Source organism: Serratia sp. LTN-2 (assembly GCF_059740205.1).
The window spans coordinates 4,003-115,457 of sequence record NZ_JCAXDO010000003.1 but is presented as its reverse complement, the minus strand read 5'-3'; the positions used below and the strand labels follow the sequence as shown (position 1 = coordinate 115,457).

Sequence of the window (111,455 nt, the reverse complement as noted above, 5' to 3'; positions counted from 1 at the left end):
GTCGACCATGCGCCTCCGAATAAGGCCGCCTGAAGGCGGCCGACTGCCGTATTGCCCATTAAGCTGGAGAAGGATTGCGGGCCACTGCCTGGCCGCAAAACCATAATATTGCGAATGATAATTATTATCAATAATGAAGATGAAAAAAATAGGGGTATTGCGGGCGGGCGTTTCGGTGGGGCATAAAAAGAAAAAGCACGCCTTGCGGCGTGCTTTGCGGAGTATTAACCCAGACGGTTACTTCTGATCGGGCAGAGCGTACGCGATCACATAGTCGCCCAGCTTGGTGCCGAAGGAACCGTGGCCGCCGGCGAAGATCAGCACGTACTGCTTGCCGTTGACCTCATAGGTCATCGGCGTCGCCTGGCCGCCGGCCGGCAAACGCGCTTCCCACAGTTTTTCACCGTTGGTCACGCTGAAGGCGCGCAGGTAGTTGTCTGCGGTGGCGCCGATGAAGAACACGTTACCGGCGGTGGTCACCGGGCCGCCCAGCATCGGCATGCCCATTTTGAACGGCAGCGGCAGCGGTGAGCTGTCGCGCACGGTGCCGATGCGTTTTTTCCACACGATGTCGTTGGTTTTCAGATCAACGGCGGAAATGTAACCCCAGGCCGGCTGTTTGCACGGCAGGCCGAACGGTGACAGGAACGGGTTCAGGGTGACGCCGAACGGCACGCCATACTGCGGCTGGATACCGGTTTCGGTGCCGCTGCCGCCTTTGTCGCCTTCCGGCGGTTCAATCGGGTTGCCTGGGCCGCGTGGGATCAGTTTGGAAACGAACGGCAGCGCGATCGGGTTGGCGATGGCGATTTCGCGATCGGTATCGACGGCCAGGCCGCCCCATTCGAACATGCCCAGGTTACCCGGGAACACCAGCGTGCCCTGCTCGGAAGGCGGGGTGAAGGTGCCTTCATAACGCAGGCTGTGGAACATCACGCGGCAGACCAGTTGGTCATAGATGGTCGCGCCCCACATGTCCGCGCCGGTCAGTTTCTTCTCAGGACGGAAGGTCAGCTCGGAGAACGGCTGGGTCGGCGACAGGCGATCGCCCTTGGCCGGGCCCTGCGGTACCGGTTTCTCCGGCGCCGGCACTACCAGCTCGCCGTTGGTGCGGTTCAGCACGAAGATGTTGCCGGTTTTGGTCGGCACATAGATGACCGGCACTTTTTTGCCGCTCTTGTCGGTAATGTCCGCCAGGGTCGGCTGCGCCGGCACGTCCATATCCCACAGATCGTGGTGGACCGTCTGATAGAACCAGACCAGCTTACCGGTAGAGGCGTTCAGCGCCAACAGGCCGCTGGCGTAGCGCTCCATTTCCGGGGTGCGATCGCCGCCCCAGATGTCCGGCGTGGCGACGCCCATCGGCAGATAAACGATATCCAGCTTGGCGTCATAAGCGGCCGGCGCCCAGGAGTTCGGCGAGTTCGGCACGAAGTGATGCTCGTCCGCCGGGATGGCGTTCGGATCTTTCGCGCCCGGATCGAAGGCCCACAGCAGCTTGCCGCTGTTGACGTCGAAGCCACGGATCACGCCGGAAGGCTCGCGGTTGGAGTAGTTGTCGGTCACGGCGCCGGCGACGACGATCACGTTATCGGTGATCACCGGCGGCGAAGTCGGCTCGTAGTGGCCCGGCGTCGCATACGGCATGTTGCTCTGCAGATTCAGCTCGCCGTTGTTGGCGAAGTCTGGGCACGGTTTACCGGTTTCGGCATCCAGCGCGAACAGACGGCCGTCGTTGACCGGCAGAATGATGCGGCGCGCGCACATTGCCGGTGCGGCGTCGCCGGCGGCGCCCGCAGCCGCAGCGGTTTCGTGGTAAGACACGCCGCGGCAGGTGATGTGCTGGAAGGTCGGGTTATATTTCAGCTGCGGATCAAATTTCCACTTCTCTTTACCGGTGGCGGCATCCAGCGCGAACAGCTTCTGGTGCGGGGTACACATGTAAAGGGTATCGCGGATCTTGATCGGCGTGACTTCGTTGGTGATCTCGCCCGGATCGTTGGCGGTCTTCAGATCGCCGGTCTGGAAACGCCAGGCCTCTTGCAGCTGGCCGACGTTTTTGTCGTTGATCTGGCTCAGCGGCGAATAACGAGTGCCTTCCTGGGTGCGGCCATAGGCCGGCCAGTCTGCGCCGGTGGTGTCTTTCGGCTGTACCTGCGCGGCGTCGAGCGTACCGTTGATCTCTTGCGGATCGTTGAATACGGCATAGGCCAGCGCGATGACGGTGATGACCAGCGCCGCGCTCAGCGCGCCGTAGGCGAACTTGCCGTTAGCGACCAGCTTGCGGTAGATAAACGGCAGCACCAGCCACAGGCCGAAGAAGAAGGTAACGTCGAGCCGCGGCGTCAGCGCCCAGAAGTCCGGGCCGACTTCCCACAGGGCCCAAAGGGTGGTGCCCAACAGGAACACCGCGTACAGCAGCAGCGCGGTGGCGCGGCGGCGGAACAGCAGCCATGAGGTCGCCAGCAGCACCAGCCCGGCGATGATGTAATACAGCGAACCGCCCAACTTGGCGAGCCAGATGCCGCCGCCGAGCAGATAGAGCCCGCTCAGCGCGGCAAACAGCGCCGTTATGACGATAAGCGGCGATAGTGACGCTTTATTTTGCATAGCAATACCCTTACCAAAAATGAAAGTCCCCGATTTAGAGATTAAGCCAAATCGCAAAAAACACGCGGTTTCTCCCTACTATTTCAGCGAGAAGCCGCTAGGGTGACGTAAAACCCATCCCGTTTTTTAACCTTAAGGTGCTTTGCCTTATTCAAAGCGATAAGACAAGGTGGCGCCGCCACCCCAGTTGCGCCCCGGCGCCGGTTCGAAATAGCGCCCTTGGCTTTCGTTGACGATCACCGAACCGACGTAGCGGCGATCGAAAACATTGTCCACCCGGCTGAACACGTCCAGCGCCCAGCGGTTCCAGGTAAAGCGATAGCCGGCGTTCACGCCGGCCGTGGTGTAAGCGGGGGCCTGCGCGTTGTTGGCGTCATTGGCCTGAATATCGCTCATGTAGCGCAGCTCCGCCCCGGCGTGCCAGCCTTCCGGCGGCGCATAGGCCAGTGAGGCGTAGCCCATGTTGCGGGCGATGCCCGGTAGGCGGTTGCCGGCGGGGGTACAGCCGGATTTGCCGCACATCTCGCTGCGGTAGGTGGCGTCCAGCAGCGTCCAGGCCATATGCAGGCGCCAGTCCAGCGCGAACTCCTGATCCAGCGCCAGCTCCAGGCCGCGCCGCCGGGTCTTGCCGGCGTTGGCGTAGCTGGTGCGCCCGCCGCTGCTTCCCGCCACCACCAGCTCGTTGTCGGTATCGGTCTGGAACAGGGCGGCGCTCACCAGGCCGTTGCCGAGACGCAGTTTGCTACCCAGTTCAACGGTGTCGCTGGTGGATGGCTGCAGGCCGATATTGAGGCCTGGCAGGCCGTCGGGGCGGTAGGAGAGTTCGTTGATGGTCGGGGTTTCGAAGCCGCGGCCGGCGGAGAGATAGACGTTCCACGCCGGGCTGATTTTGTAGTTGAGCGAGCCCATCGGCAGCCACTGGTGGTAGCGTTTGCTGCCGCTGTCATCGCCGTTGCCCGGCGTGATGTAGTAGTCGGTCGAATCGAAGCTGACCGTGCTGTAGCGCAGGCCGGCGTCCAGCGTCCAGTGCGGCGTCAGTTGCCAGGAGGTTTGCAGGTAAGGATCCAGGTTCCAGATGCGGTTCTTCTCATTGCGCCGCTGGTCGCCTTTCTCGCCGTAGTCCACTGTGCCGTCTCGCAAAATAATAAAGTTTTTGAACCCTTGGCGGCGTTCGGTCATGGTTTCATAATCCAGACCGCCGATCAGTGTTACCGGTAACGAAGCGAGAGTATCCTCATGCTTCCAGCGAGTGTCAATGCCCTGATATTTCCTTTCCAGCACGATCACCCCGCCGGCGTGGGCAGGATCGAATTGTTGTTCCTTACGAAACGATTGGTACTGCGTGGTGTGGCGCTCGCCGTGGTAGGCGGTCAGCGTCAGTTCGTCGCGCTCGCTCATCTGGCGCTGATAGCGCAGGCCGGCCTGGGTCTGATCGAGCGACTTGCGGGTGTTGTATTGATCCGCGCGCGGCGCTTGGCGCGGGTTTTCCTTCCATTCCGCTTCGGTCAGGCCGCCCGGATCGCCGGCGTCAATCGAGACGCTGTTGAACATCAGCGTCAGGGTGCTGACGTCGTCCAGCCGCACGCCGAGCTTGCCGTTGCCGAGGTTTTTGCGCGCGGCGCTGTGATCGCGATAGCCCTGAGTAGTGAAGCGGGTTCCCGATATAGCGTAGTTGACGTCGCCGGCCTGGGTGCCGTCGCCGGTGGCGCCGGTCGCTTTCACCCCGTAGCGCCAGGTGTTGTCGCTGCCGAAATAGCCGCCGGCCTCCAGCGTCGGCGGCTGGGTGCCGGTTATCGTATCAACGTTGATGACCCCGCCCGAGGCGTTGCCGTACAGCGCGGAATAGGGGCCGCGCAGCACCTCGATGCGTTCGACGGAATTGATGTCGATGTTGGAGGTTTGCCCCTGGCCGTCGGGCATGGTGGCGGGAATGCCGTCGACGTACATGCGCACCCCGCGCACGCCGAACATCGAACGGCTGCCGAAGCCGCGTATCGACAGCTGCAGATCCTGCGCATAGTTTTGCCGATTCTGGAGCTGCAGGCCCGGCACGCTGCCGAGATTTTCCGACAGGTTAATCTGCGGGGCGGCGTTGCGCAGATCCTGGCCGTCGATCACGCTGACGGAAACCGGCGATCCCAGCTCAGTGAGGCCGGTAGGTTGCGCCATCACCACCAGGGTGTCGCTCTTTTCTTCAGTTTTTTCCGCCGCTGACGCCTGGCCGATGAACATGGGTTGCAGCAATAGCATCGCCGCCGGGGTCAGCACGGCGCTTTTCTTATTGGTCATGGGATAAATCTGCCACTGGTATTAAAAGGGAATCGCTGATCGATTCAGGGTTAGCCATCTGTCACTCCATCTACATGACGCTAAACGAAAAGGGTAGTGCATCCTGACATCAGTATAGAATATCTGCGGAAGGAACGTTCCCGGAAAATGTTCAATCCCCTGAGACGGTTAGCGGATTAATGAAACTGGCTCATAAGCTCAAGCGTATTTTGCCCCATAGTCATGGCGGCATGGGTCTTTTACAGTCATCTCATCCGAGCGGCTCCGTGTCAGGGGGCCGGTATCCATCCGCAGGAGAGTGAAGATGCAAACACGTAAGTTGGGGCGCGAAGGGCTGGAAGTATCGGCGTTGGGTCTGGGCTGCATGGGGCTCAGTTTTGGCTACGGCCCGGCTACCGACAAGCGGCAGGCGATCGATCTGATCCGTGCCGCGGTTGACGAGGGCGTGACGTTCTTCGATACCGCCGAGATTTATGGTCCGTTCACGAACGAGGAATTGTTGGGCGAAGCGCTGGCGCCGGTGCGCGATCGGGTCGTCATCGCCACCAAGTTCGGTTTCGATCTGCCGCAACCGGCGGGGCAACAGGTGTTGAACAGCCGCCCGGAGCATATTCGCCGGGCGGTGGAAGGTTCGCTGCAGCGCCTGCGGGTAGAGACTATCGATCTGCTGTATCAACACCGCGTCGATCCCGAGGTGCCTATCGAAGAGGTGGCGGGCACGGTGCAGCAACTGATTCGCGAAGGGAAAGTGAAGTACTTCGGCCTGTCGGAAGCCGGCGCGCAAACCATTCGGCGCGCCCATGCGGTGCAGCCGGTCACGGCACTGCAAAGCGAATATTCGCTGTGGTGGCGCGAGCCGGAGCGTGAAATCCTGCCGACGCTGGCGGAACTGGGCATCGGTCTGGTGCCGTTCAGCCCGCTTGGCAAGGGCTTTCTCACCGGCGCCATCACCGAAGACACCGCCTTTGACAGCGGCGATTTTCGCAACGTGGTGCCGCGCTTCAGCGCCGAGGCGCGCCGGGCCAATCAGGCACTGGTGGGCGTGCTGGGGCAGATAGCGCAGCGCAAGGGCGTGACGCCGGCGCAGATCGCCCTGGCCTGGCTGCTGGCGCAGCAGCCGTGGATCGTGCCAATCCCGGGAACCACTAAGCGTCACCGACTGGAAGAAAACCTTGCGGCGGCGTCGGTGGTGTTGACGGCGGACGAACTGGGCGAGATTGAGCGTGCGCTCTCCGCGATCGACGTGATCGGCGATCGCTACCCGGCGCATCTGCATAAGAACGTCGGGCGTTAAGCCCCGCGCCGCAGCGCCTCAATCAGCAGCGCAAAGGCGGTGGTGTGTTGCCTGCGGCTTGGGTAATAGAGGTAATAGCCGGGAAACGGCGGGCACCACTCGTCCAGCGCCATCTGCAAGCGCCCGTCGGCCAGCGCCTCGGCGACGCTGTCTTCCGGCACGAAGGCGATGCCGAGACCGAGCTGGGCGGCGTCGATTCGCTGGCGCAGGCTGTTGAAGGTCAATTGCCCCTCCACCCGTACTTTGATCTCCCGGCCATCGCGGGCGAACTCCCAGGCGTACAACCCGCCGAGGGTGGGCAGGCGCATATTGATGCAACGGTGGTTTTGCAATGCCTGCGGCGTGGTGGGGAGGCCGTGACGGGCGAAATAGGCGGGTGAGGCGACGGCCACCATGCGCATGTCCGGGCCGATGCGCACCGCGATCATGTCCTTCGCCACCTGTTCCCCCAGCCGGATGCCGGCGTCGAAACGCCCGGCGACGATGTCGGTCAGGCTATTGTCGACGGTGATTTCCACGTTGATGTCCGGGTAATCGACGAGAAAAGTGCGCAGCACCGGCCACAGCACCGCATCCACCGCGTGTTCGCCTGCGGTGAGGCGGATGTTGCCGGCGGGGCAATCGCGCATTTCACCCAGCGCGTTCAGCTCGCTTTCTATCTCCGCAAAGCGCGGGCCGATGCTGTTGAGCAGCCGCTCACCGGCCTCGGTGGGGGCCACGCTGCGGGTGGTGCGCGTAAGCAAGCGCAGCGCCAGGCGTTCTTCCAGCCCGCGGATAGCGTGGCTGAGCGCCGATTGAGACACCCCGAGCTGCGCCGCCGCTTTGGTGAAGCTGCGTTCTCTGGCCACCATCAGGAAAGCGATCAGGTCGTTAAAGTTTTCTTTCAGCATATCGGCACCGGAGAGCAAGGTTAGGGCGCGGCCGCGCGTAGATTTATGAATTGAGCTCATAGCTCCTTGCGCATTTTAGCCGCTAGTCGCTGGAAAAGCATGGCGCTATCTTGGCATCACTGACCCATGACTATCAGCGCCGGCTGTGAGAGCCGGCGCGGAGGACACTACAGATGAAAATACAACGCAGCGGTTCGATCCCTTCGCAGCGCGGCCCGGCGGATTACTTTACCGGGCAGGTGCGCATCGACGCGCCGTTCACCGGCGAGGCGCCGGCCAGAGTGGGCGGCGCAACCGTCACCTTCGAGCCCGGCGCCCGCACGGCCTGGCATACTCACCCGCTCGGTCAGACGCTGATCGTCACTCAGGGGCGCGGTTGGATCCAGATGTGGGGCGAGAAGACGCAGGAAATGCACCCCGGCGATATCGTCTGGATCCCGGCGGATGTCAAACACTGGCACGGCGCGACGCCGGACTGCGCCATGACCCATATAGCCATCGCCGAAGCGGTGGACGGCAGCCCGGTGACCTGGCTGGAGCCGGTCAGCGAGGCGGAGTACCGGCAATAACGGCGCTCAGGACCGGCGGTTCTGTTCGCAGAACCGCAGGCGGTTGCCGAACGGATCGGTGAGGTTCAGTTCCTTGCCCCAATCGACAATCTCCAGGCCCGGCCGTGCATAGCGGTAGTTTTTGGCCGTGAGTTCGCGATGCAGCGCTTCGATGTCCTGCATCGGAATGAAAATGGCGGCGCCGGGCGTGCTGTCGCCGTAGTGTTCGCTCAGGTGCAGCGTCAGCCCGGCGCGGGCAATCTGCATGTACAGCGGCAGGTCTTCGCTGAAACGGTGCTCCCACTCCAGCGTGAAACCGAGAAAATCCAGGTAAAACTCTTTGGCCTTGTCGACCGAAAAGATGCGCAGGATCGGAATGGCGGGCGAGAAGGCGATCATCGTTGACCTCATTGCCGCGTTAGCGGCAGCCGATGTGGATATCGACCGCGTCGGGGCCGGTATAGGCTTCGAAGTCGGTCAGGAAGCGGCGTTCGATCTCAGGGTGTTGTGCGAAGTAGGCCCAGATGTGCTGCCAGCCTTCGATGACCGCCGCCGGCATCGCGCCACGGGCGGAGAAGACCAGATAGCGGCCGGGTTGGATGTGCAAACCGCTCTGTGCCTCACTGCCGGCGGTGACGTCAAAGGGCCCGCTGGCGTCGGAAACGTAATTGGAATAGACCCCGTATACCGGCAGGGCGGGTGAGGTGGCGAAAAAATCCGACCACAGCGCGGGAATCTTTGCCGTTTCGGCTTGGGTTTCGTTCTGGTTGGTGGTTCTGACTGTTTGGCCGGCGACGTAAAAGCCGGGCAAGTGCACCGAGGTAGGCTGCATAGGGGAAATTCCTTTTAACCGCTTGAAAGAGATGCCTAAAGGTAGCAAAGGCTTGCCGGATCCGCCAGGTATGGCCCCCGCAGGTGCGGGGGCCGATCGCATCAGGCGCCCAGGCCGCCGAGGCACAGGTATTTGATCTCGAGATAGTCTTCGATGCCGTATTTGGACCCTTCGCGACCCAAGCCGGAGTGCTTCATGCCGCCGAACGGCGCTACCTCGGTGGAGATCAACCCTTCGTTGATGCCGACGATACCGTACTCCAGCGCTTCGGCCACGCGCATCACCCGGCCGATGTCGCGGCTGTAGAAGTAAGCGGCCAGGCCGAACGGCGTGTCGTTGGCCATTTCGACGGCTTCGGCTTCCTGGCTGAAGCGGATCAGGGGCGCCACCGGGCCGAAGGTTTCCTCACGGAAGATTTTTGCCGTGCGCGGCACGTCGGTCAGGATGGTCGGGGTGAAGAAATTGCCGCCCAACGCGTCAGGCTTGCCGCCCAGCAGCACCGAGGCGCCGTGCTCGACGGCGTCGGCGATATGCTCGCGCACTTTCTCCACCGCGTCCTGGTTGATCAACGGGCCGATGGTGACGCCATCATCCAGGCCGTTGCCGACTTTCAGCTTGGCGACGGCGGCTTTCAGCCTGGCGGCGAAGGCGTCGTACACGCCATCCTGCACCAAAAACCGGTTGGTGCAGACGCAGGTCTGGCCGGCGTTGCGGTATTTGGAGGCGACTGCGCCGGCCACAGCGGCGTCCAGATCCGCGTCGTCGAATACGATAAACGGCGCGTTGCCGCCCAACTCCATGCTGGTTTTCTTGATGGTGGGCGCACACTGAGCCAGCAGCTGCGCGCCGACTTCGGTGCTGCCGGTGAAGGAGAGTTTGCGCACGTCCGGGTTGGCGGTGAGCTCGCCGCCGATGCCCTTGCTCGGGCCTGTTATCACGTTGCATACCCCGGCGGGCAGCCCGGCGCGCTCCGCCAGTACGGCGATCGCCAGCGCCGAGAACGGGGTCTGGCTGGCGGGACGGATCACCCCGGTGCAGCCTGCCGCCCAGCCGGGGCCGGCTTTACGGGTGATCATCGCCGCCGGGAAGTTCCACGGAGTGATGGCGGCGAACACGCCGATCGGCTCTTTCTGCACGATAATGCGGCGGCCCGACTGGGGCTGCGGAATGGTGTCGCCATAGACCCGCTTCCCTTCCTCGGCGAACCATTCGATAAAGGAGGCGGCATAGGCGATTTCACCGCGGCTTTCGGCCAGGGGTTTACCCTGTTCCGCCGTCATGATGCGCGCCAGATCTTCCTGATTCTCCATCATCAGTTCAAACAGCCGCCGCAGCTTGCCGGCGCGCTCTTTGGCGGTCAGGGCGCGCCAGGCGGGCAGCGCTTTTTTTGCGGCGGCGACGGCGCGCGCGGTTTCTTCGGCGCCGAAGGCCGGCACGTGGCCGACCAGCTCGCCGTTGGCGGGGTTATGAATGGCGATGGCGCGGCCCTCATGGGCCGGCAACCATTGGCCGTCGATGTAATTGGCCTCGCGGAACAGCGTGGGATCCTTGAGGGGCGCGCAGATACTGGTGCTCATTGGTCTCTTCCTTTGCTGAGTTCAACAGAATGGTCTATCCCATACGGCTACCCTTTACCCTAGCAAACTTTGCCGCCGCCGTTTGCCGACGCGGCGACAATATGACCGTTTTCTTTATGCGCACCTTCTGTACAAAAAACATCCGCCGCCGGGTCGATACTGAAAGGGCAGGCATATGACCCTTTTCGATGTGATTAAAAGGAGTGTGCGAATGATGAAATCAGTGGACAGGCATCTCGCGGCCTACGGCAGCGAAATGGATTTTTTGGCGTCGAGCATCGCCCTGATGGAGTGGCAAGGGCGGCAGATTGACGCCGGGCAGGTGGCCGGCAACATGTCGGAGCAGCAAAGCCGCCTGTTCTTTGCGCGGTTGAGTTATTTTCGTCAGCTTTATCAGGCCGCAGCGGCGGCCGAACACAGCCTGTAATTTGCCGATGTTTCCCGACATCGCAGGCGCCGCCGTTCGCTTAAGCTGAGGCGAACGGCAATTTTGCCTGACGTATATTTCTACCTTTTGACAGCGCTCTGCCTGGGTATGTGAGCGCTTATCAATGTCATCGCCAATCCCCCCGCTGAGGACGTCGTTTACTGAGGGTATCCGGCGGCGCGTCATGCTTTACCATTCTGAATGCCGTTCTCCGTACGCCAAAATAAACAGCATGTGAGTTCTTCAATGCCAGCCCTACTTATGGCGTTGTCTTTTGACGCTCTCTGCATCGATATTGCAACCTATACTCATACAGGCATTCGACATGCTGTGATTTGGCTGGGGCAATATCTTTATGTGTTTTAGCCGCAGCAAACGGATGAATGAGCCGCGTTTGAAAATAAGGAGGGGACATGACAGCTGACATCGCCATCAACAAGAACGAAGGTATTCTCACGATCGCGTTAACACGGCCGGATAAAAAGAATGCGCTAACGACGGCGATGTATGCGGCTTTGGCCGATGCTTTGGCTATTGCGGAAGCGGAGTCGGACATTCGGGTCATTCTGCTACAGGCGGCGGGCGACATGTTTACTGCCGGCAATGACATCAATGAATTTGCTTCGCAGGTCATGCAAGGCAGCGGGGGGCAAGAGGTCGTGCGCTTTTTAAAGAGCCTGGCCAGTATCACCAAACCTCTCGTCGCCGCGGTGCAGGGGAAGGCGGTCGGTGTTGGCACCACCATGCTTCTGCACTGTGATTATGTGCTGGTTGCCGATAATGCGGAGTTGAGCACGCCGTTCGTGAATTTAGCCTTGGTGCCGGAGGCCGCCTCGAGCTATTTGTTACCTTCGCGGATAGGCCATGTCAGAGCCTTTGAGATGTTCGCTCTCGGTGAGCCCGTCGCCGCGCAGGACGCGGTTGCCTGGGGAATGGCGAACAAATGCGTTCCGCTCGCCGCTCTCGACGAGGAGGCGCGTCAGGTGGCGCGGAGGCTGGCGGCCAAACCGGCGATTTCGCTGCAGGCAACGAAAAAACTCATGCGTGATGCCGAGCGTCTCATTGCCCAGACCGACCTGGAGTTGAGCGTTTTCATGGCGCGGCTGCAAAGCGCGGAGGCCAGAGAGGCATTTGCCGCCTTTGTGCAAAAGCGCCGGCCAGACTTCACCAATCTGGTATGACCCCCGATGCCTGGCTCGGTGCGGCCAGCAACCTCTCAGCGATCGCCCTCGGCATTCGTGCTATTTTCATGGCAAAAATAAACGCGGCCGGCGGCGAAAAAGTTTCATGGGTTAAACTTTTTCGCCGCAAACGAGGTTTTATTTTACCGGGCGCGCATTGCTGCTACGCCCATCTTGACAATAATTTTGCCGCTGCTAATAGTTACTTTATATTTTAAATAATAAACGAAGTTTAATATATGAGACAACTTGCGGGGAGCTATGATAACGGCGCTACGGTGGATGATGAAGCGGCTATTTTGGCTTCGTTTCAAACCCGCAGCGCGGCCGTTTATAATCAGACGCGGCATGAAAAGAATATTGCTTACGGTGAAAGCGAACGCGAAACATTGGATTGGTTCTATTCTGCAAAGCAACATCAGGGGACGTTAATTTTTATTCACGGCGGCTATTGGCAATTTTGCGATAAGGCGGATTTCGCCTTTATCGCCGCCGGGCCGTTGGCGTTGGGATTCGACGTGGTGCTGGTGGAATATACGCTGGCGCCGGCGGTTAATCTTGACGCTATTTGTCGGCAGATCGGCGCCGCATTGGATGCCATTCAGCGTCGCCTGCCGCCGCACGACGCCCATCCGGTGCACCTGTGCGGCCATTCCGCCGGCGGGCATCTGGCGGCGTTTTGGCAGCAGCATGCGATGGTGGATGCGGTCTTTCCCATCAGCGGCCTGTTCGAGCTGGCGCCGCTGCGAGAAAGCTATGTCAACCGGGCGCTGCAGTTGACCGCGCGGCAGATTGAAACGCTCAGCCCAGCGCGCCACCTGCCGGCGCGAACCAAACCGCTCACGCTGTATTACGGCGCGGCTGAGCTGCCGGAACTGATCGGCCAGTCGCGCCACTATCACGCGGCGCTGCATCAACATGGGCTGCCGGCGGAACTGGTCGCGGTGCCCGGTGCCAACCATTTCACCATTCTGGATGCGTTGTTCGCCGCCGACGGCGCGCTGCTTCGCCAACTTGATCATCATGGGAAACACTGACATGCGCGAGATCGTAGAGACCGGGCTGCCGGAAATCGGCCAGCCTTTTTCCTGGGCTACACGGGGCGGCGGCATGCTGTTTACCGCTCATGGCCCGGTGCGGGCGGACGGCAGCATCGAGACCGGCGCGCCGGAGCAACAGATTGCGTTGACCTTCGACAATCTGGCGCAAACGCTGAAGGCGGCGGGCAGCCACAGCGATAAGGTCTTGCAGGTGATCGTTTATCTTACCGACGTCAACGACGTTAAATGTCTCGATAATATTTACCGAGAATACTTTAATTATCCGTACCCTAATCGTTCCACGGTGATTGTCGAAAAACTGGTGGTGCCGGGAATGAAAATAGAAATTACCGTCAGCGCTATCGCCTGATTTAATTTCCGCTTAAATCCGTTTTTATATTAATTCAATAATGAGTTAAGGATGCGTCATGTTTAAACAGATTGCGCCTTCCGCAGCCGATCCTATTATGTCGCTGATGGAGGCCTATTTGCAGGACCCCAATCCGAACAAAGTGAATTTAGGCATTGGGCTGTATTACGACCAGCAGGGGAATATTCCGCTGATGCAGGCGGTGGCGGCCGCCGAGCAACGCCTGCTGGCGCTGCGTCGCCCGCATGGCTACCCGCCGATCGAAGGCTCGCCGCAGTTCGCTAGCCAGGTGCAGACGCTGCTGTTCGGTGAGCGAACTGTGGCCGACATCGCCACGGTGCAGACCGTCGGCGGCTCCGGGGCGCTGAAGCTGGCGGCGGATTTTCTGCGCCACTTTTTGTCGCGCAGCGAGATCTGGGTGTCCGATCCCACCTGGGCCAACCACTGGGCGATTTTTGAAGGCGCCGGGTTGCAGGTGAAAACCTATCCCTACTTTGACGAGGCGGTGGGCGGCCTGCGTTTCGCCGCCATGCTCGACGCGCTGAGCAACCTGGCGCCTGGCAGCGTGGTCTTGCTGCATCCTTGTTGTCATAACCCGACCGGCACCGATCTGACGCCGGAGCAGTGGCGCGCTACGCTCGCCGTACTGCAGCGGCGCAACCTGCTGCCGCTGTTCGATATCGCCTATCAGGGCTTCGGCGACGGGTTGGACGAGGATTGTCTGGCAGTACGCGAAGCGCTGAAAATCGACTTGCCGTTTTTGGTCTGCAACTCGTTCTCCAAAAACGTGGCGCTGTACGGCCAGCGACTGGGCGCGCTGTCGGTGCGCTGCGCCGATGCGGAAAACGCCGCCAACGTCAAAGGCGCGTTAAAAACGTTGATCCGCCGCAGCTACTCCTGCCCGCCGACACACGGCAGCCAGATCGTGGAAACCCTGCTCGGTGATGCCGAACTCGGTGCGCTTTGGCGTAACGAGCTGGCGGAAATGCGCTCGCGCATCAAGCAGATGCGTGAGCAGCTGGCCGCCGGGCTGGCACGGGGCGGCTCTTCGCTGGATCACCGGCGCATTCGCGATCAGCGCGGCATGTTCAGCTATACCGGCCTGAACGAAACGCAGCTGCAAACCTTGCGGCAACGCTACGCCATCTATCTGGTTGCGCCCGGCCGCATGTGCCTGCCGGGGCTCAACCCCGGCAATATCGATTACGTGACCGCCGCCATTCTCGACGTCACCCGTACCGTCTAACTCTGCTCGGGAACACCGCCATGCCACAGATGAATGATTTTGAGCATATCGCCCGTCGCCAGGGCGGGTTGAACAAGCATCTTACCGCCGGGCAGATGTCGATGCTGGCGATAGGCGGCGCCATCGGCACCGGGCTGTTTCTCGGCAGCGCCTATGCCATTCAGATGGCGGGGCCGTCGGTCTTGCTGAGCTACCTGATCGGCGGCGTCATTGCGTTGCTGCTGATGGGTAGCCTGGCGGAAATGACCTCCGAACACCCGACGCCCGGTTCGTTCGGCGACTACGCCGAATTTTATCTCGGCCCGCTGTTCGGTTTTCTGGTGCGCTACTCCTACTGGTCCTGCGTGGTGCTGGCGGTGGGCACCGAAGTCACCGCCATCGGCATGTACATGCAGTTCTGGTTCCCGGCGACGCCGACCTGGCCGTGGGTGCTGCTGTTCTCGGCGGCGGTGATCGCGGTCAACGTGATCGGCGTGAAGTCGTTCGGCCAGGTGGAATACGCGCTGTCCACCGTCAAAGTGACGGCGATCGTGGCCTTCATTCTGATCGGCATCGGCATCCTGGCGTTCTCGGGCAACCCGGCCTACGGCCTGCGCAACCTGACCACCGGCGGTTTTATGCCGTTTGGCGTCAAGGGCATGTGGTTTGCGGTGATCGTTTCCATCTTCAGCTACCTGAGCATTGAGATGATCGCGGTGGCCGCCGGTGAGGCGAAAAATCCGGTGATTGCGGTGAAGGCGGCGTTCAAGGGCACCATCGTGCGGCTGTTCATCTTCTATATGCTGTCGATCGCCCTGATGCTGGCCATCGTGCCCTGGCGCCAGTCCGGCACCGGCGAAAGCCCGTTCCTGATGGCGATGAACGTGATCCATCTGCCCGCCGCCGCCGGCATCTTCAACTTTATCGTGCTGGTGGCGGCGCTGTCGGCGATGAACAGCCAGCTGTACATCACCACCCGCATGATGTTCTCGCTGTCGCGCGCCGGGCAGGCGCCGGCGGCGCTGGGGCGCGTCAGCCGGCGCGGCATTCCGGTCAATGCGCTGGCGATGTCGTGCATCGGCATCGTGGTGTCCATCGTCCTGAGCCTGGTGGCGCCGGAAACGTCGTTCGCCGCCATGATGTCCATTTCGGTGTATGGCGCCTGTTTTACCTGGCTGATGATCTTCGTCACCCATCTGTTCTTCCGCCGCCGGCACCGGCAGACCCATCTGAAGTTCCGCATGTGGGGATTCCCCTATACCACCTTACTGGGTGGCGGGCTGATGGCGGCGCTGATGATCTCGACGGCGTTTACCGAATTCTTCCGCATGACGCTGTGGTTCGGCATTCCGTTCACCTTGCTGCTGGTGGTGGCCTACCGCTTCCAGAGCCGCCGCGCGGCAGCGCCGTCGCCGTTCAAGGCGCCGGAGGTGGAGTAATGCGGGGCAGGGGCTGAGGCGCACCTCAGCCCTGGGGATTAAAGCTGGCTTTTCGGGATGAGGTGATCGCCGAAGCTCAGGCGCTGGCGGCCCGGCTCGATTGCGGTCAACGGCGCCACTTCGTGCAGCGAGGATTTGCAGCGCTGCACCAGATCCTGATACTCGCGGGTGCCGGCGATCTTCCAGGCCAGCTCCTGTTCGGTCAGATCGCGCAGCACGCGCGCCGGGCTGCCGACCACCAGCTTGTTGGCTTCGATCGTCGCCGCGGCTTTGACGAACGCCATCGCGCCGACGATGGTGTTCTCGCCGATCTCCGCGCCGTCCATCACTACCGCGTTCATGCCCACCATCGCGTTGCGGCGAATGCGGCAGCCGTGCAGGATGGCGCCGTGGCCGATATGGCCGTCTTCTTCCACCACCGTGTCCTGCTGCGGGAAGCCGTGCATCACGCAGTTGTCCTGAATGTTGGCGCCGTCGCAGATCACCAGGCGGCCAAAATCGCCGCGCAGGCTGGCGTTCGGGCCGATATACACGTGTTTGCCGACGATCACGTCGCCGATCAGCACCGCGGTCGGGTGCACGTAACTGCTGGGGTCAACGACCGGCGTCAGGCCGTCAATCTGATACACAGGCATAGCGTGAGTTCCTTAACATGTAGGGTCGCGCGGCAGGCCGCCGAAGCGCCGATAGTAACCGGCGGCCGGCGCGGGCAGAGCGCCGATGGTGGTCTCCACCAGCGAGCTGACGTACTCCGTCGCAGCGCGATCGACCTGCTGATAGAGATTGATGCACAGATTGCGAGCGATCTGGCCTTCCCACTGCGCGGGCAGCAGCGCGTCCGGCAGCAGCGGATCTTTCAACACCACGCGACGGAAGAAGTGAATCAATAATAGCTTAATCTGGAAACAGCGCAGCGGCGTCAGCGCCGCCGGGTCGACTTCGCGCAGCAGCGCCATCAGCGGCCGGAAGGAGACGATAAACTCGTGATAGCCGGCGGCCACCTCGCTCAGCGACCAGCAGTCGGCCACCAGTTTCTGCAGGGTTTGTTCGGAGCGGTTGTAGGGGTAATCGGCGCGGAAGTAGATCACCTGCTCGCTGGCGTTCAGTTCGCCGAGCAGCGCCGTCACGTCGGTCTGCGCGTGGGTGGGGGCGGCCATCAGGTTGCTGGCGATCTGCCCGAACCCGAGCCAGCCGAGCTCTTTTTTCAGCCGCGCGCGCGCGTTTTTATCGGCGCTTTCCAGCAGCAACAGCTCCCACTTGCCGTCCCAGGCGGGCTGCTCGCGCAGATAAATTTTCGATTCGGCGTGGCGGAACTGGCGCATCCCCTGATCGGTCACGCGGTAGAAGCTGCGGCGGCCTATTTTCTCTACCGCCAGCCAACCCTCTTTCTGCAGGCGGAACACCGAGGTGCGCACGAAGCGATCGCCGAAACCGAAGGCCTCCAGCAGCGCGCTCAGGCTGCCGAGCCACACTTCGCCGCCGCGGTGGCTGAGCGCGTCGCCGTACAGCGAAATGATCAGCGAAGTGCCGCTGATCGGCTGTGCGTCGACGGCATGACGAATGAACTCATCCAGTTTATGTTCCATATTTTTCCATGGGTTAGCCTTCGATGAGCCATAACATTACGCCTAATTTAGGGCGGCGTCATCCGTGACGCCGTGCGCCTCAGCGCGGCCGCAGATCGACCACGCGCTGCGCTTTGCCTTCCGAGCGCGGAATATCGCCGCAGTTGGCGATGCTGACGTCGGTGCTGACGCCCACGATCGATTTGATGTGGTGGCGCAGCTGGTGGCAGATGTCGCAACGTTGCTGGTGGCTGAGGCTGAGCGCCGATTCTTTCAGCTCGACGCGCACCGCCAGCGTGTCCAGGTGCCCGCTGCGGCTGACCTGCAGCTGATAGTGCGGCGACAGCTGCTCGAACTGCATGATCTGCTCTTCCACCTGCGACGGGAAGACGTTGACGCCGCGGATGATCAGCATGTCGTCGGAACGGCCGGTGATCTTGCCCATGCGGCGCATCTGGCGCGCGTCCCCCGGCAGCAGACGGGTGAGATCGCGGGTGCGGTAGCGGATCACCGGCAGCGCCTCTTTGGTCAGGGTGGTAAACACCAGTTCGCCGTGCTCACCGTCCGGCAGGGCGACGCCGGTCTCCGGGCAGATGATCTCCGGCAGGAAGTGGTCTTCCCAGATGGTGGGGCCGCCGCCGCTCTCCAGGCATTCCATCGCTACGCCCGGCCCCATCACTTCCGACAGGCCATAGATATCCAGCGCCTTGATGCCCATGCGGGTTTCGATTTCGTGCCGCAAGGCTTCGGTCCAGGGTTCGGCGCCGAACACGCCGAGCCGCAGCGAACAGCCGCGCGCATCGCCGCCCATCTTGCGCTCCAGCTCGTCGATCAGCGTCAGGCAATAGGACGGCGTCACCATGATGATGTCGGGTTTGAAGTCGAGGATCAGCTGCGCCTGTCGTTCCGTCTGGCCGCCGGACATCGGGATCACCGTGGCGCCGAGCCGCTCCGCGCCGTAGTGCGCGCCCAGGCCGCCGGTGAACAGGCCGTAACCGTAGGCGACGTGCACCTTGTCTTTGGCGGTGGCGCCGCCGGCGCGCAGACAGCGGGCGACGATATCGGCCCAGTTATCGATGTCGCGCTGGGTGTAACCGACCACCGTCGGGCGGCCGGTGGTACCCGAGGAGGCGTGGATGCGTACCACCTGTTCCATCGGCACCGCGAAGGTGTCGAACGGGTAGTTGTCGCGCAGATCCTGCTTGGTGGTGTAAGGGAAACGCGCCAGATCGCTCAGCTGTTTGAGATCGTCAGGGTGCACGCCTGCCTGGTCGAACTTGCGTTTGTACATCGGCACATTGTCGTAGGCGTGGTGCAGCGTCCATTTCAAGCGCGCCAACTGCAACGCTTCAATCTCATCGCGCGAGGCGAATTCGATGCTATCGAGGGGCTGTGGATTTATTGTCATGGTTAGCCTCAGGGGTCAGACACGCTCAATGATCATGGCGATGCCCTGGCCGACGCCGATGCACATGGTGCAAAGCGCGTAGCGGCCGGCACGCCGTTCCAGTTCAAACAGGGCGGCCAGCGCCAGGCGCGCGCCGCTCATGCCCAGCGGGTGTCCCAGAGCGATCGCGCCGCCGTTGGGGTTGACCTGCGGCGCATCGTCCGGCAGGCCAAGCTGGCGCATCACCGCCAGCGCCTGGGCGGCGAACGCTTCGTTCAGTTCGATAACGTCCATCTGCGCCAGGCTCAGCCCGGCGATCTCCAGCACCTTGCGGGTGGCGGGCAACGGGCCGATGCCCATCAGCCGCGGCTCCACGCCGCAGGTGGCGGTGGCAACGATGCGCGCGCGCGGCGTCAGGCCCTGGCGTGCCGCCATCGCTTCGGAGGCGACGAGCAGCGCCGCCGCGCCGTCGTTCAGCCCCGAGGCGTTGCCGGCGCTGACGCTGCCGGGCTGACGGAACGGGGTTTTCAACGCCTGCAGCTGCTCGAGCGTGGTGTCGGCGCGCGGATGCTCATCCTGGCTGAACAGCGTCACCGCGCCTTTTTTTCCAGTGAGGCTGACCGGGGCAATCTCCTGCGCCAGGTAGCCCAGCGCCTGCGCCCGGGCGGCGCGCTGCTGGCTGCGCAGCGCAAAGGCGTCCTGATCGGCGCGGCTGATGTTGAACTGCGCCGCGACGTTTTCGGCGGTCTCCGGCATCGAATCGGTGCCGAACTCGGCCTGCATGCGCGGGTTGACGAAGCGCCAGCCGAGAGTGGTGTCGTACAGCTGCGCCTGGCGGCTGAAGGCGCTGTCGGCCTTGCCCATCACCAGCGGCGCGCGGGTCATCGATTCTGCGCCGCCGGCCAGCATCAGCCCGGCGTCGCCGGCTTTGATGCTGCGCGCCGCCATCGCCAGCGCATCCAGACCCGAGCCGCACAGGCGGTTCACCGTGGTGCCGGACACGCCGACCGGCAGCCCGGCCAGCAGCAGCGCCATGCGCGCCAGGTTGCGGTTGTCCTCCCCGGCCTGGTTGGCGCAGCCGAGGATCACATCGTCCAGCTGCGTCCAATCCACCTGCGGATAGCGTTCCAGCAGCACGCGCAGCGGCAGGGCGGCGAGATCGTCGGCGCGCACCTGTGCCAGCGCGCCGCCATAGCGGCCGATCGGGGTGCGCACGCCGTCGCAGATAAATGCCTGATTCATGCCTGCTCTCCTAAAATGCTGTGGCCGAGGCGGTGCGCGCGGCCGCGGAACCAGGCGACGGTTTTGCCCAGTTGGTTAACGATCTCGACGTCATACAGCCCGGTGGCTTTGCCCTGATGGCGCACCTCCGCACTGGCGGTGAGGCGATCGCCGGCCAGCGCCGGGCGGACGAAGTCGATGCTGCAGCCGGAGGCGACCGCCGCCAACCCCTGGCTATTGCAGGCGTAGGCGAAAGCGGTGTCCGCCAGGCTGAACAGCTGGCCGCCGTGACAGGTCTGGTGGCCATTGAGCATCTGCGGGCCGACGGTCATGCTGACCTGCGCGTACCCGGCGTCGACGGCGTCGATATGCATACCCATCGCCTGAGCGCAGGTATCTTGCTGAAACATTTGCTCGGCGCAGCGCTGAGCCAGCGCGCGCGGCGTATTGGCGTTCATTGTTCGGCTCCTGGGAAAGAGGCGGGAGAAGCATAACGGCGCAGCAGCGGCATAGGGCGATAGCGCGCCTCGCCGTAATAGCGTTGCAGGTTTTCCAGCGTCGCCAGGATGTGGCGCCAGCCAAGCGCGGCGCCCCAGGCCAACGGTCCGCGCGGGTAGTTGACGCCGCGCAGCATCGCCAGATCGATATCTTCGGCGCTGGCAACGCCTTTGTTCACCACGTCGAGCGCTTCGTTGGCCAGCATGGCCAGGGTGCGCATCGTCAGCAGGCCGGGGTAATCCGGCAACGGAATGACCTGCTTGCCGAGGGACTGCAGCAGGTGAATCGCTTTGGCATTGTGTTGCGCACCGTTTTGCTCCGCGCAGCTGATGGCGATGGCGGAGGCGCGCGCATAGTCGGCACAGAGATCGAACAGCACCACGGGCGTTCCACGTTCGTCGGCCAGCTGGTCGGCGGTTTTACCATTGGTTAACATCAGTGTAACGTCGTCGATCGTGACGTGCGGGCTGGTCTGGCCAGGTTGTATGATCGCCCCCGCATTTTCGCTTAACAGCTGCGCCAGATCGGCCAGCGGCGACCAATCGCCGTGCAAGGTGACGCGCTGTGGCTGCGCGGCCTGCGCCGGCGGCGCAAAGGCGATCTCGGCGGCGGAGCGCGATGTGTCGTAGCGGTAGAAGCCGCGGCCGGATTTGCGGCCGAGGTGCCCCGCGGCCACCAACTCCTGCTGCACCAGCGAAGGGGTGAAGCGCGGATCCTGGTAGAAGGCCTGATACACCGATTCGGTCACGGCGAAATTGACGTCCTGGCCGATCAGATCGGTCAATTGCAGCGGGCCCATGGCGAAACCGCCGGCGTCGCGCAATACCGCGTCCAGCGTGGTGGCGTCGGCCACCCGTTCCTCCAGCGCGCGCAGGGTTTCGGCATAGAACGGCCGCGCCACGCGGTTGACGATGAATCCCGGTGTTGAGCGGCACAGAACGCTCTGCTTACCCCAACGCTGCGCCACGGCCTGCAGCGCGGCGAGGGTTTCGGCACCGGTCTCCAGACCGCTGACGATCTCCACCAGCTTCATCAGCGGCGCGGGGTTGAAAAAGTGCAGCCCGGCCATACGCGCCGGGTGTTGCAATGCCCCGGCGATGGCGGTGATCGACAGCGAGGAGGTATTGCTGGCGAACAGCGTCGCGGGCGAGCAGACCGCTTCCAGATCGCGGAACAGGCTCTGCTTAATCGCCAGGTTTTCCGCCACCGCTTCAATCACCAGCGCGCAGTCGGCCAGTTGCTCGAGCGAGTCGGCGCGTTCGAGGCGCGCCAGCAGCGCTTCGGTGGTCGCGGCATCGGCCTTGCCGCCGTCCACCCGCTGCCGCAGGCGGCGAGCGAGTTCGTCGATCGCTCGCTGGGCGGCGGCGGGCGCGATATCGAACAGCCGCACCGGGTGGCCGGAGGCAGCGGCCACCTGCGCAATGCCGATGCCCATGGTGCCGGCGCCGATCACCGCCACCCGGCCGTTAACAAGGGACGCGTTCATGGCTATTTCCCGCTGAAGTTCGGCGTGCGTTTGGCGAAGAACGCGCTGACGCCTTCGCGGTAGTCGTCGCTGCGGCCGCCCAATCGCTGCAGATCGCGCTCCAGATCGAGCTGCTGATCGAGGCTGTTGGTGGCCGAGCTATAGATGGCTTTCTTGATAAGGCCCAGACCGTAGGTTGGCTGAGTGGCCAGATGGCGCGCCAGCGTTTGCGTGCGATCGGCCAATTCCTCCGCCGGCACCACCTGCCAGATCATGCCCCACTCCAGCGCCTGTTGGGCGCTGATTTTGTCGCCCAGCAGCGCCATGCCCATCGCGCGGGCGTGGCCGGCCAGCCGCGGCAGGAACCAGCTGCCGCCGGAGTCCGGCACCAGCCCCAGGCGGCAGAAAGACTGAATAAAGCTGGCGTTGTCGGCGGCGATGACGATGTCGCACGCCAAAGCCAGCGCGGCACCGGCGCCGGCCGCCACGCCGTTGACCGCACACACCACCGGCTTGGGCAGGGCGGTCAGACGGCGGATCAGGGGGTTGTAGAAACGTTCGACCGACAGGCCGAGATCCGGCGCCTGTTGATCGGCGCTGACGTTGCGATCGTTGAGATCCTGCCCGGCGCAGAAACCGCGTCCGGCGCCGGCGATCAGCAGGCAGCGCACGTTGTCGTCGCGCTCGGCTTGCGTCAGCGCCTCGCTCAGCTGGCGATGCATCTCGTCGTTAAAGCTGTTGAGCCGATCCGGACGGTTGAGGGTCAGCGTCAACACGCCGGCGTCGAGATGGCTGAGAATCAATGCGTTATCCATAAATCAGCGCCCCTGATAGTTTGGCGTACGTTTTTCGAAAAAGGCGGCGATGCCTTCGCGGCGATCGTCGGTGGCGGCCAGGGTGACGAACTGCTGACGTTCCATCGCCAGCCCCTGGCTAAGGCCGGTCTCCTCGGCCTGTTTCAGCGCCTGCTTGGCGGCGCGCAGCGCCAGCGGCGCCTGACGGCTGATGCGCTCGGCAATCTGCTGTGTGCGTTCCAGCGTCAGAGCATCGACGCACACTTCGCTGATAAGGCCGGCCTGCAGCGCGGTGCGGGCGTCGATGGCTTCGCCGGTCAGCACCATCTGGCTGGCGCGCGATTTGCCGACGCAGCGGATCAGGCGTTGGGTACCTCCGGCGCCCGGCATCAGACCAAGGGTGATCTCCGGCAGGCCGAAGCGGGCGCTTTCACCGCCGATGACGATGTCGCAGGCCAGCGCCAGTTCGCAGCCGGCACCCAATGCATAACCGTTTACCGCCGCCAGCAGCGGCTTGCCGAACTGCGCCAGCCGCTGCCACAGCTGCGGACGGCTGTCCGCCAGGGCGGCCGGCACATCCTGCTGCTGCAGTTCGCGCAGATCGGCACCGGCGGCGAAGAAACGCGCCGCGCCGGCGATCACCACGGCGCCCACGCCGCGGTCGGCATCGGCCTGCTCCAGCAGAGACACCAGCTGCTCCAGGCAGGGGGTGCTCAGGGCGTTGCGCGCCTCCGGGCGGTGCAGCGTCAGCGTGACCACCCGGTGTTGTTGTTGGCGTAAAATGAAAGGGGTGTCCATCGCGGCTCCTAGACGTCGAAGTCCAACACCACGCCGTCGCCTTTCGGCCACGACTGGCAGCTCAATACATAGCCCGCGGCCAACTGGTCCGGCTCCAGGCTGTAGTTGACGCCCATCTCCACCTGGCCGGCCTTCAGCCGGCATTTGCAGGTGGCGCACACGCCGCCTTTGCAGGCGTAGGGCAGGTCGGCGCCCTGGCGCAGCGCCGCGTCGAGAATGCTGTCGTCCTGTTCGCCGACCTCAATATCCAACCGGCGGCCGTCGAGCAGGATCGCCACCCGGGTGGCGTTGCGATCGCCGCTGCTGCGCGGGCGGGCGACCAGGCCGCTGGTGTTGAAGCGCTCGCTGTGGATGTGATTGGCCGGTACCCCGGCCTGTTCGAGTACGGTTTGCGCGTCGTCCATCATCGATTCCGGCCCGCAAATGAAGGCGTGGTCATAGTCGCGGAAATCCAGCAGCGCGCCGCCGATCGCCGCCAGGCGTTCGCGGTCGATGCGGCCGCTGAGCAGCGGGCTGTCGAGGCTCTCCTGGCTGAACAGGTACAGCTGCTGAAAACGCTGTGGGTAGCGGTTTTTCAAATCCGACAGCGCTTCTTTGAACATCATGGTTCTGCTGTTGCGGTTGCCGTAGATCAGGGTGAAACTGCTGCCCGGTTCGAGCTGCAGCGTCGCCTTGATGATCGACAGCATCGGCGTGATGCCGGAACCGGCGGCGATCGCCAGGTAGTTGCCTCGGCGCTCCGCCTGCGGTTGATAGCCGAAGCGCCCCTGCGGCACCATCACCTCCAGCGCATCGCCGACCTTCAGCATGCGGTTGACGAAGCCGGAGAAACGGCCCTGATCGATCGCTTTCACGCCGATCTGCAGCAGGCCTTCCTGCGGTGAACTGCAGATGGAGTAGCAACGCCGCAGCTCTTCGCCGTTGACCAACGCCTTGAGCGTCAGGTGCTGGCCGGGGGTATAGCGGTATTGGTTTTGCAGTTCTTCGGGCACGCGCAGCGTGATGGCTACGGCGTCCGGCGTTTCGCGCTCGATGGCGGCGACGTTCAGGCGATGAAAGACCGTCATGGTGTCAGCGCTCCTATATGCATTTGAAGTAGTCGAACGGTTCCCGGCAGTCGCAGCAGCGATACAGCGCTTTACAGGCGGTGGAGCCGAACTCGCTGATCTTCTCGCTGTGGGTGCTGCCGCAGCGCGGGCAGGCTACCGGGCCGTGGGCGTGCGGACGATCGCAGGTGTGGCCCTGCGGCGGCGCCACGCCGTATTGCCGCAGCCGTTCGCGGGCGTCGGCGTTCATCCAGTCGGTGGTCCAGGCCGGGCTGAGGCGGATCTCAACCTGCACCGGGCTGAAACCGGCTTCCGCCAGCCGCTGCTCGATGGCGTTGAGCAGAAATTCGGTGGCCGGGCAGCCGGAGTAGGTTGGGGTGAAGGTCACGCGCCAGCCGGCGCCGTCGCGCGCCACGTCGCGCACCATGCCCAAATCGGTGATCGACAGCACCGGCAGTTCGGGATCGCTGATCTGCTGCAGGCAGTGCCAAATCTGCGGAATTTCGGCGGGTTGCAAACGAGTGACGTTCATCGCGGCCTCCTACCATTGACCGTTTGGATAGGCGCGCTGCAGGAACTGCATCTCCGTCAGCAGCGGGCCGAGGTGTTCGCTGTGTCGCCCTTGTTTGCCGCCGTGACGGAACGCCTGCTCGGCAGGCAGCGTCAATGTCGCCTGGCGCAGCGTCTCTTCCACCTGAGCCTGCCAGGGGGCCTGCAGTTCGCGCGGATCGACGGCGACGCCTTGCTCCGCCAACGCCAGTTCCAGCTCGTCGGCGTGGAACAGCTCGGCGGTGAAGCGCCACAGGTTATCCAGCGACTGTTGGATCTTGCCGTGGCTGACGTCGTTGCCGTCGCCCAGGCGGATCATCCAGCCGTGGCTAAAGCGCAGGTGATAGTCGGCTTCCTTCAACGACTTGGCGGCGATGGCGGCGATCTGCATATCGCGGCTGCGGCTCAGCGCCTGGTGCAGCTGCACGTGGTAGGCGTCGAGCAGGAACTGGCGCACCAGCGTGTCGTTGAAACCGCCGTTCGGCTGTTCCGCCAACAGCAGGTTGTGAAACTGGCGCTCGTCACGGCCGAAGGCCAGGCTGTCTTCGCTGCAGGGCGGCCCGGCCAGTTCGGCGGCGTAGCCCAGGAAGTTGCGCGCCTGGCCGAGCAGGTCGAGCCCGATGTTGGCCAACGCCAGATCGATCTCCAGCTCGGGCGCGTGGCCGCACCAGGCGCACAGGCGCTGGGCGAGGATCAGAGGCGTGTCGCCCTGGCGAAGCAAATAGCTGATGCGCGGATCGTTAACCGTCATGGTCGCCTCTACATGTTCTTGATGCCGTCGGGAATGGTGTAAAACGTCGGATGACGGTAGATCTTGTCTTCGGACGGATCGAAGAACGCGCCGCGATCTTCCGGCTGCGAGGCGATCAGATGGCACGACTGCACCACCCAAATCGAGCAGCCTTCATTGCGGCGGGTGTAGGCGTCGCGGGCGTTTTCCAGCGCCATTTGGTCGTCGGCGGCGTGCAGGCTGCCGACGTGGCGATGCGCCAACCCTTGTTTGCTGCGGATAAACACTTCATACAGCGGCCATTCAACGTGGCTCATGATCTCGATTCCTTATGGTGGCTATGCGGCGGAGGCGGCGTTTTTCGCGGCGTGGGCCATGGCGCCGTCGCGCACCCAGGCGCCGTCTTCCCAGGCGCGGCGCTTGGCCTGCAGGCGTTCGTGGTTGCACTGGCCGCGTCCTTTGATCACCTCATGCAGTTCGCTCCAGTCGATCTCGCCGAAGCGATAGTGGCCGGCGGCATCGTCCCAGATAAGGTCCGGGTCCGGCGCCGTCATGCCCAGCGCCTCAAGCTGCGGCACGGTGTTGTCGACGAATTTCTGCCGCAGCTCATCGTTGCTGTGGCGTTTGATTTTCCACGCCATGCTTTGGGCGCTGTGCGGGGAGTCGGCGTCGCTCGGGCCGAACATCATCAGCACCGGCCACCAGAAGCGATCGATGGCGTCCTGCAGCATGGCGCGTTGCGTGTCGCTGCCGTTGGCCATCGCCATCACCGCCTCATAGCCCTGGCGCTGGTGGAAGCTTTCCTCTTTGCAGATTTTCACCATCGCCCGCGCATAGGGGCCGTAGGACGCACGGCATAACGCCACCTGGTTGACGATGGCGGCGCCGTCGACCAGCCAGCCGATCACGCCGATATCCGCCCAGTTGAGCGTGGGATAATTGAAGATAGAGGAGTACTTCATCTTGCCGTCGAGCATCTTTTGGTAGATGTCCTGGCGTGAACAACCGAGGGTCTCGGCGGCGCTGTAGAGGTACAGACCGTGGCCGGCCTCATCCTGCACTTTGGCCAGCAGCACCGCCTTGCGGCGCAGCGTGGGGGCGCGCGTCAGCCAGTTGGCTTCCGGCAGCATGCCGATGACTTCCGAGTGGGCGTGTTGGCCGATCTGCCGAATCAGGTTCTGACGGTAGGCGTCCGGCATCCAGTCTTTGGCCTCGATAGCGATATCCGCCGCGATCTTGTCGTCGAAATGCTGCTGGTACTGTGCTTCAGTTGTCATGCTTGCCTCTTGGTGATTCGTATTTTTCACATTAAACACAAAAATGTGAATCACTTTAACTAACCATAAGGCTACAAACTGATAACAAAAAGATCAAACGAGATTTATGTGGTTTTGCGAGCTTAATCACAGGGTTTAACATTAACTTATTGATTTTATTTGATAAATAAGGTGGTTGATTTTGCATTAACGGCAAGGTGAGCGGCTTGGTGGTGCCTTTTGTTCTCTTTTTGTTAAAATTGAGCTTGGCGTTGACTGGCATTTATGTGATACGTAATTAAGCTGTATGGTGAAAATTTATGAATTTTGGAGGGCACATGCAGCAGTTACACAGTTATCTTTCTGGCGCCTGGGTGTATGGGCAGGGAGAGGGCCGCCAGATCCGCCACGCCGTGACCGGCGAAGCGCTGTTCCAGGTCTGCTCCGACGGCCTGCCGTTAGCGGCCAGCCTGAGCTATGCCCGTAGCCACGGCGGCCCGGCGCTGGCGAAAATGACGTTCCAGCAGCGCGCCCAGATGTTGAAAGCGGTGGCGAAGCACCTGCTGGCGCATAAAGAGGCGCTGTATCAGATCTCCTATCAAACCGGGGCGACGCGCAGCGACGGCTGGGTCGATATCGAAGGCGGCATCGCGACGCTGTTCGCTTATGCCGGCATGGCCGGCCGCGATCTGCCGGACGATACGCTGTGGCCGGAAGATGAGCTGATCCCGCTGTCGAAGCAGGCGCAATTCGCCGCCCGCCACGTTCTGACCTCGCGCCCGGGCGTAGCGCTGCATATCAACGCCTTCAACTTCCCGTGCTGGGGGATGTTGGAAAAACTGGCGCCGACCTGGCTGGCGGGCATGCCGGCCATCATCAAGCCGGCCACCGCCACCGCGCAGTTGACGCAGGCGATGGTCAGGCTGATCGTCGACAGCGGCCTGGTGCCGGAAGGGGCGCTGCAGCTGGTGTGCGGCGGCGTTGGCGACATGTTTGCGCACCTGGATTATCAGGATGCGGTAACGTTCACCGGTTCGGCGCAGACCGGCCAGCGGCTGCGCGCGCATCCGCGCCTGTTGGAGAAATCGATCGCGTTCACCATGGAGGCGGATTCGCTCAACTGCTGCGTGTTGGCGGAGGACGTGACGCCGGAAATGCCGGAATTTGCCCTGTTTATTAAAGAGGTGTGTCGTGAAATGACCGCCAAGGCGGGGCAGAAATGCACCGCGATCCGCCGCATCATCGTGCCGGCGTCGCAGGTGGCGGCGGTGCGTCAGGCCTTGCTGCAGCGACTGTCAGGCGTGACGGTGGGCGACCCGCAGCTGGAGCAGGTGCGCATGGGGGCGTTGGTCAGCCACGAACAGCGTGATGATGTGCAAAGCAAGGTGGAGTTCCTGCTGCGCAACGGTTGCGAGCCGCTGTGCGGCGCAGCCCTGGATAAGCTGGACGTGCTGGGGGACGGCGCGCGCGGTGGCGCATTTTATCCGCCGACCCTGCTGTATTGCGCCGATCCGTTCACCCATCAGGCGGTGCACGGTACCGAGGCCTTCGGCCCGGTGGCGACGCTGATGCCGTATGCGGATACCGAGCAGGCGATCGCGCTGGCGTTGCTGGGGCAGGGCAGCCTGGCGGGATCGCTGGTGACCGCCGACCCGGCGCTGGCCAAGCGCTTTATCCGCGCGGCGGCCTGCGCTCACGGACGTATGCTGATTTTGGATGAGCAGGCGGCGGCGGAATCCACCGGCCACGGCTCGCCGTTGCCGATGCTGGTGCACGGCGGCCCGGGGCGCGCCGGCGGCGGCGAAGAGCTGGGCGGGTTGCGCGCGGTGAAACATTATATGCAGCGTACTGCGATCCAGGGCAGCCCGGCGATGCTGGCGGCCATCGGCGGTGAATGGGTGCGCGGCGCGCCGGTCGCCGAGCATCCGGTGCATCCGTTCCGCAAATATTTCGAGCAGCTGCAGCTTGGCGATAGCCTGTTGACCGCGCGCCGCACCGTGACCGAGGCGGATATCGTCAACTTCGCCTGCCTGAGCGGCGACCATTTTTACGCGCACATGGACAAGATCGGCGCTGCCGATTCGCTGTTCGGCGAGCGGGTAGCGCACGGTTACTTTGTGGTGTCGGCCGCTGCCGGGCTGTTTGTCGACGCCGCCGTCGGGCCGGTCATCGCCAACTACGGCATGGAAAATCTGCGCTTTATTGAGCCGGTGAAGATCGGCGACACCATTCAGGTGCGGTTAACCTGCAAGAAGAAGATCCGCAAGCCGCAGAAAACCGCCGAAGATCGGCCGCATGGCGTGGTGGTGTGGGATGTGCAGGTGCTGAATCAGGAACAGCAGCCGGTGGCGCTGTACAGCATCCTGACGCTGGTGGCGCGCCAGCAAGGGGACTTCGAGGCATAATGCGCGCTTCGCCGCCGCCGGCGCCCCGGCGGCGGCGAGTCATTCAGATCAGCGGCTGCCCGCGCAGCTGTTCCAGCACTTTCAGCGGCGAACGCTGCGGATCCTGCATTTTATTCACCGGCAACAGGAAGGTCTGCTCCAGCATAAACTGGCCGCCCATCGCGGCGTGCGGCGTTTGATCCGAGAAGCAAATCCAACTGCTGCCCGGCGGGAACTCCAGCGCCAGCTGCGGACCCCGTTGCTGATAATCGCCGTCGGCCTTCATCGCGTCATGCAGTTGCAGCATCAGATGGTCATAATGGCTGCGGCGGGTTTTGGTGATGCGCACCTGATGTTGCAACCAGCTGCTGAAGGCGGAGTAACGGGCCAAACGCGGCATAAAGCGTTCCGCCAGATCGGGGAAGGGTTCTCCGACGCGCCATTGGCGATTCTCACCGTGCGGATTGATGTTGGTGAAGATGCGCAGAATGCGTTCGCCGTAGTTTGGACGCGACGGGAAAGCGTCGACGTGCAGCCGGCTGTCGTCTTTGCGCCAGGAGTTCTTGGCGCGCCAGGCGGAAACCGGATGCAAGCGCAGGCTGCCGGTCGGATGGTGCAGCACCTCCTGATACTCGGGCAACAGCCCGGCGATCAGCTGGCGACAGGATTGGTAATAGCGTTCCAGCAGCTGCTGCACCTGCTGCTGGCGCTCCGCAACGGCGACGCCGGTCAGCTTGCCGGACAGAGGCTGATAGCTGATGTTCTTGCGCTTCGGATCGACCAGCGTCGGATCCAGCAGCGGCTTTTCCTGCTCAGACAGGGTGAAGGCCAGTTCAGGCAGAAACAGCACTTTGCCCTGTTCCAGTTCGCTGACCGCGCTGGATGTTTCCGTCGCCGCCCATTGCCGCAACGGCAGCGTCAGTACGGCCTGTTCACGCATAATATCGCCAGTAGGCATGAGATCTCCTCGCAAATCTGTATCGCTTTATTCCCGCCTTTCAGGTTGCCGCGTGGATGGCTGCGCTGGTTTGCACAGTGGCTGGCTGGAGCGGCGTCAGAACGCTTTGCGCCGGTCGCCCAATGGCAACGTGAAATAGGTGAGTTCTATTATGGTTGTATCAGCAGGGCGCATTGCGCCGAAGCGTGCGATGGCTTCCTGATATTTAGAATAGTCCTGACAAGGGTATCACCGGCAACGCCAATAAAAAGTAAACGTAGGCTAAACGAGCCCCGCTGTAGGCACGAATAATCAAAAAAGGCACGAATTGTTCGTTAAACGGCGCGTTTTTTATCTTGTTGAATTTTAATGGAAATAAATACCCTGCTTATTTTTCGCCGCTATTCTATTCCGGAGGGAAGATAACGCCGGAGAGAAAAAGTTTTGGGGGGAAATTATTTCATTTTTCCGGATAAATAATTTGGGCCGCCTGGTTGCGACGGCCTAATTATTGGTCAAGCGCCGTAAATGCAGTTTTTGCCTTTTTTCTTGGCCTGATACAGCGCGCTGTCGGCCTCATTGATAAAGCCGATCGGCGTATCGTTGTACATATGCGGCACTTTGGCGCAGATGCCGATGCTGATGGTAACGATGCCGTGCGGATTGCCCTGATGCGGGATCTTCAGATCGCGCACCGCATTGATAACGCGTTCGGCGAAAATCAGCGCGCCTTGCACATCGGTATCCGGCAGAATAATCCCCATCTCTTCACCGCCGTAGCGCGCCAGCACGTCGTTGCTGCGGCACGCCAACCCCTTCAGCGTTTGGCCGATCTGCTGCAGGCACTGGTCGCCGGCGACGTGGCCATAGCTGTCGTTGTACTGTTTGAAGTAGTCGATATCCAGCATCAGCAGCGCCACGCTGCGGTAGTTGCGCGAAGCGCGCGCCAGCTCGTTCTTCAGCGCGATATCAAACTGGCGGCGATTGGCCAGACCGGTCAGGCCGTCCAGCAGCGCCAGCTCTTCGAGCATCTGGTTGATGCTGGTCAACTGATCGCGGGTGCGCATCAGCTCGGCTTCGGTTTGCATGCTGTGCTTGATTTGCCGCAGCAGCACCATGCCCATCGCCAGCAGGATCATCAATAAAGAGAGGCCGCCGGCGGCGAACAGGCCGGCGTCGGTACGCCAATCCGCCAGCGCGTCGCGTTTCGACAATCCCGCGGCGATCACCAGGGGAAAGCGGTTCACTCGCGAGTAGCCGTAGATGCGCTCCACTTTGTCGAACAGCGAGGTAATGGTGGCGTTGCCGAACTCCGAATGCGGCAAAATCTCGCTGAACAGCACGCCCTTGGCGATGTTTTTACCGATCGACGTTGCCGAGTACGGGCGGCGGTACAGGATGGTGCCATCCGCCAGCAGCAGGTTTAACGAGGCGTCGGTGTTGAGCGCGAAACTATCGTAAAACTGGCGGAAATAATCGATGTACAGCGTGGCCAGCACTACGCCGCCAAAGCTGCCGTCCGGGTTGTTGAATCGCCGCGAAACGGGAATGATCAGATCGCCGGTGGTGCGGCTGCGGATCACTTTGCCGATGTACAGGCCGGCGCCATCGCGATTCTGATGATATTTGAAGTAATCGCGATCGGCGTTGTTGGCGTTCTTGATGAATTTGCCTGAGGCCGTCGCCAGCCAGCGGCCGCGCGCATCGTAAACAAACAGCCCATGCAGCTGCGGCAGGTTGCCGACCTGTGTCTGCATCACCCGCTGCAGCCGCATCAGCTGTGACGGACCCAGTCCGTCGGTCTGAATACGCTCGGTCAGATCGAGCAGATTGCCATCCACCTGCATGAAGGTGTCGTCGGCATGCTGCGCCAGCGAACGGGCGAGGTTGGCGGATTCATGCTCGGCGCTGCGCAGATCGCGCTGGTGCGCGCTCCAGATTTGCCAGCTGTTAAAGAGGATCAGCGTGGCGGCAACGATGATGACAAACACGCCGGCCTGAAATAATAATGGGGAGCTTTTAACGCTGCGCGGCGGCACGGCATCCTGTAGGGGTTGCTGCTGAGTCATGTCACCCTTGTGGTTTGATTACTATTCAATTTGAGTTAAGAGCAATCCTATATTTTATGCATAAATGCGCCAGACCTCTAGCCCTTAACGTGGCGATGCGGGAAAGTCGGGCCGCAAACTGCATCAGCGGCGGCGTAAACACTACGGAGTGAAAGGATCCATGTCGGATTACATCATTATCGCGTTACTGACGTTGGCGGTGTATTACCCCCTCACGCTGGGGGCGCTGGCGGTGATGATGTACTTCGCCTGGCGGCGGCGTCGGTCGCCCTACTGGCGGTTGGGATTGATGCTGTTGGCGCTGCTGTTCGTTCTGTTCGCCAAGGCGGCCTATGACTGGCACCGCTATAGCTAGCGGTGCCATGACGGAGTTACTCGACGTTGATCATCCAGTTGACGCCGAATTTGTCGGTCAGCATGCCGAAGCCTTTGGCCCAGAAGGTGGCTTGATAAGGCATCGTCACCTGGCCGCCCTGCGCCAGATTATCGAACAGTTTGCGTCCTTGTTCCGCATCGCTGGGGTTCAGCGACAGCGAGAAGCCTTTGTGGGAAGCCCCGCCGCTGTCATCCTGCGGACAGCCGTCTGAAGCCATCAGCACGCCGTCGCCGATCAGCAGGCGCGCATGCATGATCGCATCCGGGTTGACGTCCTGTGGCCCGCCTTGTCGGGCCTCTTCGGGCATATCTTTGAAACGCATGACCATTTCAATTTTGGCATTCAGCTGCTGCACATAGAAGTTAATCGCTTGCTCACAGTTACCGCTGAAGAACAAATAAGGTTGTACCAGCATGACATTGACCTCGGTTAAGACCCGGCAGGCAACGACCGGCCCACGGGCGGGAAAAATGATTGCTGGCGGCAATAATTGCCGTCGGTGACTTATTAGTGTAGTTCCCCTGCTGCAGAATGCTTGAGCGCGGCGAAGGCGATTAATACAGCGAAGGTTCGCCGGGCGGGCGGGTTTTAAAGCGGCGGTGCAGCCACATGTATTGATCGGGTGCCAGCAGCACCTGTTCCTCCACCACGCGGTTCATCATGGCCGCCGCGCGCGTTTCATCGTCCAGCGGGAAGTCCGTCAGCGGCGGTTGCACGATCAGCTCGTAGCCGCGGGCATTCGGCAGGCGGCGCGGCACGAATGGCACGATCGACGGCCGCCCCATACGCGCCAGGATATAGGTGCCGGTCGTCGTGGCGGCGTTTTCCACGGCGAAGAACGGGGCGAACACGCTGCTTTGCGGGCCGTAGTCGTGGTCCGGCGCGTACCACAGGATTTCACCCTGCTTCAGGTTGCGAATCATGCCTTTGATATCTTTACGATCGATCATGAATTTATTCGAGCGCAGCCGGCCCCAGGTCTGCACCCATTCCATCAGCTTGTTATTGTGCGGGCGGTGTACGCCGATGCCGGGGTTTTGCATGCCGAAGATGCGCGCGCCCAGCTCCAGAGTGAGGAAATGCAGGCCGATCAGCAGCACGCCTTTCCCGTCCTGACGCGCCAACTGCATGTTTTCCATGCCGCTCACCTTAAACCAACGGGCGATGCGCCAGTCAGGCCAGAACCAGGCCATGCCGACTTCGAACAGGCCCATGCCGACGGACTCAAAATTTTTGACAATCAGCGCCTCTCGTTCGGCGGCGGGCATCTCAGGGAAACAGAGTTCTAAATTACGGCGCGCTATTTTTACCCGGCGTTTCATCAGGAGCATGGCGATTCTGCCAAGGCCGTGTCCAAGCCGATAAATGAGCGGGTAGGGCAATAACACCAATAGATAGAGTATTCCCAGCCCTATCCACAGCAACCAATAACGAGGGCGCAAGAATTCGCGCTCAAAGCGTTGGTTTAAAATCATTTTTTCTGTTCTTCCTTTAATTTCGCAATGGGACCTTAACCCAAATTGTTAAGTGCGAAATGATAGAGCATTTTTTGTGAGACCGGGTTTTCCATTCATGCTTTTTTTACGCTTTATTTAAGCGCAGACGGAAAGCGGAACGAAATGAGATTTTTACCGAGGAAAGGGAGGAGATTCACCGCTATTTCAACCGGCTGGCGCCCTTGAAAAATAAGGACACAATTAAGCGCATCGCATAAGTGACAACCGCTATGTAACCTTAAAGAAACAGTAACGCGGCGGAACCGTCCCAGATGGCGGCCAGTGCGTACAGTAGCGCGAGAATCAGAACAAACGGGCCATTGAACATCGGCGTTTCCTCCCAAAGGATTTGTTCAAAGTTTAGTCTGCCAATATGACGACGAGATGAAATGCGAGCGTTTTTTATACGGTGAAATTCAGACGGACGGAAATGGGTAAACCGCTGATTTTTTACTATAGTCATAGTGTGAAGTTGCGCGTTTGTCGCCGCACACCCTGCATTGAGCTGCTGCGGGCAAGTCACCCAGAGCAACATCGCGGAGCGGACGGCGTCTGGCGTGAAACAGGTGACGCAATTCTCAGAGGGTGGGTCTGTAAGGATTTGACATGTCATATGAAAATGACGATCTAAGCGGTGTTGAGCAACCGAGCGACTACGTGAAAACCACCGCCTGCGAAGTGCGCAGCGGCGTAAAGGCAGCGCTCGAGCAATCATGTGCCTGCATCAAGGATAACCCTTGGGCAGGGGTAGGCGCAGGCGCCGTCGTGGGCCTGGTCATAGGATTTCTGTTAGGCAAAAGGCAATAGGGAGAGTAAAAATGGGCATCATTTCCTGGATCATTTTTGGTTTAATCGCCGGTATCCTGGCTAAATGGATTATGCCGGGCAAAGACGGCGGCGGGTTTATTATGACCGTGGTACTGGGGGTTGTGGGCGCCGTGGTCGGCGGCTATATCAGCACCTTCTTCGGTATGGGTCGCGTTGACGGTTTTAACCTGGGCAGTTTTGTGGTGGCAGTCATCGGTGCCCTGGTGGTGCTTTTTGTCTACAGGAAGATCAAAGGCTAAGCAGCCGTTGCTCAACAGGGTCGCCGCGGCGGCCCTTTTTCGTGAAATCAATCCGGCGGCGCGGCGCGGCCGAATCGCTGAAAGGGGAATATCATGGGTCTGTTCGATAGCGTATTGGGTAACATTTTAGGCGGCGGTGCCAACGGCAAAGGCATCGATTACATCGCCATTATGCAGTGGGTCGAGCAACAAGGCGGCCTGCAGGCCATTTTGGACAAGTTCCGTCAGGGGCAGTTCGGCGATATCGTCGGTTCCTGGCTCGGCAATGGCGAAAATCAGCCGATTACCGGCGATCACGTGCAGCAGGCGTTGGGCAGCGATGCGATCAATCAACTGGCTGAAAAGCTGGGCGTCGATCCGGCCCAGGCGTCCAGCACCATTGCGCAGTTTTTGCCGACGGTAGCCGATGCCGCTTCACCAAATGGCGAAGTACAGCAAGACAGCAATGAATTGGGCGACATGGTCGGCAAATTGTTCAAATAATGATTATGCTCCCGGCGTCTGGCCGGGGGCATTCACTCCGCTGATTCCCTCGATCGTCGTCAACGCCTGTTGCAGATGCGCCACCCAGGCGCGCACTTTCTGCGGAATAAAACGTAAAGCGGGATAGACCGCGTGCAGCGCCATGGGCGGGTAGCGGTATTCCGGCAACACGGGAACCAACGCCCCCGTCGCCAGCTGCTTGCCGATCAACGGCCGCTGAGCGCCGCCGATTCCGGCGCCTGCCTCGATGGCCGCCAGCAGCGATAACGTATTGTTGGCGCGGAACGTGGGCCGCAGCGCGACTATCTCGGCGCCGTGTGGGCCGAGCAGGGTGAGCGTATCACCGTCGTTTAATCCGCTGTAACGAATGTGCGCATGTTTCACCAGCTCCGCCGGCGAACGGGGGGTACCGTGCTTGGCCAGATAGGCCGGCGACGCCACCAGCAGGCGTTGCAACTCACCCAGCCGTTTCGCCACCATGCCGGGCGCGTGCAATTCGCCGAAGCGCAGCGCTACGTCGATGCCTTCGCCGATCACGTCGGCGCGGCGATCGTCCAGCAGCAACTCGATGGTGAGTTCCGGGTGACGCTGCTGGAACGCGATGGCCAGCGGCGTGACGTGTCGTTGCCCGAAACCGGTCGGTGCGTGAAGGCGCAGATTGCCCTGCAGCCGGTGGTGCTGCCCGTGCAGCGCCTCTTCCGCTTCGTCGACCGCCGCCATAATCGGTTTGATACGCTGATAGTAATCATTGCCAGCCTCGGTCAGGGTGACCGCCCGAGTGCTGCGAAACAACAGCTGCGCTCCCAGCTGTTGCTCCAGGCCGGCGATTTGCTGACTGACCGCCGGCTGCGTCAAACGCAGATCGCGAGCGGCGGCCGACAGGCTGCCCAGCTCCGCTACCCGCAGAAAGGTTTTCATCGCGTTCAGCTTATCCATGATGTGCTTGCCTATAGATTTTTCTTATTAGTGTTAGTAGAAAGTCTCTTCTACCACAAGTATTGCTAATCAATAACACTCTGGGCATCGATAACCCGAGGAGTGGCAAGATGAACGCAATGCGACAGGCGCTGGTGATCGGCGCCAATGGCGTGATTGGGCGCCGATTGATTGAGGAGCTGACCGGCCTGGGTTGGCCAGTGGTGGGCGTTTCGCGGCGGGGTGGGCAACCGGCGCCAGGGGTGAGCCATCTGCAGGTTGACCTGCTGGATGCGGCGGCGACGCGTGACGCGCTGCGACCGCTGAGCGCGATTAGTCACGTTTTCTATGCCGCCTATCAGGATGCGCCGGACTGGGCGGGACTGGTGGCGCCGAACCTGCAGATGTTGCAACACGTTGTCGAAGGACTGGAGCCGATCGTGCCGGCGTTGGAGCATATCAGCCTGATGCAGGGCTATAAGGTCTATGGCGCGCATTTGGGGCCGTTTAAAACGCCGGCGCGCGAAAGCGACGCGGGGCATATGCCGCCGGAGTTTAACATGGCGCAGCAGCAGTATTTGGCGCAGCGTCAGGCAGGCAAGCGCTGGCGCTGGAGCGCTATTCGCCCGAGCGTGGTGGGGGGCTTCTCGCTCGGCAACCCGATGAATCTGGCGTTAAGCATCGCGGTTTACGCCTCCATCAGTAAAGCGCTCGGGCTGCCGCTGCGCTTTCCCGGTAAGCCGGGCGCTTACCACAGCCTGTTGGAAATGACCGACGCCGGGCTGTTGGCGCGCGCTACGCTGTGGGCGGCGACCGAACCTGCGGCGGCCAATCAGGCGTTTAACATCAACAACGGCGATCTGTTTCGCTGGAGTGAAATGTGGCCGAAAATCGCCGCGTACTTCGGGCTGGAATGTGCGCCACCGTTGCCGATGACGCTGGAGAGCATGATGGCCGACAAAGCGCCGCTGTGGCGGGAGCTGGCGCAGCGGCACTCTTTGACCGAGCCTGATTATCGCGCGGTGGCCGGCTGGCGTTTCGCCGATTTCGTCTTTTCCTGGGACTATGACATGTTCGCGGACGGCAGCAAGGCGCGGCGTTTGGGTTTCCATCAGTTTGTTGAAACCGAAACCATGTTTATCACGCTGTTTGATGAGTTCCGCCGTCGCGGCATCATTCCCTGAGTGGCGTATTGGCTTCCCCGCCGCGAGGCGGCGGGGAACGGTCTTAGAACGTCAGCATGATTTTGCCGATATGCTCGCTGGACTCCATCAGCGTATGCGCTGCGGCGGCCTGCTCAAGCGGGAAGGTTTTAAAGATCTGCGGTTTCAGCACGCCGCGTTCCAGCAGCGGCCAAACCTTCTCTTGCAGCTCGGCGGCAATCTGCGCCTTGTCCGCGACGCTGCGCGAGCGCAATGTCGAACCGGTATGGGTCAGGCGTTTCAACAGCAGCGGCATCAGGTTTAACTCTTTCACCACGCCATGTTGCGTGCCGATTTGCACGATGCGGCCTTCCATCGCCGCTGCCTGATAGTTCTTGGCGACATAGTCGCCGGCGATCAGATCGACGATTACGTCGGCGCCTTTGCCGCCGGTGACCTCTTTGGTGCGTGTGACAAAGTCTTCGTTGCGGTAATTAATCGCCACGTCGGCGCCCAGCGCCAGACTGGCCTGGCGTTTATCTTCGGAGCCGACGGTGGTGATCACCTGTGCACAGAAGGCTTTCGCCAGCATGGTGGCGACTGTGCCGATACCGGAAGTGCCGCCGTGGATCAACACGGTTTCGCCGGCTTTGAGGTGGCCGCGTTGGAACACGTTGACCCAGACGGTAAAGAAGGTTTCCGGCAGTGCGGCGGCCTCGGTCAGGCTCAGACCCGCCGGCACCGGCAGCGCATTGCTTTCATGTACGGTGCAGTATTCCGCATAGCCGCCGCCGGCGATGAGGGCGCAAACCCGATCGCCAAGGGCGAAATGGGTTACGCCTTCGCCGAGGGCCACCACTTCGCCGGCGATTTCCAGACCGGGGATATCCGAAGCGCCCGGCGGTGGCGCATAGTTTCCCTGGCGCTGCAACACGTCGGGGCGGTTAACGCCGGCGGCGGCAATTTTCACCAACAGTTCGCCCGCTTGCGGGACGGGTACCGGGCGCTCGGTGACGACCAGAACCTCGGGGGCGCCTGGCTGGCTGATCTCAATCGCTTTCATCATGCCGGGCAGCGCTGCATTTGTTGACATGGTCACTCTCCTCATCGTGGCGGACGCGGCTATCAGGCGGTGCGCCCGCAATAAAGTCTGCCGTTAGCTTAGCGAAATCGAATGAGGTGCGCGTGGTCGAATAGAGCGGTTTTGCGAGGAAGGGGCGAAGCCGCCGCGATGGGCGGCAGGCGATCAATCGTTAGGCGGGATGCGGAAGCCTTTTAACGAGACGATAAAGTGTTCTTTTCCTTTGGAGATCTTGGCGCCTTTATCGCACCACAGGCTGGCAAGCTGGAAGAAATCGTCGCTGTCGATATCGTAGGCCAGTTCGATTTTCTTGGCCGTGCCGGCACGGATGAGCTTTTCTGCTTCCTGGTGGTTTGCAGCTTTAATTAGGGTCATGGGCGAAATCCTTGGTGTTAAGCCAGAGCGGATAATCGCCAATCATGATATGGCCATATTGTGACATTTTTGTGATGAAAGGATGACAATCAGCAAAGGCGCGGCGTGCGGTGAGCCGCGCCTTTGCGGTGAAAATGCGTTGCCGGTTACCGATCGTACGGGCGAACCAATGCGCTTTTCTTCTGAGATTTGAAATGCTTGTAGAGCGCATAGCCCGCAATGCCGGCCAAGACGGCCAAGAGAGCAAGGGATCCTGTGGCCATGAACATCACCTCCGAAATAAGAATGGCAAAGAGGCGTATTTGTGACATTCATCACTTAGTCGGGCAATGAGACCAATCTGTAATCGGCAAAGCGCGATGACGAGAGGCAAAAAAAAAAGCGCCTATAGGGAGGCGCATAAAGATTTGCAACACAGCTTGTTAGGTTCAACACCAGGAGGAGTGGTGAACTGACGCTATTCTAAGCGGCCGTGATAGCGGGGTGTATAGGCATTACTCCGAAAGCGCTGTTACCATTCATAACCTAACTGAATGTTGTAATCGGGATCCTGGTTGGTGGAATAAGGATCGGATTGGCGGCGGCGATCGGTTTTCTTCACCGGGCCTTCATACGCGGGGTAAGGTTTGGTGCGCGGCTTGCTGCAACCCGGATGATCGCACTCGATATCGACGCGAAAGCCGTTTTTATCTCGCGCTTCCGCCCAGGTAATCGGCGGTTTCGCCGCCTTGGGGGCCGGCCCTGGCGGCGCCACCGGTTTAGGGGCAGGGGCAGCGCTGGGCTCTGGAGGCTGATAATTCAACTCCAGCGCGCCAAGCGGGGCGCTGCAAGTGGCAAAGGCCAGCAGCGCGGCGCGGCAGGCGGTCGGTAATGTGAGCCATCTCGGCATGGTGAGTCTCCCTGGATGATTTCGCCAGGCAACTATAGAACAGCAGAACGAGAATTACTATCATTTGAGCGGGGTGTTACGGATACGCCAGACGGCGATTCCATCGGCAAGCAGGGTCAAATCCTGTGCGCTTAGCCGCGATTAGCGTCTCATCACGGCGAAAAAGGTTGCTATTGCTGCTCGCTCATGAGTTAATGATGTCGGCCTGTGGTACAGACCTATTTATGCACGACATTTTGAGTAAAGTAGTTCAAATTTAAAGCGTTATCCCGGATAGCCCTTCTCTGACGAATTTCCTTTCCAGTGCCTCCATAAGTAACTGATGACCGGCTATCTCGCCCATGGCGGCTTACATTATTATTGAAGGAAATTAGACATGTCCAACATGATCAAAGGTCAAGTGAAGTGGTTCAACGAAGCTAAAGGTTTTGGTTTCATCACCCCAGCAGACGGCAGCAAAGACGTATTCGTACACTTCTCTGCTATCCAGGATCAAGGCTTCAAGACCCTGGCTGAAGGCCAGAACGTACAGTTCTCTATCGAGAACGGTGCGAAAGGTCCATCTGCGGCTAACGTTACCGCTATCTAATTGGCGTTTACCGCTGATTGAAAAGAACCCGCTGCGGCGGGTTTTTTTATGCCTGTAATTTGGCGCGGGGCAAAAAAAAGCCCGCAAGTCAGCGGGCAAAAGTTCCTTGTTACTTCTTCATTTGCGAGCGCTTCTCTGGGGGGGAAACGCCTACGGACAGGTTACGCGGGGCCGGCTTAAGATTCTGCGGCCAAAATGTTAAGGAAGTGAAAAATCCTGATGGCTGCTACGCTGATAGCAGAGTGCGGCAGGACAGGGCGGTGTGTTCTCCCTGCGTTTTGTAATACACTGACGCCAATCGCAAATAATGGGGAAAGGTATGCAGGTTAACGATCGCGTGACGGTAAAAACAGACGGCGGCCCACGGCGGGAAGGCGTCATCCTGGCCGTAGAGGTGTTCAACGAGGGCACCATGTATCTGGTTTCCCTTGAGGATTATCCGGCGGGCGTGTGGTTCTTTAATGAAATAGATAGCCGCGACGGCACCTTTGTGGAGCCGCACCGCGAACGCGGGCAGTGACTTCGGGTAATCTCATTAATCAACTTGTGAAATAGTCTATTTTGAGACTATTTCGTTACGGTAGGATTTATTTTATCTATGTAAAAAAATACCCGTTGCGCTAGCGGGGGATAACGCAGCAGGTATTCTTTTGGCGTTTCCGACGCTTGACACCCGGATTACATTATCACCGGATATTTAACGACGGCCAAAACAGAGTGGGGGGCGTTCTCTGTATGTTTAACGGCTATTGACAAATATTCCACTGGTCAGCGTGTCAGTCAAACGAACAACGTGGTATATGATTTGCTTGTTGTGCGTTTTTATTTTCCGCTTGATGTTTCCCTTGTGTGAAGAGACCGTTTTAGCTTTTATTTGCATCTGGTCTGATATCTGGATGGTACCTTGACCGGACATCCACATGCGTAACATGTTCGATTCGGTCTGGCTCAACGTGACCGGCGTTTGATCCAGGGAGGACTTCTCCACCCGAAGGGACTTTTTCTCGAGATAGTGACTAAGTAGCTGATTCATAGTCTCTGGTTTGATGGATTTTGACGATATGATGACATTCTTGCGAACATATAAGTAATCGTCGAAATGTACGTTGGTAATGGCCATAAAGATAAAGAATAACGTATCCGGGTGCAGTGATATCACCCGTTTTATTCGCTCGGTGGCGTTTGCTTCGTGGATGAAGCAGTCCTCGTTAATAAACACCAAACTGGGATTCAACTTACTGCATTTTTCATGCAGGCTGTCAATATCCTCAATGGCATTAATATGGCGTTTCTTCACGCCGTGCGAAGTCAGATAGTCGGTTAATCCCAATCTGGTATAGCTACATGAATCCATGATGATCGTTGGCATATCGCACCCCCACTTAAATCCGTTTTACTGCGGTAATATGAGAAAAAGCCTAAAAAGCCGAAAGGCAAAATGAAACAATAATTCAGTGTAGCGAGTGTTCTATCAATAAACGCGGCGGCACTCAATGATATTTTCATACTAAACTTATTAATCACATGAATCTATAAGTTTAGCTTAAGTCAGAGCGTTCCACTGACGGCTCCGCTTCAATATGATAGGCCTGATTTGTACTTGGCGCCCGTGCCTGGCGGCATCTCTCGCCGGGATTCTGCCCATCATGTCACGAAACAAAATTTTAGTTTGCTAGGAAAAGTCTTAAAAAAAATTCATGTGTTGTTTTTTTGAAGCTTTTCAGCGGGCTTTTTGAACGCTCAAAAACAACTCACTTTGCGCAGTTGGTTTTTTATGGTTTAAAATCAATCAATTATCTAGTGTGACAGTGTTTTTGAGAATGACAATCACTTCATTTTGTATCATAACGGCAAACAAAAGTTAACGTTATTGCTGAAATGTGTAGCTTAATTGTTGCCATAAATCACCGTTTTACAATGAGTTATATGGATATTTATTTCATCTGAAATCATTTCTGTGAATGCCAAACGGGAATTGAGTTATTTCTCTAAACAGTTGCGCCGCTTTCTGGCAAACCTGCGCCAAAAAGCAGGTCGGAGTTGTCTCTGGCCTGAGTTGGTTTTAACGTGCTTTTTCCCTTTCAAAAACAGGACGCCGCGATGAGACGGAATCCGTACGGGCAGCCGATAGGCGACGCTCTTCCCCATTGGCAGCCGGCAGGCATGCCCGGACAGACGTTACTGCAAGGACGGTTTTGCCGTCTGGAACCGCTGAACATCGATCGCTGGGGTGATGAACTCTATCGCGCTTATCAAACCGCCGAAGACGATAGCGACTGGACCTATCTGTTCTGGGAACGGCCGCAGACGCGCGAGGATTTCCAGCGCTATCTCCAGGCCCAGGCAACCAGCGCCGACAGAAACACGATGGTAGTGATCGCGCAGGAGAACGGGCGCGCGGTGGGAACCTGCGCCTTTTTGCGCGTCGATCCCGCCAACGGTGTGGCAGAGCTGGGAACCATCAACTGGTCGCCGTTGATGAAACGCAGCGCCCTCGGCAGCGAAGCGATCTTCCTGATGCTGCGGCATCTGTTCGACGATCTTGGCTACCGGCGCTGCGAATGGAAGTGCGATAACCTCAATCTGCCTTCACGCCAGGCCGCCGAGCGTTTTGGCTTTCGTTACGAGGGCACTTTCCGCCAGGCGATTGTCGTCAAAGGGCGCACGCGCGACACCGATTGGCTGTCGATCATCGACGGAGAGTGGCCGCCGCTGCGCGCGGCGTTTACCGCCTGGCTGTCGCCGGACAATATCGGCGATGACGGGCGGCAAGAGCGGCGTTTGCAGACCTTTCACCTCGGTGACTTGCCGAGCGCCTAAGCCGTCTCCGCCAGGCAATGGCGCAACGAGTCCAGCGCCAATTGGATGTCCTGCTCCTGCGTCATCCAGTTGACCAACGCGGCGCGGATCCCCGGCTGATGGTTATAGGTGGTCGGGGTGCAGCGTACTACGCCATGCCGATTAAGGCGCTCGAGAAAGCGATCGCGCGCCGCCTCGCGCTCACCTTGCGGATGGCTGAGCGCAAAGCACACCACGTTCAAATTCACCGGTGCCAGCAGGTGGAACCCCTCGTCTGCCGCTAACGCCGCCCCCAGCGCCTGCGCCAGTTGGACGTTGCGCTCGACGATATCCCGGATACCGCTGCGGCCATAGGCTTTCAGCGTTAGCCAGAGCGGCAGGGCGCGAAAGCGGCGCGAGTTTTCCGGCGTCAGATGCAGGTAGTTGTCCGGCCGCAGCGTCGGCGCCTCCAGGTAGGCCGAATGGTTCTGAAACACCTGCATCTGTAGATCCAGATGGCGGGTAAATTGGATCGCGCTGTCGTAAGGCACGTTCAGCCATTTGTGGGCATCGACGGTGATGGAATCCGCATGTTGCCAGCCCTCGAGCCTCGCAGCGTATAGCGGCGAGCAGGCCGCCACGCCGCCGAAGGCCGCATCGACATGCAGCCAAAACGGATAACGCTCCCGCAGCGCCAGCAGACGCGGCAGATCGTCGAAAGCGACGGTGTTGACCGTGCCGGCGCTGGCGAGCACCAACGTGGGCCGGCCTTCGCCAGCGGCGAGCTGCCGCTCCAGTGCTTCCATATCCATGGCTTCAGACTCCGGCAGGCTGGCGACGGTCGTCAACGCTTCGCGGCCGATGCCGAGCATGCTGAGCGCCTTCACGCTGCTGGAGTGTGGATTGGCCGCCAATGCCCGGATGGGGCCCAGTGCCGCCAGGCCCTGTTGGGCGACATCGACACCGTGTCGTTGGCCCAGCCACTGTCGGCCAATGGCCAGCCCGGCGAAATTGGCCATGGTGGCGCCGCTGACCAGGCTGCCGTTGAACGCTTCCGGCAGGCCCAGCAGGGATTTCAACTGCGCCACGGCAGCCAGTTCAATCGTGGCTGCGATGGTATCATGGCTGAGCAGGCTATTTTGGTCTGTCACGCTAACCAGCCAGTCTGCGGCGACCGCCGCCGGGGTGCCGCCGCCGGTGACGAAGCCGAAATAACGCGGGCCGGCGCTGGCGGAAATGCCGGCCTGATACTTCTGCCAGAAGTCATCCAGCGCCGCCAGGGCGCCGGCGCCGTTTTCTGCTAATCGGTCATCACCCGGCTGCAGCTGCTGGTGCGCGAGCGGCGGGCAGACCGAGCGCTGCTGCAGCCCAGCCAGAAAGTCCTCAGCCAGCTGGCGGGTGTGGTCGAGAATCTGCGGAAACTGAGCGAGATCCTGTTGTAAACGTGGGTGCATGGCGGCTCCGAAAGCGTCAGGAATGGTCAGGTAAACATAGAACATTTGCCTGTCGGTCAAAATCGATAAAAAATACCCTTTTTGGATAGCCTGGTTAACCAATGATGAATGAACGTCTTCCCCTGCATGTCTTGCCGACTTTTGCGATCGCCGCCCGGTTGGAAAATTTGCGTGCCACGGCGCAGCAGGTGCATTTGACGCATGGGGCGGTGAGCCAGCAAATTCAGCAGCTGGAGCAGGCGGTCGGCTACCCGCTGTTTGAACGGCGCGGGCGCGGGCTGCGTTTGAATGCGGCCGGGCGAGAGTTGCTGGCGGCGGTGGAACCGGCGCTGCAGGCGCTGCAGCAGGGCGTGGCCCGCGCCCGACGTGCGGCGGCAAGCCAGACGCTGCGCATCAGCGTGTTGCCGTCTTTTGCCCATTACTGGCTGTTGCCGCGTTTGCCGGCCTTTAATCAGGCCTGTGCCGATATTGCGCTCGATATCGATGCCTCATTGACGCTACAGGATCTGTCGCAGCGCGGCTTCGATGCGGCGATCCGCATCGGCGGCGGGCATTGGCCGGGGCTGCAGGCGCAGCGCATCGCGGCGGGTGATGTGCTGCCGGTCGCTTCACCGGACATGGCGCGGCAGTGGCGGGAGGCATTCGAGAGCGGCGGGGATATACCGTTGCTGGAACACGACGTCAGCCCCTGGCGCGATTGGTTCAACGCACAGGGGCGCTCGTTGTGCGGGCGGCAACAGGCGCTGTTCAACGATGCCGGATTGTTGATTCGCGCAGCGGAACAAGGGTTCGGCATCGCGCTGGCGAAAAAGCTGCTGGTGCAGGACGCGATCGACGCGGGAAAGCTGGTGGCGCTGGCCGCGTCATGCCGCCTGAGCGATGACGACGTTTATCTGGCATGGCCGCAGACCGCCGGGCTGACGCCGGCGGTGACACGTTTGCTGCAGTGGCTGCAGCAGCAGTTGGCGGCGGTTTAACGGCGCAGCCACTCCGGCTGCGAGGCGCCGAGCGTGGTCGCCGGCAGCGCCCATTGCAGTGCGGTGCCCTGCAGGTTTAGCGGCGTGCGCAGGCGTTGCGCGGCGCCCCAGTAAGTCAGTTCCGTTTCCGGATTCTCGTCGGCGGGGCCGGCAGGCGCCAGCGGTTCCGGCCGATAATGCGTCGGATGCGGATGCGCCAACAGCAGTTGCGCCGTGCGCGCCAGCGACAACCGGGCGTGGTAGCCGGCACCGTTTTTCATGCGCTGCGCCATACCGGTCAATACCGCTGCCGCCATCAAATAGCCGGTGGCGTGGTCCAGAGCCTGTACCGGCAGCGGCACCGGCATACTGGCGCTGCGCCAAACCATGCCTGCCTCCGCCAGCCCGCAGCTCATCTGCACCAGACTGTCGAAACCGCGCCGGGTGCGCCACGGCCCGCTCCAGCCGTAGGCATTCAGGCAGACGTCGATCAGGCCCGGCGCCAGCGCGCGCCTTTCCTCCGTGCCATAGCCCAGCTTCTCCAGCGCACCGGCGCGGTAGCCGTGCACAATCACGTCGGCGTTCTTCAGCAGGTGTTCAAACGTATGGCGATCGTGCGCATTGCTCAGGTTGAGGCGCGCGCTGCGCTTGCCCAGCATCACCTCATGCTCGACGCCGGGTTCATCCCAACCGTAAGGATCGATGCGCAGCACGTCGGCGCCCAAACCGGCGAGAAAACGCGTGGCGATTGGCCCGGCGAGAATGCGCGTCAGATCCAGCACCCGTACGCCGTGCAGCGGCCGGGCGGCGGGCAGCGCCCAACCCGGCGGCGGCGCTTCCGGCTGCATCGAGGTGTGGATCAACGGTTCGAGCGCCACGCTCTTGCCCTGAATATGCTGGCGCCAGTCGGCCGCCGAACGCATTTGGGCCGCGCAGCCGCCGGCCTCGATGACCGCCTGTTCCAGTTCGCTTTTTTTCCAGCTCAGCACGCGCGCCGCCAGCGAGCCTTTATCCGATGCCGCGCCCAGCATCTGTTCCACCGCTCGCCGATGGTGCGGCGCATTGGTATGCAGGCGTATCCAGCCATCCGCCGTGGCATAGTCGCCGGCCAGCGCGTCCCACGCCGCAGGCAGCGTCCAACCCAACGGACGCAGCGTCCAGCCGAACCAGAATGAGGCCAGGCGTTGATCGATCCAGGCCTGCGGCGCGTCGGCAGCCTCACGGCGCAGCAATTCGCCGCAGGCCAATCCGGCGGCGCCCCAGGCGGCGGTGGCCAATTCGGTGACGGGAAACGCCGAAGGCAATGCGCCGGCGCCGCTGACGGTGAGCCGGTCGACGGGCGCGGGGCGTTGCCCCAGGCTTTGCCAAATGTCGTCGAGCAGAGTGTGAATAAGAGGCGTCATCGGCCGCTCCTTGCGTGTCGTCGGAAATATAGCCTAGCGTAGCCCACCACCGGCGACCTTGCTAAGGGGCAACGTCGAGCGTGCGGCCGTCGGCCAGTTTGGCACGCAGACTGTGGGCCGCTATGCCGGCGAAAGGCCGCTCGCCAAAGTTGGCGGTCAGCGTCGAGCCGTCGCTGAAGGTCGTCTGTTGCACCCAGCCGTCCCGATCGAGCCAGCGGAAGTCGGTCAGCGCTTTGTCCCACAGAGCCTGATGCAGCGGCCGGAAAGCGGCATCGGCGCGTTTGATCGCCGGCAAGCGTGCGGCCAGGGTGGCGCGGCTCAGATGGAACATCGGCGCAGTGTTATACAGCTGGCTGAGCAGGCTGCGGCTGGTCTGAACGTCGCTGAACTTCAGATTGTCGTAATTCCAATGGTGGCTGCTGACGATCGCATCGTGGAAAACGGCCTGGTAGAGCGGCAGGCGATAACGCGGATCGAATTCGACCGTGCGGTAGGGCTGTTTCACTCTGGCGGGGCGGAAGAAAAACGCCGGTTGGGCGTTGGGCCACCAGGCGCCGAGATAATAGGGCGAGGACTTATCCTGATTCATCTGTTTATCGCCCCAGCCGAATCCCCAGGTTTCCATGCCGTGGGCGAACATCAGGCTGCGGGCGGTCACCGCGTTGCCGTCCTCCGAGCCGAGCGGCAACTTAAGGGTGGCGCTGAACCAGGCCAGCCGGGCGTTGCGCGCCTCGGCCATCTGCGCTGCGCCGGTCGGGTGGTCGGGCTGATAGTCATCGGACACCATGCCGGTGCCGTCCACGTCGAGAAACAGGCTGTTCAACCCGGCCAGTTGCACCAGCTCGCGCATGCGCTGTTGAGAATAGGGCAGGACGCAGCCCGGATTAAGGTAGTAACCCTGTTTGCCGAAGCCGGGTTTCTTGCTGCCGTCGGCGCGCACGATGGCGCAGGTTTCGCGCAGCGCCGTCGGCAGTTGCGCGGTGAGCCAGCTGTCGTTCACGCCGCGCGCAATGGCAGTATCATAGGAGTCGTAGCTGGCGATCAGATAGCCGGCCGCTTTGGCGGCGGCCACCGCTTGCGGGTGCAGGAAGGCGGCGGTCCAGTTGTCGGTGCCCAACCACAGGCGCGGCAAACCGGCCTGGCGCAGCGCATCGATCAGTGGTTTGGCCAGCCCTTGCCCCCAACCGTCCGCTGGGGTTAACCAGCGCCCCAGCTCTTGCTGCGCCCGCTCACGCACTGCGGCGGCCTGGCGCTGCTGCGCCTGCAGGAAATCGGCGTCATCCGGCGTCGCGCCCAGCGCGAACTGCGCCGTCAGCGCCTGGTTGATGCCGTCTATCAGGGACTGTTGTTGCCAGCCTTCCGGCGTTTTGCCCGCCAATTGCCGCAGAGATTTTCTGCTCTCGGCATCCATCTGCTGCCGCAGCGCTTCGGCGGCGGGAGAGGCGAGGTAGTGCAGCAAGCCCGGCCAATCTTTGACATCTTCCGCCGCCAGCAGCTGGTCGCCCCACAGGTAGATATGGGTTGCGCCGATCAGCTTTTCGCCTTCGGGCGCCTGTTTCATCTTTTCGCGCAGGCTGCTGAACTGGCCACTTTGTTGCAGAATCTCGCGGTAACGGCGGGCGCCGGACAGCGGCGTGTTTCCCACGTGCAGCAGCACCTCGAATGCCTGTTGTTGATTGAAGCGGTTGAACTGATGCTCGGCGCGCATCGCCAGCTTTTCCTGCTCCGAAGCGAAGGTGACCCGGTTGCTGAACGGCGTCAACATCAGCCAGCTGTAGACCTTGTCCTGATGTTGCTGGCTCCACAGCGGCAGTTTCAGATCCCAGTTGGTATCCAGCGGCGTCATTTCCGTCGTCAGGTAGTTGCGCCAGACCGGGTTGTCGAGTGGAATGCGGCTGCCTTCGCCGATCGGCAGCAACAGCGCCGCCGCCTGCGGAGGCAGACGATACCAGCTCAGGGTTTGCGGCCGGTCGCTACGGAAGCTCAGGCGCAGATCGCCGTCTTCCAGGCGGGCGCTCACGCTGACCGCGCTTTGCGGCCATCGCCAGCTGGCGCGCTGTGGCGACGCGGTGAGATCCGCCACCTGTTGCGTGGGCTGAGCCAAGTTGACCGGCACCGCACCTGCGGCGATGCGCAGCGTGGCGGGATCGAGTTCAAACTGCACGTCGCCTTGCCGCAGCAGCAAGGCATCGGCGGAAAAGCTGACGAGCAGCGCGAGCGCGAGCGGGGAAAACCGTTGTTTCATCGGAGGCGTCCTTGAAAGATGAAGGAGGGTAGTTTACCGATAAGCACACCGCTACCCAACGTTGCCGCGCCCTATTTGTGACATCGAAATATCAGTGCGGTATTTCAGTTTATTTTTCGTTTAATAAATTAGCCTTTACTTCATTATCCGACGTCACTATACTCAGCCAAAATTTCGGTGGAGAAACCCAATTGGACAGTTGCAGTTGTAATAAAATAAATAAGGCAAGCTGACCAATTCTCTTCTGATTTGTTGCTTGCCGCTAGCGGCGGGCAGCACCCCTCTCCAGTTATTTCTGAGCTGTGCATACCCGAATAAGAAAACGTTTCCTGATGCCAGGTGGCTTCAGGTGAATTGAGTTGGACGTTATTATGGTATTCTGCAGCCACAGCCTTTTCCCTCCAGGCATGACACGCTGATTCGCTGATTTATTTTCAGCGCGTTTTCGCGTGTGCTAAACAGCACATGATTTTATCTCCTGTCGTTAATTAAGGGGAAAGTCATGGCTATGACTCCTTTCGTTTTAAATTTATTGCTGGCGATGTGCCTGGGCGCGGTGATTGGCGCCGAGCGCCAGTGGCGCCAACGCATGGCCGGCCTGCGCACCAATGCGCTGGTGGCGACCGGCGCGGCGGTCTTCATTCTCAGCTCTATGTCCACCGATCCGGCCAGTGCCGGCCGCGTGGCCGCGCAGATCGTATCCGGCATCGGCTTCCTCGGCGCCGGCGTAATCATGCGTGAAGGGCTGAACATTCGCGGCCTCAACACCGCCGCCACGCTGTGGTGTTCTGCGGGCATCGGCGTGCTGTGCGGCCTGGGCCAGCATTGGGATGCGGTGGTCGCCACGCTGGTGATCCTGTGCGCCAATATCCTGCTGCGCGAAGCCGCGCAGCGCATCAACCTGCAGCCGCAACAGCAGGCGACCGATCTCGAACTGTGCTATCGCATTCAGGTGACCTGCGGCGAGCAGGATGAAATTCTGGTGCGCACCCTGATATTGCAGGCGTTGAACGGCGTGGCCTTGCGGTTGCAATCCTTGCGCAGCGCCGATATTGCCAGCCCTGGGCAATTGGAAGTGTGCGCGGAAATTAACGCCACGCCGGCCGCGCAAAAAGAAATTGAGGGTATTGTCTGCCGCATCAGCCTGGAAAAAAGTGTGAGCGCCGTTCGCTGGCGCGTTGCGTCCGAATTACCGGTCTGATTAATCATATAAATATTTATTAACTTGATTGCATGTTCGGGTTTATTCAGGCACGCCGTGAATAACGTTGGGCATTAAGGAGGCGTTATGGACGATGACCCCGGAAGGGAAATAATTCTTGCGTGGCTGGCCGGGTGATCTCGCCATTCAGTCGCGCTAATTAAACAAATTCCAAGCTGTGCATAGTCACCTGTTTATCGGGCGGGAGAACCCTGTGCGCAGAACTAAAATAAGAGAATAGCGTTATGACTCAGATTAATGAAAGAACGCACCGCCGTGATAAAGACGCAGTGAGCTACGCCATTGCGCAAGAGGCGACCAACAGCATCGCCCAGACGCTGGCGAACCTGAAGTGCAACCGCAACGGCTTGACCCAGGACGACGCCGATGAACGGCTGGAACAGTTCGGCGCCAACCAGGTCGCCCACGACAAGGCACCGCACGCCCTGATCCAGCTGATCAAGGCCTTCAATAACCCGTTTATCTTCGTGCTGATGGTGCTGGCTGCGATCAGTTTCTTTACCGATTATTGGCTGCCGCTCCAGAGCGGTGAAGAAACTGAACTCACCGGCGTCATCATCATCCTGACCATGGTCACGTTGAGCGGGCTGTTGCGTTTCTGGCAGGAATACCGCACCAACAAGGCGGCGGAAGCGCTGAAATCGATGGTGCGTACCACCGCTACGGTGCTGCGCCGCAGCAGCTACAGCGCGCATCCGCTGACGCTGGAGGTGCCGATCCGCGAACTGGTGCCGGGGGATATCATTCAGCTCTCCGCCGGCGACATGGTGCCGGCCGACGTGCGCCTTATCGCTTCGCGCGATCTGTTCATCAGCCAGGCGATTTTGACCGGTGAAGCGATCCCTATCGAGAAATACGATGCGATGGGCAACGTGGCGCAGAAGTCGAGCGAAGGGGAGGTCTCCAGCGAGAACGCGCTGCTTGAGCTGTCCAACATCTGCCTGATGGGCACCAACGTCGCCAGCGGCACCGCGACGGCAGTGGTGGTGGCGACCGGCGGGCGCACCTACTTCGGCTCGCTCGCCAAGTCGATCGTCGGTTCGCGGGCGCAAACCGCGTTCGATCGCGGGGTGAACAGCGTCAGCTGGCTGTTGATTCGCTTCATGCTGGTGATGGTACCGGTGGTGTTGCTGATCAACGGCTTCACCAAAGGCGACTGGAGCGAAGCGGCGTTGTTCGCGCTGGCGGTGGCGGTCGGTCTGACGCCGGAAATGCTGCCGATGATCGTCAGCTCCAACCTGGCGAAAGGGGCGATCGCCATGTCGCGCCGCAAGGTGGTGGTGAAGCGCCTGAACGCCATTCAGAACTTCGGCGCCATGGACGTGCTCTGTACCGACAAGACCGGTACGCTGACGCAGGATCGCATCATTCTCGAGCACCACATCGACGTCAATGGCGCCAGGGATAACGAGGTGCTGCACCTGGCCTGGCTGAACAGCTTCCACCAGAGCGGCATGAAGAACCTGATGGACCAGGCGGTGATCCGCTTCGGGCGCGGCAAACCGGGGATCGAAGCCCTGGGACGTTTCAGCAAGGTGGATGAGCTGCCGTTCGATTTCGTGCGCCGCCGTCTGTCGATCGTGGTGGCGGATGAGCATGACAGACAGCAGCTGATCTGTAAGGGCGCGGTGGAGGAGATGCTGGAGATCGCCACCCACGTGCGCGAAGGCGACAAGACGCTGGAACTGGATGAAACGCGTCGTGCGGCGCTGCAGGCGCTGGCTCGCGAGTATAACGAAGATGGCTTCCGCGTGTTGGTGCTGGCGACGCGCGAGCTGGATGCGCAACGCTCGGCCGAACCGCTGAGCGTGGCCGATGAGCGCGACATGGTGGTGCAGGGGCTGCTGACCTTCCTCGATCCGCCGAAGGAGAGCGCGCAGCAGGCGATCGCCGCACTGCAGGAAAACGGCGTGACGGTGAAGGTGCTGACCGGCGACAACCCGGTGATCACCTGCAAGATTTGCCGCGACGTCGGGCTGGAGCCGGGTGAACCGCTCTCCGGGCTGCAGATTGAACAGATGGATGACGAAGAGCTGGCGCGCGAAGTGGAACAGCGCACGGTGTTCACCAAGCTGACGCCGCTGCAAAAATCGCGGGTGCTGAAAATGCTGCAGGCCAACGGCCATACTGTCGGTTTCCTCGGCGACGGCATCAACGATGCCCCGGCGCTGCGCGACGCCGACGTCGGCATTTCGGTCGATACCGGCACCGACATCGCCAAGGAGTCGGCGGACATCATTCTGTTGGAAAAGAACCTGATGGTGCTGGAAGAGGGGGTGATCAAGGGGCGCGAGACCTTCGGCAATATCATCAAGTACCTGAACATGACTGCCAGCTCCAACTTCGGCAACGTGTTCTCGGTGCTGGTGGCCAGCGCCTTCATTCCGTTCTTGCCGATGCTGGCGATCCACCTGTTGATTCAGAACCTGATGTACGACATTTCTCAGCTGTCGCTGCCGTGGGACAAGATGGACAAAGAGTTCCTGCGCAAGCCGCGCAAGTGGGATTCCAAAAACATCGGGCGCTTTATGCTGTGGATTGGGCCGACCTCGTCGATCTTCGATATTACGACCTATGCGCTGATGTGGTACGTGTTCGCCGCCAACAGCGTGGAACACCAGGCGCTGTTCCAGTCTGGTTGGTTCATCGAGGGGCTGCTGTCGCAAACGCTGGTGGTGCATATGCTGCGCACCCAGAAGATCCCGTTCATTCAGAGCACCGCGGCGCTGCCGGTGTTGCTGACCACCGGGTTGGTGATGGCGCTCGGCATTTACATTCCGTTCTCGCCGCTCGGTGCCCTGGTTGGCCTGCAGCCGCTGCCGTGGGAATACTTCCCGTGGCTGGCCGCGACGCTGGTCAGCTACTGCGTGGTTGCGCAGATGATGAAGCGTTTCTACATCCGCCGCTTCGGCGAGTGGCTGTAAGCCGCCTCGGCGTTCACTTCGGGGGCGAAATGCTTCGCCCCCTCACCGCTACAGCAGTTTGTTGACCAACAGGCCGAGCATGATGGTCAGCGTGAAGGAAAACAGCGTGCCGAGCAGCACATACTCGGTACGCATCTTATCGTCGCTCTGGCGCAGATCGCCGAAACGGAAGATGGATTTGGCCGCCAGCAAAAAACCGATCGCCGGGATCTGCCCCAGCAGCACAAAGGTCAGGATCAGCGTTCTCTCCAGATAGCCAATCTGTTTGCCCGCGCGCAGCAGCGAGTCGTTATCGGCCTTGGCCGAAGGCGGCATTTGCGGCGTCCAGCGCGCCAGCAGTTGCCCGATCAGCAGACTCATCGGCAGATAAATCAGGCTGTAGGCCACCAGCACCAGACCGGTTTGCCAGCTCCCCAGTTGCCGCCCCAGCGCGGCGAGCAGTTCAGCCGCATTCGGCGTCAGCCCTAGCCACAGCAAGGCGATCACCGCCAGATGCAATCCCTGATCGAGCAGGAAACTGCGGGCCGGGCTCAGGCGGGCCATGATGGTGACTTTCAGCCAATCGATCAGGTAGTGGCTGAGGGCGATGACCAGCAGGCTGGCCAGCACCTGGCGTGAAGAGAGCCCGCCGTGCAGCAGGCCGAAACCGGCCACCACCCAGGCGGCCAGCACCCCGTGCAGCAAGGCGTGCAACAGCAGAAAACGCGAGCGTGCGCGATGTTGGATTTTATCTTCCACCCAACTCCGCGGCTGCAGCGGAAAATCCGCCAGCAAGTGGGCGAGCAACAGCCAGGCCAGCAAGGGTGCATAGGTCAGATCCATAGTCAGACGATCCTGTTAATGGCGTGAATAAACCGCATGATTTCCTCGTAGGCCGCGCGTTTCAGCGCGGCGGAGACCGTGGAGGCGGCTTTTTGCAGTTGGTCCGCCACGGCCGCGCCGCTGTCGGCGAACATTCTTGCCTGGACGATGCGCGCTTCGGTCTGTGACAGGCGGCTAATCACATGATCTAACATCGGCAGCAGATCGCTGACAATGGCGTTTGTCCGATCGTTGTCGGTTTTCAGAGCCAGCCGGCAATTTTTCGCCATGGCGTCCAGCGCGCTGCCGGAATTGATAAAGGCGCTGCCGTAACCGATGGCATCGGGCCGCTGGCTGCCCAGCCCGACGGCGATGCGCGCATCCCAGTGCGCGGCGCCCATCGCCCGCAGAGCGAGGCGAATGTACACCGCCAGAAACAGCCCGTCCTCGGGGGCGGCCTGCGCCTGGAAGGCGTCGCCGCGGAAAATCTCCACCTGATGCAGCCGCCCATCGCGCTGCAGCCGTTCGAGCAGGCTGTGCAGCCCATTGAGATAGTTGACGGTGTCTGACCGGCGAGAATCGACCAGATCGCCGCTGATTACGCTGATTGGTGTCGGCATGGCGTGATCCGTTGTTGGCAATAGGAAGACTATAAATTCGCACCTGGATGCGAATAAGTCAATAATTCGCTTATAGATGCGAATTTATCAACTTTTCGCCTTTGGGGGCGAAATTATGCGGTGAGGCGAAGGGGATGGACAGCCGGGAATGCGCGGGCCCGTCAGGCTCGCCACCGGCGATGTAGAGGAAAAGGGGCCGGCAACCGGCCGTTCAGAAGCTTTTGACCAGCACTTCACGCGGGATTTCGCTGCCGTGTTTCAGCAGGTGTTCAAACGATCTTTCGCTGCTTTTCAACTGCTGCAAAAACTCCTGTGGCGACAGATCGTGCTTTTTGCCGCTCATGTAAGCCAGCGCCAGTTCTTTTGCCTGATAGCGGGAGAAGTTGTACATGGTGTCCTCGATACGGTGAATGTCAGTGCTCACGATTGTAGCGAAAGAGCACATAATGAACAGCGGCTTTGGCGTATGGAATCGATAGCTGAAACTTAACTCGCCGATAGCCGGGCGTGCGCGATGACATGTCGCGTGAATTTATATTCGTTTAAACGAATATGATTTTGAAATGTTCCAGCGCTGGATTATAGTGGGGCAAAGAATACCAGGAGCGCATTATGTCGTCATTGACGCCGCTGAAGCTGTTTAAAAACTTGTCGGACGATACGCGTCTGACGCTGGTGCTATTGCTGCGCCACGCCGGCGAGCTGTGCGTGTGCGAGCTGTCGGGTGCTCTGGCGCTGCCGCAACCCAAAATCTCAAGGCATCTGGCGATGCTGCGCGAAAGCGGGCTGTTGCTCGATCGGCGCGACGGCAAATGGATACATTATCGCCTGTCGCCGCATATGCCGGCCTGGGCGGCGGCGATTATTGAGCAGGCTTATCTGTGCCGTCCAGAGCAGGTGGCGGCGTTGGGGCAACGCGTGGCGAAAGGCTGCTCGTAACGGTAAAAAAAATTTGCCGTTATATATTCGAAAAAACATATATGTAAGTTTGAGAGGCAGTGAGGCAGCGATGATAGTGGCGGGGACGATCTTTATTCTGACGTTGATCTTGGTTATCTGGCAACCGAAAGGGCTGGGTATTGGCTGGAGCGCGTCAATCGGGGCGGGGTTGGCATTGCTGAGCGGCGTGGTGCACGTCGGCGATATTCCCGTGGTGTGGCAGATAGTCTGGAATGCGACCGCGACCTTCATCGCCGTCATCATTATCAGCCTGTTGCTGGATGAGAGCGGTTTTTTCGCCTGGACCGCCTTGCATGTCGCCCGTTGGGGCAACGGTAAAGGGCGCTGGCTGTTTACCTACATGCTGTTGTTGGGCGCGGTGGTGGCGGCGCTGTTTGCGAACGACGGCGCCGCGCTGATCCTGACGCCGATCGTGATCGCCATGCTGTCGGCGCTCGGCTTTCGCCCTGCGGCGGTGCTGGCTTTCGTGATGGCGGCAGGCTTTATCGCCGATACCGCCAGCCTGCCGCTGGTGGTGTCCAATTTGGTGAATATCGTTTCGGCGGATTTCTTCCACTTGGGCTTTACGGAGTATGCGGCGGTGATGGTGCCGGTCAACCTCGTCGCCGTGGCGGCGACGCTGGTGATGTTGCATCTGTTCTTCCGCAAAGATATTCCCCAGCGCTACGCGTTGGCGCGCTTACCGGTACCGCGGGAAGCGATCCGCGATCGCGCGACGTTTAGGACCGGCTGGGCCGTATTGGCGCTGTTGCTGATCGGCTTCTTCGGCCTGGAGCCGCTCGGCGTGCCGGTTAGTTTGGTCGCCGCCTGCGGTGCGCTGGTGCTGCTGGCGGTGGCGAAACGCGGGCGGGCGATCGATACCGGCAAAGTGCTGCGCGGGGCGCCTTGGCAGATTGTGATTTTCTCGCTGGGCATGTATCTGGTGGTCTACGGGCTGCGCAATGCCGGCTTGACCGATTTGCTGTCCGGCGTACTGGATGCGTTGGCGCGGCAGGGGCTGTGGGCGGCGACGCTCGGCACCGGTTTCCTGAGCGCGTTTCTCTCCTCCGTCATGAATAACATGCCGACGGTGCTGGTGGGGGCGCTGTCGATCGACGGCAGCAGCGCGGAAGGCGTCATCAAGCAGGCGATGATTTACGCTAACGTTATCGGCAGCGATCTCGGCCCCAAAATCACCCCGATCGGCAGCCTGGCTACGCTGCTGTGGCTGCATGTGTTGGCAAGGAAGAACATCGTCATTACCTGGGGCTATTATTTTCGCGTAGGCGTGATGATGACGCTGCCGATCCTGTTCGTCACCCTGGCCGCGCTGGCGCTGCGGCTGTCCGTTTTGCCATAACCGGAGCAACTGACATGAGCGACATCAAAATTTATCACAATCCCGCCTGCGGCACGTCGCGCAACACGCTGGCGCTGATCCGCAACAGCGGCGCTGAGCCGGAGGTGATTTTGTATCTGGAAACGCCGCCCAGCCGCGAACGTTTGACAGCACTGCTGGCCGAGATGGGCATGACGCCGCGCGCCTTGCTGCGCAAAAACGTCGAGCCCTACGCCGAGCTGCATCTGGACGACAGCGCCTGGAGCGATGAACAACTGATCGACTTTATGCTGCAACGGCCGCTCCTGATCAATCGCCCTATCGTAGTGACGCCGCTCGGCACGCGTCTGTGCCGCCCATCGGAGGTGGTTTTGGATATTCTGCCGGATCCGCAGCGCGGCGCCTTCAGCAAAGAGGACGGGGAGCCGGTGATCGATGCGCAGGGCCGGCGGATCATACGTTGATCCCCCGGCGCCTGTTTTACCCCAAATCGCCGCCGGCGACCGGCAGCACCGTTCCGTTAATGTAACTGGCTTCGGCGCTGGCGAGGAACAGAATAGCGGCGGCTTGTTCATCGACGCTGCCGTAGCGGTGCATCAGACTGCTGTCGAGCGTTTGCTCAACCACCTGCCGATACCAACTTTCCTCCTGTTGCGTCGGGGATTCGCGATTGCGTGGCGTCAGCCGCGGCGGCGCTTCGGTGCCGCCCGGCGCCGTGGCGTTGATGCGAATGCCGGCGCCGGCATATTCAAAGGCCAGTGATTGGGTCAGGGCGTTGACGCCGCCTTTGGCTGCGGAATAGGGAACGCGATTGACGCCGCGCGTGGCGACCGAAGAGACGTTGACGATCACTCCGCTCCCCTGCGCCAGCATATGCGGCAACGCGGCGCGGCAACCCCATAGCGTCGGGAACAGCGAGCGCCGAATCTCCGCCTCAATCTGTTGCGGCGCATAGTCGGCAAACGGTCGTGCCCAGATGGTGCCGCCCACGTTGTTCACCATAATATCCACGCGCCCAAAGTGCTGTTGCACCTGATCCAGCGCATCGCGCGCTGCTTCCCAATGCTCCAAATCGGCCTGCAGGGCGATGATATCGGCGCCGCGTTCGCGTAAAACGGCCACGACCTCTTCCAGATAGGGGGAGCGATCGATCAGCGCCAAACGGGCCCCTTCCCGAGCCGCGCGTTCGGCCACCGCTTTGCCGATGCCTTGAGCGGCGCCGGTTATTACCATCACCTGGCCGCTGAAACGTGATTTATCCATGGTCAACTCCTCCCATCGGCCTGGCTGGGGGCGAACTTCTCATAATGGAAGCTATGCGGGATAAAGGCGCGTCGCTGAAAATCGCCAAGCACCGCTTCCACCATCGGCGGCGGCCCGCACAGATACACATCCAGCTCACCGTTATTAAGCAGGCTTTCGTCGAGATGCTGGGTGACATACCCTTTATGCGTCGAAAACGACGTTTCACTGGCCACGCAGGTCAGATAGCTGAAATTCGCCAGACGCTGGCGATACGCCTCCAGCTGTTCCAGCTTGACCAGATCGTGGTCATGGGTGACGCCGTAGATCAGATGCACCGGCTGTTCGCTGCCGCCGAGCGCCAGATATTCCAGCATGGAAAGGAACGGCGCCAGCCCGGTGCCGCCGGCCAAAAATAACATTGGCCGCACCGGCGCACGCAGATAGAAACTGCCCTGCGGGCCGCGCAGACGGATCGCGTCGCCGGGGCTTGCCCGTTCGGTCAGATAACGGCTCATCATGCCGCCGGGTACGTTGCGCAGCAGAAAAGAGAGCTGCCGGCTGCCGGGCGGCGAACTGAACGAATAGGCGCGGCTGGCCGCACTGCCGGGAACGTCGATATTCACATATTGCCCCGGCAGGAACGCGATGCCGCGTTCATCATCCAGCGTCAGGCGGAACTCGATAGCGCTGTCCGACAGGGCGGTGGCGGAGGCGACGGTGGCGGTAAACATTTCGCTGGCGGTTTTACACATCGTCGAAGGCATCGGCACCTCGATGACGCAGTCCGAGAGCGGCACCATCTGACAGGTCAACACCCGCCGCTGTGCGACTTCCTGCTCTGACAGCGCTTCGTCCAGATAGTCATCGCCCAGCTGATATTCTCCTTGTTCACAGTGGCATTTACAGGTGCCGCATACGCCGTCCGAGCAGTCCATCGGCAGGTTGATCTTTTGTCGGTAGGCGGCGTCGAGTACTTTTTCATTCGGGTTGCATTGAATAAAGCGGCTGACGCCGTCTTCAAAATTAAGGGCCACGGTAAAAGACATACCTCACCTCCTGCATTAAAGATGATAAATATCAATTACATGATTGATATAGTCATTATCCAGACGAATTTTCTTGCGCTTAATTTGTAGCGCCTCCCCGCTAAGATCTATCCACAGTCGGGTTGAGCCGAAATAGGTGTCCGTGTGGTTGTAGCGGTGATAGAAGGTGGCCCAGTGGTAGTTCACCTCGGCCTGTTCCGCGCCGGACGATAACAGCTCCACGTTGCTGATAAGATGCACCGTGCGCGGCTCCGGCATGCTGCTGGCGGCTGAGCGTTCGGTTTTTATGCGGTAAACGCGGTCTTCCAGGCCTTCGCGATTGGCGTAATAAATCAGCGAAATCTCGCTGTGAGGGTCCGTCGTCTGGCGATCGTCGTCAGCCCAGGCCGGCATCCAATATTCGACCTGCGGATGGTAACAGGCCAGCCAGTCATCCCACTGCCGGTCATCCAGCAGGCGTGCTTCGCGGTACAGGAACTGTTCCACCCGCTGTTGCAGGTTAAATGTGCTCATTGCGCCACCTCGTCGTGTCGTTGCTGGCGCTCCAGCTGGCGCAGCAGAATGTTTTGCCAATGATGATGCTGGCTGAGATACAGGGCCTCATCTTCCGGGCGCGGACCGGTCATGTCAGGTACGATCCCCAGCGCTTTGGCATTGTCGTCAGCCTGGCCCTCCAGCCAGCGGGTAGCGCCGCGGCTCAGATCGCTCCAGGGCATGTTGCCGGCGTTGAACCCGAGCTGGCAGGCGCGGAATTCCTCCAGATCGTCCGGCGTACCCATGCCGCTGACGTTGAAGAAATCCTCATACTGGCGAATGCGCAAGGCTCGCTCGTCGGCGTTTTCGCCCTTCGGCGCAAAGCAGAATACGGTCACTTCGGTTTTATTGACGGCAATCGGGCGCACTACGCGCAACTGGCTGGAAAGCTGGTCCATGATGTACAGATTGGGGTAAAGGCACAGGTTGCGGGTTTGGTTCACCATCAGGTCGGCACGGTGTGCGCCGAAGGCGTCGTTCAAACGGGTGAAGTGCCGATAAATGGGGCGGGACTCCGGGTTCAGCACCCGAGTCCACAACAGCAGATGACCATTCTTGAAGCCGTAGGCGCCACCGTCGTTTTTTGACGACCAGCAGTTGGCGTCCATGGTTTGGGTGCCGCTGGCGGCATCCCGATGCGCCATGGTGGAGACATAGTTCCAGTGCACCACGCTGACGTGGTAACCGTCCGCACCATTCTCCATCTGCAGCTTCCAGTTGCCGTCGAAGGTGTAGGAGGATGAGCCACGCAGAACTTCCAGCCCGCTCTCAGCCTGATCGACGATGAGATCGAGGATCTGTCGCGTTTCACCCAGATAGTCCTCCAGCGGTTGCACCTCATCGCTCAGGCTGCCGAACAGAAATCCGCGATAAGATTCAAAACGCGGCAGCTGTTTCAAATCGTGTGAGCCGTCCCGCTTGAAACAGGGGGGATAGGCGCCGGTTTTCTCGTCCTTGGCTTTCAGCAGGTTGCCGGCGTTATTGAAGGTCCAGCCGTGGAAGGGGCAGGTGAAGGTACTTTTATTGCCGGCCTTGCGGCTGGCCAACATTGCGCCCCGATGCGAGCAGCTATTGATCATGGCATGCAGCTGCATGTCTTTGTCGCGCGTGATCATCACCGGCTGACGCCCAACGGTGAGCGTGTAATAATCGCCTGAGTCGGCGATTTGGCTTTCATGCGCCAGATAAATCCAATTGCCTTCGAAAATGGCTTTCATTTCCAATTCAAACAGCGCCTCATCGGTAAAAATACCGCGGTTGCACTGATATATGCCATTTTCTTTATCAATGATTAAAGCATGATTTATTTTTTCTTTCAGCTTGGATATTGTCGGGTTCAATAATGAGTGCATATTCATGGCCTCATATAAAAGGGATTGACGGGCAATCAATAGCCGATTGCCCGTTATTGGCGTCGCTATTCTCTCGTGCGAAAAAGATTAATCTTGCAGCGCGCGGGGACGGTTTATTCTGTTTTGTTCGATGCGGTCCGCAGCGGCATAAAGCGTGAAATCAAACTGCACTTCGGTATGCGGGCCGGGCAGATCGCGTTTTGCCGCCAGCGCCGAATCGGTGATTTTCACCGGGGTGGCGATCAGCTCATCGCGGGTAGCGAAAGCAAAGTCATCCCACAGATAGCGGTCGCCATTGAGGTTGATTTGCGTCGTCAGGTGTTTATGCGCCGGTGCGGAGACGAAGAAATGAATATGCGCCGGGCGGTTGCCGTGGCGGCCCAGTCGATTAAGCAAAGCCTGAGTGGGCCCATCGGGCGGGCAGCCGTAGCCCGACGGCACGATGCTGCGTGCCGCGTAGCGGCCATCGGCGTCGGTGGTTATCCGCCGGCGCAGGTTGAAGCCGCTCTGCGATTTATCGAAGAAAGAGTAGTTGCCCAACGTGTTGGCGTGCCAAATATCGACCACAGCCCCCGCCAGCGGCTTGCCGTCGGCGCCTTTGACCTGGCCGTGCAGCCACATCACCTCGCCGTCGTCGTCGCCGTCGTCCATCCGCGCGAAGCCGGCGCTCAGTGGCGCATTGGCCACATACAGCGGCCCCTCGATGGTGCGTGGCGTACCGCCGCTCAGCCCTTGTTGACGTTCGCGCTCGTCGTCGCGCAGATCGAGGTAGTGTTCCAGCCCCAAGCCGGCGGCCAGGAGCGCCGCCTCTTGGTGTTCGCCCAAGACGTGCAGATAGTTGATCGCCTGCCAAAATTCCTCAGGGGAAATATCATAGCGATCGATGAGCTGACAAATATCGCCCAGCAGTTGATGCATGATTTTTTTGAAACGCGGATCACCATTGTCATTAGTAAAACCGCTGCTGATTTCCAGCAGTTTGATAATGTCTTGACGTTGATTGAAGGAAATAGACATTGTGAATTCCTCATTGCTTATAATGTAGGTTATACAGAGAACAGGAATTAACAGCTAACCTTGCGGGTTATTATCCCGGTGTTTTATTTGTCATCGTCGCGGATCGATGACGGGTGTCGGCATAACGCCGTTACGCGAATTTTCATATAAGGGTAAAGCGGCAGTGCGAATAACAGCTCGTGCAGCTCGGCATTGCTTTCCACATCGAAAATGCTGACGTTGGCGTAGCTACCGGCTACGCGCCAAAGATGTCGCCATTTTCCGCTCGCCTGCAGGGTTTGCGAATACGCTTTTTCGCGCGCTTTTATTTCGTCGGCGAGCGCTTTAGGCATATCGAGCGGTAATTTCACGACCATTTCAACTTTGAACAGCATGGCGTCGTACCTCGTGGTTATTTGCGGCGGTAAAAGCGCAGTTTGTCTTCATCGATATCGAGCCCCAGGCCCGGGCCTGACGGTAGACTGACGTGACCGTTGGCGAAACGCAGCGGCGTGGTGACCACGTCGTCTTTCAGCAACAGCGGGCCGAACATCTCGCTGCCCCAATCCAGCTTCAGCGTCGACCAGGCGTGCAGCGAGGCGACGGTGCCCAGCGTGCCTTCCAGCATGGTGCCGCCATAGACGCCGACTCCGGCGGCCTGTGCGACCTGCGCCAGTTTCAGCGCCTGCGCCGGGCCGCCGGCCTTGGCTATCTTCAGCGCGTAGGCGCCGGTAAAGCCGCCCGCAGCCAATGCATAACCGTCGTGAGCGTCGGCCACCGCCTCGTCGGCCAGGATCGGCAGAGTGAAGCGCTGACTGAGGCGGATTAACGCCGTGCGATCCCATTGCGGCACCGGCTGTTCGACCAGATCGATGCCGATCTGCTGCAGCGCCGCCATTCCGCGTACGGCGGTGGCGGCATCCCAGGCCTGGTTAACATCGACGCGAATGCTGATCTCCGGCCCCAGCGCTTGCTTGATCGCCAGGGTGTGGTGCAGATCTTCCTCCAGCGGCCGGGCGCCGATCTTCAACTTGAAGGCGCGATGACGGTCTTCCGCCAACAGGCGTTGCCCTTCGATGATGTCTTGCTGCGTATCGCCGCTGGCCAGCGTCCACAGCACCGGCAGAGTGTTGCTGAGCGCGCCGCCGAGCAGGGTGCTGACCGGCAGGCCGAGGCGTTTGCCCTGGGCATCGAGAAAGGCGGTTTCCAGCGCCGACTTGGCAAAGGTATTGCCCTGGACCTGGCCATTCATCAACGCAACCAGCGGCGCCAGACCGCTGAAGCTTTTGCCGCTCAGCAGCGGCGCGAGGTAGCCGTCGATCGCCGACTTGATCCCCTCCGGGCTTTGCGGGCCGTAGCTCAGCCCGCCGATAGTGGTGGCTTCCCCCCAGCCGATCAGGCCGTCGGCGCAGGTCATGCGCACCAGCGTCAGCGTTTGGCAGCCCATAGTGGCCATCGACAATTTGTGTGGCCGAATAGTGGGGATATCCACCAGCCAGCTGTCGATGCGTTCAATGCGAAGTTCCATGTTTCATTCCTTTTCAGTAAGAAACTCGACAACGCAGCGGTTGAAGAGATCCGGACAGGCGATGTTGGAAATATGCGATGCCGGCAACCGCCGCAGGTCGGCGAGTGGCGCATTGGCGACTAAAAACTCGGCGTCCGCCACCGTCGTGACCGGATCTTGCTCACCGGCAATCACCCGCATCGGCCGCGTCATCGAGGCGACCTCGGCGCGCAGGTCGGCCCGCGCCAGCGCCTCGCAGCAGGCGGCGTATCCCTGTGGATTACCGGCTGCCAGCGCCGCCACCAGCGCCGCCACCTGCTCGGGGTGGCGTTGCGCGAATGCCGCGCAGAACCAGCGCGCGGGGGAGGCGGCGGCGATCGGCGCCAACCCGTGTTCCCGTACCTGCTGCGCGCGTTGTCGCCAGCCTTCGGCGTCGCCGATGCGGGCGGCGGTATTGGCGACCACCAGCCGGCCGATGCGCTCGGGGTGATAACGACTGAGCCAGAGCCCGGTCAATCCTCCCATCGAAATGCCGCAAAAATGGGCGTTCGGCGCATCCAAATGGTCGAGCAGGGTGATGACGTCTTCAGCCAACTGCTGCAGTTGCAGTGGCGCTTTCGCCAACGGGGTGGCTCCGTGGCCGCGCTGGTTGTAACGCAATAGGCGAAAGCGTTCGGTCAGCGCCGCCAACTGCGGTTGCCACATCTCGAAAGTGGTGCCCAGCGAGTTGGACAGCACCAGCAGCGGTGCGTCGGCCGGGCCGTCGAGACGATATTCAATATCCATGATTGGCCTCATACCCGTTCGATAATCAGCGCAATGCCCTGACCGACGCCGATGCACATGGTGCACAGCCCGTAGCGCCCGCGCGTTTTCCTCAATTGCCAGGCGGCGTTCATCACCAGCCTGCCACCGGAGGCGCCCAAAGGATGGCCGAGCGCAATCGCGCCGCCGTTCGGGTTCACCTGCGGCGCATCGTCGCGCAGTCCCAGCTCGCGGGTCACCGCCAGCGCTTGCGCGGCGAAGGCTTCGTTCAGTTCGATCACGTCCATCTGTTCGAGGGTCAGGCCGGCAATATGCAACACTTTGCGCACCGCCGCCGCCGGGGCAAATCCCATGATCGCCGGTTCGATGCCGGTGACAGCGCTGGCCACGATGCGCGCCATGGGCTGCAGGCCATGGCGCGCCATGCTGCGCTCCCCGGCCAGCAGCAGCGCACAGGCACCGTCGTTCAGGCCGGATGCGTTGCCGGCCGTGATGCTGCCCTGCGGGGCGACCACCGGCCTGAGTTTTTCCAGTGCGGCTAAGGTGGTGGCGCGCGGATGTTCGTCCTGGCTGAAGGTCAACGGCTCGCCCTTCTTCTGCGGGATAAGCACCTCGATCAGTTGGTCGCTGTAAAAGCCGCTTTCCTGCGCGGTGGCAGTGCGTTGCTGGCTGCGCAGGGCGAAGGCGTCCTGATCGCGACGGCTGATGTCGAATTGCGACGCCACGTTTTCAGCGGTCTGTGGCATCGTGTCCACGCCATACAGCGCCTGCATTTGCGGGTTGATAAAACGCCAGCCCATAGTGGTGTCTTCAATCTTCATCGCGCGGCTAAAGGCGCTTTCCGCCTTGCCCATCACATACGGCGCCCGCGACATGCTTTCCACGCCGCCGGCGATCATCAGCCCGCTCTCGCCGGTTTTGATGGCGCGCGCCGCAGCCGCCACCGCATCCAGGCTGGAGCCGCACAGGCGATTGATGGTGCAGCCGGGCACCTGCACCGGCAGACCGGCGAGCAGAAGCGCCATGCGCGCGACGTTGCGGTTGTCTTCCCCCGCCTGATTGGCGCAGCCGAGCAGCACGTCATCCACCTGGCTCCAGTCGAGCATCGGATGACGTGCCTGCAGGGCTTTCAGCGGCAGAGCGGCCAAATCGTCGGCGCGTATGCCGGCCAGGCTGCCGTTGAGGCGACCGAAGGGCGTGCGGACGGCGTCACACAGATAAGCTGGATTCATGGCGCGGTTCCCCGTGTTGAAGGGTGAAAGTCAGTGCGACCGGGGTGACCTCCTGCAGCTGTTGCGGAGTCAGGCCGGCAAATATTTCGCGCACCACCAGTCCCTGGGGGGTGACATCCATCACCGCCAGATCGCTGTAAATGCGGTCGATGCAGCCGACGCCGGTCAACGGATAGCTGCATTGGCGGACGATTTTGCATTCACCCGTTTTGGTCAGGTGTTCGGTCATCACAAACACCTGACGTGCGCCGATCGCCAGATCCATCGCGCCGCCGACCGCCGGAATCGCCCCCGGTGCGCCAGTGCTCCAGTTCGCCAAATCGCCGCGTTCGGAGACCTGATAGGCGCCCAGCACGCAAATATCCAGATGGCCGCCGCGCATCATGGCGAAAGAGTCGCCGTGGTGGAAAAAGCAGCCGCCTTTCAGCAGCGTAACCGGTTGTTTGCCGGCATTGATCAATTCCGGATCCTCTTCGCCCGGCATCGGCGCCGGGCCCATGCCGAGAATGCCGTTTTCGCTGTGCAGGAAGATCTCTTTATCGGCGGGCAGGTAGTTGGCGATCTGAGTGGGTATGCCGATGCCCAGATTGACGTAGGCGCCTTCGGGAATATCGCGCGCGATGCGCTCAGCCAGCTGTTGATGGGTCAGTTTGCTCATGATGCGCTCCTTAAGCCGAAAGCCGTGCTGCACGGGGAGAAGAGGGCACCAGGCGTTGTACGAAGATGCCGGGCGTGATGATGTTCTCCGGATCCAGTTCGCCCAACGGCACCATATGGTTGACTTCGACGATGGTGCAGTTGGCGGCCATCGCCATAATCGGCCCGAAGTTGCGTCCGGTTTTGTCATAGCGGAGGTTGCCCCAACGGTCGGCTTGTTCTGCCTTGATCAGCGCGAAGTCGGCCTTCAGCGGCAGTTCGAAAACATATCGGCGGCCGTCGATCTCGCGGGTTTCCTTCCCTTCCGCCAATTGGGTGCCATAGCCGGTTGGGGTATAGAAACCGCCGAGCCCGGCGCCGGCGGCCTGGATGCGCGCCGCCAGATTGCCTTGCGGAACCAGCTCCAGCTCCAACTCGCCACGGCGGTAGAGGTCGTCAAACACCCAAGAATCAGCCTGCCGTGGAAAAGAACACACTACTTTGCGCACACAGCCGGCCTTCAGCAGAGCCGCCAGACCAAAATCGCCGTTGCCGGCATTGTTGCTGATCAGCGTAAGCGCGCGTGGCCGGTGACGGATCAGAGCATCCAACAGTGCGTAGGGTTGCCCGGCCGGGCCGAATCCCCCAACCATAAGGGTGGCGCCATCCGGAATATCTGCGACGGCGGCGTCTGCGGACGCCATGCTTTTATCGATCATCAGTTCTCCTCAAGGCTCGGTTAGGACGTTGCGCCAACAAATAGCGGGTTTGAAATTAACCTAGAGGATGAAAAAAGCATCAGCAAGTGCGAATATCAGAACATTGTGCGATTATCGATACATTGAGGGTTTAGGTCTGCATTTTGTGATGCAGGCAGCTAAATCGGCATCGGATGCGATACGCAGGGCTTTACTGCCATATTGAGCGTGTAAATTGAGTGCAGATACTAATGGGAGGCCTGAATGAGTGAAGTTCCTGAATTTGGCACCGAAGAACTGCGTCGCCTGCAGGAGATCGGTGATTTAAGCAACGACCAGTACAAGGGCGACCCTAATTTTATGGCCTCGCTGGCCAGAGGGCTGGAGGTGTTGCAGGCCTTCAAGCCGCAATATTCGCAGATGTCGGTGTCCGAGATCAGTCAACAAACCGGCATTCCGCGCGCGGCGGTGCGCCGTTGTTTGTATACCCTAAGAGCGCTGGGATTCGTGCATTGTCCCGATGGGCGCCACTATCGCTTGCTGCCGCGCGTGTTGACTATTGGCCACGCTTATCTTTCCTCCTCCGAGCTGGCGAAGGCGGCGCAAAACTCGCTGGACTATCTCAGCAAATTGCTTAATGAATCCTGCTCGGTGGCGACGCTGGACGGCGATAACATTTTGTATATCGCCCGCGCCTCGGTTAAACGCATCATGACTATTGATCTGGGGCGCGGCAGCCGTCTGCCGGCTTATGCGACGTCGATGGGGCTGGTGTTGCTCAGTGCGCTGGACGAGGGAGAACTGGAGGATTATCTGTCGCGGGTCACTTTCGAACCGCTGACCGAGTTTACCGTCACCAGTGCGGAGCAGCTGCAGGAACAGTTGGCCAGGGTACGCAGGCAGGGGTATGCCATCAACGATCAACAGCTGGAGATCGGCCTGCGTTCCATTGCGGTGCCGATGCATTCACGTAAAGGCGGGGTTGTGGCGGCGATGAACGTTGGCGTCAATGCGTCGCAGATCTCGGCGGCGGAGCTGCGCGAACGAGTGCTGCCGCAGCTGCAGCGCACGGCGATGGAGCTGGCGCTGCTGCTGTAGGGCAAGCGGATTAGTGCAGTTCGGCGCCGCTGCGGTCGGCCAGCGCTTCCAACAGCGGGGCGGAAGGCACGAAGAACAGAGTGCCGGTCACCGCGCGGCTGAAATCGAGCAGCCGATCGTAGTTGCCGGCCGGGCGGCCGATGAACATGTTTTCCAGCATCTGCTCGATCGGCTGCGGAGAGCGCGCGTAGCCGATAAAGTAGGTGCCGAATTCGCGCAGGCCGGGGCGGCCGAACGGCATGTTGTCGCGCAGGATCTTCACCTCGTTGCCTTGCTCGTCAGTGATGGTGGTCAGCGAACTGTGCGACGACGACGGTTTGACCGCTTCATCCAGCTCGATGTTGGATTGTTTGTGGCGGCCGATGATCTTCTCCTGCGTTTCCACGCTGAGCGAGTTCCAGCCCTGCATGTCATGCAGGTATTTCTGCACCAGTACATAGCTGCCGCCGCTGAACGCCGCGTCTTCGTCGCCGATCACCGTGTAGTCGAAGGCCTCGTGCCCCTCCGGGTTTTCCGTGCCGTCGACGAAGCCGATCATGGCGCGCTGATCGAAGTAACGGAAGCCGTGCACCTCCTCGATTACCGTTACGGCGTCGCCGAGCTTGCCGATCAGCTGAGAGGCCAGTTCGAAACACAGATCCATTTCATCAGCGCGAATATGCAGCAGGATGTCGCCAGGCGTGGCGACCGCGACGCGTTCCCCGCTGCCGATCGGGCTGAACGGGTGCAGCTGGCGAGGGCGCGGCGCGCCGAACAGCGTATCCCAGGCTTCGGAGCCGAAGCCGCAGACGCAGGTGAGATTGCCCGCCGGCGCGCGTTTGCCGACCGAACGCACTACGGCGGCGATATCGCCGCACCAGGCGCGCACCGCCGCCAGCTGGTCGGGAACCGGCGACAGGGTGGCGACGATGAAGATGGCATGGCGCGTTACCGGCGTGAATACGGCTTGCGGCGAAGTGTTATTTGCATTCATTGCATTCGGCTCCAGTGTGTTCGGGTGAAAGAGATCAGATCAAATTAAAGTGCTCGTCGGGTTTCATCGGCGGCGGCAGCGGGCTTTGGTCGTTCATTTCCAGCAGGTTGCGCTCGATGGTATTGCAGATGGCGTTTAACGGCAGATGGTTGGCCGACACGCCGAACGGATCTTCCAGCTCTTCGGCCAGTGAGTCCCAGGATAAGAAGGTATAGGAAATGAACACCGAAACAAATGGTGTCATGTAATGCAGGTCGGTTACCAGGGCGAAAGGCAGCAGGCTGCAGAACAGGTAAACGGTGCGCTGCAGGATCAGCGTATAGGCGAACGGCACCGGGGTGCTCGCGAGCCGTTCACAGCCGCCGAGGGCGTGGGACAGCTCGCTCAGCTTGTTGTCGAGCAGCTCGAAGGTGATGTCGCTCAGCAGGCCCTGATGGCGCAGTTTGCCGATCTCCTGACCCAGCATCAGCAGAATGCGGTTGGTCGGCATCGGGCTGGCGATCACTTCGGCCAGCTCCTTGCTGCTGAGATTGTGGTACAGATCGGCGGTCGGATCGGTGGCGCGCAGCTGATGTTTCAGACTCCAGCTGAAAGCGATCAGCAGCTTGGCGACCTTTTGCTGCACCGCCGGTTCATCCGGCAGCAGGCTTTTGATCTGACGCAGCAGGGAGCGCTCGGTAATCAGCAGCGAACCCCACAGGTTGCGCGCTTCGACAAAGCGGCTATAGCCGGCGTTATTGCGAAAGCCGAGAAAGATGGCGATGGCGATGCCCAGCAGGCTGAACGGTGCGATGGTTAAATGCACGCCGAGCTGCTCGTACCATTGGTAGCTGATCACCGCCACTATCGACATCAGCACGTTCAGCGACAGGCGAAAGGTGATCTTTGACAGCACGGAACCGTGCCAGGCGAACAGGCGAAAAAACCAGTTCTGGTTCGGGCGAATTATCATGACGTTGGCGCTTCCTGGTGTCCTGCTATTGAGAATAGTCGATTCTTATCCGGCGGCGTTATGCCGTCGTCGTCGATTGCCAGAGCCGCTGCGGATGCGTATAGACGGTGGCGCGTCCCGGCTTGCTGAACCCCACCAGCGTCAGGTTGCTGCGTTCGGCCACCTCCACCGCCAGGCGGGTGGCGGCGGAAACGGCGAACAGGATCTCGACGCCGCACATAGCGGATTTTTGCACCATTTCATAGCTGGCGCGGCTCGAGACCAGCGCTGCGCCTTGCCACCACGCCTGTTGGCTGCGGTAGCCCAGCAGCTTGTCGAGCGCCACGTGGCGGCCGACGTCTTCGCATCCGCCGCTGAGCGCGCCGTCCGGTTGGATCCAGGCCGCCGCATGGGTGCAGCCGGTCAGTTTCCCTACCGTTTGCACCCCTTGCAGCTGCGCCAACGCCCGGTCGAGCAGGGCCAAATCGAAGCGTTGCGTGAAGGGCAGCGGCGCGATGGGTTGAGCGACCTCCTGCAGCTGTTCCACCCCGCAGACGCCGCAGCCGGTGCGGCCGGCCAGGCTGCGGCGCTTCTCTTTCAACTGCATAAAGCGGCGGCTCGAGAGCTCCACATGCACTTCGATGCCGTTGCAGGCCGGTTGTTGACGAATGTCGTAGATATCGTCGGGGGAGGCGATGATGCCTTCGGACAGCGAAAAACCGATGGCGAAGGCCGCCAGGTCTTTCGGCGTCGCCATCATCACTACGTGGGAAATGCCGTTGTACACCAGGGCGACCGGCACTTCTTCCGCCAGCCAGTCTTGTTGCGCCTGAGCCAGATCGTTGCGCTGCCAGACTGCGTGGCGCGACAGGCAGGCCGAGTCGGCATCGCCGGGTTCGTCGAGAATCAAATGCTTGTTCATGATGGTTTCGCGGCGCCGGCGGATACAGCGCCGGCGTCAGATAGAGTCTGATGAGTGATAGCCGATTTTATCATAGATGGCGTGCTTGAACAGGGCGAAACGGGGCGTCTTTGCCACCGCCTTACGGCGCGGCGTGCCACTGCCCTAGATAGCTCGTGACCGCCCGCGTAGCCTCGCGGCAAATGGCCGGCGAGACGGTGCCTTCCCGCGCATAGCCGTATTTCATGCAGGCGAACGCCAATTCTATGGCGATCAAGACGACGTCGGGATCTGACGGCAGCGCATCAAGTTCGGGCAGCTCGCGCACTTTGGCGCGGAACATCTCGCCGATCGTCAGGTTCTTGGCGGCGTGCGCCTCTTGCTCCGGTTCGGTGAACGCGCCGCTCAGCAGCAGGACGCTCGCCGCCAGATGCGCGTTGTAGTAGCGGGCGGTGGCCGCCACGGCGGCATCCACCCAATCGTGCAGGGTGTCGGCGCTCTCGAGCTCCGCTTCACGCAGCGCCTGCGCCAGTTGCGCCATATGGCTTTGAGCCAGGTGTGAAAACAGCGCGTATTTGTCCGGGAAGAACGGGTAGATCGCGGCGCGCGGCACATCGGCTGCTTCCGCCAGAGCGGGAATGGAGGCTTTTTCCGGCCCGAGGGTGGCGAGCATCTGTTCGGCGGCGCTCAGCACTTTGGCCATGCGCGCCGCCGCGCGTTCCTGAACCGGCACGCGCACATTTTTTTTTGCTTGCGGCATCGCTTTTTCCGACATAAGTTGTATTTTAATAATCCGACATTTGTTGGATTATACTGAAATTGAACCCGTCAACCAAGCGCCATAACGCCAGAGGTTTCGTATGGAGAATTACGCCAATCAATCTCACTGGCAGGAGATTCAACGATTCCTGCCGGAAAATTTTCGGCTGCGGCCGGGGGAAGAACCGACCGAGGTGTGGTGGCCCTGGCGGCAGCACCGTATTCATCTGGACTGCTATCGCCGCCCGGAGGCGCCGGTGAAAGTGATCCTGTTTCATGGGGTCGGCACCAACGGCCGACAGATGTCGACCATCCTGGGAGCACCGCTGGCGCGCCGGGGGATAGAGACGATCGCCGTCGACATGCCGGGGTACGGAATGACGCAGATGGGCGGCCAACGGCGGCGCGTGCGTTACGACGACTGGGTGCAGATCGGCAGCGATCTGATCGACGCGGAACGGGCGAAGGATGCGCGGCCGATTGTGCTGTACGGCCTGAGCGCCGGCGGGATGGAGACTTACCACGTGGCGGCGTTGAACCGGCAGGTGAAAGGCATTGTCGGCATGACGTTTCTCGATCAGCGTGAACAGCAGGTGCGCGACGAGACGGCATTGAATCTGTTGATGAGCCGCCTGGGCATTCCGTTGGCGCGGCTGACGGCCGCCACGCCGCTGGCGGGTATGGCGATGCCGATGGCGCTGGCGAGCAAGATGCATGCGCTGGTCAATGACAAGGCGGCGCTCAAGGCGTGCCTGGCGGACAACACCTCGGCGGGAGCCTGGGTGACGATGCGGTTTTTGGCCTCGTACGCGGAGTATGCACCCGCCATTGAACCGGAAGCGTTCGACGTTTGCCCGGTTCTGTTGACGCAACCGGCGCAGGATCGCTGGACGCCGTTGCACCTGAGTGAACTGTTTCTGCGGCGCATTCGGCGGGTGCCGGTGACCACCGTGATGCTCGAGAACGCCGGGCATTATCCCCTCGAGCAGCCGGGCCTCGATCAGATGGTTGAAGCGGTGCATCGTTTTTGCCTGGCCGCGGCGGAGCGGTGAGGCGACGGCGCATGTTCTGAAGACGCCACTGCAGCTCAGCATGTTATCCACAGTTTTAGTGGATAACGTGTGTGCAAGGCAGAGTGAAACCGTTAGCAGGCGTAAAAAAAAATCGCTCAGAAAATTATTATATTACGCGTCAAACTGTGTTCTGACGGGGGATAGGGGGGTTCACGCGTTCGCGTTTTGTTTATGCTTTACTGTATGAATATACAGTTTGGTTGTGAATATGCTGAGCACTTCAAGGTTGTATGCTTTTTCACCAGGTGAGCCCCTGACGTTACCGCTGTTTGCCGATCGTGTGGCCTGCGGTTTTCCTTCACCGGCGCAGGACTATGTCGAGAGCCGGCTGGATATCGGCAAGCTGCTGGTGCGCCATCCTAATGCCACTTATTTCGTGCGCGCCAGCGGTGAGATGGAGCGAGCAGGATGGATCAGGCACTACCGACAGATTAAGAAACTGAGCATCCGAGAAACAGCAGACGCGACAGGCTGCAGTACTTCCCAAGTTTGTCGCATTCAGGCCTTCTATAAAGAAGTTGAGACTGATTAAAAAGCAGCCTTAATGTACAATAATTTTCTATATCCAAACTGACCCCATGAACAATCAATGAGTTAGAGGTGAAAGATGATTTCATACAAAAAAACCATACCTGCTCTTGTCATATTCGCTTTATCTAATGCTGTGGCATATGCGAATGATTTCGACAAATCAAATGAAGCGATGGCAATTTCAGCAATAGGTTTTTCTGGCTCAAATGCTCGTGTTGCACATGATGTTTGTGGGGCAACCAATGAGAAAATTGATAAATATAAAAAACAAATAAAAGACTCATTAACTAGAACATTAAAGTATGAACAGTCAGGGTTCGATACGCATTGGGATAATGGTTGGAAAAATGCTGATTTTTTGGTTAAGTCGTTAAGTAATGATGAAGCCTATAAAAAAGAATATTGCCAAGAGGTTTTAGATGGAATTAATAATCCTGAAATGAATTAAGGATTATTCCTTATTCGGGGTTCTACGCCGGAACTCCAGATTTTTCCGTCCGCTAAAATTATCCCCGGTTGAGCCGCTTTATACCGTCAGCTCGCAGTGGACCATCAGGGGAAATGTGGCGGTACAGCGTTTGTCGGGTTATCCCAAGCTCCTGGCATAACGTACTGACTTTCGTCTCTGGCCGTCCCATTGATGCCATTGCCAGTCGCAATTTTATTGGCGTCATTTTGTAAGGCCGTCCGCCGTTCCTCCCGTGGGCTCTTGCTGAGGCAAGGCCTGCCGCTGTTCTTTGCGGCGCTGTACGCAGCAGAGACCGACGGCCGCACGCGACTGGCTCGACACCCGCTTAGTCCCGCCCTCTGGTCAAATGCAGGCTGACGTGTACAGCCTGCAGGCAGAGGATTTCGTCTGGCAACCGGGATCGCCCGCCGTCGGCGCCGTTCGCAATGACAATCCCTCACTCATCCTGCCCATCGATACGCCAACGGGCTGAGTGCTGCATTATCCACAGTTTTGGTGGGTATCATGTGTGCAAACACACGTGAAGAACGCCAAAAGTTGCAGGAAAAATCACTCAGAAAATTATTATATTACACGGCAAAGTGCGATCCGCCGGGGATTAGGGGTTGCACGCGTTCGCGTTTTGTTTATGCTTTACTGTATAAATATACAGTTTGGTTATGAATATGCTGAGCACTTCAAGGTTGTATGCTTTTTCACCAGGTGAGCCCCTGACGTTACCGCTGTTTGCCGATCGTGTGGCCTGCGGCTTTCCTTCTCCCGCACAGGACTATGTCGAGAGCCGGCTGGATATCGGCAAGCTGCTGGTGCGCCATCCTAACGCCACCTATTTCGTGCGCGCCAGCGGCGAATCGATGATCGACGGCAATATTCGGGATGGCGATCTGCTGATCGTCGACAGCGCCCTGACGCCAGAGCACGGCAATATCGTGATCGCCGCGGTGGACGGCGAATTCACCGTCAAAAAACTGCAGCGCCGGCCCGACGTGCGGCTGTTGCCGATGAATCCCGCCTACGCGCCTATCGTGTTCGACGACGAAGCGCAGCTGGAGATCTTCGGCGTGGTGACCTTTATCGTCTACGCGGCACTGTAGCCATGTTCGCCCTGGTAGACGTCAACAGCTTCTACGCTTCCTGCGAAACCATCTTCCGACCCGACCTGCAAGGGCGGCCGGTGATCGTGCTGTCCAACAACGACGGCTGTGTGATCGCCCGCAACGCCGAGGCGAAGGCGCTGGGCGTGCCGATGGGCGCGCCTTATTTCAAGATCAAAGAGGAGATGCGCCGCCGCAACGTCGCGGTGTTCTCCTCCAACTACGCGCTGTACGCCGATATGTCCCGCCGGGTGATGGACACGCTGGAGGAGATGGCGCCGGCGGTGGAGATTTATTCGCTGGATAAGAGTAAGTTGTATAGTGTGGTCACCCAAGCAGTGGAATCCGAGCTATGGACATTTTTAAACGTCTGAGGGGGTTGCATGGCGACACTGGAACACATTCATTTTGTACCCCACATTCTCGAGCGTAGAGAAAGCCGCGTAACTTACTTAGTCAGCAGCAACCGGCCCTCTATCAAGGGTTTTCCTCAGATTTTCTGGGCAGGGGGAATGCCATGGAGAGAGGCAAACCTGTGGGCCATGGAGCGAGCAACGGCGGGGGAAGCTTCCCTGAAAACCGTTGCCAGTAACATGAATGGCCTTTTGAATTACGCCAAGTTCCTTGAGTCGCGTGGGTTGCATTGGTTCGAGTTTCCTGTCCGAAAAGCCGACCGTTGTCTGGTGCTATACCGTGGAGCGTTGATCACGATGCGCAATGCGGGCCAGATCAGCCCTTCCACGGCGTCTGAATATATGCGCAATTGCATCATGTTTTACCGGTGGGTGAGGCGCAGGGAACTTCTGGCGCCACATGTTCCTCTATGGCGAGAGCAGCCCTACACCGTCAAATTCTTTGACCAGGCTGGGTTTGAGCGATCGGTGAACGGAATCACCACCGATCTCAGCATCCCGAATCGCAAACGACTTGGCCAAACCCTGGAAGATGGGTTATTGCCGATGACTGCGGCGGATCGTGATGCCATACTTGATTTCGCCACCGAGAATGCTACGCCGGAGCTCTATCTTATGTTGGCACTCGGTTTTTTTACCGGAATGCGGCTTGGCAGCATTTGTGATCTTAAAGTTCAGACGCTTGAACATGCCGTGCCAGATCCCTCTGCGGAAGGGCTGTTACGGATTGCGGTGGGGCCGGGTGCAGCTCCGCCTGTACACACGAAGTTCGGCGTAACCGGCCAGATTTGGCTACCTGAAGCCTTGTGCGATAAGTTGCTGGAATACGCCACGAGCTGGCGGCGGATGGAGCGAGCAACGAAAGCCACGCCCGAGAATCGCGATCTGCTGTTCTTGACCCGCTTCGGCAACGCTTATGGCAGGAGCGGCACCGATCAGTCATCAGCGGTGAATGTCGAAATGTCGAACTTTCGAAAGCGGGGGAACCAGGCAGGGTTACAGATGCTCCGTAGGTTTCGCTTTCATCAGTCGCGTTGTACCTTCGGTACAGAGCTGGCGCGTTTGGCTCTCTCGACTTGTGCCGATGCGGCACTCGCCATTGCAATCGTCAGCGATGCGCTGCTTCATGCCCCTAACTCCGAGGCTACCACTTTCAGGTACATACGATTCGTGCAGGCAGTGCCGATAAAGCAAGCCCTTTCTCATCACTTTATGGCGGTATTTAGTGGCATCAGCCTGGAGGAGCGGCAGAATGGATAGTTCCAGTATCGATCTCACTTTCCCGATGCTTGAGTATGGGGGGGCTGAAACGCCCTGGGATCTCCGGCCGTTGCTGTTTCGCGGAGGCGCAGCGGCAAAGGTAAAGTCTGTGGCCCGCCAGATCGCCCAAGGCGAGTTTGGTGACCTTTTGACAGAACGTATTGAACTGGTGACAAGGCTACATGAACATGTCGCCGGCGATCTTGCTGGCGGCGGCAGCCGCTTCTCGGCAAAAAATAAGATAGGTGCGTTGCGGAGTTTCTTTGCCTGGTGCGATTTGGCAGGCGATAACCTCAGTCTTGACACGGTAGCCGACACTTTCATTCGTTGGACCGAACATTTGCTACATCGTTATCGGATTGAGCACAGCCTCAGTGAGGGGACGTTATACGATCTCACCAGGCTCACGGCGACGATGCTTGATCGAGTATTGGATCGCCAGACAAGTCTGAGCAAGAGCACGCGTATTCGCAAGCCGCTCGGCAAAGGCAAAGTGCATACGAGCAAAGCGGATAAGCAGGATCTGCAAAATACTTTTGCGTTCGGGCATGTTCTAGCAGATATATGCAATGCTCTGACCTGGGAGGTAACGATAGGACCTTTGCCGGTCTGCATCCGATTGCGTACAGGCCAGATACTGAAGCAATGGTCTGGGCTGCCCTACCCGGAGAAAGTGGCGGCGCGCCGTACCAGACCTCAAACAATGACGCAGATAGAAAAGTCGCGAGTAGCACGTGCTGCCTGGGAAGAGGATCGAACCGTGCGAACTCGTTCCCCCCTTGTCAACTTACGCATCGAAAGTGAGTTGCTGATGTTCATCGCTCAGACCGGCATGAATCTGCAGCAAGCCCATACTTTGCGGGTCGAACAATTTCATTACGCCAGCCACCTGGATGGCTACCAGGTACGTGCATACAAAAATCGACGTGAAGGTGAAGTGCTGTTCGAGATCTTTGCCGGTTATCGAGAGTGGTTTAAGCGTTATCTCGAATGGCGTTCGGCGTGGTTTCCCGATGAGATGGAAAGTCTGCTCTTTCCACTGATACGTTGCGGGGGACGAGTTTTGGAGGAAGCGACGCAGTTCACCAACGTTATGCGCATTTGCCGCGAGCTTGGGATGCCGATGGTGAGACCGCGAAAACTGCGCGGGGTACGCATCAATTGGCTGCTTCGAGAGTCCCAGAACCCAGATCAGGTGGCTGAGTTGGCCCAGCACACGGTGGAAACGCTAATACGCGTTTACGCCGCCCCCCATCCGCAGATCGCTATGGTGGAGATTACACGCTTCCATCAACAGAGCGATCCGTTCCTTTCACCACCTGCACCAGGCCGATGTGTCTCGGTCGAACCTGAATCAATGGTTGCGATGCCGAAGAACGCTCCGCGACCTGACTGTATAAATGCTGCAGGTTGCTTGTTCTGTATTCAGCACCGGGATATCGAAAGTGAAGATCATGTGTGGTCTCTCGATAGCTTGCGTTACCTAAAATCGCTTGAGCTGGCGCGCTACCGCCCCCCCGTTTTGAGTCAGAATATGGCGGCAGAACATCCGACCTTGTTGGTCATTGAGCGGTTGGCGGCTAAGCTGCGCTTTTTTGAAGAAAGTAGTGAAGTTCGTAGGCTGTGGGTCGAAGAGTCGAAAGCCCGTATCCGTGAGGGCAATTATCACCCGGCCTGGGATGGTTTCATCCGCTTGGCAGAGCTGCGGCAGAAATCATCATGACGAAAAATATTTTTTCCGAACTTCGCCTTGGTATCGGCTCCCCCCTTGCAGAGCCTGATGCACCTAATTATCGCCCACCGTGCTGGCCACCCCAGCCTGACTGGCCAGTCATTCTTGATGCCGCTGGTGAGGTGGTGAGTCGTTGGGGGGATGCCGTTTGGCGGCTCGACCCGTGGGCGGGAAAAGCGGTTACGCTTAATTTCGGCGATGGCCCGGCAAAGAAATATGCCGCCGCGATAGATCCTGTTAACGCCGAATTACTGCGGTTAATTATCGGTTGGTGGCTGTATGGCCCCAATGGCGCCCGTGGATATCGAGGTCTGAAAACCCGCTTTGATCAAATACGTAAGATCTTCGTTTTGTGTACTCAAGAAGGCATTCTTGCCTCCGAGTTGAGCCAGTTTCCTCGTGTGGTTGAGTGCCTTTCGAAAAAGCTGCAAGTTTCCCGGGCATGGGAGCTTTTGACACTGTTGCACGAACTGTATGAGCAGCGAGATACACTGGGTTTTACCTTGTTGGATCGTGCAGGGCTGGCACGCCTTGCGGCGGTCATACCCCCTCACCAAAAACGCCAAACTCCCTATATTCCCCCTCGCATTTGGCATTATCAGGTTATGCGCTTACGCGAATGCCTGGATGATTTTTTGGCGCATAAAGAGAAGATTGAGGAGTGCTTCCGTTTCTGCCTGGCGGCCTATAGGCATAATGCTGCCAATCTCCAGGGGCAAATCAGACCGTCATCGTTCTATCCCTTTCAGTGGCCTTCGGATGGAACAAATGGAAAGTTAACCGGACGCAAGTACTACGGCCCTTTTATCGATACCGCGCATCGGTTTGGCATAGTGGGGTTGTTTGGCCGCTGGCTGAGTGTGAACGACGACGAAATTCGTATTCAAACGTTGAGTCGCTATCTGAGTCTTGTGAGTCATGCAGGGTTAAGTTATCTGCTGAACTTCAGTCTCATGCGAGTCGAAGAGGCATGGAACCTGCGCGCTGATTGTTTGCATATTGAACGTGATCCGCAATTTGGCGACATTTATGTATTGCGTGGGCGAACAACGAAAACAATGCAAGATGCTGAAGCCCTGTGGGTAACGTCTCCCTCTGCCTGCACGGCGGTTGAAGCTATGCGCAGGGTTGCAGATCTTCGCGCAGAATGTAACACGCCCTCTGGCGTAGGTTCTGAACAAGGAAACTCCTCCAATCATTATTTGCTTGATTACAGGCTGGAACCCTGGGGAGCAAAGCTCACTAAAATCAACCGCACGATTCGTCCCACGATTCTGAGCTATGCCAACGTAGTTCAGTCGTTCGATAAGCTGTTCGATCCCGAGCAATTGCGTATTACGGCAGAAGATTTTGAATTGGGGCGATTGGTGACGCCAACGTTGTCCGAGGAGTATTCGGCGGGTAAAATCTGGCCGTTGGCCTGGCACCAGCTGCGGCGAACCGGCGCAGTCAATATGCAGGCATCAGGTTTGGTCAGCGACGCCTCCTTGCAGTTTCAACTGAAGCATGTCGCCAGAGCGATGAGCCTCTATTATGGGCAAAACCATTCACGGGTGCGAATGGAGGAAAAGGCTCATAGCTACTATGTCCGAACTATGTACGAGATGTTAGGCAGGCAATTGCAACAACTGACGAGCAGCCGGTTCATTAGCCCCCACGGAGAAAAACGGAAAGCCGAGATAGTCCGATTGATTTCGGCCGCAGAGGCCAAGAAAATCATCAATCTGGCCAGGAAGGGCGTCGTGGCTCATCGCCCCATTTTGCTGGGCGTCTGTACCAGCCGAACCCCTTGTCCCTATGGCGGTATCGACAACATCGCTCGTTGTGGCGGGGGGGATTCCCCAGCAGACCCCAAACCTTGTGCGAACGTACTGTATGATCCCGATCAACTTGACGAAGTCGAGGCGTTTGCCGTAGTACTGGACGAGCGGCTGGCCATCGCCGATGCAGACAGCCCTCTGAGGGCTGCACTGGAAGCCCAAAAACGCAGTGTGGAGAACTACCGCCATGTCATCCGCAAAACATGACTTCACAGACCCGGCCAAGCAAATGGGAGCTGGAGAGCAGTATCGAGCAGCGTTCGAGCGCCTAAAAAACAACAAACCCGAAAGACTGCCGAAAGGAACCCCTGTCAGTCAGAATAATGTGGCTAAAGAGGCCGGCAGAGATCCCTCCGCATTGAAGAAAACGCGCTTTCCTTTACTTATCGCTGAGATCCAAACCTATGTTGCATCGTATGCAGAGGATCGCCCATTATCCGTTCGCCAGGTCAGTCTATTAGCCCGTCAAAAAAATCGTGGGCTTCGAGAGCGGATTGGCGAAATTGAGCAGCAGCGGGATCACCTGGCCAGTCTGCTAAGTGAAGCCGACGCGACCATTCTTGAACTGTATGACCGTATTACCGAGTTAGAAAGGCAACTACCGGGCTCGAACGTTCTGCCCATTGATCCGCGAGGCCGTAAAAAACTTTGAAGCGGAAAACCGACTGGGTGCGAGGAGAAGCGATATCGCCATATCTTGTTGGCCAGCCGCAAAATCAGGGACAGTAGATTTTGCAAACCGTGTTATCTGGAGGAAAGATGAACTACTACGCAGAGGCGCATTTCTAGGTATCGTTAACTGACCTGGAGATGTGATGAAAAAATTAAAACCGCAATATCGAGCTCTTAGAGTTGTATCTTTCTACGAGCGGTATTTGCTGACGTACCCACAGCTGAGAAATGCGTACTATAAGCATTTCAGCACCCGGCAAGAAAAAAGCTTTTTCTATCTGCATCGTATTGAGTACAAAGTCTATCCGCTTAAACTGAGAGCCGCACGAGGAAAGTCGCTGGCCGATCCCTGGGATGATTATCCTTCAAATGTAGATAGTCTCGCCAAAAGCTGGAAGCACAACGCGAAAAGACGTCATCAGTACTATCGATGACAGTGTGCTATCTGCGGATTAGCAGCACTCTCGAAGGCTCTGTCGCATTAAGGCGTCGTCAGATAACATGCTGTTTTTTTTTAATGATGTTACCTGACCATGTCTTTGAGCCAAAATGCCTTCCAGCGACTGCATTATCCCGTCGATATCATCGCCCAGTGTGTGCGCTGGTATCTGGCCTATGACCTTAGCCTGCGTAATCTGGAGGAAATGATGGCTGAACGTGGTGTGTTTTTGTCGACCACTCTACGCTTCATTGCTGGGTCATCCGCCTGGTACCGTCACTGGATAAAGCCTTTCGACGGCGTAAATACTCCGTGGGTCGCCGATGGCGGATGGATGAGACCTACATCAAAGTCAAAGGTCAGTGGAAATATCTCTACCGCGCGGTGGATACTTCGGGGCAGACCATCGACTTCATGCTGACCGCCAAACGGGACGCTGTGGCTGCATTACGCTTCTTTCGCAAAGCCATTAGACACCAGGGCAGATCTGAGAGAGTGACCATTGATAAAAGTGGCGCCAACACGGCAGCGCTGACGACACTCAATGCCGACAAACCCGCAGAGGAAACCATTACCGTCAGGCAGAATAAGTATCTGAATAATCTGATTGAGCAAGATCACCGAAATATCAAACGTCGGATACGGTCCATGCTGGGGTTCAAATCATTTCGGCGGGCACAAACGCTTCTGGCTGGCATCGAGCTGCTCCACATGATACGTAAAGGGCAATATCAACACTCGCAAAGTGAGGGATTGTCACCCGCAGAACAATTCTATCTGTTGGCTGCCTAAAAAAACGGCAGCGCGATTTCTGCTGACCTGTCGTCGTTAATGCGACAGAGCCCCTTTTTACGCATTATCTCATATCAGTACCGACCTCATGCAGCTCTTCCTAACCATGAACAATAACGTCGAGGGGTAATGCAGGGTTTAAATGTATTCCAGAAGAAGATAAATGGGTTTGTAACATCGAAGAAAACAGGATGTTACCTAATGCGGCAGGACCCGTATTGTTCTCGCTGCTTGGCCTTACTTTTACGCTTAATGTATGCATTGTTTTAATCTAAATAATCCCGCCATAAAAGAATAAATGTTTATTTATATGGAAATATCAAACTTATTCTCTTAAACGAAGAGGGGGAAGGTGTTGACTTTATGGGGGTTAGACGTTCGATGTTGACGCCGGACAGGCGAAGGAAATTATGTGCTCTTTCCTTGTGGAATACGGCGTGGCGGGCACGCACCGATAACGTTAATCCCCCACTGGTTTCGGGAAATCTGGTTGTCAATGATATTTAAAAAACACCAGAACATTCCGAATTTATACGCATTGCCGAAATTGACAGTTCTGTCTAGCCTTATCGTGCTAAAAGGCGGTTTCCTCTCGGGCGTTAAGCATGAGGGCGGTAGCGTTGTGCCGGCTTTCCATTCCCGCTGGGGGTACCCGCAACGCGGGGAAGAAAGAAGACAGACGAACCAAAACGGTATTGATGTGTTGTGATGCCGGCAAAAGTGAGAGGCGGAGTCGCGACAACAAACCGCTGCGCAAGCTCGCGCGGCATCTGATGAGGAGCAATAACATGTCACTTGAAGCAAAAACGATGGGCAATACCTATCCAATTCCTACTTACCGGTTTGTGGTCTCGGTGGGTAAAGATCAGATGAGTTTCAGCAGTGTGTCGGGTCTCGATCAGTCGGTGCAGTTGGTGAAGTATCAGGATGGCACGGGAAATCTGTATCAGATGCCGGGGCAGGTAGAGCCATTAACCATCACGCTCAAGCGAGGCGTGATGCCCAAGCAAAGCCAACTTTATGACTGGATTAATGCCATCGCTTTCAACCGGGTGGATAAGCGGGATGTGTTGATCAGTCTGACCAATGAAACAGGCTCTGAAGTGCTGGTCACCTGGAATGTAATGAATGCCTTTCCCACCAAGTGGAGCGGGCCGAGCTTGGACGCGACCAGCAATGAGGTTGCCTTTGAAGAACTCACGCTGGCAGCCGATCGCCTGACATTAACATTCAATTGATAGCCGGCGGGGGCAAAAAGCCCGGGGCGATAAATCGGAACGAGAGAGGGATTTATGGCGGATTATAAGGTACCAGGTGTCTATGTGGAGGAGCCGTTCGGGCTGTCTTTGTCGATTCAGACGGGACAGACGGCGGTACCGGTGTTTGCGTTTGACGGTGGCAATACGTTGGCCTCGGCGATGCAGGCCACAGACAAAGTGACGGAATTTACGTCGTGGCTGGAGGTAAGCACGGTCAGGCAAAAAGTCTGGGATACGGCATATGCGGGTGATGGGGGCAATGACGATGCGAAGAAAACAGCTGCGGAGAAAGCCGTCGCGCCGTTCGACGTAGACCGCCTGTACCAGTCTCTGAGGCTGTATTTCATCAATGGCGGGGGCCATTGCTATATAGCCCCGCTGGATAAGTTTGACACATTGGTTCCGGCGCTGGATGACGCGACGTTGCTGGTCCAAGCGGGGTCGACTACCGCGACATTTGTGACAAAAGTCACAGCCCTGTGCGGAACCGGCAAAACCCTGTTTGCACTGTTTGACGGCCCACAAGAGGAGTTGGACACGCCTGCCACAGTAAAAACCAAGGTGCAGGATGGGAATATCTATCCCTCAACGCCTTATGCCGCCGTGTACTACCCGTGGCTGACGGTGCCCTCTGCAGAAAATAATAGTGTCATTGACGTCCCTCCGAGCGGGGCGGTGGCGGGTGTGTATGCTCGGGTAGACAGGCAACGCGGCGTGTGGAAGGCGCCGGCGAACGTCGAAATTATCGGAGCCACCCCCAAGTGCAAGGTTTCGGACGCGGTGGGCGCCGCTTGTAACGTACCTACATCTGGTGGAAAGGCCGTGAATGTCATTCGTGTATTCCGCGGGACCGGGCCGTTGATTTGGGGGGCGCGAACGTTGAATGCAGACAGTGGCGCATGGCGCTACGTGCCGGTGCGACGGTTGTTCAATGCCGCCGAACGGGACATCAAAACGGCGATGAGTATGGCGCTGTTTGAGCCTAACAGTGCGCCGACGTGGGAGCGGGTGCGTGGCGCGGTGGAGAGCTATGTGCATGGCCTCTGGCGCCAGGGCGCCCTGCAGGGGGAATCCCCGGCGCAGGCGTATTTTGTGCACATTGGCCTCGGCACGACCATGACCCAGGACGACATCAATAACGGCCGGATGATTGTGAAAGTCGGGCTGGCCGCGGTGCGCCCGGCAGAGTTTATCGTACTGCAACTGACACAGGATGTGGTGCCGGCCTGACGGGTGCAATGAAACGGGCGGTGCCCCCGGTACCGCGGCGTATGACCAACGAGAGGACGAGTCATGAGCGAAGTGTATGCAGTGCCGGGTGTGTATGTAACGGAATTCAATGGGCCATCAATAAGTATTCAGAATGGCGAAACCGCAATCCCGGTCTTTCTGGGTTTTTTCACTCCGAAGCCCCCCCATGAGACGCCGGCAACGTTGATGTGCGTGCGTGTTGAGAGCTGGCTGGACTTTACCCAACAATTTGGTCCCTCAGACCATATTACCGTTGATGCTACAGCAAAAACAATCCATACGACGTCCTATATGGGGGCCCATAGCGTTCGGTTGTACTTCGAGAACGGCGGCGGGCCCTGTTACGTACTGAACATCCGCCGGGAGGGGGCCAAGGATATCACGCAGACTGTTCTGGGACAGATAACCCCGGCTATCGAGCAGTGTCCTGACATTACGTTGTTGTGCTGGTGCGAATTCGTCAATCAGAAAATGGATACCGCTATTTACGGCGAGCTAGGCAAACTGTTGGCCGCAAGCGAGACTTCAGGCGGCAATCCCGGTCGATTTTTATTGACCGATGCCTGGCCGGTAGGCAAACCGGAAACACCGTCGGAGTGGACGTTCACAGCACCTGACGTGGTGGAAAAAACACAGGTAGCGAGCTATTTCCCGGCATTGCTGACCGGTTATGTGCGGGATTACCGCGACTATGTGGCTCAACCGTCCTCGCCGGGATATGAACAACTGATTAAGGTTGAAAACTTCTCCGAGGCTGATTTGAAAAAGCTTAGAGATATTAAAGTAGTAGAGGCCAGCTCGACATCAATTCCACTCGGTACGCTCAGGAAAAAAATCAACAGTCTTACTGGTAATGATAAAACTGCCGCTCAGGCAATCTTAACCCCCATCGACACTCTTATCCAACAACAGCTCCCCGCGTTGCCAGACAAATCCGACCCTGTGGTCTTGCGGGCCAGCGTGGCGATGGCGGGGGTCTATGCCCGTGTAGATCGCGAGCGCGGGGTGTGGAAAGCGCCGGCCAACGTCGGGTTGGTGGGCGTGACGGGGCTGATTGCTCAAGGGTTTGCGAATAAAGAAACAAAATGGTCCGACGCCATCCCGGTCCGCGTCGACGATGCGTTGAACACAAAACTGGTCGATGCAGGGATTAATGCTGTCCGGGCGTTCAGTGGGCAGGGCATACGCGTGTGGGGGGCTCGCACCATGAGCCCGCCCGCACAGACGGCCTGGCGGTATGTGTCGGTACGGCGATTGTTCAACACCATCGAACGCGATGCCCGTGCCGCATTGCATACCGCCGTTTTTGAGCCCAACAGTTCTCTGACCTGGGAACGGGTGCGCGGGGCGCTGGATAACTACCTTAATGCGCTGTGGCGCCAGGGGGCACTGCAGGGCGAGACACCCGCGCAGGCGTATTTTGTACACATCGGCCTTGGCACGACCATGACCCCGAAAGATATCACCGACGGCAAGATGATTGTGAAAGTGGGCGTAGCGGCGGTGCGCCCGGCGGAGTTCATCATCCTGCAACTGACTCAGGATGTCGTTGCCGGGTGAGGTTAGGATGAGCCTCTGGCAGGCGTGCTGACGAGGAGGCTGGAGTAATGGGGAGAGAACGAGATGAGTGAGCAACCGTGGCTGGAGCCGGGCGTCAGGTTGATGGATACCATGATGCCGATGACGGAAAGGGATGACACTCTTCCGAGTGCGGTCCCTGTGTTCATCGGCTGGCGAGTCGACACCCCGAAGAATGACGCGGTACGTCTGGCGTACCTTGACTCCTGGGACCGGTCGCAAGGAATGGGTGAGGGACTGGCACCGTATCTGTGGGATACGGTGCGGCATTATTTCGATAATGGGGGCGGCCCCTGCTATGTGCTTGAGGGGCACTTGCCGGCGGTGACAACGCACCGTGTTACCGACACAAAGACATGGTGGACAGACTTCCTCAAGGCGGTGTGTGGACGGTTGTTGACAGAGCCAGGGATCACACTGGTGGCGATGCCACAACTGGTTTGGCTGGCTGAGCAGATTCATCAAGGGGGGGAACCGGCGGAGACATTCCTCTCGTTGTGGCAGGGGTTGCTGCAGGCCTGCAGCAGCCGTCCCGATCTGTTTTTTGTGTTGGATGCGCCGAGGGAACCGACGGTAGCCAGCACCTGTATCGCCGCACTTCGTTCGTCGCATGCTCTGGGGGATGCCGTTCAACGTGTGGCGCTCTACGGTCCGCATCTGGTGACAGATTATCCCGACCCCACCCGTCGGGAGGCGTTTTGCATTGTTCCCCCGTGCGGGGCAGTGTTGGGCGTCTACGCGCGATGTGACGTGTCGGACGGGGTGTGGAAAGCCCCGGCCAATGTGCCGTTGTTGCATGTGGTTAAGCCGGAGTTCCGGGAGACGCTGGCCCGAGGGTGGTTTGATGTGGAGAAAGCCCCGATTAATCTGATCCGCAGTTTTGCCGGCCGGGGCACCCGGGTCTGGGGATGCAGAACGCTGGCCAGCAGAACCCCTTTTCGGTATGTGCAGGTGCGCCGCGCCGTGACCTGGATAGAAGCCAACCTGAAACAGATCTGCCGCTTTGCGGTGTTCGAGCCGAATAACGACATTACCTGGTTTCAACTTCGCGGGCTGTGCAGTGCCTGGTTGCGCAGAGTGTGGCTGGAAGGTGGCCTGGCCGGTGCAGACGAAACCGCGGCGTACTCGGTTCGGGTGGGGGTAAACGAGAGCATGACCGCGGACGACGTGGCAGCAGGACGTCTGATCATTCAGGTCGGCGTGGCGCTGTTGCATGCTGCGGAGTTCATCGAGGTGAAACTGGAGCTGACCGTGGGCGAAAGCCCGGAACGTTTGGGGAGTGAATCATCATGACGTCACCGTGGATGAGTGCACCGAGTTTGTCACATCGATTTTTGGCGACGTTCTTTATCAAGGGGATCCCAAGCCCAATGGACGTCCGGTTTGCGCGGATTTCAGGGTTGGGGCGCGAGCTGCAGGTCACGGGATTGCGCGAAGGTGGGGATAACCTGGGGACAGTCAATCTGGCGGAGCGTGTGACACACGGTACGTTGGTGTTTGAACGCGGTGTGGCGACCGTGACCCCCGTTACGTTGTTGTTCGAGCGGGCACTGGGCCAGTTCGCGCCAATGTATCTGAAGGTTGTGATCCTCCTGCTTGATGGCCATTCGCGGCCACAATGCGGCTGGACGATAACGGATGCATTGCCCGTCAAATGGCACACCGGCGACCTTGACGCGACAGGAAACACGGTGCTGATCGACACGCTGGAGCTGGCGTATCACGAGTTGCACTGGGCGGGGGGAGTGGGATGACACTGGAGATACGGGAGTTGGTTATTGAAGCGCGGGTGGTCAATGACAGTCCTCAAGGGGGAGCCACGGTGGCAAGGCCGGGAAACAGCGAAGACGACCTGGCGCGTTGGGTGGATCTGGTGACCCGGCGGGTACTGGAAGCACTGGATGAACAACGGGAGCGACGGTGATGGGACTGTTAGAACGCGGATTGGCGAAACTGACCCTGGAAGCCTACCAGGGTGACAATCAGGTGAAGAAGATCGGCTCGCTGACGGCGATGTACAACCCGGAGTCGATCAATCTGGACTATGGGGCAACGTATCAAACAGCGGCCGGCGTGAATCAGCACCATGACGTGAGCTGGTTCAGACAGGTTGACCCCCCCACGCTGAGTTTGGCGTTGATTTTAGATGCGCGGGGGCCACAGGGCGGGCAGCCTGTAGATCAGCAATTGAGCACCCTGCGCGCCCTGTGCTTCACGGTGGACGAGAACGGAGAAGCCCCTTACCTGCGAGTCAGCTGGGGCAGCATGAGCTGGCATGGGCATGGTTTTTTTTCGGGACGACTCACCCAGTTGTCCATTGCCTACACCCTGTTTGACCGAAACGCGAAACCGCTACGGGCAACGGCCACTTTGACGCTCAAAGGGCAAACGAGCGACGAAATGGCAAAACTCAGCGCGATGCGGGCACCAGGAAAGCAGATGTTGCGGATGCCGGATAAAACCTCGTTGCCGCAGTTACTGGCTCAATCAACGATGGTGGTGGGAAGCGTGGGGTATCTGGCGACGGCGTATGCGAACGACGCGGATAACCTGAGTGGATGGACGCCGGGGCAGATGCTGATCGCACATTAATGCCATGCGCGTCGGACGCCCGTACCGAGGCGGAGGAAAATCACCATGACCGATAAATCATTCAACGGCCGAATAACCCAGGCCCTGGACACCCTGACCGCGCACCCTGTCGCGCCAGATGGGGGGGCGGGGACACCGGATGCGCCGGCGACCCCGCTGAATGCGTGGGCGGACAAGATTGGCACTGTGGCTGCGGTGGCGGGCGCCGTGGCTACCGTGACAGGCTCTGTGCCTGGCTTGTCGCAAAAGGGAAAAAACACGGCGATCGCCCCGTTAACGGTGGTAATACACCTGGGGGGCCAGGCCGTAGATCCGACGACGGTATTTATCGAAAAGTTGCAGACTCGGCACGCGGTCAACGAAATCCCGTCGGCGATGGTGGTATTGAGTCTCCCGCATTCGGCGCCGGATGATTACACGGCGCTGGATCAGCTGATGGGCAGGTGTCAGATCGGGCAATCTGCCACGGTGAGGGTAGATCAGATGACGGTGTTTGACGGGGTGGTAGGGGACGTGAAGGTGAGTAGCGACGCATCCGGCCGGCGCGTGAAAGTCCGGTTGAGACACGCGTTGCAGGGGCTGAAGTCCACGTTGACGAGTCGCATCTGGACCTCGCAGCCGGACACCACGTTGATCCGCGAGGTGCTGCACACACATCAGATCAAGAACACCGTGACGTTGGCGGTGAGTGAGGCCGTGCAGCGGTTTCAGTGGAACTGTTCGGATTGGTATTTCTTGCGGGCGGTGTTGGGGCTGCATGGGGCCTGGTTGTGGCCCCATGCGGACGGCAGCGTGACGGTGCAGTCCCCCGGACTGGGGGGCAAAGCGCACCGGATATCGGCAACACCCGGGCCAGGGGGCGTGACGCTCCTTGATGCCGAATGGGGCTATTCAGGGGTAAACCAGCGCAGCCCACTGTCAATGCAGAGTTGGGACCTGAGTACGCAGTCAGTCGTGAAGAAAACGGCAAAAAAACCGTCCCTGGGGAGCGGCGGATTATCGCCGGCGAAGGTGAAAGCCCTGGGCAGGGCGGGAATGACCCTGTTAACGGGGCAATGGGACGGGGCACACCAGCAGGCTGCGGTGAACGGTTGGCTCGCCGCACAGCAGGCTCAGGCGGTCAGAGTTCGATTAACGGTGGCGGGTTGCCTGGCGTACCAGGTGGGGGACACGTTGGTGCTTGATGGCTTCGGTTCCCACCTCAGCGGTCAAGGCATAGTGACCCAGGTGGAATACCAATGCAGCGTCAACGGGCGGCAGGGCAAGACGGTGATCGGCATAGGCCTGGACGAAGAGGTGGCGTCGGCACCGCCGCTGTCGGTGCCGACGGGTCAGGTCATTGGCCAGGTGGCGCCGTTTCAGGCCGATCCCCACCGCCACTGGAACCGGCTGCCGGTGACGATACCGTTACTGGGGCGGGACGTTATCTGGGCACGAATGGGGCATGTGTATGCCAGCAAGAACAGCGGTGTCACGTTTTATCCGGAAGCGGGTGATGAGGTGGTACTGGGGTTTGTGGGCGGTGACCCGGTCATCCTCGCGTCACTGCACAACCCGAAACGAACGGCGGCCATTGAACCGAGCGCGAAGAATGCGAAAAAAGGCATGGTGTTACGCCATGACGGTCAGCGTATGGAACTGAGTGTTGACCGTGACGCACATCGGTTCACCTGGGCGCTGGGGACGGATAAGACGCCGGAACAGCAGATGGTGGCAGATCAGGAGAAAGGCGTGGTGCTCACGAGCCAAAAGGGCAACGTGGCCGTTGAGGTCAGGGCGGGCGAAATGTCCGTAACGACGAAGAAAAACATCAGGCTGGAAACTGAAGAGCAGGTCACGGTCACCGGCAAGACCGGGGTCACGGTCACCGGCGGCAAGGATGTGATCCTGGACGCGAAGGCGCAACTGGTTGGTCACGGTAAGACCCGGGTTGAAATGGCGAGTGCGGCAGGGAAACTGGAGCTCTCACCGGAGAAGGCGAATTTGTCGGCCAATCAGACCCGCGTAGTAGGCACGTTGACCGTGGATATCCAGGGGAACGAGGCCGTGAAGATGAAGAGCTCAAAAGTCGACCTCACCGGTGACGTCCAGGTGGCGATAGCGGGCGCAACGGTGTCGGTCAAGGGAACGGCACAGGCGAGCGTAGAGGCGGCCGCAGTGAAAGTGACCGGCGAGATGACGGACGTCGGCGGTGCAGGCACCACCAATGTGAAGGGGACCCTGATCAACCTGGGGTAAGGCACGTGAATAAAGGGCGCGGAGCACATAATGAACAATCACGATAAAGAGCTGACCCGGCTATACGGTGCGGGTTGGGCATTTCCGGTGCGTTTCAAAACACCGTCGCCGGATTCCTCTTTGGACTCTGCGCTGGAGATGTCAGCGGGAGTGGATAACGTCGCCCAGAGTTTGAAGGTGCTGTTTCAGACTCAACCCGGTGAGCGGATCATGCGGCCTGCGTACGGCTGTGACATGCAGTCTGCCGTGTTCGCGAACCTGTCGGAAGGCACGCTGGCGGCGTTACGCAACCGGATTGCCGAGAGTGTGGCACGCCACGAGCCCCGGGCAGAAGACGTGGCTATCATGGTGGAGGAAGACAGGGCTCTCCCGGGGATGTTACGTATCACGGTACGGTACCGGCTGGCGGGGCTGGAGCAGCAGTTGACCGGTCAACTGAACCGGGTAGAGGGGATGGGCGGAGGCGCAAACGCATGGGCGATTTACTAGTGGCAAGCGGAGATTGGGTGGAGTTTGAGCCCTCGTTTGGCAACCGGACGTTGTTGGCCCCGGCAAAGGCTGTGCTGATGGGCTCTGGGCACTTCATGGTGACCGGTAAACCCGGTTGCGTGATCGGTGATTTGAACAAGGTGGTGGTGCCGGGCGTACCCTATACGTCAGGCAATTTTACCGTGCCGGGCGTGGGCATGGTTCAACTGGTGATAGCTGGGCTGGATCAGACGGCCCATACCGTCTTGAGTGGTCTCCCTGTCCTGCTCAAAGGAAGCCAGTGCCAGGCGATATTTACACCCACCGCCCCGGCGACGGATCCGAGTACAGGCCTACCGGATCCGACAGTGGGTGTTCCCACACCAGGCAAAGGCAGTTTCAACGTGTTCCAGAACAAGGTGACGGCGAACTGACGGCGTGACAGAGGTAAGACAATGACCGAAGAAACGAAGAAGGCAACAGGCAGGGCGGCGAAGAACAACAAAGATACTGCAACATTTGTGCTGGATGACCGTTCGATCGGCAGGCTGTTGGAGGCTTTCAGGTTGTACTGTCAGCGCCTGCCGTTGGATCAACACCATGATGAAATAACGGGACCGGGGAGGATCAACTGGGCGCAGGTGATGTTGGGTTATAAGGCCGGGACCGTCATCGATGCGTCTGTCGATACGTTGTTGCGCCAGGAAAGTGAAAAGGACTGGTCATCCGTACGCGAACAGCTGGTGCAATTGTACGAGGATCCGGCACAGGCCGATGGCCAGTTGCCGCCGGAACGTGCCTTTCTGTTGGGGATGCTGGGGATGCTGGAGACGCCCCGCGCCTTGTTGAATCAGTTGCCGGCGCTGCATCGGACATTGTACTACCAGCAGATGCTGGCGTTGACACCGCAGGCCGCGCAGGCGGACCGGGTGACGGTGCACTTTACCCTGGACAAGGGCGTGCGCGAGCAGGTATTGCCTGCGGGGTTGTCGCTGGATGCAGGACAGGACCAGGCTGGCAATGTGCTGCGGTATGCCCTGGCGCAACCGCTGGCGGTGAATGAGGCGCGCATTACAGATATCCGATGGGTGGTGCGTGACCCCTGTGTACCGGGTGGTCGTCGGGCGCGGGTGGTCATGGACGAGGCGGCAGATCTGTCCTGGCCTAACGGGGGCGTACGGCTGTTCGGCGCGTCACCGGCAAAAGCCGGGGAGGCGCCCGGGCCTGATACCGATCGCGCAGTAGACAGTGGGCGGATTGTCGAGTCGCCGGTGCTGGCGGTAGCCGGCGGTGTTCGTACCTGGACGGTGACGCTGGCGGCCGACATGCCAGGGGCCGACATACCAGGGGCATTGTTGGCCTCGGTGAGCATGGGGGATGCGTGGGTCGTGCTAACCTGTAGCAAGGTGGATGCCAAAACATGGAAAGTGGCGCTATCTGCGGAGGACGGCGTGCCAACTGCGGTCACTTCGTTGGACGGCCTGGTGTCCACGGCGCCACTGTTGCGACTGACCAGCAAAACGGGCGTGCCAGTACCGAAGATCGACACACTGAAGGTCGAGGTGCAAGGGGCCGTGGGGGTGCATATTGCTAATGACGACGGCACGATATTATCGGAAGGCGGGTTGCCCTTTGGTGAGACGGCGGATGTCGGGCGGGGCGTGAATCTGATGTCGCCGGACTGGTGGAGGCTCGGATCAATGTTGACACAGGTGACGGTAACCCCGACGTGGGTGGGGTTACCGTCCGTATCCTTTAAACAATGGTATGGACCTGATCGCAGCCAGCAGGATAACGACTGGCTGTATGTGGACAGTAACCTCAATGTCACCACGAAGGATAAGGGGTTTAAGCCCAGCGCGCTGGGAAAAGGTGATAAGGCAGCGCTTGCGGATCGTGTCAAGAATGGTGCGGACATCAGCGTACCTGTGGACCCGGGGTATCCGGGCAAACCGGTAAATAACCAGCACTTCACCGTGGAAAGTTCACTGATCATGAAGGGACAATCTCCCTCATCGGTTGGCGGTCCAACATCGTTGTTCAAACCGGCAGCCGATGAGGCACCCGCTGGACAATCTCTGTCCATTTCACCGATTTCCATGTCCTCTCCGACCCTCGATACGCTAGCCCCGGACGAGGACGAACCGGCACACTGGCCGTGGTACGTCCGTTTGCAACTGAAGACATCGTTTCTGCAAAACGAATACGTGGCTCATCAAAATGCCCCGCTGGAGACGGTGATATTTTTGACCGAGAAAAAGAGTACGCAGCTGGTTCCTCTCACAGAGGACGGTGAGGGCGGCAAGGTTTACAAGATGGTTGAGCACGGCAAGACAAGTAAGGGGGAGCCTATTTTAATGCCGGCCATGCAAGAGGTGTCGACCGCCCTGGTCACGCCGGTGCCGGTATTACTGCCAAAGGCACAGTGGAATCCGCCTTATGTACCGCAATGGTCGAGTGTGCGAGTCGATTATATGGCGCACGACACGCAGGTGAGCCAGCGGGTTATCCTGCCGTTCGGCTATGCCCCGGAAGACCCAGTGTTGACGCAGTCGCCTGCGGAGGCCGAACTGTATCTGGGCATTGACGGAATTGAGGCGGCGCAGTTGCTGACTCTGCACTGGCAGTTGAACAGTCCCGCACCTGTGCCGCTGGAGTGGCAATACCTGACGCCAGGGGAACGCTGGGCGCGGTTGCCGGTGAATGATGGCACAAACGGGTGGCAAACGAGTGGCGTTGTGTCGGTCGACTGGCCGGGCGATGCCAGCCGGACATCGACCAGTCTGCCCACCGGCAGGCTGTGGCTGCGGGTACGCCAGCTGACACCACGTGAAGTGAAGCAGGTGATATTCCCGCCCGCCCCCTGGTTGCCGGGCTCCCCCTGGTTGATGGGGCTGCTGACCAATGCGGGTACAGCGCGCCTGGTCGCGCCGGAGCTGGTGTCGGCGTCGCATTTAGAGGCCGGTTTGCCGGCCGGGCGAATAACACAGGCGCTGGATGCACCGACGTCTCTGCAGGCGATCACGCAACCGTGGCCGTCGGAAGGCGGCCGTGCAGCGGAGACGCGCGAGATATTTGAGGCGCGTGTCGCGCGACGTTTGCGGCACCGTGAGCGTGGTTTGAACAATCTTGACCTGATGATGTTGTTGCAGGAACGCTATGCCGACATTCGTGAAATGGCGGTGTTGCCAATTCTTGATGGTCTGGACGGGGTGCAGAAACAGAAAATGGTGGTCATGCCTGGGCAGGTGTTGAGTGACAGTGACGACAGGCGACGGCCGGGGTTGAGCGACACGCACTTGAAGGAAATGGTGGAAACACTGAAAACGGGCACCTCGCCGTGGCTGAAGCTGGAATGCGTCAATCCCGAGTATGTGCCGGTCAGTGTCAGCTGGCAGATTGATTATACACCGGGCCTGAGTCGCTCGGTCGGGGATGCTCGGGTGAAAGCGACTCTGGAAGCCGCCTTTATGCCCTGGGCGAATGAGGATGATGACCGCGGACAGCCGGTAATAGGCCGGGCAGTGTCGCACAGTGCGGTGCGTCAAGTTCTGCGTCAGGTGCCGGAAGTCGCCTCCGTCAGGCAGGTATACATCAACGGCGAGGCCCAACAAGACCCATTCGTGACGCCCTCACAGGTGATGGTATTGACCTGCCTTCCGCTGGAATATACCGGGCTGACGATTGCATGGGTTGATGCCAGCGAGCAGCGGTATGGCGAGTGGGCGGTGACCAGCAGCACGAACAATACGCTACCAGCGACGCTGATCGTTACGGTACCGAAGCTCGTGCGGGGGCTGGGGGCTGCCCCCATCCCGGCGGAGACCGACAAGGTGTATTTGGTGGATTTAGCAACGGGCCAGCGCCTGCCGAAGGTCGCGGCACCGGGTGTCAACCTGTGGGCGACATCGGTGGACAAAATACGGGGACAGGCTCAGTCTCTGCCGGCTTCGCCGGGTGCGAGTCGCTGTATCTTTGAGGTATCCGCTGTGGCCGGCGCCTGCGGTGTCTATCACTTGGGCGTGGCCGTGGCATTGACGGTGAATGGCATACCGGACGTGACCTTGCCGTCGGCGGCGATCGGTGAGTGCGTGGTATTGCGTGTGCAAGCGCCTGAGGGGCAATGATGACAAGGTTGACGGCGATACGCGCCTGCCTGCGTGCTAATAACGGTGTCCCGCTGCACGCCAGCGGGGCAGACTCAGTCCCGGGGCCAATGCCGGGCAGAAACCAAAAGGATAATCACCATGGCTGATACCCGCAATGTCGCTTCCCTGCCTCTGACGCCGGTGAGTGAAGCCGTGCAGGAGCAGATCCATTTCGATACGCTATGGGCAACGGTACAAGCGGCACTGGTGGTGTATGCGGGACAACGGTGGAGCGCCCATGATGAGGATGATCCTGGGGTGACGCTGTTGCAGGCGTTTGCCTACGGCGTATCGGACATCAGTTATCGTCACACCTTGCCCCTGACCGATTTACTCACGGAGGAAAAAAGGCCCTCCCCCCCTGCGACACCACCGTCACAGTCCGACGATCCAATAACATATTTGGATCATGACGGGATTTTTGCGCCCGAGTTTGGCCCGGAATGGGCATTGACCAGCAGTCCGGTCACGCTCGACGATTACCGGCGAGCCATCCTGGATTTGACGGTCGATGGCGTGTTCTGTTTTCGGGATGTACAGATTGCGGTGATGTCGGAGACGAAGAGTTATCAGTATCACTACAATCCGAACAATTATGCTTTCCAGTTTGGGGGAGATGGGGAAAAACACCGGGTCGAAGGCCAGTATTGGCTGGCGGTCACCCTGACACCGGGTGTCGCTGCATCGAAAGCGACACCGGTATTGGACACGTATCTGAAAACCCACCGCAACCTGTGCGAAAAGGAGATGGTTCCGCAGCCGTTCGTGACGGTGGATATCCAGACTCCAAAGGTTCAGCTTTTTTTGGATGACGACCTGCCGGAGGGCGAGGCGATGGTACAGGTGGTGACGCAGGCGTTGTGGGCCATCAATCAGGCTCTGCTGCCGGCGCCGGTCCGTGAACAGGCCGTGGCCCGGCTGGCCCGGGGCGAAACCGCGGAGCAGGTGTATGTCGGCCCCCGTCTGGAGTATGGCTGGCTCTCGCCCTTGCCGCCAATGCGACCGATAGAGGGTGGAGCATTGGTGGCTGATTCCGTGCAGGTACAAGAGTTGACGGCGGCGGTCGTCGGCGTCGTTCCGGGTGTCAACGCGGTTAACTGGGTAAATCCTGCCGATATTCAGGTACCGGAGAACAAGCAAGTGCAACTGTGGGTTGACGCGATGGGTGACCTGCAATCCCCTGGAAACTATATCCAACTGTACAAACGGGGGCAGCTGGTCGCGAATACGCGGTGGGAAAAGGAAGTGATTACAACTTACAACCTGTTGAACCAAACCGCGCCACGAGCAACAAAGGACATCGCACGGCGGTTGCGCAACGGGCGCAACCGCAATCCGGGTTTTTATCGGACCGTCGGGGCAAGTTTGCCTCCCGTCTATGGATTGCAGCAAGCGGCAGAGGATTTTGGCCAGGATAATGATGCCCAACACCTGATGCGGTTTTTGCGCCCTTTTGAACAGCTGTTGGCCAACCGGGCGGACCAGCTGAAAAAACTGCCGCGGATGCTGGCGTTTGATGGCCGGGACGCGGATGCTGCCTTGTGGGGGGCGGCCCAATGGCCGCGGGAAAGCGATGACCCGCTGGCGCTTGAGCAAACCCAGGTTCTCTTGAAGAAATCCGTGCGGGAGACGTTAGATAACGAAGTCGTGCGGCAATCACAGGACAACGAAAAAGAGCTGACGATCCTGGACCACCTGTTGGGTTACTTCGGTGAGCGCCGTGCCCCTCGGGCACTTATCGTGAGTGCTGATCCGAAGAGTAATGAGACGGTATTTCGTCACGTGCAGCAGGGGTTTCTGCGTCAGGTGACGCGCCTGGCCTATGAACGTGCGTCCATCAGCATCAGCAGGGTATCGGCATTGCAGCGCAAGGTCGCTGCCCGGCTCGGTGTGGGCGAGGCGTTGTTTGACGAGCGGTTGCAAGCCACCGGGGCCTCGTTTCCGAAGCAGGCACTGCCGTTCTATATGATTGAACATCAGGAACTGCTTCCTCAACATCCCGAGACGAGCAGCGAGGTGGGGGGGTGGCCTGCTGATCAAACGGTGAGTACGCCGACGGTTGCAGACGATACGCTGACGCTGACGCTGGCAGGTGCAGCCGTGAAAAACCTGAAGCCAGGGCAGCTAATTGAATTAAAGGGTGAGAGTAGTGATGGTCAATTACCCATACTCGAGCCGTTGACGGCCATCGTGATCCATACCGTTGACCCTGCTGCGGGAAAGGTCAGCATTCAACTGGGGCAACAGACCCGACTGGGCCGCAGTGTGCCTCTGTTGAAGAACGAAGAGTATGCATGGTGCTGGCGGGTGTCCCAGGTCTGGCTTAAGCGCGTGGTCTATGAGCTGAGTTTTCTGAATAAACCCGACGATAAGGCCGAGACCGTCACCCTGAAAGTTACCCCGTCCTTCCCGGTCGAATTGACGCCAGGGGAACGTTTTGCCTTGCGCCCTAGGGGACGCTGGCTAACCTGGCCAACCGCCGCCGACCTGACAACCAACGCGCTTAAAAATCTGCCGGATGTGGTTGTTGAGGTGGTCAAGGCGGAGCCTCTTTTGGGCAGGGTGACGGTCAGGTGGATAGCCGCCTCCGTTCCGACAATAACTGCAGGGCCACCGCTGACCGTGTCCCCCGTCAGGCTGAATGGGGTGACACCGAATACGTCGTACCAGTGGGGTAAATTAACGGATCACGAAACACCTTATGCTTGGGCAATGCCTTACACCCATGACAGTTTCGCCTTCACACTGAGTATCGTACTGAACCGGGCGTGGTTGAAAGACAGCCAAAATCCGGAGGCGTTAAGCCAGTGGATACAGGACATTGTGCGTGAGGAAATGCCAAGTCACCTGAAATTGCAACTGCACTGGCTTGATGAGCAAGACTTTTTCAACTTCGCGAACAAATACCGGGAGTGGCAGAACGATTCCCGGCCTGTGGGTGACCAGTCGTTCGAACTGTTACGCCTGTTGGGTATTGGTGAGCGCCCGGTTGATGAACGGGCGGGGATAGGTTTTGTCAGGATCGTCAACACGGCAGAAAGGGATGCAATCAAAAAAAGAGCGGATGGAATGAAGGGCGCGGCGCGGGAGGGCGTGCTGAAACACGAATCTGTCGTCTACGTCCGTGGCTCGACATCGCCGCTTGAACCGCCAAAAAACGGTTCCTGAAAACAGGGATACGCGGGCAGGCCCAGAGAAATAAACGAGGAGAGGACACATGGCAGCAGACCCGAAGAGTGTGAGCGTTGAGGCATTGAAGAGCTCCTTTAAAGAAGGGGCTACCCCCAATGAGGAAGATTACCACGCCCTTATTGCTCTGGCGGCGGTTGGGGGCAAGGCGCTGGGGGGTAACGATAATATTCCAACCAAGTTAAGCCCTGGTATGGGCCTCCAAATGGAAGAAGGCCAGCTTGCTGTCAAAGTAAAAAAAGATGCCGGCGTTACGCTTGACGGTGACGGCGTCTTGGTGAAGGGGGATGACAATACCGTCACGGTCACCGCCGCCGGGGTCGGAATTAAGGTTAAGGCTAACGGTGGTCTGGAGACCAACGCCGAGGGCCGGCTCTGTCGCATTAAGGCGTCGTCAGATAACATGCTGTTTTTTTTAATGATGTTACCTGTCCATGTCTTTGATCCGACATGCCTTCCAGCGATTGCATTATCCCGTCGATATCATCGCCCAGTGTGTGCGCTGGTACGGTCCATGCTGGGGTTCAAATCATTTCGGCGGGCACAAACGCTTCTGGCTGGCATCGAGCTGCTCCACATGATACGTAAAGGGCAATATCAATACTCGCAAAGTGAGGGATTGTCACCCGTAGAACAATTCTATCTGTTGGCTGCCTAAAAAAACGGCAGCGCGATTTCTGTTGACCTGTCGTCGTTAATGCGACAGAGCCAGCCATGTTTTTACATCGTTAAGCCCCTACGGTCAGACTGGCAGCGTTTGATGGCTGACAGCACAAGGGGCAATTGTGAGGAGACGGATGATGCCTGCTGGAAAAAAGATAGACGTGACGGCATTGAAAAACGCCTTTAAAGAGGGGGCAACGCCTGACGAGAACGACTACGCGAGTCTTATCGACCTGGCGCGCATGGGCAGTCGAGCGCTGGGAAGCCCGGATGACAACACGGCCGTGCTGAATCCCGGGCAGGGGCTGATGCTGCAATCCGACGGCAGGATCGGGGTGAAAGCGGAAATCGGTAAAGGCGTCACCGCCAGCGAGGCCGGAGTGGCGGTCAACGTGGATGACAAGAGTGTCCAGGTCAGCGGCAAAGGTCTGGCGCTAAAACTCCAGGAAAACGGCGGGATCGATCTCTCGGGTGGACTGCATATTAAAACCGGCGCCGGCGTAAAAACGGGTGCCGATGGTCTGGAGATTGCCCTGGCCGCCAGCGGCGGACTGACCACTACCAGCGACAATAAACTCGCCCTGGCCGTCGATGGAAAAGCCGGGCTGGTACTGGATCCCACCAACGGGCTAAGTGTCAAACTCGCCCCCGGCGCAGATAATTACTTAACCAGCGGTGATAAAGGGCTGGCACTGACCGCCGACGGCGTGGCGAAAATTCAGGAGGCGATAAAAAAAGTCTCCGACGGTGCGCTTGATAAGGCCGTCGCGGCAACCAGCCGGGGATTTAAAACTGACACCAATGATTCGCCCGAGAGTGCTTTTGAGAACAAAATTGCGGCGAAGCTTAACGAGGCCTATGCCGAAGGCTGGTCGCTACAGCGGGCCCGGGAGGCACTGTTTACGGCGTTACAGACGTTTCGTAAAGAAAAGATCGGTGAGTCCACTATTCCGGCAGACGACAGCGTGTTTTCCCCCTCGGCGTTACCGGACAAGCCCGGCTTTTACTCGCGCAGCGGCAACGCCTTTACGGCACAGCAGCAATTCGTGCTCCGGGTAAAACCCGACGGCACGGTGACGGAACCCGTGCTGGGCGGTCTGGGGGAAGATCAGGGCATTTACGCCCTGTTTGGTAAAACGCGCGTTAATGGTGAGCCTTACGACGACGGCATTCATTTTTCCCGGCATATTTTGATGATAGTGGCCTTCGGCGGCCACTCCAGCATTGTTGGCCACTGGGATTTTAACGCGCCAAACACCGCATGGGCCTCGGGTGACGGCGGCTGGGTGACGGCGCCGACGTATGACGCCAGCCTCTACCTGAAAGGCGTTACGGATGGCACGACGGCGGAAAACAGCAGAATCATCAGTGACGAAAAACCGAAGTGGGAAAAGGATGCTAATAAGCAGGGTAGGCAGGATGAAATAGAAATAATCCGCAATCTGACACTGCCTTCGTCACAGGAATACGCCCAGGATATTCAATTCATGGCGGGGATGCAACTCGTTTTCAATATTGCGGATTTGGTTTTTACCCAGAACGTCGATTCGCACAGTCATACGCATGCCTGCATTTTGTTATCAAACTTTCTGGTTAATGGTCAGACTACCACTTTCTCCCCCCTATACGCGGGCGTAAATGTACCACCATCGATGTTTTACCTTGGGCTGAACCAGGGTGACAAGAACATTGTGGGTAACCTGGAGTCCGTGTTGTGGGTGAACGGCAACGGTCAGCTGGTATTGAATATCAGGCCTGACGCTGGGGAATATTGGATGAGCAGAGATTTATACGGCATCAGACTGTTAAAAGACCCCTGTGAATTCTGTTTCGAGATTACCAGCAAAAATTTTGTCACGGCTTCACAACTTGTCAACGTCAAGTTTACCTAGCCGGCAGCGTGAAGCTCCGGTGTCGGGGCATTGCCTGCACCGGACGTTAATGATGGCGTCAGCGCCTGGAATAAGGGGCATACCGGGGCGCGGTCGGTCATGACCACAACGCGAACGGGCATCCTGTCGTAACCTGATGTATGACGTTTAAGGGCGGAGAGTGTATGAGTACTAACGTAGTGGTAGGGCGGTTACGGATACGCCTTCATACGCAGGAGTCGCATGCCACCGCATTACAGGACCGCTGTAGCCGCTGGTTTCAGACGCAGCTTCAGCGGGACGTGGATGCGGCGTTAAGCGAGTTGATGCCGGTCGCGGGGGCGCCCCGAGTTATCGAGCGCCTGACGCTCCACGTGGGCGACGTGGCGCTCTCCCGCTTTGAGGCGGAGATGGGCCCGCGCGCGATCCGACAGCTAAAGCAGCAGCTGTCAAAACTGCTGGCGCATCCGCAGAGACGCGAGACTCGCGCTGGCGCACCGGCGCCGTTTGGGCTCGGAAGCGGTATGCCCGACAGACGGCCTGGGCAGTCAGTACCCGATACCTTCGCCCAATTGCTGCGGTATCTCGATACCGGTGTCATTGTTGACCCTGGTTCCTGGCTGCGGCGCGAGGGGCGCAGCGCCTGGCTGGTGCAGGCGCTTGAGGGCGTTTCAGCGGCGCCGGGAATGGAGGGAGGGCCACCGCCGCGTATTGCGCTGGCGCTGCGGCTGCTTCAGCCCCGCGCCCGCCAGAGGCTGGTGGCCACCTGGCCGGGTTCACCGCTGAGCGCGCTAGCCACCTGGCTTATCGCCCCGTCCAGTCTGCCTGCGTTACTCCCCGCCGAGGCGACATGGCTGCTACCGCTGGCCGCGCTGATGGCGCTTCAGCAGCATCCGGTTATTTCTGACTATGTGCCGGCACTGACGGGCGGTGCTGGTTCACGCGACAACGGGGGCGTCCCGACGGACGGCCACCGTGGAGAAAGCACGTCTGTTTCTTCTGCCTTACGACCCGCAGGCCGACAACCCACGAGTGCAGCTCTGCCCGGCGGCAATGTCCCCGACAGATGGTTTACCGCGCTGCTGGATCTGCCGCTGTCGCCAGTGCTGCGTCAGGCGCTTCAGGCCTGGCTGCGCGGGCCGGCGCACGGTGACCCTACGTTCCCCGAGCTGTCCCGGCTGTCGATACCGGTACGCCATGCGCTCCGGGTCGTACTGGACGCTCCGGAGCGGACTGAACGAATGCCGACAGGCGAGGCCCCGCTGCCGACGGTCAGACGTCAGGCCTCCCCGGGCCATCCTTTCTCTTTATCGTCCCTGCCGCTACGGGCGGGCTCCCGGTTGCCCGAAGCGCACCGGGCGCCCGCGACGCTGCCGGCGTCTCTGCCCGCGGATGAAACACCGGCACCGTGGATGGTTGCCGGTGCCGGTCTGGTATTGCTATGGCCGCTGCTGCCGCGCCTGTTCAGCGAATCTGGCTGGCTCGAAGAGGGGCAATTTATCGACGAGCAGGCCCGATCGCAGGCAGCAGGTTGCCTGGACTGGCTGGCATGGGGGGACGCAGATTCGGCCGACTGGCGTCTGCCGTGCGTCCGCGTGCTGTGCGGTATCGCCCCCGATGTCGAGAGTGAGATCTGTTCTCCATCAAGGGCGCAGCAGGCGGCTCTGGCGGTTTGGCTTGGTCAGGCTTTTGCCGCAATTCCGCTTTTGGATCGCTGTAGCGTCAACGATATCCGAACCTTCTTCCTTCAACGGGAGGGCGAGCTTAGTCTGGGCGATCGGGTGACGCTGGCGCCGGTTGCAGAGGCCCCCGATGTGTTATTGCGTAACCTGCCATGGCCACTGGTACAGATTATGCTGCCGTGGCTACCGGCACCGATAAGCGTGGAATGGTGTATATGAAAAAAAAACCAACGGCTTCATCCGCAGAATCGATAAAAACAGACGACCGGCTACCGTTGGGCACCTGTGCGCAGGCCCTGACGGCCGGGATGACGATAACCTCGCTTGGGCCATGGCTGGAATACGTCGATATGGTGCTCAGGGGACTGTTGCTCTGGCAACAGGAACATGAAGCGGATCGTCTGAATATCGCGGAGCTGCTGCTGTCTGAAGAGGCCCTGGCGGCGGCGCGCGAGCGTCCTTCCGGGACGCCAAACTGGAGCCGCCAGTCGGACTCTGTTCCCTGGCTTCAAGGGCTTCAGCCGCCGCCTGCGGCGGGTCGGCTGGCTTGTGTGGTCGAACGCTTTGGGCTGACGCTGTTTGAGACTCAGATCCTGGTGCTGACGGCGCTGCCGTTATTCGATGACCGCTATGAAAAACTCATGGCTTATTTACAGGGAGAAGACACCCTGCCCTGGCCGGGAATTGATCTGGCGCTGAAGCTCTTTTGCGCAACGCCGGTCGATCGTATTGATTGCCGGCTGACGCTGTGTTCCCGGCACGGTGTGCTGCTACAGGCAGGACTGGTCGCCACCATCGATCGCAGCGGGCGCCGCGCCGCAAATGATGATGCGGTGTATCTGCGCATGGAGGCGGCGGCGTTTCATTTCTTGAGCGGCGGCGCCCCGGAAGCGCTGCGCGTGGGATCGGGCGAGGCGGCGCGCTGGTATGAACCGGCGAATAACGCCTCACTGCGCGAAGGCACATGGGCGACCTACGCGACGCAGCTGGAGCGGCTCTGTTTTACCTCATTCTCGCACCGGGCCGCGCAACAGGTGCAGGTGCTAGGTGGCCAGGGACGTATGGCGTTGTTGGGGCAGCTGGCGCGCGATGCCGGACGGCCAATGCTGGTACTGAATGTGGGTCTGCTGCCGCAGAATCCGACGGATGCCCGGCAGGTATTGTGCGGCGCACTGCGCGCCGTGCGCCTGTACGCCGGGATGCTGGTATTGCACGATTGGGCTGACGCAACGTCAGAGCAGCGAATACTGCTGAACACGTTTGGCCATGTTCTGGCTGACAGCCGTTATCCCGTGATTTGTCTTGTATCACCGCAAGAGGCGGGCAGCGTGTTCCCGACGTTATCCGCGGTGAGCATCACGCTGCCTTCCCGCTCCCTTCAGGATGATGCACGGATACTCAAGTCTGCCCAGCCTGACGGCGTGACGGCGGGTGACTGGGATTGGGAAGGATTGGTACGACGGGTGCGGGTGGACCCTGAAAGTCTTGAACAGGTGTGGCAGGAGGCCCAGGGCTACCGGCTGCTGCGCGGACCCCATGCACGCCTGAGGGAAGCGGATTTGCAACAGGCATTACGGGTGCGCGGGCGGCAGCATTTTGGCCCGCTGGCCCAGCGCGTCGACCCACGACGCACATTTGACGATCTGATTGTCAGCGAGCCTCTTGCCCTGCACTTACAGGACATCCTCGCCGCCGTGCGGCAGCGTGAGGCGGTTCTGGGGCGCGGCTTTGCCCGAAAAGTGGGCTATGGCACCGGCATTAGCGTGCTGTTTTGTGGCCCGTCGGGCACGGGTAAGACGATGGCGGCAGAAGTGCTGGCGGGCGCGCTGGGATTGGATCTGATTCGTGTCGATCTCTCAATGGTGGTCAATAAATATATTGGTGAAACGGAGAAAAACCTGGCAAAGATGTTCGACCTGGCGCTGGCCGATACCGGCGTATTACTGTTCGATGAGGCGGATGCGCTGTTTGGCAAGCGCAGCGAAGTCAAAGATGCGCACGATCGCCATGCCAATATCGAAGTCTCTTACCTGTTGCAGCGCCTGGAGCAATATCCGGGTCTTGTGGTGATGACCACGAACAATCGAGCTCATCTGGATGATGCATTTATGCGACGGCTGACATTTATCCTCCGCTTTGACGCACCGGATGCCACCCTACGTGAGCAGATGTGGCGCGCCATCTGGCCTGAACAGGTCGCCGTAGACGACAGCGTGGATTTTGCCCGATGGGCGGCCGCTATCGATTTGACCGGAGCAGGAATTCGCAACGTTGCGCTCATGGCCAGCTGGCTGGCGGCGGAAGCCGGGCGCGCGGTTAACCTGGCTGACATTGAACGGGCGGTAAAGCGCGAACTGGACAAAACGGGGCGGCTTATGCTGCGAACGCCGGGCGGATAAATAACGTACTGCGGTGACAGGGCCTGACGATAAAAACAGAGAAAGAGAGGGGATAGGGATGAGCGGTAATGAGCTAAAAGCGCGATGCGATGACCAGTTAATCAGACTCAATCAGCAGATTGAGGCCGCACTTAAACAGTATTTACCGGACGAATTTTCTGAGCAGGAGGATTCGGTTCGGTTCGACATGGTTCACCGGGATGCTTTGCCCGATAAACCCACGATCTGTGTTTTTCTCTACGATATTCAGGAAGATCTGCAACTGCGCCATGGGCAATCCCGACACTATCAGCCCGTTGATGGCTCCCTGGCCCACCGGCAGGTTCACGTGCGCTGTTCGTACCTGTTGAGCTATTGGGAAAAAGCGGACAAATCCCATTCGGGAAAGGCCGATGGTCAGGAAATTACCGTCATCAATATGGCACTCAATGCCCTACTCAACATGCAGCTGCCCTCGGCCTTTATGCGCATTCTGGCCGCCTCTGAACATCTGTCTGGGATAGGGAACTTCTGGCAGTCGGTGGGTGAAAAACCCCATTTGTGTCTTAACTTTACGGTAACGATCCCTATCCAACTTGGTTTGGATAACAGCGAATCAGTGTCGCCCGTGGTACGCACGGACGTTGCGACAGCAGAGACCTTCTGGGAGCAGGAAGCGCTGGCGTTGCAGTTCAAGCGTGCGTTGGTCACTGAGGTGATGGCCCGCTGTGATAACAGCATCGATCGTTCTGTGGCCAGAGCGCAGCTGGCGCGTTTGCAGGTCGCGTGCAGTTGCTATGACGAGCAGGGTAAATTGCGTAAGAAGCCGTTAATACAGGCATCCGGCCTGATGGATGCCGCGCTGTATCCGATAGTGAAGGGGATTGATTTGACAACGCTTGGGAATCAGCCGGTCGATCTTGAGTTTAGCAATTTGCAAAAGGTGGACATCAAGCCGCCCCCGGCGTAGACATCCCTGAAACAGTACCACCCGGACGGTAAACCAGACCCTGAATGTGGAGGAGAGTATATGGCGACGACGAAAGCCGATTTCAGCAAACTCAAAGCAAATTTTGCCGCCTGGCAGGTTCCCGCTGACGAAGATTTTGCACAATTGATCGATTTGGCTGCCGTTTCTGTGCAGCCCGGCAGCGGTCTGGCCGGGGGCGATCCTTCTGACATAGCGGGGGTTGCTGACCCCGAAGGAGCCAGCGCGTTTACGGTAAAAGCCGCCTTTGACAAGGGCCTGGTGGTTTCGGACGCCGGCATTGCTCTGCGCGTTGATGAGGCGGGTGGACTGGTGTGTGAGCAGAATAAAGGACTTTCGGTTAAGACGCCTGTAGATGCCAGCCTGAGTATTGACGGCGGCCTGCATGTTCAAATGACCGGCGTACTCAATCTGGATACCGGTGTGTCATTGCAGATTGATGAACGTCAGGGATTGTCCGTAGTGAAGGGCGCGCTGAGTGTCCATTCTGACAGCCAAACGCTGCGTATTACCGATACCGGTACGCTAGCGCTAACGTGCAGCAACGCCGGCGGCCTGTTAATTGACAGCGAAGGCTGCCTCGCTGTGGATATTAATATGCTGGCAGGCTACGTGGTGAAATAGCGCCGCGCGGAGGGCGTTACAGGACTGGGCTTCTGTTTTGGGTTCTGTCGCATTAAGGCGTCGTCAGATAACATGCTGTTTTTTTTTTAATGATGTTACCTGTCCATGTCTTTGATCCGAAATGCCTTCCAGCGACTGCATTATCCCGACGATATCATCGCCCAGTGTGTGCGCTGGTATCTGGCCTATGCCCTTAGCCTGCGTAATCTGGAGGAAATGATGGCTGAACGTGGTATTTTTGTTGACCACTCTACGCTTTATTGCTGGGTCATCCGCCTGGTACCGTCACTGGATAAAGCCTTTCGACGGCGTAAACGCTTCGTGGGTCGCCGATGGCGAATGGATGAGACCTACATCAAAGTCAAAGGTCAGTGGAAATATCTCTACCGCGCGGTGGATACTTCGGGGCAGACCATCGACTTCATGCTGACCGCCAAACTGTTGGCTACCGTAAAAAACGGCAGCGCGATTTCTGCTGACCTGTCGTCGTTAATGCGACAGAGCCCTTCAAAAAACGAGATCCAGATTCCTAACCGTGAACGCCTGGAACTGCGAGCACAGATGCGGGCGTTACATCAGCTTAGCCGCGGGTCCGCCGGCAGCAGGACGTTAAGTTTGCTGATGCGTAGGAATGGTTACGACATTGGGCGCTGGTTGGCCAGAAAACTGATGCAGGAATGTGGTTTACTCAGTCGCCAACCGGGGAAGCACCGGTATCGTGGAGCCCGAGAAGAAGCACTGGCCTCGCCAAACAAACCTGCTGAAAAGGCGATTTATGCCGACCTCACCGAACCAGATATAGTGTGGATACATCAGCTATATCCGCCTCCATGGCGGTTGGTGTTACCTTGCGTTGGTCGTCGATCTTTATTCACGCCGCGTGGTGGGCTCGGCACTCTCGTTATCCCTTCATTAAGAGGCATCAGTTGATATCCAGTTGGCGTAACGCCAAAGACTTTCCTATTATTAGATGAAAATTTCTTAACTTAAGGATATTAAAATATGCGAATGCGTATCGTCGCCCTTCCATTGATTTTCTCAGCTTTTTTTTCAACCAGTGTGCTGGCAGCGAATAAACCGGAAAGCAACTGTTTGCAGACAGCTCAAAGTCAGGCTGAACTGAATGATTGCGCCGCTCAGACTTACAAAAATGCAGATGGGGAGATGAATAAAGTCTATAAAAAAGTCATGGACACGTTAAAAACATCCCCTGAAAAAAGTAAGGCGCTACTACAGGCGCAGCGCGCCTGGCTAAAATTCAGAGATGCGGATTGTACGTTCTTGAGTTCAAACTCTGCAGGCGGAAGTATTAACGCGATGAATAACGCGTTATGTTTGAGTGAGCGAACAACGGAACGTACAAATTCTCTGAGTAAAATAAAAAATTGCGACATGGGCGATCCTGAGTGTCAATAACTGATATTTAACTTGATGCCATTTAATAATGGGGGGAAATGATGCGAACAGTATTACTTGCAGTTTCAATGGTACTTTTATCAGGCTGTGGGATCAGTGATGAGCTTGATGCGATAACTCTGGAAAACCATAAAAAAGTTTGTGATGGTTATGGTTTAACCAGGGGAAGCGAGGCTTATGCCAATTGCCTGATGCGCCAAGACGAACGTGAAGACGCGGATGAGCAAAGGATGTTGGACAGAGAAGCCAAAAAGAAAAAATAACGACTGGGAGCATCCTGCCCTCAGTATTAAGCAGGGAAAGTGAGCGACTCAACTTTCCCTCTCAATACCCTCTCGAATCAAACGCGAAAAATCCTCATTGATCACGGCATTATCCGGTCTCTTTATGAGGCTTTGATTTTTCAATTGTTCAAAACATAGGCTATTATCCAATAAGCCAAGCTCATAGATGTATTTATCTGCGTAGCCGCTGACCAAGACTTTCCAGCTATAGCGAATATCGGCAGAAACCGCAGTAGCATGATGCAAAATATTACTTGTGCAGTTATTAAATAACGTGTGATAAAACTCGGGTTGATGGCTCAGCTGCTTGATACGTTGCAAATAACTCAAAAAAAGAGCCTGGGCAGTATCTGGCGAAACCTGAAGGGGATAAAGATAAACGCGCTCTTTGCGAACATCAGTTCTGACGCCAATTAAGTCCCGTTCATCGGCCAGCACATAGGTCAACATGTAATGCTTAAAAAAACCGCGCCAGGTCGAATAGCGCTGGTCGCGGCTACGCCGCGTTTCTATCGAGATAGCCAAATGGCGACCATCTTCGAAACCGAAGCTCAAAAACAGATGCGCAATAGCCTTGCCTGACCAGTAAGAGGAGACCACATCTACCGTTTTTAACTGGCTAATATCGATATCTGCATCGTACCAATCGGGCACATAATCGCCGCGGGTAGGTTGATATCTGAAATTGCGAATATTGCGCAGTACAATTTTACCCTGCTCTCCCCATTCCACCTGTGGTAGCCGGGCGTATTCCAACACCCAGTCTTGTTCGTTGCTTGCCTTTGGCGAGGTCAACCACGAAAACATGGCCATAATAGCTACTTACCTTTGTCATTTGAGGGTTCGTTGCTCGCAGTTGGTGCTATCGCGCCCTGCGCTTTTTCATTGCGCCATTGCTTGCGCAAAGCAAACATTTTCTTTACGGCTCGGCGTATGGTGGTTATCCAACCGGCCGGCCGGGGATCTGCCAACATGCTTATTGCACGTGCGTAATCGAGCGTCAGCCCTGGTGTCCAGGCCATCGTTTTTGCGCGTTTACGTATTTGTACTGCGACCCATAACTCCGGCGTCGTGAGAATTTTACTCAACACCCACCAGTGACCACGTTGCCCCCATATCTTACCCACCACGCCTTCCAGTGCCGCTTCCAGCCCACGCGCCACACTACTTGAGCAGTTACGATGCGTAAGGTTATAGGTATTGTCTGTCTGGTAGACCCCCCAGAAGCGCTTCAAGCGTTCAGCATCGTAGTTCCTGATCCGCACCTGAATGGTTGAAGGGCACCATTTTTCGGATTCAGTTACATAATCTGGTTGAAAATGCCCTTCAACATTATTATCTGCTGTTGCCCGCAGCAACCGGGCAAATTGATCGGGCGACCGGTCAATATCGACTGCCGGATACAGACTGATATAGACGCCTTCCGGAGATTCCAGGGCAGCATGGCCGGTGGAAATCACCCCATTTTTATCCACCGCAGCAATATAACGATCAATGACAGGATGAGGCACTACTGCACTTTTCGAGGATCCTACAGGTGTCCAGACATGTATGGTCAGTGCCGGTTCATCGGCAGCCGGAGGGCCGTCCCATTCAGTGACCAACGGTGCCGTTTCTGTACTGCTGGCTTCCTCAGCCGCCGTATTGCCCAAAACTGCAGGGTTGACCTCCAGCTTTTTGACGCGCATCGCCAGTATAACCATATTCCAGCCGCCAAATATCAATCCCAAACCTAAGCAATAAGGTACGGTGCCGACATAATGGGTCGGATAGGGTTGAAAGAAGAAAATGGCTAACATGATTTCGATGACACCGCCAGTGACCACAAATTTCCATTTTTTATAGCGTACAACCCCAGCGGTGACGATTTGCAATAACCCGTCGGTCAAAAATAAAATGCCAAAAATCATCGATAAAATAAAGTGACCATGGTGATGCCCGCTCAAGATCAATATCGCAGCCAGTGAAAATGCTCCACCTTTTACGTAACGCAAGCTACGTTGTCCGCCGATGCCGGTATGCGCAACCATCAACGTTGCCAGGCCTTCGGTCAGCAACAGGAAAGCAAAGGGATGCAGGGGGAAATAAATCGCGTTATCCAACGCATCGATGAAGATGATTAAGCCAGCCAATACACCTAACCAACCAGCAATCATCAACTCACGCCAACGGTTACGCAAATAATCAACCCCCAGCAAAATCATTACCAACTGAACCATTCCTTATAGCCTCTTCTTATCACTTTTAATTGTTTGGAATTCGGGAATTATCCTACATTAGCGATAATCTGGTTCCGGGTTATCGTTGTAAATTCATATTTAAAACAAAAAATTAAGTTACTAG

At 59.1% G+C, this 111,455-nt stretch carries 108 protein-coding genes and 5 pseudogenes (1 of these 113 running past the window's edge); 59 read left to right on the top strand and 54 right to left on the bottom strand.

Annotated features, from left to right (window positions below; all coding sequences use genetic code 11):
• The 3 genes from AC6BYQ_RS07725 to pqqU form a co-directional block, all read right to left on the bottom strand.
• Positions 1–9: the beginning of a hypothetical protein gene (locus AC6BYQ_RS07725; RefSeq protein WP_498056635.1), read on the bottom strand. 177 nt of this gene lie to the left of the window's left edge; the window shows 9 of its 186 coding nt (coding positions 1–9); it begins with the start codon at positions 7–9; its stop codon lies beyond the left edge, outside the window.
• A gap of 228 nt (positions 10–237) precedes the next feature.
• Positions 238–2,610 (bottom strand): glucose/quinate/shikimate family membrane-bound PQQ-dependent dehydrogenase, encoded by a 2,373-nt coding sequence (locus AC6BYQ_RS07720; RefSeq protein WP_019453468.1) that lies wholly within the window; start codon positions 2,608–2,610, stop codon positions 238–240.
• A gap of 147 nt (positions 2,611–2,757) precedes the next feature.
• Complete coding sequence (gene pqqU / locus AC6BYQ_RS07715) at positions 2,758–4,842, bottom strand: TonB-dependent receptor PqqU (protein ID WP_154746665.1); 2,085 nt, start codon at positions 4,840–4,842, stop codon at positions 2,758–2,760.
• A 361-nt stretch (positions 4,843–5,203) separates the two neighbouring features.
• Between pqqU and AC6BYQ_RS07710 the strand changes: the two genes are divergently transcribed.
• Positions 5,204–6,193 carry an aldo/keto reductase gene (locus tag AC6BYQ_RS07710; RefSeq protein WP_498056634.1) on the top strand — a complete coding sequence of 330 codons (990 nt, stop codon included), beginning with the start codon at positions 5,204–5,206 and terminating at the stop codon, positions 6,191–6,193.
• Here the strand turns inward: AC6BYQ_RS07710 and AC6BYQ_RS07705 are convergent.
• Positions 6,190–7,083 carry a LysR family transcriptional regulator gene (locus AC6BYQ_RS07705; protein ID WP_498056795.1) on the bottom strand — a complete coding sequence of 298 codons (894 nt, stop codon included), beginning with the start codon at positions 7,081–7,083 and terminating at the stop codon, positions 6,190–6,192. The two genes, AC6BYQ_RS07710 and AC6BYQ_RS07705, sit on opposite strands and share 4 nt — an antisense overlap.
• A gap of 173 nt (positions 7,084–7,256) precedes the next feature.
• Between AC6BYQ_RS07705 and AC6BYQ_RS07700 the strand changes: the two genes are divergently transcribed.
• Positions 7,257–7,652, top strand: coding sequence for a (R)-mandelonitrile lyase (locus tag AC6BYQ_RS07700; RefSeq protein ID WP_154746451.1), 396 nt, complete (start codon positions 7,257–7,259; stop codon positions 7,650–7,652).
• Between the two features lie 6 nt (positions 7,653–7,658).
• Here AC6BYQ_RS07700 and AC6BYQ_RS07695 read toward each other — a convergent pair whose 3' ends face one another.
• The 3 genes from AC6BYQ_RS07695 to gabD all read right to left on the bottom strand — a co-directional run bounded on the left by AC6BYQ_RS07695 (position 7,659) and on the right by gabD (position 10,040).
• Positions 7,659–8,027 carry a glyoxalase superfamily protein gene (locus AC6BYQ_RS07695; RefSeq protein WP_432525564.1) on the bottom strand — a complete coding sequence of 123 codons (369 nt, stop codon included), beginning with the start codon at positions 8,025–8,027 and terminating at the stop codon, positions 7,659–7,661.
• Positions 8,028–8,049: 22 nt separating this feature from the next.
• Positions 8,050–8,463: a GyrI-like domain-containing protein gene (locus AC6BYQ_RS07690; protein WP_498056633.1), complete on the bottom strand. Its 414-nt coding sequence runs from the start codon at positions 8,461–8,463 to the stop codon at positions 8,050–8,052.
• 101 nt (positions 8,464–8,564) lie between these two features.
• Positions 8,565–10,040 (bottom strand): NADP-dependent succinate-semialdehyde dehydrogenase, encoded by a 1,476-nt coding sequence (gabD, locus tag AC6BYQ_RS07685; protein WP_498056632.1) that lies wholly within the window; start codon positions 10,038–10,040, stop codon positions 8,565–8,567.
• A gap of 211 nt (positions 10,041–10,251) precedes the next feature.
• Between gabD and AC6BYQ_RS07680 the strand changes: the two genes are divergently transcribed.
• The 7 genes from AC6BYQ_RS07680 to AC6BYQ_RS07650 all read left to right on the top strand — a co-directional run bounded on the left by AC6BYQ_RS07680 (position 10,252) and on the right by AC6BYQ_RS07650 (position 15,722).
• Positions 10,252–10,467, top strand: a complete 216-nt coding sequence (locus AC6BYQ_RS07680; protein WP_049201387.1) for a glycogen synthesis protein — start codon at positions 10,252–10,254, stop codon at positions 10,465–10,467.
• 413 nt (positions 10,468–10,880) lie between these two features.
• A complete protein-coding gene (locus tag AC6BYQ_RS07675; protein WP_074053805.1) occupies positions 10,881–11,648 on the top strand; it encodes an enoyl-CoA hydratase-related protein in 768 nt (255 codons plus the stop codon).
• Positions 11,645–11,866 carry a hypothetical protein gene (locus AC6BYQ_RS07670; RefSeq protein WP_498056631.1) on the top strand — a complete coding sequence of 74 codons (222 nt, stop codon included), beginning with the start codon at positions 11,645–11,647 and terminating at the stop codon, positions 11,864–11,866. Before AC6BYQ_RS07675 ends, AC6BYQ_RS07670 begins: the two co-directional genes overlap by 4 nt.
• A gap of 21 nt (positions 11,867–11,887) precedes the next feature.
• On the top strand, positions 11,888–12,685 hold the full coding sequence (locus AC6BYQ_RS07665) for an alpha/beta hydrolase (protein ID WP_198636666.1): 798 nt from the start codon (positions 11,888–11,890) through the stop codon (positions 12,683–12,685).
• 1 nt (position 12,686) lies between these two features.
• Positions 12,687–13,058 carry a RidA family protein gene (locus tag AC6BYQ_RS07660; RefSeq protein ID WP_019453478.1) on the top strand — a complete coding sequence of 124 codons (372 nt, stop codon included), beginning with the start codon at positions 12,687–12,689 and terminating at the stop codon, positions 13,056–13,058.
• A 58-nt stretch (positions 13,059–13,116) separates the two neighbouring features.
• Complete coding sequence (locus AC6BYQ_RS07655; protein WP_309530441.1) at positions 13,117–14,304, top strand: amino acid aminotransferase; 1,188 nt, start codon at positions 13,117–13,119, stop codon at positions 14,302–14,304.
• Between the two features lie 20 nt (positions 14,305–14,324).
• Positions 14,325–15,722 (top strand): amino acid permease, encoded by a 1,398-nt coding sequence (locus tag AC6BYQ_RS07650; protein WP_154746445.1) that lies wholly within the window; start codon positions 14,325–14,327, stop codon positions 15,720–15,722.
• Positions 15,723–15,760: 38 nt separating this feature from the next.
• Here the strand turns inward: AC6BYQ_RS07650 and paaY are convergent, their stop codons facing one another.
• From paaY to paaA, 13 genes are all read right to left on the bottom strand, one after another.
• Complete coding sequence (gene paaY, locus AC6BYQ_RS07645; RefSeq protein ID WP_019453481.1) at positions 15,761–16,357, bottom strand: phenylacetic acid degradation protein PaaY; 597 nt, start codon at positions 16,355–16,357, stop codon at positions 15,761–15,763.
• 12 nt (positions 16,358–16,369) lie between these two features.
• The gene (gene paaX / locus AC6BYQ_RS07640; RefSeq protein ID WP_498056630.1) at positions 16,370–17,308 is read right to left on the bottom strand and encodes a phenylacetic acid degradation operon negative regulatory protein PaaX; all 939 of its coding nucleotides are present in this window, start codon (positions 17,306–17,308) and stop codon (positions 16,370–16,372) included.
• Positions 17,309–17,387: 79 nt separating this feature from the next.
• Positions 17,388–18,695 carry a phenylacetate--CoA ligase PaaK gene (gene paaK, locus AC6BYQ_RS07635; RefSeq protein WP_063918604.1) on the bottom strand — a complete coding sequence of 436 codons (1,308 nt, stop codon included), beginning with the start codon at positions 18,693–18,695 and terminating at the stop codon, positions 17,388–17,390.
• Positions 18,696–18,710: 15 nt separating this feature from the next.
• Complete coding sequence (pcaF, locus tag AC6BYQ_RS07630; protein WP_498056629.1) at positions 18,711–19,916, bottom strand: 3-oxoadipyl-CoA thiolase; 1,206 nt, start codon at positions 19,914–19,916, stop codon at positions 18,711–18,713.
• Positions 19,913–20,353, bottom strand: coding sequence for a hydroxyphenylacetyl-CoA thioesterase PaaI (gene paaI, locus AC6BYQ_RS07625; protein WP_019453485.1), 441 nt, complete (start codon positions 20,351–20,353; stop codon positions 19,913–19,915). The genes pcaF (AC6BYQ_RS07630) and paaI overlap by 4 nt, the downstream gene beginning before the upstream one ends.
• Positions 20,350–21,879 carry a 3-hydroxyacyl-CoA dehydrogenase gene (locus tag AC6BYQ_RS07620; protein ID WP_498056628.1) on the bottom strand — a complete coding sequence of 510 codons (1,530 nt, stop codon included), beginning with the start codon at positions 21,877–21,879 and terminating at the stop codon, positions 20,350–20,352. Before AC6BYQ_RS07620 ends, paaI begins: the two co-directional genes overlap by 4 nt.
• A 2-nt stretch (positions 21,880–21,881) precedes the next feature.
• Positions 21,882–22,673 (bottom strand): 2-(1,2-epoxy-1,2-dihydrophenyl)acetyl-CoA isomerase PaaG, encoded by a 792-nt coding sequence (gene paaG, locus AC6BYQ_RS07615; RefSeq protein ID WP_019453487.1) that lies wholly within the window; start codon positions 22,671–22,673, stop codon positions 21,882–21,884.
• 3 nt (positions 22,674–22,676) lie between these two features.
• Positions 22,677–23,450, bottom strand: a complete 774-nt coding sequence (paaF, locus tag AC6BYQ_RS07610) for a 2,3-dehydroadipyl-CoA hydratase PaaF (protein WP_019453488.1) — start codon at positions 23,448–23,450, stop codon at positions 22,677–22,679.
• 8 nt (positions 23,451–23,458) lie between these two features.
• Positions 23,459–24,517, bottom strand: a complete 1,059-nt coding sequence (gene paaE, locus AC6BYQ_RS07605) for a 1,2-phenylacetyl-CoA epoxidase subunit PaaE (protein ID WP_432524930.1) — start codon at positions 24,515–24,517, stop codon at positions 23,459–23,461.
• Positions 24,518–24,530: 13 nt separating this feature from the next.
• Complete coding sequence (gene paaD, locus AC6BYQ_RS07600) at positions 24,531–25,028, bottom strand: 1,2-phenylacetyl-CoA epoxidase subunit PaaD (RefSeq protein ID WP_198636659.1); 498 nt, start codon at positions 25,026–25,028, stop codon at positions 24,531–24,533.
• 9 nt (positions 25,029–25,037) lie between these two features.
• Entirely contained in the window at positions 25,038–25,796 is a 759-nt protein-coding gene (gene paaC, locus AC6BYQ_RS07595; protein WP_498056627.1) for a 1,2-phenylacetyl-CoA epoxidase subunit PaaC, read from the bottom strand.
• Between the two features lie 8 nt (positions 25,797–25,804).
• Complete coding sequence (paaB, locus tag AC6BYQ_RS07590) at positions 25,805–26,092, bottom strand: 1,2-phenylacetyl-CoA epoxidase subunit PaaB (protein WP_198636657.1); 288 nt, start codon at positions 26,090–26,092, stop codon at positions 25,805–25,807.
• 21 nt (positions 26,093–26,113) lie between these two features.
• Positions 26,114–27,052: a 1,2-phenylacetyl-CoA epoxidase subunit PaaA gene (gene paaA / locus AC6BYQ_RS07585; protein ID WP_063918600.1), complete on the bottom strand. Its 939-nt coding sequence runs from the start codon at positions 27,050–27,052 to the stop codon at positions 26,114–26,116.
• 317 nt (positions 27,053–27,369) lie between these two features.
• Between paaA and paaZ the strand changes: the two genes are divergently transcribed.
• Positions 27,370–29,436 carry a phenylacetic acid degradation bifunctional protein PaaZ gene (paaZ, locus tag AC6BYQ_RS07580; RefSeq protein WP_498056626.1) on the top strand — a complete coding sequence of 689 codons (2,067 nt, stop codon included), beginning with the start codon at positions 27,370–27,372 and terminating at the stop codon, positions 29,434–29,436.
• Between the two features lie 43 nt (positions 29,437–29,479).
• Here the strand turns inward: paaZ and kdoO are convergent, their stop codons facing one another.
• Together kdoO and AC6BYQ_RS07570 are read right to left on the bottom strand one after the other, a co-directional pair.
• The gene (gene kdoO, locus AC6BYQ_RS07575) at positions 29,480–30,373 is read right to left on the bottom strand and encodes a Kdo hydroxylase KdoO (protein WP_498056625.1); all 894 of its coding nucleotides are present in this window, start codon (positions 30,371–30,373) and stop codon (positions 29,480–29,482) included.
• Between the two features lie 494 nt (positions 30,374–30,867).
• Positions 30,868–32,421 carry a sensor domain-containing diguanylate cyclase gene (locus AC6BYQ_RS07570; RefSeq protein WP_063918598.1) on the bottom strand — a complete coding sequence of 518 codons (1,554 nt, stop codon included), beginning with the start codon at positions 32,419–32,421 and terminating at the stop codon, positions 30,868–30,870.
• A gap of 160 nt (positions 32,422–32,581) precedes the next feature.
• On the opposite strand from AC6BYQ_RS07570, the gene AC6BYQ_RS07565 reads away from it, so the two are divergent.
• The gene (locus tag AC6BYQ_RS07565; RefSeq protein ID WP_498056624.1) at positions 32,582–32,776 is read left to right on the top strand and encodes a hypothetical protein; all 195 of its coding nucleotides are present in this window, start codon (positions 32,582–32,584) and stop codon (positions 32,774–32,776) included.
• Positions 32,777–32,792: 16 nt separating this feature from the next.
• On the opposite strand, the gene yjdN is transcribed toward AC6BYQ_RS07565, so the two are convergent.
• The gene (yjdN, locus tag AC6BYQ_RS07560) at positions 32,793–33,212 is read right to left on the bottom strand and encodes a VOC family metalloprotein YjdN (RefSeq protein WP_019453497.1); all 420 of its coding nucleotides are present in this window, start codon (positions 33,210–33,212) and stop codon (positions 32,793–32,795) included.
• Between the two features lie 139 nt (positions 33,213–33,351).
• A complete protein-coding gene (locus tag AC6BYQ_RS07555; RefSeq protein ID WP_498056623.1) occupies positions 33,352–34,272 on the bottom strand; it encodes a Kdo(2)-lipid IV(A) acyltransferase in 921 nt (306 codons plus the stop codon).
• A 627-nt stretch (positions 34,273–34,899) separates the two neighbouring features.
• Here AC6BYQ_RS07555 and AC6BYQ_RS07550 point away from each other — a divergent pair.
• From AC6BYQ_RS07550 to AC6BYQ_RS07540, 3 genes are all read left to right on the top strand, one after another.
• Positions 34,900–35,100, top strand: coding sequence for a glycine zipper domain-containing protein (locus AC6BYQ_RS07550; RefSeq protein ID WP_033643599.1), 201 nt, complete (start codon positions 34,900–34,902; stop codon positions 35,098–35,100).
• An 11-nt stretch (positions 35,101–35,111) separates the two neighbouring features.
• A complete protein-coding gene (locus AC6BYQ_RS07545) occupies positions 35,112–35,360 on the top strand; it encodes a GlsB/YeaQ/YmgE family stress response membrane protein (protein WP_019453501.1) in 249 nt (82 codons plus the stop codon).
• Positions 35,361–35,453: 93 nt separating this feature from the next.
• Positions 35,454–35,843 carry a YidB family protein gene (locus AC6BYQ_RS07540; RefSeq protein ID WP_019453502.1) on the top strand — a complete coding sequence of 130 codons (390 nt, stop codon included), beginning with the start codon at positions 35,454–35,456 and terminating at the stop codon, positions 35,841–35,843.
• A gap of 3 nt (positions 35,844–35,846) precedes the next feature.
• Here AC6BYQ_RS07540 and AC6BYQ_RS07535 read toward each other — a convergent pair whose 3' ends face one another.
• A complete protein-coding gene (locus tag AC6BYQ_RS07535; RefSeq protein WP_498056622.1) occupies positions 35,847–36,779 on the bottom strand; it encodes a LysR family transcriptional regulator in 933 nt (310 codons plus the stop codon).
• Positions 36,780–36,889: 110 nt separating this feature from the next.
• On the opposite strand from AC6BYQ_RS07535, the gene AC6BYQ_RS07530 reads away from it, so the two are divergent.
• On the top strand, positions 36,890–37,942 hold the full coding sequence (locus AC6BYQ_RS07530; RefSeq protein ID WP_498056621.1) for an SDR family oxidoreductase: 1,053 nt from the start codon (positions 36,890–36,892) through the stop codon (positions 37,940–37,942).
• A gap of 43 nt (positions 37,943–37,985) precedes the next feature.
• Here AC6BYQ_RS07530 and AC6BYQ_RS07525 read toward each other — a convergent pair whose 3' ends face one another.
• From AC6BYQ_RS07525 to AC6BYQ_RS07510, 4 genes are all read right to left on the bottom strand, one after another.
• Complete coding sequence (locus AC6BYQ_RS07525; RefSeq protein WP_197667811.1) at positions 37,986–38,993, bottom strand: NAD(P)H-quinone oxidoreductase; 1,008 nt, start codon at positions 38,991–38,993, stop codon at positions 37,986–37,988.
• Positions 38,994–39,146: 153 nt separating this feature from the next.
• On the bottom strand, positions 39,147–39,356 hold the full coding sequence (locus tag AC6BYQ_RS07520; protein WP_019453506.1) for a hypothetical protein: 210 nt from the start codon (positions 39,354–39,356) through the stop codon (positions 39,147–39,149).
• Positions 39,343–39,567: a hypothetical protein gene (locus AC6BYQ_RS07515; protein ID WP_440529650.1), complete on the bottom strand. Its 225-nt coding sequence runs from the start codon at positions 39,565–39,567 to the stop codon at positions 39,343–39,345. Before AC6BYQ_RS07515 ends, AC6BYQ_RS07520 begins: the two co-directional genes overlap by 14 nt.
• Before the next feature lie 300 nt (positions 39,568–39,867).
• On the bottom strand, positions 39,868–40,245 hold the full coding sequence (locus tag AC6BYQ_RS07510) for a hypothetical protein (RefSeq protein WP_074053826.1): 378 nt from the start codon (positions 40,243–40,245) through the stop codon (positions 39,868–39,870).
• Between the two features lie 376 nt (positions 40,246–40,621).
• On the opposite strand from AC6BYQ_RS07510, the gene cspE reads away from it, so the two are divergent.
• Positions 40,622–40,834 (top strand): transcription antiterminator/RNA stability regulator CspE, encoded by a 213-nt coding sequence (cspE, locus tag AC6BYQ_RS07505; protein ID WP_004935122.1) that lies wholly within the window; start codon positions 40,622–40,624, stop codon positions 40,832–40,834.
• 319 nt (positions 40,835–41,153) lie between these two features.
• Positions 41,154–41,354, top strand: a complete 201-nt coding sequence (gene dsrB / locus AC6BYQ_RS07500) for a protein DsrB (RefSeq protein ID WP_019453509.1) — start codon at positions 41,154–41,156, stop codon at positions 41,352–41,354.
• A 219-nt stretch (positions 41,355–41,573) separates the two neighbouring features.
• Here the strand turns inward: dsrB and rcsA are convergent, their stop codons facing one another.
• The gene (rcsA, locus tag AC6BYQ_RS07495) at positions 41,574–42,203 is read right to left on the bottom strand and encodes a transcriptional regulator RcsA (RefSeq protein ID WP_019453510.1); all 630 of its coding nucleotides are present in this window, start codon (positions 42,201–42,203) and stop codon (positions 41,574–41,576) included.
• A 731-nt stretch (positions 42,204–42,934) separates the two neighbouring features.
• On the opposite strand from rcsA, the gene AC6BYQ_RS07490 reads away from it, so the two are divergent.
• Complete coding sequence (locus AC6BYQ_RS07490) at positions 42,935–43,654, top strand: GNAT family N-acetyltransferase (RefSeq protein ID WP_498056620.1); 720 nt, start codon at positions 42,935–42,937, stop codon at positions 43,652–43,654.
• On the opposite strand, the gene AC6BYQ_RS07485 is transcribed toward AC6BYQ_RS07490, so the two are convergent.
• Complete coding sequence (locus AC6BYQ_RS07485; protein ID WP_498056619.1) at positions 43,651–45,066, bottom strand: pyridoxal phosphate-dependent decarboxylase family protein; 1,416 nt, start codon at positions 45,064–45,066, stop codon at positions 43,651–43,653. The two genes, AC6BYQ_RS07490 and AC6BYQ_RS07485, sit on opposite strands and share 4 nt — an antisense overlap.
• A gap of 101 nt (positions 45,067–45,167) precedes the next feature.
• Here AC6BYQ_RS07485 and AC6BYQ_RS07480 point away from each other — a divergent pair, with 101 nt between their 5' ends.
• Entirely contained in the window at positions 45,168–46,043 is an 876-nt protein-coding gene (locus tag AC6BYQ_RS07480) for a LysR substrate-binding domain-containing protein (protein ID WP_498056618.1), read from the top strand.
• Here the strand turns inward: AC6BYQ_RS07480 and AC6BYQ_RS07475 are convergent.
• The 3 genes from AC6BYQ_RS07475 to AC6BYQ_RS07465 all read right to left on the bottom strand — a co-directional run bounded on the left by AC6BYQ_RS07475 (position 46,040) and on the right by AC6BYQ_RS07465 (position 50,059).
• Positions 46,040–47,425, bottom strand: coding sequence for a CoA transferase (locus tag AC6BYQ_RS07475; RefSeq protein ID WP_498056617.1), 1,386 nt, complete (start codon positions 47,423–47,425; stop codon positions 46,040–46,042). The genes AC6BYQ_RS07480 and AC6BYQ_RS07475 overlap by 4 nt on opposite strands.
• Before the next feature lie 61 nt (positions 47,426–47,486).
• Entirely contained in the window at positions 47,487–49,670 is a 2,184-nt protein-coding gene (locus AC6BYQ_RS07470; RefSeq protein WP_498056616.1) for a glycoside hydrolase, read from the bottom strand.
• A gap of 143 nt (positions 49,671–49,813) precedes the next feature.
• Positions 49,814–50,059 carry a hypothetical protein gene (locus tag AC6BYQ_RS07465; protein WP_154746434.1) on the bottom strand — a complete coding sequence of 82 codons (246 nt, stop codon included), beginning with the start codon at positions 50,057–50,059 and terminating at the stop codon, positions 49,814–49,816.
• A gap of 113 nt (positions 50,060–50,172) precedes the next feature.
• Between AC6BYQ_RS07465 and AC6BYQ_RS07460 the strand changes: the two genes are divergently transcribed.
• Both AC6BYQ_RS07460 and mgtA read left to right on the top strand, forming a co-directional pair.
• Entirely contained in the window at positions 50,173–50,871 is a 699-nt protein-coding gene (locus tag AC6BYQ_RS07460; RefSeq protein ID WP_025159855.1) for an MgtC family protein, read from the top strand.
• Between the two features lie 245 nt (positions 50,872–51,116).
• Positions 51,117–53,816 carry a magnesium-translocating P-type ATPase gene (gene mgtA / locus AC6BYQ_RS07455; RefSeq protein WP_498056615.1) on the top strand — a complete coding sequence of 900 codons (2,700 nt, stop codon included), beginning with the start codon at positions 51,117–51,119 and terminating at the stop codon, positions 53,814–53,816.
• 48 nt (positions 53,817–53,864) lie between these two features.
• Here mgtA and AC6BYQ_RS07450 read toward each other — a convergent pair whose 3' ends face one another.
• The 3 genes from AC6BYQ_RS07450 to AC6BYQ_RS07440 all read right to left on the bottom strand — a co-directional run bounded on the left by AC6BYQ_RS07450 (position 53,865) and on the right by AC6BYQ_RS07440 (position 55,628).
• Complete coding sequence (locus AC6BYQ_RS07450; RefSeq protein ID WP_498056614.1) at positions 53,865–54,638, bottom strand: DUF3307 domain-containing protein; 774 nt, start codon at positions 54,636–54,638, stop codon at positions 53,865–53,867.
• 2 nt (positions 54,639–54,640) lie between these two features.
• Positions 54,641–55,237: a hypothetical protein gene (locus tag AC6BYQ_RS07445; RefSeq protein WP_498056613.1), complete on the bottom strand. Its 597-nt coding sequence runs from the start codon at positions 55,235–55,237 to the stop codon at positions 54,641–54,643.
• Between the two features lie 211 nt (positions 55,238–55,448).
• Complete coding sequence (locus AC6BYQ_RS07440) at positions 55,449–55,628, bottom strand: hypothetical protein (protein WP_498056794.1); 180 nt, start codon at positions 55,626–55,628, stop codon at positions 55,449–55,451.
• 221 nt (positions 55,629–55,849) lie between these two features.
• On the opposite strand from AC6BYQ_RS07440, the gene AC6BYQ_RS07435 reads away from it, so the two are divergent.
• From AC6BYQ_RS07435 to arsC, 3 genes are all read left to right on the top strand, one after another.
• Positions 55,850–56,176: a metalloregulator ArsR/SmtB family transcription factor gene (locus AC6BYQ_RS07435; protein WP_019453521.1), complete on the top strand. Its 327-nt coding sequence runs from the start codon at positions 55,850–55,852 to the stop codon at positions 56,174–56,176.
• 70 nt (positions 56,177–56,246) lie between these two features.
• Positions 56,247–57,536 carry an arsenic transporter gene (locus AC6BYQ_RS07430; protein WP_198636644.1) on the top strand — a complete coding sequence of 430 codons (1,290 nt, stop codon included), beginning with the start codon at positions 56,247–56,249 and terminating at the stop codon, positions 57,534–57,536.
• 14 nt (positions 57,537–57,550) lie between these two features.
• Entirely contained in the window at positions 57,551–57,979 is a 429-nt protein-coding gene (gene arsC, locus AC6BYQ_RS07425; RefSeq protein WP_063918585.1) for a glutaredoxin-dependent arsenate reductase, read from the top strand.
• Between the two features lie 16 nt (positions 57,980–57,995).
• Here the strand turns inward: arsC and benD are convergent, their stop codons facing one another.
• From benD to AC6BYQ_RS07370, 11 genes are all read right to left on the bottom strand, one after another.
• Positions 57,996–58,778 carry a benzoate diol dehydrogenase BenD gene (benD, locus tag AC6BYQ_RS07420; protein ID WP_498056612.1) on the bottom strand — a complete coding sequence of 261 codons (783 nt, stop codon included), beginning with the start codon at positions 58,776–58,778 and terminating at the stop codon, positions 57,996–57,998.
• Positions 58,779–58,780: 2 nt separating this feature from the next.
• Positions 58,781–59,806 (bottom strand): benzoate 1,2-dioxygenase electron transfer component BenC, encoded by a 1,026-nt coding sequence (gene benC, locus AC6BYQ_RS07415; protein WP_498056611.1) that lies wholly within the window; start codon positions 59,804–59,806, stop codon positions 58,781–58,783.
• A 15-nt stretch (positions 59,807–59,821) separates the two neighbouring features.
• Positions 59,822–60,319: a benzoate 1,2-dioxygenase small subunit gene (gene benB, locus AC6BYQ_RS07410; RefSeq protein WP_063918582.1), complete on the bottom strand. Its 498-nt coding sequence runs from the start codon at positions 60,317–60,319 to the stop codon at positions 59,822–59,824.
• Positions 60,316–61,692: a Rieske 2Fe-2S domain-containing protein gene (locus AC6BYQ_RS07405; RefSeq protein ID WP_440528968.1), complete on the bottom strand. Its 1,377-nt coding sequence runs from the start codon at positions 61,690–61,692 to the stop codon at positions 60,316–60,318. The genes benB and AC6BYQ_RS07405 overlap by 4 nt, the downstream gene beginning before the upstream one ends.
• An 87-nt stretch (positions 61,693–61,779) precedes the next feature.
• Positions 61,780–62,709: a catechol 1,2-dioxygenase gene (gene catA, locus AC6BYQ_RS07400; protein ID WP_498056610.1), complete on the bottom strand. Its 930-nt coding sequence runs from the start codon at positions 62,707–62,709 to the stop codon at positions 61,780–61,782.
• A gap of 83 nt (positions 62,710–62,792) precedes the next feature.
• Positions 62,793–63,083 carry a muconolactone Delta-isomerase gene (gene catC / locus AC6BYQ_RS07395; protein WP_063918580.1) on the bottom strand — a complete coding sequence of 97 codons (291 nt, stop codon included), beginning with the start codon at positions 63,081–63,083 and terminating at the stop codon, positions 62,793–62,795.
• A 17-nt stretch (positions 63,084–63,100) separates the two neighbouring features.
• Positions 63,101–64,216: a muconate cycloisomerase family protein gene (locus tag AC6BYQ_RS07390; RefSeq protein WP_154746426.1), complete on the bottom strand. Its 1,116-nt coding sequence runs from the start codon at positions 64,214–64,216 to the stop codon at positions 63,101–63,103.
• A 3-nt stretch (positions 64,217–64,219) separates the two neighbouring features.
• Positions 64,220–64,981, bottom strand: a complete 762-nt coding sequence (gene pcaD, locus AC6BYQ_RS07385) for a 3-oxoadipate enol-lactonase (protein ID WP_498056609.1) — start codon at positions 64,979–64,981, stop codon at positions 64,220–64,222.
• Positions 64,982–64,989: 8 nt separating this feature from the next.
• A complete protein-coding gene (pcaF, locus tag AC6BYQ_RS07380) occupies positions 64,990–66,192 on the bottom strand; it encodes a 3-oxoadipyl-CoA thiolase (protein WP_063918577.1) in 1,203 nt (400 codons plus the stop codon).
• Positions 66,170–66,850, bottom strand: a complete 681-nt coding sequence (locus tag AC6BYQ_RS07375; protein ID WP_440528966.1) for a 3-oxoacid CoA-transferase subunit B — start codon at positions 66,848–66,850, stop codon at positions 66,170–66,172. The genes pcaF (AC6BYQ_RS07380) and AC6BYQ_RS07375 overlap by 23 nt, the downstream gene beginning before the upstream one ends.
• Before the next feature lie 10 nt (positions 66,851–66,860).
• Complete coding sequence (locus AC6BYQ_RS07370; protein ID WP_015378315.1) at positions 66,861–67,547, bottom strand: 3-oxoacid CoA-transferase subunit A; 687 nt, start codon at positions 67,545–67,547, stop codon at positions 66,861–66,863.
• Positions 67,548–67,790: 243 nt separating this feature from the next.
• On the opposite strand from AC6BYQ_RS07370, the gene AC6BYQ_RS07365 reads away from it, so the two are divergent.
• Positions 67,791–68,624, top strand: coding sequence for an IclR family transcriptional regulator domain-containing protein (locus tag AC6BYQ_RS07365; protein WP_015378314.1), 834 nt, complete (start codon positions 67,791–67,793; stop codon positions 68,622–68,624).
• A gap of 10 nt (positions 68,625–68,634) precedes the next feature.
• Here AC6BYQ_RS07365 and AC6BYQ_RS07360 read toward each other — a convergent pair whose 3' ends face one another.
• The 4 genes from AC6BYQ_RS07360 to AC6BYQ_RS07345 all read right to left on the bottom strand — a co-directional run bounded on the left by AC6BYQ_RS07360 (position 68,635) and on the right by AC6BYQ_RS07345 (position 72,189).
• Positions 68,635–69,597: a Dyp-type peroxidase gene (locus AC6BYQ_RS07360; protein WP_498056608.1), complete on the bottom strand. Its 963-nt coding sequence runs from the start codon at positions 69,595–69,597 to the stop codon at positions 68,635–68,637.
• 34 nt (positions 69,598–69,631) lie between these two features.
• On the bottom strand, positions 69,632–70,549 hold the full coding sequence (locus AC6BYQ_RS07355; RefSeq protein ID WP_015378312.1) for a bestrophin family protein: 918 nt from the start codon (positions 70,547–70,549) through the stop codon (positions 69,632–69,634).
• Positions 70,550–70,607: 58 nt separating this feature from the next.
• Complete coding sequence (gene fdhD / locus AC6BYQ_RS07350) at positions 70,608–71,450, bottom strand: formate dehydrogenase accessory sulfurtransferase FdhD (RefSeq protein ID WP_211129623.1); 843 nt, start codon at positions 71,448–71,450, stop codon at positions 70,608–70,610.
• A gap of 121 nt (positions 71,451–71,571) precedes the next feature.
• Entirely contained in the window at positions 71,572–72,189 is a 618-nt protein-coding gene (locus tag AC6BYQ_RS07345) for a TetR/AcrR family transcriptional regulator (RefSeq protein WP_498056607.1), read from the bottom strand.
• A gap of 100 nt (positions 72,190–72,289) precedes the next feature.
• Between AC6BYQ_RS07345 and AC6BYQ_RS07340 the strand changes: the two genes are divergently transcribed.
• The 34 genes and pseudogenes from AC6BYQ_RS07340 (at position 72,290) to AC6BYQ_RS07175 (ending at position 109,091) form a co-directional block, all read left to right on the top strand.
• The gene (locus AC6BYQ_RS07340) at positions 72,290–73,240 is read left to right on the top strand and encodes an alpha/beta hydrolase (protein ID WP_019453527.1); all 951 of its coding nucleotides are present in this window, start codon (positions 72,290–72,292) and stop codon (positions 73,238–73,240) included.
• A gap of 229 nt (positions 73,241–73,469) precedes the next feature.
• On the top strand, positions 73,470–73,793 hold the full coding sequence (locus AC6BYQ_RS07335; protein WP_176829689.1) for a helix-turn-helix domain-containing protein: 324 nt from the start codon (positions 73,470–73,472) through the stop codon (positions 73,791–73,793).
• A gap of 75 nt (positions 73,794–73,868) precedes the next feature.
• Positions 73,869–74,240, top strand: coding sequence for a hypothetical protein (locus AC6BYQ_RS07330; RefSeq protein ID WP_126181107.1), 372 nt, complete (start codon positions 73,869–73,871; stop codon positions 74,238–74,240).
• A gap of 313 nt (positions 74,241–74,553) precedes the next feature.
• A pseudogene (locus AC6BYQ_RS07325) lies at positions 74,554–74,733 on the top strand (SOS response-associated peptidase family protein); the annotation flags it as partial.
• Positions 74,734–74,920: 187 nt separating this feature from the next.
• A complete protein-coding gene (umuD, locus tag AC6BYQ_RS07320) occupies positions 74,921–75,355 on the top strand; it encodes a translesion error-prone DNA polymerase V autoproteolytic subunit (RefSeq protein ID WP_050578390.1) in 435 nt (144 codons plus the stop codon).
• A gap of 2 nt (positions 75,356–75,357) precedes the next feature.
• Positions 75,358–75,672: pseudogene (locus AC6BYQ_RS07315) on the top strand (Y-family DNA polymerase); the annotation flags it as partial.
• A 66-nt stretch (positions 75,673–75,738) separates the two neighbouring features.
• Complete coding sequence (locus tag AC6BYQ_RS07310; protein WP_311271748.1) at positions 75,739–77,028, top strand: site-specific integrase; 1,290 nt, start codon at positions 75,739–75,741, stop codon at positions 77,026–77,028.
• Positions 77,021–78,751: a site-specific integrase gene (locus tag AC6BYQ_RS07305; RefSeq protein ID WP_311271749.1), complete on the top strand. Its 1,731-nt coding sequence runs from the start codon at positions 77,021–77,023 to the stop codon at positions 78,749–78,751. The genes AC6BYQ_RS07310 and AC6BYQ_RS07305 overlap by 8 nt, the downstream gene beginning before the upstream one ends.
• Positions 78,748–80,787 (top strand): hypothetical protein, encoded by a 2,040-nt coding sequence (locus AC6BYQ_RS07300; protein ID WP_311271750.1) that lies wholly within the window; start codon positions 78,748–78,750, stop codon positions 80,785–80,787. The genes AC6BYQ_RS07305 and AC6BYQ_RS07300 overlap by 4 nt, the downstream gene beginning before the upstream one ends.
• Positions 80,768–81,232, top strand: coding sequence for a hypothetical protein (locus AC6BYQ_RS07295; protein ID WP_044030974.1), 465 nt, complete (start codon positions 80,768–80,770; stop codon positions 81,230–81,232). Before AC6BYQ_RS07300 ends, AC6BYQ_RS07295 begins: the two co-directional genes overlap by 20 nt.
• A gap of 163 nt (positions 81,233–81,395) precedes the next feature.
• Entirely contained in the window at positions 81,396–81,686 is a 291-nt protein-coding gene (locus AC6BYQ_RS07290; protein ID WP_311271751.1) for a hypothetical protein, read from the top strand.
• A 99-nt stretch (positions 81,687–81,785) separates the two neighbouring features.
• Positions 81,786–82,483 (top strand): IS6 family transposase gene (locus AC6BYQ_RS07285; RefSeq protein ID WP_498056606.1). Its coding sequence is split into 2 segments (ribosomal slippage): positions 81,786–81,914 and positions 81,917–82,483, totalling 696 coding nucleotides; the frame shifts between segments, so codons are not numbered across the junction.
• Positions 82,484–83,271: 788 nt separating this feature from the next.
• The gene (locus tag AC6BYQ_RS07280) at positions 83,272–83,721 is read left to right on the top strand and encodes a phage tail protein (protein ID WP_273852420.1); all 450 of its coding nucleotides are present in this window, start codon (positions 83,272–83,274) and stop codon (positions 83,719–83,721) included.
• Positions 83,722–83,775: 54 nt separating this feature from the next.
• Entirely contained in the window at positions 83,776–84,972 is a 1,197-nt protein-coding gene (locus tag AC6BYQ_RS07275) for a phage tail sheath family protein (RefSeq protein WP_311271993.1), read from the top strand.
• Positions 84,973–85,035: 63 nt separating this feature from the next.
• Complete coding sequence (locus AC6BYQ_RS07270; protein WP_311271994.1) at positions 85,036–86,553, top strand: phage tail sheath family protein; 1,518 nt, start codon at positions 85,036–85,038, stop codon at positions 86,551–86,553.
• A gap of 63 nt (positions 86,554–86,616) precedes the next feature.
• Entirely contained in the window at positions 86,617–87,864 is a 1,248-nt protein-coding gene (locus AC6BYQ_RS07265; RefSeq protein ID WP_311271995.1) for a phage tail sheath family protein, read from the top strand.
• Positions 87,861–88,325, top strand: a complete 465-nt coding sequence (locus tag AC6BYQ_RS07260; protein ID WP_273852428.1) for a phage tail protein — start codon at positions 87,861–87,863, stop codon at positions 88,323–88,325. The genes AC6BYQ_RS07265 and AC6BYQ_RS07260 overlap by 4 nt, the downstream gene beginning before the upstream one ends.
• Positions 88,322–88,495 carry a DUF5908 family protein gene (locus tag AC6BYQ_RS07255; RefSeq protein WP_273852431.1) on the top strand — a complete coding sequence of 58 codons (174 nt, stop codon included), beginning with the start codon at positions 88,322–88,324 and terminating at the stop codon, positions 88,493–88,495. Before AC6BYQ_RS07260 ends, AC6BYQ_RS07255 begins: the two co-directional genes overlap by 4 nt.
• A complete protein-coding gene (locus AC6BYQ_RS07250) occupies positions 88,495–89,163 on the top strand; it encodes a CIS tube protein (RefSeq protein ID WP_273852432.1) in 669 nt (222 codons plus the stop codon). Before AC6BYQ_RS07255 ends, AC6BYQ_RS07250 begins: the two co-directional genes overlap by 1 nt.
• A 45-nt stretch (positions 89,164–89,208) precedes the next feature.
• Positions 89,209–91,401, top strand: coding sequence for a phage baseplate assembly protein V (locus AC6BYQ_RS07245; protein ID WP_311271996.1), 2,193 nt, complete (start codon positions 89,209–89,211; stop codon positions 91,399–91,401).
• A 30-nt stretch (positions 91,402–91,431) separates the two neighbouring features.
• Positions 91,432–91,890, top strand: a complete 459-nt coding sequence (locus AC6BYQ_RS07240) for a GPW/gp25 family protein (RefSeq protein ID WP_274851631.1) — start codon at positions 91,432–91,434, stop codon at positions 91,888–91,890.
• A complete protein-coding gene (locus AC6BYQ_RS07235; RefSeq protein ID WP_311271997.1) occupies positions 91,875–92,303 on the top strand; it encodes a contractile injection system spike tip protein in 429 nt (142 codons plus the stop codon). Before AC6BYQ_RS07240 ends, AC6BYQ_RS07235 begins: the two co-directional genes overlap by 16 nt.
• Before the next feature lie 21 nt (positions 92,304–92,324).
• Positions 92,325–95,996: a baseplate J/gp47 family protein gene (locus AC6BYQ_RS07230; protein ID WP_311271998.1), complete on the top strand. Its 3,672-nt coding sequence runs from the start codon at positions 92,325–92,327 to the stop codon at positions 95,994–95,996.
• 120 nt (positions 95,997–96,116) lie between these two features.
• Positions 96,117–99,185 (top strand): baseplate wedge protein, encoded by a 3,069-nt coding sequence (locus AC6BYQ_RS07225; protein ID WP_311271999.1) that lies wholly within the window; start codon positions 96,117–96,119, stop codon positions 99,183–99,185.
• Between the two features lie 529 nt (positions 99,186–99,714).
• Positions 99,715–99,864 (top strand): annotated as a pseudogene (locus AC6BYQ_RS07220) (IS6 family transposase); the annotation flags it as partial.
• 139 nt (positions 99,865–100,003) lie between these two features.
• Entirely contained in the window at positions 100,004–101,761 is a 1,758-nt protein-coding gene (locus AC6BYQ_RS07215) for a hypothetical protein (protein WP_311272000.1), read from the top strand.
• Positions 101,762–101,925: 164 nt separating this feature from the next.
• A complete protein-coding gene (locus tag AC6BYQ_RS07210; protein ID WP_311272001.1) occupies positions 101,926–103,641 on the top strand; it encodes a contractile injection system tape measure protein in 1,716 nt (571 codons plus the stop codon).
• A complete protein-coding gene (locus tag AC6BYQ_RS07205; protein ID WP_311272002.1) occupies positions 103,638–105,821 on the top strand; it encodes an ATP-binding protein in 2,184 nt (727 codons plus the stop codon). The genes AC6BYQ_RS07210 and AC6BYQ_RS07205 overlap by 4 nt, the downstream gene beginning before the upstream one ends.
• Before the next feature lie 58 nt (positions 105,822–105,879).
• Positions 105,880–106,770, top strand: coding sequence for a Pvc16 family protein (locus tag AC6BYQ_RS07200; protein ID WP_311272003.1), 891 nt, complete (start codon positions 105,880–105,882; stop codon positions 106,768–106,770).
• Positions 106,771–106,830: 60 nt separating this feature from the next.
• A complete protein-coding gene (locus AC6BYQ_RS07195) occupies positions 106,831–107,412 on the top strand; it encodes a hypothetical protein (RefSeq protein ID WP_311272004.1) in 582 nt (193 codons plus the stop codon).
• A 105-nt stretch (positions 107,413–107,517) separates the two neighbouring features.
• Positions 107,518–107,850, top strand: a pseudogene (locus tag AC6BYQ_RS07190) (IS6 family transposase); the annotation flags it as partial.
• 93 nt (positions 107,851–107,943) lie between these two features.
• Positions 107,944–108,319 (top strand): annotated as a pseudogene (locus tag AC6BYQ_RS07185) (IS3 family transposase); the annotation flags it as partial.
• Positions 108,320–108,414: 95 nt separating this feature from the next.
• Positions 108,415–108,828 carry a lysozyme inhibitor LprI family protein gene (locus AC6BYQ_RS07180; protein WP_311272005.1) on the top strand — a complete coding sequence of 138 codons (414 nt, stop codon included), beginning with the start codon at positions 108,415–108,417 and terminating at the stop codon, positions 108,826–108,828.
• A 38-nt stretch (positions 108,829–108,866) separates the two neighbouring features.
• Positions 108,867–109,091 (top strand): hypothetical protein, encoded by a 225-nt coding sequence (locus AC6BYQ_RS07175; protein WP_273853611.1) that lies wholly within the window; start codon positions 108,867–108,869, stop codon positions 109,089–109,091.
• Between the two features lie 48 nt (positions 109,092–109,139).
• Here the strand turns inward: AC6BYQ_RS07175 and AC6BYQ_RS07170 are convergent, their stop codons facing one another.
• Together AC6BYQ_RS07170 and AC6BYQ_RS07165 are read right to left on the bottom strand one after the other, a co-directional pair.
• Positions 109,140–109,925 (bottom strand): Lnb N-terminal periplasmic domain-containing protein, encoded by a 786-nt coding sequence (locus tag AC6BYQ_RS07170; RefSeq protein WP_311272006.1) that lies wholly within the window; start codon positions 109,923–109,925, stop codon positions 109,140–109,142.
• A gap of 5 nt (positions 109,926–109,930) precedes the next feature.
• Positions 109,931–111,331, bottom strand: coding sequence for an HdeD family acid-resistance protein (locus AC6BYQ_RS07165; RefSeq protein ID WP_311272007.1), 1,401 nt, complete (start codon positions 111,329–111,331; stop codon positions 109,931–109,933).
• Positions 111,332–111,455: the final 124 nt, after the last annotated feature.

What these genes read in the sequence shown, in the direction of transcription:
- AC6BYQ_RS07720 (WP_019453468.1), bottom strand. Translation starts at nt 2,610, where the DNA reads ATGCAAAATAAAGCGTCACTATCGCCGCTTATCGTCATAACGGCGCTG.
- pqqU (WP_154746665.1), bottom strand. Translation starts at nt 4,842, where the DNA reads ATGTTCATCGGCCAGGCGTCAGCGGCGGAAAAAACTGAAGAAAAGAGC.
- AC6BYQ_RS07710 (WP_498056634.1), top strand. Translation starts at nt 5,204, where the DNA reads ATGCAAACACGTAAGTTGGGGCGCGAAGGGCTGGAAGTATCGGCGTTG.
- AC6BYQ_RS07705 (WP_498056795.1), bottom strand. Translation starts at nt 7,083, where the DNA reads ATGCTGAAAGAAAACTTTAACGACCTGATCGCTTTCCTGATGGTGGCC.
- AC6BYQ_RS07700 (WP_154746451.1), top strand. Translation starts at nt 7,257, where the DNA reads ATGAAAATACAACGCAGCGGTTCGATCCCTTCGCAGCGCGGCCCGGCG.
- AC6BYQ_RS07690 (WP_498056633.1), bottom strand. Translation starts at nt 8,463, where the DNA reads ATGCAGCCTACCTCGGTGCACTTGCCCGGCTTTTACGTCGCCGGCCAA.
- gabD (WP_498056632.1), bottom strand. Translation starts at nt 10,040, where the DNA reads ATGAGCACCAGTATCTGCGCGCCCCTCAAGGATCCCACGCTGTTCCGC.
- AC6BYQ_RS07680 (WP_049201387.1), top strand. Translation starts at nt 10,252, where the DNA reads ATGATGAAATCAGTGGACAGGCATCTCGCGGCCTACGGCAGCGAAATG.
- AC6BYQ_RS07675 (WP_074053805.1), top strand. Translation starts at nt 10,881, where the DNA reads ATGACAGCTGACATCGCCATCAACAAGAACGAAGGTATTCTCACGATC.
- AC6BYQ_RS07670 (WP_498056631.1), top strand. Translation starts at nt 11,645, where the DNA reads ATGACCCCCGATGCCTGGCTCGGTGCGGCCAGCAACCTCTCAGCGATC.
- AC6BYQ_RS07665 (WP_198636666.1), top strand. Translation starts at nt 11,888, where the DNA reads ATGAGACAACTTGCGGGGAGCTATGATAACGGCGCTACGGTGGATGAT.
- AC6BYQ_RS07660 (WP_019453478.1), top strand. Translation starts at nt 12,687, where the DNA reads ATGCGCGAGATCGTAGAGACCGGGCTGCCGGAAATCGGCCAGCCTTTT.
- AC6BYQ_RS07655 (WP_309530441.1), top strand. Translation starts at nt 13,117, where the DNA reads ATGTTTAAACAGATTGCGCCTTCCGCAGCCGATCCTATTATGTCGCTG.
- AC6BYQ_RS07650 (WP_154746445.1), top strand. Translation starts at nt 14,325, where the DNA reads ATGCCACAGATGAATGATTTTGAGCATATCGCCCGTCGCCAGGGCGGG.
- paaY (WP_019453481.1), bottom strand. Translation starts at nt 16,357, where the DNA reads ATGCCTGTGTATCAGATTGACGGCCTGACGCCGGTCGTTGACCCCAGC.
- paaX (WP_498056630.1), bottom strand. Translation starts at nt 17,308, where the DNA reads ATGGAACATAAACTGGATGAGTTCATTCGTCATGCCGTCGACGCACAG.
- paaK (WP_063918604.1), bottom strand. Translation starts at nt 18,695, where the DNA reads ATGACAATAAATCCACAGCCCCTCGATAGCATCGAATTCGCCTCGCGC.
- pcaF (WP_498056629.1), bottom strand. Translation starts at nt 19,916, where the DNA reads ATGAATCAGGCATTTATCTGCGACGGCGTGCGCACCCCGATCGGCCGC.
- paaI (WP_019453485.1), bottom strand. Translation starts at nt 20,353, where the DNA reads ATGAACGCCAATACGCCGCGCGCGCTGGCTCAGCGCTGCGCCGAGCAA.
- AC6BYQ_RS07620 (WP_498056628.1), bottom strand. Translation starts at nt 21,879, where the DNA reads ATGAACGCGTCCCTTGTTAACGGCCGGGTGGCGGTGATCGGCGCCGGC.
- paaG (WP_019453487.1), bottom strand. Translation starts at nt 22,673, where the DNA reads ATGGATAACGCATTGATTCTCAGCCATCTCGACGCCGGCGTGTTGACG.
- paaF (WP_019453488.1), bottom strand. Translation starts at nt 23,450, where the DNA reads ATGGACACCCCTTTCATTTTACGCCAACAACAACACCGGGTGGTCACG.
- paaE (WP_432524930.1), bottom strand. Translation starts at nt 24,517, where the DNA reads ATGACGGTCTTTCATCGCCTGAACGTCGCCGCCATCGAGCGCGAAACG.
- paaD (WP_198636659.1), bottom strand. Translation starts at nt 25,028, where the DNA reads ATGAACGTCACTCGTTTGCAACCCGCCGAAATTCCGCAGATTTGGCAC.
- paaC (WP_498056627.1), bottom strand. Translation starts at nt 25,796, where the DNA reads ATGACGGTTAACGATCCGCGCATCAGCTATTTGCTTCGCCAGGGCGAC.
- paaB (WP_198636657.1), bottom strand. Translation starts at nt 26,092, where the DNA reads ATGAGCCACGTTGAATGGCCGCTGTATGAAGTGTTTATCCGCAGCAAA.
- paaA (WP_063918600.1), bottom strand. Translation starts at nt 27,052, where the DNA reads ATGACAACTGAAGCACAGTACCAGCAGCATTTCGACGACAAGATCGCG.
- paaZ (WP_498056626.1), top strand. Translation starts at nt 27,370, where the DNA reads ATGCAGCAGTTACACAGTTATCTTTCTGGCGCCTGGGTGTATGGGCAG.
- kdoO (WP_498056625.1), bottom strand. Translation starts at nt 30,373, where the DNA reads ATGCCTACTGGCGATATTATGCGTGAACAGGCCGTACTGACGCTGCCG.
- AC6BYQ_RS07570 (WP_063918598.1), bottom strand. Translation starts at nt 32,421, where the DNA reads ATGACTCAGCAGCAACCCCTACAGGATGCCGTGCCGCCGCGCAGCGTT.
- AC6BYQ_RS07565 (WP_498056624.1), top strand. Translation starts at nt 32,582, where the DNA reads ATGTCGGATTACATCATTATCGCGTTACTGACGTTGGCGGTGTATTAC.
- yjdN (WP_019453497.1), bottom strand. Translation starts at nt 33,212, where the DNA reads ATGCTGGTACAACCTTATTTGTTCTTCAGCGGTAACTGTGAGCAAGCG.
- AC6BYQ_RS07555 (WP_498056623.1), bottom strand. Translation starts at nt 34,272, where the DNA reads ATGATTTTAAACCAACGCTTTGAGCGCGAATTCTTGCGCCCTCGTTAT.
- AC6BYQ_RS07550 (WP_033643599.1), top strand. Translation starts at nt 34,900, where the DNA reads ATGTCATATGAAAATGACGATCTAAGCGGTGTTGAGCAACCGAGCGAC.
- AC6BYQ_RS07545 (WP_019453501.1), top strand. Translation starts at nt 35,112, where the DNA reads ATGGGCATCATTTCCTGGATCATTTTTGGTTTAATCGCCGGTATCCTG.
- AC6BYQ_RS07540 (WP_019453502.1), top strand. Translation starts at nt 35,454, where the DNA reads ATGGGTCTGTTCGATAGCGTATTGGGTAACATTTTAGGCGGCGGTGCC.
- AC6BYQ_RS07535 (WP_498056622.1), bottom strand. Translation starts at nt 36,779, where the DNA reads ATGGATAAGCTGAACGCGATGAAAACCTTTCTGCGGGTAGCGGAGCTG.
- AC6BYQ_RS07530 (WP_498056621.1), top strand. Translation starts at nt 36,890, where the DNA reads ATGAACGCAATGCGACAGGCGCTGGTGATCGGCGCCAATGGCGTGATT.
- AC6BYQ_RS07525 (WP_197667811.1), bottom strand. Translation starts at nt 38,993, where the DNA reads ATGTCAACAAATGCAGCGCTGCCCGGCATGATGAAAGCGATTGAGATC.
- AC6BYQ_RS07520 (WP_019453506.1), bottom strand. Translation starts at nt 39,356, where the DNA reads ATGACCCTAATTAAAGCTGCAAACCACCAGGAAGCAGAAAAGCTCATC.
- AC6BYQ_RS07515 (WP_440529650.1), bottom strand. Translation starts at nt 39,567, where the DNA reads ATGCGCTCTACAAGCATTTCAAATCTCAGAAGAAAAGCGCATTGGTTC.
- AC6BYQ_RS07510 (WP_074053826.1), bottom strand. Translation starts at nt 40,245, where the DNA reads ATGCCGAGATGGCTCACATTACCGACCGCCTGCCGCGCCGCGCTGCTG.
- cspE (WP_004935122.1), top strand. Translation starts at nt 40,622, where the DNA reads ATGTCCAACATGATCAAAGGTCAAGTGAAGTGGTTCAACGAAGCTAAA.
- dsrB (WP_019453509.1), top strand. Translation starts at nt 41,154, where the DNA reads ATGCAGGTTAACGATCGCGTGACGGTAAAAACAGACGGCGGCCCACGG.
- rcsA (WP_019453510.1), bottom strand. Translation starts at nt 42,203, where the DNA reads ATGCCAACGATCATCATGGATTCATGTAGCTATACCAGATTGGGATTA.
- AC6BYQ_RS07490 (WP_498056620.1), top strand. Translation starts at nt 42,935, where the DNA reads ATGAGACGGAATCCGTACGGGCAGCCGATAGGCGACGCTCTTCCCCAT.
- AC6BYQ_RS07485 (WP_498056619.1), bottom strand. Translation starts at nt 45,066, where the DNA reads ATGCACCCACGTTTACAACAGGATCTCGCTCAGTTTCCGCAGATTCTC.
- AC6BYQ_RS07480 (WP_498056618.1), top strand. Translation starts at nt 45,168, where the DNA reads ATGATGAATGAACGTCTTCCCCTGCATGTCTTGCCGACTTTTGCGATC.
- AC6BYQ_RS07475 (WP_498056617.1), bottom strand. Translation starts at nt 47,425, where the DNA reads ATGACGCCTCTTATTCACACTCTGCTCGACGACATTTGGCAAAGCCTG.
- AC6BYQ_RS07470 (WP_498056616.1), bottom strand. Translation starts at nt 49,670, where the DNA reads ATGAAACAACGGTTTTCCCCGCTCGCGCTCGCGCTGCTCGTCAGCTTT.
- AC6BYQ_RS07460 (WP_025159855.1), top strand. Translation starts at nt 50,173, where the DNA reads ATGGCTATGACTCCTTTCGTTTTAAATTTATTGCTGGCGATGTGCCTG.
- mgtA (WP_498056615.1), top strand. Translation starts at nt 51,117, where the DNA reads ATGACTCAGATTAATGAAAGAACGCACCGCCGTGATAAAGACGCAGTG.
- AC6BYQ_RS07450 (WP_498056614.1), bottom strand. Translation starts at nt 54,638, where the DNA reads ATGGATCTGACCTATGCACCCTTGCTGGCCTGGCTGTTGCTCGCCCAC.
- AC6BYQ_RS07445 (WP_498056613.1), bottom strand. Translation starts at nt 55,237, where the DNA reads ATGCCGACACCAATCAGCGTAATCAGCGGCGATCTGGTCGATTCTCGC.
- AC6BYQ_RS07440 (WP_498056794.1), bottom strand. Translation starts at nt 55,628, where the DNA reads ATGTACAACTTCTCCCGCTATCAGGCAAAAGAACTGGCGCTGGCTTAC.
- AC6BYQ_RS07435 (WP_019453521.1), top strand. Translation starts at nt 55,850, where the DNA reads ATGTCGTCATTGACGCCGCTGAAGCTGTTTAAAAACTTGTCGGACGAT.
- AC6BYQ_RS07430 (WP_198636644.1), top strand. Translation starts at nt 56,247, where the DNA reads ATGATAGTGGCGGGGACGATCTTTATTCTGACGTTGATCTTGGTTATC.
- arsC (WP_063918585.1), top strand. Translation starts at nt 57,551, where the DNA reads ATGAGCGACATCAAAATTTATCACAATCCCGCCTGCGGCACGTCGCGC.
- benD (WP_498056612.1), bottom strand. Translation starts at nt 58,778, where the DNA reads ATGGATAAATCACGTTTCAGCGGCCAGGTGATGGTAATAACCGGCGCC.
- benC (WP_498056611.1), bottom strand. Translation starts at nt 59,806, where the DNA reads ATGTCTTTTACCGTGGCCCTTAATTTTGAAGACGGCGTCAGCCGCTTT.
- benB (WP_063918582.1), bottom strand. Translation starts at nt 60,319, where the DNA reads ATGAGCACATTTAACCTGCAACAGCGGGTGGAACAGTTCCTGTACCGC.
- AC6BYQ_RS07405 (WP_440528968.1), bottom strand. Translation starts at nt 61,692, where the DNA reads ATGCACTCATTATTGAACCCGACAATATCCAAGCTGAAAGAAAAAATA.
- catA (WP_498056610.1), bottom strand. Translation starts at nt 62,709, where the DNA reads ATGTCTATTTCCTTCAATCAACGTCAAGACATTATCAAACTGCTGGAA.
- catC (WP_063918580.1), bottom strand. Translation starts at nt 63,083, where the DNA reads ATGCTGTTCAAAGTTGAAATGGTCGTGAAATTACCGCTCGATATGCCT.
- AC6BYQ_RS07390 (WP_154746426.1), bottom strand. Translation starts at nt 64,216, where the DNA reads ATGGAACTTCGCATTGAACGCATCGACAGCTGGCTGGTGGATATCCCC.
- pcaD (WP_498056609.1), bottom strand. Translation starts at nt 64,981, where the DNA reads ATGGATATTGAATATCGTCTCGACGGCCCGGCCGACGCACCGCTGCTG.
- pcaF (WP_063918577.1), bottom strand. Translation starts at nt 66,192, where the DNA reads ATGAATCCAGCTTATCTGTGTGACGCCGTCCGCACGCCCTTCGGTCGC.
- AC6BYQ_RS07375 (WP_440528966.1), bottom strand. Translation starts at nt 66,850, where the DNA reads ATGAGCAAACTGACCCATCAACAGCTGGCTGAGCGCATCGCGCGCGAT.
- AC6BYQ_RS07370 (WP_015378315.1), bottom strand. Translation starts at nt 67,547, where the DNA reads ATGATCGATAAAAGCATGGCGTCCGCAGACGCCGCCGTCGCAGATATT.
- AC6BYQ_RS07365 (WP_015378314.1), top strand. Translation starts at nt 67,791, where the DNA reads ATGAGTGAAGTTCCTGAATTTGGCACCGAAGAACTGCGTCGCCTGCAG.
- AC6BYQ_RS07360 (WP_498056608.1), bottom strand. Translation starts at nt 69,597, where the DNA reads ATGAATGCAAATAACACTTCGCCGCAAGCCGTATTCACGCCGGTAACG.
- AC6BYQ_RS07355 (WP_015378312.1), bottom strand. Translation starts at nt 70,549, where the DNA reads ATGATAATTCGCCCGAACCAGAACTGGTTTTTTCGCCTGTTCGCCTGG.
- fdhD (WP_211129623.1), bottom strand. Translation starts at nt 71,450, where the DNA reads ATGAACAAGCATTTGATTCTCGACGAACCCGGCGATGCCGACTCGGCC.
- AC6BYQ_RS07345 (WP_498056607.1), bottom strand. Translation starts at nt 72,189, where the DNA reads ATGCCGCAAGCAAAAAAAAATGTGCGCGTGCCGGTTCAGGAACGCGCG.
- AC6BYQ_RS07340 (WP_019453527.1), top strand. Translation starts at nt 72,290, where the DNA reads ATGGAGAATTACGCCAATCAATCTCACTGGCAGGAGATTCAACGATTC.
- AC6BYQ_RS07335 (WP_176829689.1), top strand. Translation starts at nt 73,470, where the DNA reads ATGCTGAGCACTTCAAGGTTGTATGCTTTTTCACCAGGTGAGCCCCTG.
- AC6BYQ_RS07330 (WP_126181107.1), top strand. Translation starts at nt 73,869, where the DNA reads ATGATTTCATACAAAAAAACCATACCTGCTCTTGTCATATTCGCTTTA.
- umuD (WP_050578390.1), top strand. Translation starts at nt 74,921, where the DNA reads ATGAATATGCTGAGCACTTCAAGGTTGTATGCTTTTTCACCAGGTGAG.
- AC6BYQ_RS07310 (WP_311271748.1), top strand. Translation starts at nt 75,739, where the DNA reads ATGGCGACACTGGAACACATTCATTTTGTACCCCACATTCTCGAGCGT.
- AC6BYQ_RS07305 (WP_311271749.1), top strand. Translation starts at nt 77,021, where the DNA reads ATGGATAGTTCCAGTATCGATCTCACTTTCCCGATGCTTGAGTATGGG.
- AC6BYQ_RS07300 (WP_311271750.1), top strand. Translation starts at nt 78,748, where the DNA reads ATGACGAAAAATATTTTTTCCGAACTTCGCCTTGGTATCGGCTCCCCC.
- AC6BYQ_RS07295 (WP_044030974.1), top strand. Translation starts at nt 80,768, where the DNA reads ATGTCATCCGCAAAACATGACTTCACAGACCCGGCCAAGCAAATGGGA.
- AC6BYQ_RS07290 (WP_311271751.1), top strand. Translation starts at nt 81,396, where the DNA reads ATGAAAAAATTAAAACCGCAATATCGAGCTCTTAGAGTTGTATCTTTC.
- AC6BYQ_RS07280 (WP_273852420.1), top strand. Translation starts at nt 83,272, where the DNA reads ATGTCACTTGAAGCAAAAACGATGGGCAATACCTATCCAATTCCTACT.
- AC6BYQ_RS07275 (WP_311271993.1), top strand. Translation starts at nt 83,776, where the DNA reads ATGGCGGATTATAAGGTACCAGGTGTCTATGTGGAGGAGCCGTTCGGG.
- AC6BYQ_RS07270 (WP_311271994.1), top strand. Translation starts at nt 85,036, where the DNA reads ATGAGCGAAGTGTATGCAGTGCCGGGTGTGTATGTAACGGAATTCAAT.
- AC6BYQ_RS07265 (WP_311271995.1), top strand. Translation starts at nt 86,617, where the DNA reads ATGAGTGAGCAACCGTGGCTGGAGCCGGGCGTCAGGTTGATGGATACC.
- AC6BYQ_RS07260 (WP_273852428.1), top strand. Translation starts at nt 87,861, where the DNA reads ATGACGTCACCGTGGATGAGTGCACCGAGTTTGTCACATCGATTTTTG.
- AC6BYQ_RS07255 (WP_273852431.1), top strand. Translation starts at nt 88,322, where the DNA reads ATGACACTGGAGATACGGGAGTTGGTTATTGAAGCGCGGGTGGTCAAT.
- AC6BYQ_RS07250 (WP_273852432.1), top strand. Translation starts at nt 88,495, where the DNA reads ATGGGACTGTTAGAACGCGGATTGGCGAAACTGACCCTGGAAGCCTAC.
- AC6BYQ_RS07245 (WP_311271996.1), top strand. Translation starts at nt 89,209, where the DNA reads ATGACCGATAAATCATTCAACGGCCGAATAACCCAGGCCCTGGACACC.
- AC6BYQ_RS07240 (WP_274851631.1), top strand. Translation starts at nt 91,432, where the DNA reads ATGAACAATCACGATAAAGAGCTGACCCGGCTATACGGTGCGGGTTGG.
- AC6BYQ_RS07235 (WP_311271997.1), top strand. Translation starts at nt 91,875, where the DNA reads ATGGGCGATTTACTAGTGGCAAGCGGAGATTGGGTGGAGTTTGAGCCC.
- AC6BYQ_RS07230 (WP_311271998.1), top strand. Translation starts at nt 92,325, where the DNA reads ATGACCGAAGAAACGAAGAAGGCAACAGGCAGGGCGGCGAAGAACAAC.
- AC6BYQ_RS07225 (WP_311271999.1), top strand. Translation starts at nt 96,117, where the DNA reads ATGGCTGATACCCGCAATGTCGCTTCCCTGCCTCTGACGCCGGTGAGT.
- AC6BYQ_RS07215 (WP_311272000.1), top strand. Translation starts at nt 100,004, where the DNA reads ATGATGCCTGCTGGAAAAAAGATAGACGTGACGGCATTGAAAAACGCC.
- AC6BYQ_RS07210 (WP_311272001.1), top strand. Translation starts at nt 101,926, where the DNA reads ATGAGTACTAACGTAGTGGTAGGGCGGTTACGGATACGCCTTCATACG.
- AC6BYQ_RS07205 (WP_311272002.1), top strand. Translation starts at nt 103,638, where the DNA reads ATGAAAAAAAAACCAACGGCTTCATCCGCAGAATCGATAAAAACAGAC.
- AC6BYQ_RS07200 (WP_311272003.1), top strand. Translation starts at nt 105,880, where the DNA reads ATGAGCGGTAATGAGCTAAAAGCGCGATGCGATGACCAGTTAATCAGA.
- AC6BYQ_RS07195 (WP_311272004.1), top strand. Translation starts at nt 106,831, where the DNA reads ATGGCGACGACGAAAGCCGATTTCAGCAAACTCAAAGCAAATTTTGCC.
- AC6BYQ_RS07180 (WP_311272005.1), top strand. Translation starts at nt 108,415, where the DNA reads ATGCGAATGCGTATCGTCGCCCTTCCATTGATTTTCTCAGCTTTTTTT.
- AC6BYQ_RS07175 (WP_273853611.1), top strand. Translation starts at nt 108,867, where the DNA reads ATGATGCGAACAGTATTACTTGCAGTTTCAATGGTACTTTTATCAGGC.
- AC6BYQ_RS07170 (WP_311272006.1), bottom strand. Translation starts at nt 109,925, where the DNA reads ATGGCCATGTTTTCGTGGTTGACCTCGCCAAAGGCAAGCAACGAACAA.
- AC6BYQ_RS07165 (WP_311272007.1), bottom strand. Translation starts at nt 111,331, where the DNA reads ATGGTTCAGTTGGTAATGATTTTGCTGGGGGTTGATTATTTGCGTAAC.